The 114840-nt window shown below is 51.1% G+C and carries 106 protein-coding genes, 7 tRNA genes, 1 riboswitch and 1 other annotated feature; of the genes, 77 read left to right on the top strand and 36 right to left on the bottom strand.

Features of this window, described 5'->3' with window-relative positions:
• Positions 1-74 precede the first annotated feature (74 nt).
• From uptA to I8J30_RS06480, 4 genes are all read left to right on the top strand, one after another.
• Positions 75-701, top strand: a complete 627-nt coding sequence (gene uptA, locus I8J30_RS06495; RefSeq protein WP_210656489.1) for an undecaprenyl phosphate transporter UptA — start codon at positions 75-77, stop codon at positions 699-701.
• 79 nt (positions 702-780) lie between these two features.
• Positions 781-1347, top strand: coding sequence for a thioredoxin family protein (locus tag I8J30_RS06490; protein ID WP_210656487.1), 567 nt, complete (start codon positions 781-783; stop codon positions 1345-1347).
• Between the two features lie 5 nt (positions 1348-1352).
• Positions 1353-1988 (top strand): MBL fold metallo-hydrolase, encoded by a 636-nt coding sequence (locus I8J30_RS06485; RefSeq protein WP_210656485.1) that lies wholly within the window; start codon positions 1353-1355, stop codon positions 1986-1988.
• A 109-nt stretch (positions 1989-2097) separates the two neighbouring features.
• Positions 2098-4302, top strand: a complete 2205-nt coding sequence (locus tag I8J30_RS06480; protein WP_338044842.1) for a Tex family protein — start codon at positions 2098-2100, stop codon at positions 4300-4302.
• Positions 4303-4382: 80 nt separating this feature from the next.
• Here I8J30_RS06480 and cmpA read toward each other — a convergent pair whose 3' ends face one another.
• Positions 4383-4517: a cortex morphogenetic protein CmpA gene (gene cmpA, locus I8J30_RS06475; RefSeq protein ID WP_090984639.1), complete on the bottom strand. Its 135-nt coding sequence runs from the start codon at positions 4515-4517 to the stop codon at positions 4383-4385.
• A gap of 123 nt (positions 4518-4640) precedes the next feature.
• Positions 4641-4994 carry a hydrolase/acyltransferase gene (locus I8J30_RS06470; RefSeq protein ID WP_210656480.1) on the bottom strand — a complete coding sequence of 118 codons (354 nt, stop codon included), beginning with the start codon at positions 4992-4994 and terminating at the stop codon, positions 4641-4643.
• 127 nt (positions 4995-5121) lie between these two features.
• Between I8J30_RS06470 and I8J30_RS06465 the strand changes: the two genes are divergently transcribed.
• From I8J30_RS06465 to I8J30_RS06440, 6 genes are all read left to right on the top strand, one after another.
• The gene (locus I8J30_RS06465) at positions 5122-5601 is read left to right on the top strand and encodes a SprT family protein (RefSeq protein ID WP_210656478.1); all 480 of its coding nucleotides are present in this window, start codon (positions 5122-5124) and stop codon (positions 5599-5601) included.
• 28 nt (positions 5602-5629) lie between these two features.
• Positions 5630-5705, top strand: a tRNA-Asn gene (locus I8J30_RS06460).
• An 8-nt stretch (positions 5706-5713) separates the two neighbouring features.
• Positions 5714-5804, top strand: a tRNA-Ser gene (locus tag I8J30_RS06455).
• Positions 5805-5885: 81 nt separating this feature from the next.
• Positions 5886-5960, top strand: a tRNA-Glu gene (locus I8J30_RS06450).
• Positions 5961-5996: 36 nt separating this feature from the next.
• Positions 5997-6078 (top strand) — tRNA-Leu (locus I8J30_RS06445).
• A 77-nt stretch (positions 6079-6155) separates the two neighbouring features.
• Positions 6156-6503 (top strand): DUF952 domain-containing protein, encoded by a 348-nt coding sequence (locus I8J30_RS06440; protein WP_210656475.1) that lies wholly within the window; start codon positions 6156-6158, stop codon positions 6501-6503.
• 53 nt (positions 6504-6556) lie between these two features.
• Here the strand turns inward: I8J30_RS06440 and I8J30_RS06435 are convergent, their stop codons facing one another.
• A complete protein-coding gene (locus I8J30_RS06435) occupies positions 6557-7603 on the bottom strand; it encodes an LLM class flavin-dependent oxidoreductase (protein ID WP_210657533.1) in 1047 nt (348 codons plus the stop codon).
• A 266-nt stretch (positions 7604-7869) separates the two neighbouring features.
• Here I8J30_RS06435 and I8J30_RS06430 point away from each other — a divergent pair.
• The 9 genes from I8J30_RS06430 (at position 7870) to pyrB (ending at position 17616) form a co-directional block, all read left to right on the top strand.
• Positions 7870-7944, top strand: a tRNA-Glu gene (locus I8J30_RS06430).
• Positions 7945-7949: 5 nt separating this feature from the next.
• A tRNA-Lys gene (locus tag I8J30_RS06425) sits at positions 7950-8022 on the top strand.
• A 39-nt stretch (positions 8023-8061) separates the two neighbouring features.
• Positions 8062-8143: transfer RNA gene (locus I8J30_RS06420), tRNA-Leu, on the top strand.
• Positions 8144-8265: 122 nt separating this feature from the next.
• A complete protein-coding gene (locus I8J30_RS06415) occupies positions 8266-8916 on the top strand; it encodes an HAD family hydrolase (protein WP_240547888.1) in 651 nt (216 codons plus the stop codon).
• 223 nt (positions 8917-9139) lie between these two features.
• On the top strand, positions 9140-12439 hold the full coding sequence (locus I8J30_RS06410) for a GH36-type glycosyl hydrolase domain-containing protein (protein WP_240547887.1): 3300 nt from the start codon (positions 9140-9142) through the stop codon (positions 12437-12439).
• Positions 12440-12615: 176 nt separating this feature from the next.
• Positions 12616-12981 carry a hypothetical protein gene (locus I8J30_RS06405; protein WP_210656471.1) on the top strand — a complete coding sequence of 122 codons (366 nt, stop codon included), beginning with the start codon at positions 12616-12618 and terminating at the stop codon, positions 12979-12981.
• Between the two features lie 150 nt (positions 12982-13131).
• Positions 13132-15102 (top strand): glycoside hydrolase family 127 protein, encoded by a 1971-nt coding sequence (locus tag I8J30_RS06400; protein WP_210656470.1) that lies wholly within the window; start codon positions 13132-13134, stop codon positions 15100-15102.
• A 158-nt stretch (positions 15103-15260) separates the two neighbouring features.
• Positions 15261-16613 (top strand): TrkH family potassium uptake protein, encoded by a 1353-nt coding sequence (locus I8J30_RS06395; RefSeq protein ID WP_210656468.1) that lies wholly within the window; start codon positions 15261-15263, stop codon positions 16611-16613.
• An 82-nt stretch (positions 16614-16695) separates the two neighbouring features.
• Positions 16696-17616: an aspartate carbamoyltransferase gene (gene pyrB, locus I8J30_RS06390; protein ID WP_210656465.1), complete on the top strand. Its 921-nt coding sequence runs from the start codon at positions 16696-16698 to the stop codon at positions 17614-17616.
• Positions 17617-17684: 68 nt separating this feature from the next.
• On the opposite strand, the gene map is transcribed toward pyrB, so the two are convergent.
• A complete protein-coding gene (gene map / locus I8J30_RS06385; RefSeq protein WP_210656463.1) occupies positions 17685-18431 on the bottom strand; it encodes a type I methionyl aminopeptidase in 747 nt (248 codons plus the stop codon).
• A 151-nt stretch (positions 18432-18582) separates the two neighbouring features.
• Between map and I8J30_RS33905 the strand changes: the two genes are divergently transcribed.
• The 5 genes from I8J30_RS33905 (at position 18583) to I8J30_RS06360 (ending at position 26904) form a co-directional block, all read left to right on the top strand.
• On the top strand, positions 18583-20964 hold the full coding sequence (locus I8J30_RS33905; protein ID WP_210656461.1) for a helix-turn-helix domain-containing protein: 2382 nt from the start codon (positions 18583-18585) through the stop codon (positions 20962-20964).
• Between the two features lie 198 nt (positions 20965-21162).
• Positions 21163-22110 carry an ABC transporter permease subunit gene (locus I8J30_RS06375; RefSeq protein WP_210656459.1) on the top strand — a complete coding sequence of 316 codons (948 nt, stop codon included), beginning with the start codon at positions 21163-21165 and terminating at the stop codon, positions 22108-22110.
• Positions 22111-22124: 14 nt separating this feature from the next.
• Positions 22125-23015 (top strand): carbohydrate ABC transporter permease, encoded by an 891-nt coding sequence (locus tag I8J30_RS06370; RefSeq protein ID WP_210656457.1) that lies wholly within the window; start codon positions 22125-22127, stop codon positions 23013-23015.
• A gap of 106 nt (positions 23016-23121) precedes the next feature.
• Complete coding sequence (locus I8J30_RS06365) at positions 23122-24702, top strand: ABC transporter substrate-binding protein (RefSeq protein ID WP_240547944.1); 1581 nt, start codon at positions 23122-23124, stop codon at positions 24700-24702.
• Positions 24703-24804: 102 nt separating this feature from the next.
• Positions 24805-26904 carry a right-handed parallel beta-helix repeat-containing protein gene (locus I8J30_RS06360; protein WP_210656453.1) on the top strand — a complete coding sequence of 700 codons (2100 nt, stop codon included), beginning with the start codon at positions 24805-24807 and terminating at the stop codon, positions 26902-26904.
• A 623-nt stretch (positions 26905-27527) separates the two neighbouring features.
• Here I8J30_RS06360 and sdaAA read toward each other — a convergent pair.
• The 3 genes from sdaAA to I8J30_RS06345 form a co-directional block, all read right to left on the bottom strand.
• The gene (gene sdaAA, locus I8J30_RS06355) at positions 27528-28421 is read right to left on the bottom strand and encodes an L-serine ammonia-lyase, iron-sulfur-dependent, subunit alpha (protein ID WP_210656451.1); all 894 of its coding nucleotides are present in this window, start codon (positions 28419-28421) and stop codon (positions 27528-27530) included.
• Positions 28418-29116, bottom strand: coding sequence for an L-serine ammonia-lyase, iron-sulfur-dependent subunit beta (gene sdaAB / locus I8J30_RS06350; protein WP_210656449.1), 699 nt, complete (start codon positions 29114-29116; stop codon positions 28418-28420). Before sdaAB ends, sdaAA begins: the two co-directional genes overlap by 4 nt.
• A 118-nt stretch (positions 29117-29234) precedes the next feature.
• Positions 29235-30035, bottom strand: coding sequence for an AraC family transcriptional regulator (locus tag I8J30_RS06345; protein ID WP_210656447.1), 801 nt, complete (start codon positions 30033-30035; stop codon positions 29235-29237).
• A gap of 140 nt (positions 30036-30175) precedes the next feature.
• Between I8J30_RS06345 and I8J30_RS06340 the strand changes: the two genes are divergently transcribed.
• The 3 genes from I8J30_RS06340 (at position 30176) to I8J30_RS06330 (ending at position 35062) form a co-directional block, all read left to right on the top strand.
• Positions 30176-30961 (top strand): sugar phosphate isomerase/epimerase family protein, encoded by a 786-nt coding sequence (locus tag I8J30_RS06340; protein ID WP_091221217.1) that lies wholly within the window; start codon positions 30176-30178, stop codon positions 30959-30961.
• 28 nt (positions 30962-30989) lie between these two features.
• Positions 30990-32009 carry a Gfo/Idh/MocA family protein gene (locus tag I8J30_RS06335; protein WP_091221214.1) on the top strand — a complete coding sequence of 340 codons (1020 nt, stop codon included), beginning with the start codon at positions 30990-30992 and terminating at the stop codon, positions 32007-32009.
• Between the two features lie 215 nt (positions 32010-32224).
• Positions 32225-35062: an alpha-mannosidase gene (locus I8J30_RS06330; RefSeq protein WP_210656445.1), complete on the top strand. Its 2838-nt coding sequence runs from the start codon at positions 32225-32227 to the stop codon at positions 35060-35062.
• A 63-nt stretch (positions 35063-35125) separates the two neighbouring features.
• On the opposite strand, the gene I8J30_RS06325 is transcribed toward I8J30_RS06330, so the two are convergent.
• The gene (locus I8J30_RS06325) at positions 35126-35968 is read right to left on the bottom strand and encodes a phytanoyl-CoA dioxygenase family protein (RefSeq protein ID WP_210656443.1); all 843 of its coding nucleotides are present in this window, start codon (positions 35966-35968) and stop codon (positions 35126-35128) included.
• 160 nt (positions 35969-36128) lie between these two features.
• Between I8J30_RS06325 and I8J30_RS06320 the strand changes: the two genes are divergently transcribed.
• A complete protein-coding gene (locus I8J30_RS06320; RefSeq protein ID WP_240547886.1) occupies positions 36129-37007 on the top strand; it encodes an AraC family transcriptional regulator in 879 nt (292 codons plus the stop codon).
• 333 nt (positions 37008-37340) lie between these two features.
• On the opposite strand, the gene I8J30_RS06315 is transcribed toward I8J30_RS06320, so the two are convergent.
• Together I8J30_RS06315 and I8J30_RS06310 are read right to left on the bottom strand one after the other, a co-directional pair.
• Complete coding sequence (locus tag I8J30_RS06315) at positions 37341-38177, bottom strand: CAP domain-containing protein (protein ID WP_240547885.1); 837 nt, start codon at positions 38175-38177, stop codon at positions 37341-37343.
• Between the two features lie 78 nt (positions 38178-38255).
• Positions 38256-40286 carry a beta-galactosidase gene (locus I8J30_RS06310; RefSeq protein WP_210656441.1) on the bottom strand — a complete coding sequence of 677 codons (2031 nt, stop codon included), beginning with the start codon at positions 40284-40286 and terminating at the stop codon, positions 38256-38258.
• Between the two features lie 99 nt (positions 40287-40385).
• Between I8J30_RS06310 and I8J30_RS06305 the strand changes: the two genes are divergently transcribed.
• From I8J30_RS06305 to I8J30_RS06280, 6 genes are all read left to right on the top strand, one after another.
• Positions 40386-41267 carry an AraC family transcriptional regulator gene (locus I8J30_RS06305; protein WP_210656439.1) on the top strand — a complete coding sequence of 294 codons (882 nt, stop codon included), beginning with the start codon at positions 40386-40388 and terminating at the stop codon, positions 41265-41267.
• Between the two features lie 27 nt (positions 41268-41294).
• Positions 41295-42263, top strand: a complete 969-nt coding sequence (locus I8J30_RS32860; protein WP_240547884.1) for an HNH endonuclease — start codon at positions 41295-41297, stop codon at positions 42261-42263.
• 116 nt (positions 42264-42379) lie between these two features.
• A complete protein-coding gene (locus I8J30_RS06295; protein WP_210656436.1) occupies positions 42380-43081 on the top strand; it encodes a CAP domain-containing protein in 702 nt (233 codons plus the stop codon).
• Positions 43082-43207: 126 nt separating this feature from the next.
• Positions 43208-43834 carry a TetR/AcrR family transcriptional regulator gene (locus I8J30_RS06290; RefSeq protein WP_210656434.1) on the top strand — a complete coding sequence of 209 codons (627 nt, stop codon included), beginning with the start codon at positions 43208-43210 and terminating at the stop codon, positions 43832-43834.
• A gap of 79 nt (positions 43835-43913) precedes the next feature.
• Positions 43914-45062: an ATP-binding protein gene (locus tag I8J30_RS06285; RefSeq protein WP_210656432.1), complete on the top strand. Its 1149-nt coding sequence runs from the start codon at positions 43914-43916 to the stop codon at positions 45060-45062.
• A gap of 66 nt (positions 45063-45128) precedes the next feature.
• A riboswitch (cyclic di-AMP (ydaO/yuaA leader) is annotated at positions 45129-45333 on the top strand.
• A gap of 108 nt (positions 45334-45441) precedes the next feature.
• Positions 45442-46227: a 3D domain-containing protein gene (locus tag I8J30_RS06280; RefSeq protein ID WP_210656431.1), complete on the top strand. Its 786-nt coding sequence runs from the start codon at positions 45442-45444 to the stop codon at positions 46225-46227.
• Positions 46228-46273: 46 nt separating this feature from the next.
• Here the strand turns inward: I8J30_RS06280 and I8J30_RS06275 are convergent, their stop codons facing one another.
• Positions 46274-47206, bottom strand: a complete 933-nt coding sequence (locus I8J30_RS06275; RefSeq protein ID WP_240547883.1) for a polysaccharide deacetylase family protein — start codon at positions 47204-47206, stop codon at positions 46274-46276.
• Between the two features lie 167 nt (positions 47207-47373).
• Here I8J30_RS06275 and I8J30_RS06270 point away from each other — a divergent pair, with 167 nt between their 5' ends.
• Positions 47374-48333, top strand: coding sequence for an alpha/beta fold hydrolase (locus tag I8J30_RS06270; protein ID WP_210656429.1), 960 nt, complete (start codon positions 47374-47376; stop codon positions 48331-48333).
• A gap of 13 nt (positions 48334-48346) precedes the next feature.
• Entirely contained in the window at positions 48347-49009 is a 663-nt protein-coding gene (locus I8J30_RS06265) for an SGNH/GDSL hydrolase family protein (protein WP_210656427.1), read from the top strand.
• Positions 49010-49096: 87 nt separating this feature from the next.
• Here I8J30_RS06265 and I8J30_RS06260 read toward each other — a convergent pair whose 3' ends face one another.
• Positions 49097-50356, bottom strand: a complete 1260-nt coding sequence (locus tag I8J30_RS06260; RefSeq protein ID WP_091221185.1) for a methyl-accepting chemotaxis protein — start codon at positions 50354-50356, stop codon at positions 49097-49099.
• A gap of 249 nt (positions 50357-50605) precedes the next feature.
• Here I8J30_RS06260 and I8J30_RS06255 point away from each other — a divergent pair, with 249 nt between their 5' ends.
• Entirely contained in the window at positions 50606-51016 is a 411-nt protein-coding gene (locus tag I8J30_RS06255; protein WP_210656425.1) for an O-methyltransferase, read from the top strand.
• Positions 51017-51080: 64 nt separating this feature from the next.
• Here I8J30_RS06255 and I8J30_RS06250 read toward each other — a convergent pair whose 3' ends face one another.
• The 3 genes from I8J30_RS06250 to I8J30_RS06240 all read right to left on the bottom strand — a co-directional run bounded on the left by I8J30_RS06250 (position 51081) and on the right by I8J30_RS06240 (position 52667).
• Positions 51081-51302 carry an alpha/beta-type small acid-soluble spore protein gene (locus I8J30_RS06250; RefSeq protein WP_091221180.1) on the bottom strand — a complete coding sequence of 74 codons (222 nt, stop codon included), beginning with the start codon at positions 51300-51302 and terminating at the stop codon, positions 51081-51083.
• Positions 51303-51404: 102 nt separating this feature from the next.
• The gene (locus I8J30_RS06245) at positions 51405-51731 is read right to left on the bottom strand and encodes a DUF1980 domain-containing protein (RefSeq protein WP_210656423.1); all 327 of its coding nucleotides are present in this window, start codon (positions 51729-51731) and stop codon (positions 51405-51407) included.
• A 12-nt stretch (positions 51732-51743) separates the two neighbouring features.
• A complete protein-coding gene (locus I8J30_RS06240; RefSeq protein WP_210656421.1) occupies positions 51744-52667 on the bottom strand; it encodes a permease in 924 nt (307 codons plus the stop codon).
• 171 nt (positions 52668-52838) lie between these two features.
• Positions 52839-53097: a binding site (T-box leader), on the top strand.
• An 81-nt stretch (positions 53098-53178) separates the two neighbouring features.
• Between I8J30_RS06240 and trpS the strand changes: the two genes are divergently transcribed.
• A complete protein-coding gene (gene trpS, locus I8J30_RS06235; protein WP_210656419.1) occupies positions 53179-54168 on the top strand; it encodes a tryptophan--tRNA ligase in 990 nt (329 codons plus the stop codon).
• A 47-nt stretch (positions 54169-54215) separates the two neighbouring features.
• Here trpS and I8J30_RS06230 read toward each other — a convergent pair whose 3' ends face one another.
• Positions 54216-54392, bottom strand: coding sequence for a DUF5325 family protein (locus tag I8J30_RS06230; RefSeq protein ID WP_143111647.1), 177 nt, complete (start codon positions 54390-54392; stop codon positions 54216-54218).
• A 117-nt stretch (positions 54393-54509) separates the two neighbouring features.
• Between I8J30_RS06230 and I8J30_RS06225 the strand changes: the two genes are divergently transcribed.
• Positions 54510-54740 (top strand): alpha/beta-type small acid-soluble spore protein, encoded by a 231-nt coding sequence (locus I8J30_RS06225; RefSeq protein WP_091221170.1) that lies wholly within the window; start codon positions 54510-54512, stop codon positions 54738-54740.
• 178 nt (positions 54741-54918) lie between these two features.
• Here I8J30_RS06225 and I8J30_RS06220 read toward each other — a convergent pair whose 3' ends face one another.
• Positions 54919-55905 carry a metal-dependent hydrolase gene (locus I8J30_RS06220; protein ID WP_210656417.1) on the bottom strand — a complete coding sequence of 329 codons (987 nt, stop codon included), beginning with the start codon at positions 55903-55905 and terminating at the stop codon, positions 54919-54921.
• A 283-nt stretch (positions 55906-56188) separates the two neighbouring features.
• Between I8J30_RS06220 and I8J30_RS06215 the strand changes: the two genes are divergently transcribed.
• Positions 56189-56488, top strand: coding sequence for a hypothetical protein (locus tag I8J30_RS06215; protein ID WP_210656415.1), 300 nt, complete (start codon positions 56189-56191; stop codon positions 56486-56488).
• On the opposite strand, the gene gerQ is transcribed toward I8J30_RS06215, so the two are convergent.
• Entirely contained in the window at positions 56463-56981 is a 519-nt protein-coding gene (gene gerQ, locus I8J30_RS06210; protein WP_210656413.1) for a spore coat protein GerQ, read from the bottom strand. The two genes, I8J30_RS06215 and gerQ, sit on opposite strands and share 26 nt — an antisense overlap.
• A gap of 45 nt (positions 56982-57026) precedes the next feature.
• Positions 57027-57449 carry a cell wall hydrolase gene (locus I8J30_RS06205; RefSeq protein WP_210656411.1) on the bottom strand — a complete coding sequence of 141 codons (423 nt, stop codon included), beginning with the start codon at positions 57447-57449 and terminating at the stop codon, positions 57027-57029.
• A 218-nt stretch (positions 57450-57667) separates the two neighbouring features.
• Between I8J30_RS06205 and cyoE the strand changes: the two genes are divergently transcribed.
• From cyoE to I8J30_RS06190, 3 genes are read left to right on the top strand one after another with little or no spacing between them, the layout of a single operon-like run.
• On the top strand, positions 57668-58528 hold the full coding sequence (gene cyoE / locus I8J30_RS06200; protein ID WP_210656409.1) for a heme o synthase: 861 nt from the start codon (positions 57668-57670) through the stop codon (positions 58526-58528).
• An 11-nt stretch (positions 58529-58539) separates the two neighbouring features.
• On the top strand, positions 58540-59160 hold the full coding sequence (locus I8J30_RS06195; RefSeq protein WP_210656407.1) for an SCO family protein: 621 nt from the start codon (positions 58540-58542) through the stop codon (positions 59158-59160).
• Between the two features lies 1 nt (position 59161).
• Positions 59162-60088, top strand: a complete 927-nt coding sequence (locus tag I8J30_RS06190; protein ID WP_210656405.1) for an AEC family transporter — start codon at positions 59162-59164, stop codon at positions 60086-60088.
• 26 nt (positions 60089-60114) lie between these two features.
• On the opposite strand, the gene I8J30_RS06185 is transcribed toward I8J30_RS06190, so the two are convergent.
• Both I8J30_RS06185 and I8J30_RS06180 read right to left on the bottom strand, forming a co-directional pair.
• A complete protein-coding gene (locus I8J30_RS06185; protein ID WP_091221147.1) occupies positions 60115-60489 on the bottom strand; it encodes a DNA primase in 375 nt (124 codons plus the stop codon).
• A 372-nt stretch (positions 60490-60861) separates the two neighbouring features.
• Positions 60862-62067 carry an MFS transporter gene (locus I8J30_RS06180; RefSeq protein ID WP_210656403.1) on the bottom strand — a complete coding sequence of 402 codons (1206 nt, stop codon included), beginning with the start codon at positions 62065-62067 and terminating at the stop codon, positions 60862-60864.
• A gap of 185 nt (positions 62068-62252) precedes the next feature.
• Here I8J30_RS06180 and I8J30_RS06175 point away from each other — a divergent pair, with 185 nt between their 5' ends.
• The 12 genes from I8J30_RS06175 to I8J30_RS06120 all read left to right on the top strand — a co-directional run bounded on the left by I8J30_RS06175 (position 62253) and on the right by I8J30_RS06120 (position 74943).
• On the top strand, positions 62253-62708 hold the full coding sequence (locus I8J30_RS06175; protein ID WP_210656401.1) for a hypothetical protein: 456 nt from the start codon (positions 62253-62255) through the stop codon (positions 62706-62708).
• Between the two features lie 57 nt (positions 62709-62765).
• Positions 62766-63947 (top strand): transglutaminase domain-containing protein, encoded by a 1182-nt coding sequence (locus I8J30_RS06170; protein ID WP_210656399.1) that lies wholly within the window; start codon positions 62766-62768, stop codon positions 63945-63947.
• A gap of 22 nt (positions 63948-63969) precedes the next feature.
• Positions 63970-66039, top strand: coding sequence for a peptidoglycan D,D-transpeptidase FtsI family protein (locus I8J30_RS06165; RefSeq protein WP_338044824.1), 2070 nt, complete (start codon positions 63970-63972; stop codon positions 66037-66039).
• Positions 66040-66469: 430 nt separating this feature from the next.
• Positions 66470-67222, top strand: a complete 753-nt coding sequence (locus I8J30_RS06160) for a Cof-type HAD-IIB family hydrolase (RefSeq protein WP_210656397.1) — start codon at positions 66470-66472, stop codon at positions 67220-67222.
• A 7-nt stretch (positions 67223-67229) separates the two neighbouring features.
• The gene (locus tag I8J30_RS06155) at positions 67230-67706 is read left to right on the top strand and encodes a DUF456 domain-containing protein (RefSeq protein WP_210656395.1); all 477 of its coding nucleotides are present in this window, start codon (positions 67230-67232) and stop codon (positions 67704-67706) included.
• Positions 67707-67725: 19 nt separating this feature from the next.
• Positions 67726-68448, top strand: a complete 723-nt coding sequence (locus I8J30_RS06150; RefSeq protein WP_091221128.1) for a ThuA domain-containing protein — start codon at positions 67726-67728, stop codon at positions 68446-68448.
• A 21-nt stretch (positions 68449-68469) separates the two neighbouring features.
• Positions 68470-70113: a putative polysaccharide biosynthesis protein gene (locus tag I8J30_RS06145; RefSeq protein WP_210656393.1), complete on the top strand. Its 1644-nt coding sequence runs from the start codon at positions 68470-68472 to the stop codon at positions 70111-70113.
• 83 nt (positions 70114-70196) lie between these two features.
• Complete coding sequence (locus I8J30_RS06140; RefSeq protein ID WP_210656391.1) at positions 70197-71864, top strand: copper amine oxidase N-terminal domain-containing protein; 1668 nt, start codon at positions 70197-70199, stop codon at positions 71862-71864.
• Positions 71865-71940: 76 nt separating this feature from the next.
• Positions 71941-72291 (top strand): thioredoxin family protein, encoded by a 351-nt coding sequence (locus I8J30_RS06135; protein WP_210656389.1) that lies wholly within the window; start codon positions 71941-71943, stop codon positions 72289-72291.
• 160 nt (positions 72292-72451) lie between these two features.
• The gene (locus I8J30_RS06130; RefSeq protein ID WP_338044823.1) at positions 72452-73378 is read left to right on the top strand and encodes a COX15/CtaA family protein; all 927 of its coding nucleotides are present in this window, start codon (positions 72452-72454) and stop codon (positions 73376-73378) included.
• Between the two features lie 53 nt (positions 73379-73431).
• On the top strand, positions 73432-74127 hold the full coding sequence (locus tag I8J30_RS06125; protein WP_240547940.1) for a Cthe_2314 family HEPN domain-containing protein: 696 nt from the start codon (positions 73432-73434) through the stop codon (positions 74125-74127).
• Between the two features lie 27 nt (positions 74128-74154).
• On the top strand, positions 74155-74943 hold the full coding sequence (locus I8J30_RS06120) for an SDR family oxidoreductase (RefSeq protein ID WP_210657517.1): 789 nt from the start codon (positions 74155-74157) through the stop codon (positions 74941-74943).
• Between the two features lie 85 nt (positions 74944-75028).
• Here the strand turns inward: I8J30_RS06120 and I8J30_RS06115 are convergent, their stop codons facing one another.
• Positions 75029-75274: a NifU family protein gene (locus I8J30_RS06115; RefSeq protein ID WP_090578360.1), complete on the bottom strand. Its 246-nt coding sequence runs from the start codon at positions 75272-75274 to the stop codon at positions 75029-75031.
• Positions 75275-75364: 90 nt separating this feature from the next.
• Here I8J30_RS06115 and I8J30_RS06110 point away from each other — a divergent pair, with 90 nt between their 5' ends.
• The gene (locus I8J30_RS06110) at positions 75365-75637 is read left to right on the top strand and encodes a YuzB family protein (protein WP_210656385.1); all 273 of its coding nucleotides are present in this window, start codon (positions 75365-75367) and stop codon (positions 75635-75637) included.
• 36 nt (positions 75638-75673) lie between these two features.
• Here I8J30_RS06110 and I8J30_RS06105 read toward each other — a convergent pair whose 3' ends face one another.
• Both I8J30_RS06105 and mqnE read right to left on the bottom strand, forming a co-directional pair.
• Positions 75674-76741 (bottom strand): NAD(P)/FAD-dependent oxidoreductase, encoded by a 1068-nt coding sequence (locus I8J30_RS06105; RefSeq protein ID WP_210657515.1) that lies wholly within the window; start codon positions 76739-76741, stop codon positions 75674-75676.
• A gap of 162 nt (positions 76742-76903) precedes the next feature.
• Positions 76904-78007 (bottom strand): aminofutalosine synthase MqnE, encoded by a 1104-nt coding sequence (gene mqnE / locus I8J30_RS06100; protein ID WP_091221114.1) that lies wholly within the window; start codon positions 78005-78007, stop codon positions 76904-76906.
• A 285-nt stretch (positions 78008-78292) separates the two neighbouring features.
• On the opposite strand from mqnE, the gene trhA reads away from it, so the two are divergent.
• Together trhA and erpA are read left to right on the top strand one after the other, a co-directional pair.
• Positions 78293-78937 carry a PAQR family membrane homeostasis protein TrhA gene (trhA, locus tag I8J30_RS06095; protein ID WP_210656383.1) on the top strand — a complete coding sequence of 215 codons (645 nt, stop codon included), beginning with the start codon at positions 78293-78295 and terminating at the stop codon, positions 78935-78937.
• A 136-nt stretch (positions 78938-79073) separates the two neighbouring features.
• Positions 79074-79436 (top strand): iron-sulfur cluster insertion protein ErpA, encoded by a 363-nt coding sequence (gene erpA, locus I8J30_RS06090; RefSeq protein WP_210656381.1) that lies wholly within the window; start codon positions 79074-79076, stop codon positions 79434-79436.
• A gap of 85 nt (positions 79437-79521) precedes the next feature.
• Here erpA and I8J30_RS06085 read toward each other — a convergent pair whose 3' ends face one another.
• Entirely contained in the window at positions 79522-80466 is a 945-nt protein-coding gene (locus tag I8J30_RS06085) for an aldo/keto reductase (protein WP_210656379.1), read from the bottom strand.
• A 193-nt stretch (positions 80467-80659) separates the two neighbouring features.
• Here I8J30_RS06085 and I8J30_RS06080 point away from each other — a divergent pair, with 193 nt between their 5' ends.
• From I8J30_RS06080 to sda, 3 genes are all read left to right on the top strand, one after another.
• Positions 80660-81190, top strand: a complete 531-nt coding sequence (locus I8J30_RS06080; RefSeq protein WP_210656377.1) for an accessory gene regulator B family protein — start codon at positions 80660-80662, stop codon at positions 81188-81190.
• Positions 81191-81436: 246 nt separating this feature from the next.
• Positions 81437-82111 carry a YheC/YheD family protein gene (locus I8J30_RS06075; RefSeq protein ID WP_210656375.1) on the top strand — a complete coding sequence of 225 codons (675 nt, stop codon included), beginning with the start codon at positions 81437-81439 and terminating at the stop codon, positions 82109-82111.
• A gap of 256 nt (positions 82112-82367) precedes the next feature.
• Entirely contained in the window at positions 82368-82511 is a 144-nt protein-coding gene (gene sda, locus I8J30_RS06070) for a sporulation histidine kinase inhibitor Sda (protein ID WP_210656373.1), read from the top strand.
• A gap of 363 nt (positions 82512-82874) precedes the next feature.
• Here the strand turns inward: sda and I8J30_RS06065 are convergent, their stop codons facing one another.
• Positions 82875-83813 carry an NAD(P)/FAD-dependent oxidoreductase gene (locus tag I8J30_RS06065; RefSeq protein WP_240547939.1) on the bottom strand — a complete coding sequence of 313 codons (939 nt, stop codon included), beginning with the start codon at positions 83811-83813 and terminating at the stop codon, positions 82875-82877.
• Between the two features lie 395 nt (positions 83814-84208).
• Here I8J30_RS06065 and I8J30_RS06060 point away from each other — a divergent pair, with 395 nt between their 5' ends.
• Positions 84209-85402, top strand: coding sequence for an NAD(P)/FAD-dependent oxidoreductase (locus I8J30_RS06060; protein ID WP_091221094.1), 1194 nt, complete (start codon positions 84209-84211; stop codon positions 85400-85402).
• Positions 85402-85656, top strand: coding sequence for a hypothetical protein (locus tag I8J30_RS06055; RefSeq protein ID WP_210656369.1), 255 nt, complete (start codon positions 85402-85404; stop codon positions 85654-85656). The genes I8J30_RS06060 and I8J30_RS06055 overlap by 1 nt, the downstream gene beginning before the upstream one ends.
• A gap of 52 nt (positions 85657-85708) precedes the next feature.
• Here the strand turns inward: I8J30_RS06055 and hemQ are convergent, their stop codons facing one another.
• On the bottom strand, positions 85709-86455 hold the full coding sequence (hemQ, locus tag I8J30_RS06050) for a hydrogen peroxide-dependent heme synthase (protein WP_210656366.1): 747 nt from the start codon (positions 86453-86455) through the stop codon (positions 85709-85711).
• 156 nt (positions 86456-86611) lie between these two features.
• On the opposite strand from hemQ, the gene I8J30_RS06045 reads away from it, so the two are divergent.
• The 4 genes from I8J30_RS06045 (at position 86612) to dnaI (ending at position 90492) form a co-directional block, all read left to right on the top strand.
• Positions 86612-86917: a YuiB family protein gene (locus I8J30_RS06045; RefSeq protein ID WP_091221087.1), complete on the top strand. Its 306-nt coding sequence runs from the start codon at positions 86612-86614 to the stop codon at positions 86915-86917.
• 88 nt (positions 86918-87005) lie between these two features.
• Positions 87006-87881 (top strand): alpha/beta fold hydrolase, encoded by an 876-nt coding sequence (locus I8J30_RS06040; RefSeq protein WP_210656364.1) that lies wholly within the window; start codon positions 87006-87008, stop codon positions 87879-87881.
• A gap of 112 nt (positions 87882-87993) precedes the next feature.
• Positions 87994-89514: a replication initiation and membrane attachment family protein gene (locus I8J30_RS06035; RefSeq protein ID WP_210657513.1), complete on the top strand. Its 1521-nt coding sequence runs from the start codon at positions 87994-87996 to the stop codon at positions 89512-89514.
• Between the two features lie 21 nt (positions 89515-89535).
• Positions 89536-90492, top strand: coding sequence for a primosomal protein DnaI (gene dnaI / locus I8J30_RS06030; RefSeq protein ID WP_210657511.1), 957 nt, complete (start codon positions 89536-89538; stop codon positions 90490-90492).
• A 53-nt stretch (positions 90493-90545) separates the two neighbouring features.
• Here the strand turns inward: dnaI and I8J30_RS06025 are convergent, their stop codons facing one another.
• The 3 genes from I8J30_RS06025 to I8J30_RS06015 form a co-directional block, all read right to left on the bottom strand.
• Positions 90546-92090 carry an S-layer homology domain-containing protein gene (locus I8J30_RS06025; protein WP_210656363.1) on the bottom strand — a complete coding sequence of 515 codons (1545 nt, stop codon included), beginning with the start codon at positions 92088-92090 and terminating at the stop codon, positions 90546-90548.
• Positions 92091-92170: 80 nt separating this feature from the next.
• Complete coding sequence (locus I8J30_RS06020; RefSeq protein ID WP_240547882.1) at positions 92171-96067, bottom strand: bifunctional 2',3'-cyclic-nucleotide 2'-phosphodiesterase/3'-nucleotidase; 3897 nt, start codon at positions 96065-96067, stop codon at positions 92171-92173.
• A gap of 152 nt (positions 96068-96219) precedes the next feature.
• Positions 96220-97239 carry a sulfate ABC transporter substrate-binding protein gene (locus tag I8J30_RS06015; RefSeq protein ID WP_210656360.1) on the bottom strand — a complete coding sequence of 340 codons (1020 nt, stop codon included), beginning with the start codon at positions 97237-97239 and terminating at the stop codon, positions 96220-96222.
• A 386-nt stretch (positions 97240-97625) separates the two neighbouring features.
• Here I8J30_RS06015 and I8J30_RS06010 point away from each other — a divergent pair, with 386 nt between their 5' ends.
• Genes I8J30_RS06010 through I8J30_RS05990 form a run of 5 tightly spaced genes read left to right on the top strand, consistent with a single transcriptional unit; the run spans position 97626 to position 101868 of the window.
• Entirely contained in the window at positions 97626-98774 is a 1149-nt protein-coding gene (locus I8J30_RS06010; protein WP_240547881.1) for a sulfate ABC transporter substrate-binding protein, read from the top strand.
• 27 nt (positions 98775-98801) lie between these two features.
• On the top strand, positions 98802-99650 hold the full coding sequence (gene cysT / locus I8J30_RS06005) for a sulfate ABC transporter permease subunit CysT (protein ID WP_091221075.1): 849 nt from the start codon (positions 98802-98804) through the stop codon (positions 99648-99650).
• Positions 99651-99663: 13 nt separating this feature from the next.
• Entirely contained in the window at positions 99664-100545 is an 882-nt protein-coding gene (gene cysW / locus I8J30_RS06000) for a sulfate ABC transporter permease subunit CysW (protein WP_210656359.1), read from the top strand.
• A gap of 3 nt (positions 100546-100548) precedes the next feature.
• Positions 100549-101613 (top strand): ABC transporter ATP-binding protein, encoded by a 1065-nt coding sequence (locus I8J30_RS05995; RefSeq protein ID WP_210656358.1) that lies wholly within the window; start codon positions 100549-100551, stop codon positions 101611-101613.
• Between the two features lie 21 nt (positions 101614-101634).
• Positions 101635-101868, top strand: a complete 234-nt coding sequence (locus I8J30_RS05990) for a YezD family protein (RefSeq protein ID WP_210656356.1) — start codon at positions 101635-101637, stop codon at positions 101866-101868.
• A gap of 69 nt (positions 101869-101937) precedes the next feature.
• On the opposite strand, the gene I8J30_RS05985 is transcribed toward I8J30_RS05990, so the two are convergent.
• From I8J30_RS05985 to I8J30_RS05970, 4 genes are all read right to left on the bottom strand, one after another.
• The gene (locus I8J30_RS05985; RefSeq protein WP_210656354.1) at positions 101938-104187 is read right to left on the bottom strand and encodes an MMPL family transporter; all 2250 of its coding nucleotides are present in this window, start codon (positions 104185-104187) and stop codon (positions 101938-101940) included.
• A 77-nt stretch (positions 104188-104264) separates the two neighbouring features.
• On the bottom strand, positions 104265-104906 hold the full coding sequence (locus I8J30_RS05980) for a TetR/AcrR family transcriptional regulator (protein WP_210656352.1): 642 nt from the start codon (positions 104904-104906) through the stop codon (positions 104265-104267).
• A 90-nt stretch (positions 104907-104996) separates the two neighbouring features.
• Positions 104997-106124, bottom strand: coding sequence for a ribosome small subunit-dependent GTPase A (gene rsgA / locus I8J30_RS05975; RefSeq protein WP_338044841.1), 1128 nt, complete (start codon positions 106122-106124; stop codon positions 104997-104999).
• Positions 106125-106524: 400 nt separating this feature from the next.
• Complete coding sequence (locus I8J30_RS05970) at positions 106525-106671, bottom strand: YqzM family protein (RefSeq protein ID WP_090982007.1); 147 nt, start codon at positions 106669-106671, stop codon at positions 106525-106527.
• A gap of 200 nt (positions 106672-106871) precedes the next feature.
• Here I8J30_RS05970 and uvrC point away from each other — a divergent pair, with 200 nt between their 5' ends.
• The 4 genes from uvrC to I8J30_RS05950 all read left to right on the top strand — a co-directional run bounded on the left by uvrC (position 106872) and on the right by I8J30_RS05950 (position 111634).
• The gene (gene uvrC, locus I8J30_RS05965; RefSeq protein WP_210656350.1) at positions 106872-108827 is read left to right on the top strand and encodes an excinuclease ABC subunit UvrC; all 1956 of its coding nucleotides are present in this window, start codon (positions 106872-106874) and stop codon (positions 108825-108827) included.
• A gap of 83 nt (positions 108828-108910) precedes the next feature.
• Positions 108911-109717, top strand: coding sequence for a GDSL-type esterase/lipase family protein (locus tag I8J30_RS05960; RefSeq protein WP_210656348.1), 807 nt, complete (start codon positions 108911-108913; stop codon positions 109715-109717).
• Positions 109717-110664, top strand: a complete 948-nt coding sequence (locus I8J30_RS05955; RefSeq protein ID WP_240547879.1) for an ABC transporter ATP-binding protein — start codon at positions 109717-109719, stop codon at positions 110662-110664. Before I8J30_RS05960 ends, I8J30_RS05955 begins: the two co-directional genes overlap by 1 nt.
• Positions 110657-111634 carry an ABC transporter permease subunit gene (locus tag I8J30_RS05950; protein WP_210656346.1) on the top strand — a complete coding sequence of 326 codons (978 nt, stop codon included), beginning with the start codon at positions 110657-110659 and terminating at the stop codon, positions 111632-111634. The genes I8J30_RS05955 and I8J30_RS05950 overlap by 8 nt, the downstream gene beginning before the upstream one ends.
• A 40-nt stretch (positions 111635-111674) precedes the next feature.
• On the opposite strand, the gene I8J30_RS05945 is transcribed toward I8J30_RS05950, so the two are convergent.
• Together I8J30_RS05945 and I8J30_RS05940 are read right to left on the bottom strand one after the other, a co-directional pair.
• Positions 111675-111947: a hypothetical protein gene (locus I8J30_RS05945; RefSeq protein WP_210656344.1), complete on the bottom strand. Its 273-nt coding sequence runs from the start codon at positions 111945-111947 to the stop codon at positions 111675-111677.
• A 172-nt stretch (positions 111948-112119) separates the two neighbouring features.
• Positions 112120-113733: a CPBP family intramembrane glutamic endopeptidase gene (locus I8J30_RS05940; RefSeq protein ID WP_210656342.1), complete on the bottom strand. Its 1614-nt coding sequence runs from the start codon at positions 113731-113733 to the stop codon at positions 112120-112122.
• A 267-nt stretch (positions 113734-114000) separates the two neighbouring features.
• Here I8J30_RS05940 and I8J30_RS05935 point away from each other — a divergent pair, with 267 nt between their 5' ends.
• Positions 114001-114663, top strand: a complete 663-nt coding sequence (locus tag I8J30_RS05935; RefSeq protein ID WP_091221046.1) for a potassium channel family protein — start codon at positions 114001-114003, stop codon at positions 114661-114663.
• The last annotated feature ends 177 nt before the right edge of the window (positions 114664-114840 follow it).

Below are 114840 nucleotides of genomic sequence, written 5' to 3'. Positions count from 1 at the left end.
GTAGGGAAGTATGCTAGAATATCGTAAGAGAGGCTTCGTTTCCGGCTGGAAATCGATAAGCTTCAATACAGGAAATGATAGGAGTTGACGGAGTGGCCTGGTTTCATGAAATGGTTGATTCATTGCTGCAATGGATAGAGGGCTTAGGGTATTTTGGAATTGTCATCGGCCTCATGATCGAAGTTATCCCGAGTGAAATTGTTCTGGGCTATGCCGGCTACTTGGTGCATGAAGGCAAGATTTCTTTTCTCGGTGCAGTCATATTCGGTACGATTGGCGCAGTAGCACAGCAATGGATCCTCTATGCAATCGGACGCTATGCAGGCAGACCATTCTTTGAGAAGTACGGCAAATTCATCAAAATCAAACCGAAGCATCTCGACATCGCCGAACGGTGGTTTCTGCGCTACGGGTCAGGGATTGTATTTACCGCAAGGTTTGTTCCGGTCATGCGTCAGGTAATCTCCATTCCTGCCGGGATGGCGCGGATGTCCTTCATGCGATTTACCGTGCTTACTGCGCTGGCCTCCATTCCATGGTCGATTCTGTTCGTTTACTTGGGCCGTTCGCTAGGCGCGAACTGGCATAATATCGACGATAAAGCGGCTCCTTACGTACAGCCGGCTATTCTCATCGCGCTTGCGCTGCTGATCGTGTACGTACTGTTTAAAGTGATGAAACGCAAAGGGAAGTCCATTTAGTACCGGAAGGTTTGTGCGCAGGCAGAAACATTTGATACAATGTAGTTTAGGAATACGATTCCAAAGGAGGCAATTTCTAATGGCCAAGAATGTAGCAAGCAAGCTGAACAAAGGCATTAGTCCTCAGCAATTTCTGGATTCCATGCAAAAAAATAAAGAAGCGTTTCAAGATTGGGGAAACCGCTTTGAATGGGCAAGCGAGGATGATCGCGAGTTCTTCGAATCGATCAACAACCGCGACGATCTGCGCTGTTTGATTCTAATGGCGGAGTGGTGCGGCGATGTCGTTCGCAATGTACCGGTTATTTTCAAAGCGATGGAACTGACAGGCATGCCTATTGACGTCCTTATTATTGAAGAGCATATGGAAACGATGGATGAGTTTCTGACCATGGGCGGACGGGCAATTCCGATCGTGATCATTGCAGATACAGGCGGTCATGTACTTGGCCAATGGGGTCCGCGTTCTGCGTACGTGCAGGAGCCGATGACAGCGTTCAAACTGGCGAATCCGGACCACGAAGCTGCCGATTACCAAGAGAAGATCGCCATCGCGCGTCAAGAAATGGGCCGCCGATACGGTGAAGGTACGGCGTATCAGCAAGACATCATTAAAGAGCTGCGCACGCTGTTGGCATCGGTCTAATCGTTATGTTCAAGATAGAGACATTTACGCTGGGTCCTCTGCAAACGAACTGTTACCTTCTCACCGAGGAAACCGGCAAGCGCGCTTTCGTCATTGATCCCGGCATGGGGCCGAAGCGGCTCATTGAGCGGATCCGCGAGCGCGGACTTATTATTGAAGCAATTGTTTTGACGCATGCGCATTTCGACCATATGGCTGGCGTTGACGAGCTGCGCCGCGTCTTCGGCTGTCCGGTTTATCTGCATGATGCCGAAGCGGACTGGCTGACGGATGCACGCAAGAACGGCTCTGCCCGCTGGGCGGATGTAACGGAGCCGCTGACGACGGAGCCTGCCGAATTCGGGCTGTCCGAAGGGCAGAAGCTGGAGCTGATTGGACATACGTTCAGCATTCTGCACACGCCGGGACATTCGCCTGGCAGCGTCAGTTTGCTGTGCGGCGAGCATCTGATCAGCGGCGATGTTCTCTTCAAGCAATCCGTTGGTCGCAGCGACTTGCCCGGCGGGAAGGAACGCGATTTGTACGATTCCATCCGTTTGAAGCTATACAAGCTGGACCCTGCGGTTCGGGTATATCCCGGACACGGTCCGCAGACGACAATTGGTTATGAAATGGCAAACAACCCTTTTGTGCCGGCTTAACAGCTGGCCTTAAGGGTTCTATTCCGTTAATTGATGGAGGAATTGAAGCGTGGCTGAAACGAAACAGAAGTTGAAGGATGAAGAGCTTGAGGGAAACGGGGCCGGCAAGATCGAGCTGTCGCCTGAAGAGAAAGCAGCGGAACAGGAGCGTATCGTCAAACGGGTGTCCGCGGAGCTGAACCTGCCCCTTGGCAAAGTGAAATCGGCGGTATCACTGCTTGATGAAGGAAATACGATTCCTTTTATCGCGAGGTATCGGAAGGAAATGACCGGTGAACTGGATGAGAATGAGCTTCGGGGCATCGAAGAGAAGCTGCAATACATGCGTAACCTGGAGAGCCGCAAGCGTGAAGTTATTCGACTGATCGAGGAGCAGGGGAAGCTGACGGAAGAGCTGCGCGGCTCCATTATCGCCTCCGTGAAGCTGCAGGAGATCGAAGATCTGTACCGGCCCTACCGCCAGAAGAGAAAAACCCGTGCGAGCGTAGCGAAGGAGCGTGGTTTGGAGCCGCTGGCGCAGTGGCTGCTGTCACAGCCGCGTCAAGCAGATCCGGCACGCGAGGCTGCACGTTACATAGACGAAGCAAAAGGCGTTCCGACAGCCGAAGACGCCCTTCAAGGCGCAATGGACATCATTGCCGAGCAGCTTGCCGATGATGCCAAGATTCGCGCATGGGTGCGCCGCTATACGTTCGATCAAGGCATTATGCGGACCGAAGCGAAGGATGCGAAGCAGGAGACGGTGTACGAGATGTATTATGCATACCAAGAGCCGCTGAAGAAGCTGCCGCCGCATCGTACGCTTGCCATCAACCGCGCGGAGCGTGAAGAAGTGCTTCGGGTCACCTTGGAGCTGCAGGCGGATAAAGTCCATGACTATATAGACCGCCAATTGATCCGCCCGCAGACAGCGCCCGCTATCCGCACCATCTTGCTGCAAACGATTGAGGATGCTTACAAGAGATTAATCGCTCCATCGATCGAGCGCGAAGTGCGCGGCGAATTGACGGACAAAGCGGAAGAGCATGCGATCAGCATCTTCTCGACAAACCTGCGCAATTTGCTGCTTCAACCGCCGGTTCGCGGCAATGTCGTGCTTGGCGTTGACCCGGCCTTCCGGACAGGCTGTAAGCTGGCTGTCATCGATGAAACGGGCAAGCTGCTGGAAGTAGCAGTTTCCTACCCGACGGCGCCGCACAATAAAGTAGCCGAGGCCGAGAAGCTGATCGGCGGCCTGATCGACCAATACAAAGTCGAGCTTATCGTCATCGGGAACGGTACAGCTTCACGCGAAACGGAGCAATTCATCGCGGAGCTAATCGGTAAACGCAAGAAAGCCAAACTCACTGGAGCGGATGCACTCAAATATATAATCGTTAATGAAGCGGGGGCGAGCGTTTACTCGGCGTCCAAGCTTGCTGCGGAGGAATTCCCGAAGCTGGATGTTGCCGAGCGAAGCGCGGTTTCGATTGCGCGTCGTTTGCAGGATCCGCTTGCTGAGCTCGTGAAGATCGAGCCCAAAGCGATCGGCGTTGGCCAGTATCAGCATGATGTCAGCCAGAAACGCTTGGAAGAGACGCTTGGCGGCGTCGTGGAATCTGCGGTTAACCATGTCGGCGTCGATGTGAATACTGCGTCTCCGTCGCTGCTGTCTTACGTTGCCGGGATCAATGCAACAACGGCGAAGAACATCGTGAAGTATCGCGAGGAGAAAGGCAAGTTCAGCGATCGCAAGACTTTGCAGAGCGTGCCAAGACTCGGTGCCAAAACCTACGAGCAGTGCATCGGCTTTATCCGAATCCCGGAGAGCAGCAATCCGCTCGATCGTACGCCGATTCATCCCGAATCTTATGCGGTCGTAGATAAGCTCTGCGGGGCGATTGGCTTGAAGCTGGATCAATTGGGAACAGAAGCGTTCAAAGCGGCCATTTCTGCCATTAATACCGAAGAGGTTGCACGGACACTGGGTGTCGGCGTGCCGACGCTGAGAGATATCGTGGACAGCCTGCTGCGTCCGGGTAGAGATCCGCGTGAAGAGCTGCCGGCTCCGATATTCCACACGGATGTGCTTAGCATCGAGGATCTGGCGCCGGGTATGGAGCTTCACGGCACGGTACGCAACGTAATCGACTTCGGAGCGTTCGTGGATATCGGCATTAAAAATGACGGACTTGTCCATATTTCGCAGCTGAGCAACAAATTCGTGAAACATCCGATGGATGTCGTATCCGTAGGGGATACCGTTACCGTTTGGGTGCTTAGCGTCGATCTTAAGAAAGGCAGAGTCAGTTTGACGATGCGCAAACCGGATTAACGGCAAAAAGGGTGTTATCTTCGAGCAGTCACGACATTAGCGTCACTGCAAAGAGATAGCACCCTTTTTCTACAAATCGCTTACAAGCTTGCGGAATCCTCGTCAGGCCGTTGACTCGTACGGTAGAAATACCAGCAATCGTTCAATAGACGAATTTGCCTATGGTCTTTCTTCAGAAAAGCGCGCATCAGTTGATTGCACAGCCATTGCGGCATAGCTTCGCCCTCCTTCCAGCCATCACTTGTTGTACTAATAAGTGTATGGAAGTGGGCGAATGTCCGTGCAGGTCCAACTGGCGCGAATGTTCAAGTTTTTGCAAAAACCCGCGAAGCGGAAGCTTACATGTCGAGTTCTTCCTCGTACCACTGCTCTAATTGTGCCTGCAAAGCACGAATTTCGGTGAGCAGCGAGATAAGCGGATACGATTTCTCTTGAACGGATGAGAAATCCTTCTCCAATTGATTCATGTAGTCAAGACCGGAGTGGATGACAATGGATTTGTCATGAAGCTCTGCATCCGCACACTCTGCAATCGCGTAGGGCAGTACCGGCACCTCGGAAGCGGTGAGCTTGTCGATTTCTTTATGCAGGCGCAAATTAAGCGCGCTTAATTGGTACGCATGCGAGGCAGGCATTTCCACGAACGAGATGTCTTGTCCGCTTTTCATTATGATATAACGCATTTCTGGCATGATAGCTTCTCCCCCTCAATAAACCAATCATCATCGATGATATTCATCTTTACTACTTGACAGTGTAGCGTATTCGTCCTTTAAAATTCAAGTATTATGAGGTTACAAATTCAAGGGAGTTCATCAGATGCAGGATAATCAGCTACAGGAATGGGTGGAACGGGTTTCCTTGCAATATTTCGGGATTCCGTTTCGGCATCAAGCGACCTTTAACGGAAGATTGAAGTCTACGGGAGGACGCTATTTTACGAAGACGCACAATATCGAGATCAGCCCTCATCAATTAAGCAACTATGGTGAAGAAGAGACCGAGAAAATCATCAAGCACGAGCTATGCCATTATCATTTGCATATATTGAAGCGGGGATACCAGCATCGAGATGCGGATTTCAAGCAGCTGCTCGCGAAAGTAGGCGGGACGCGATTCTGCAAATCTCTGCCCGAAGGGGTAAAACGCAAGCAGGAACCCTATCGATTTAAGCTTGTTTGCCGCAGCTGCGGGACTGAATATTTGCGCAAAAGAAAGACCGATCCGCGCCGCTATGCATGCGGAAAATGCCGTGGAATTTTGTTGCTTTATAGGCTTGACTTCAATTCTAAGACATGATACATTATTTCTTGTCACTCATTACTATTCCCTGATAGCTCAGTTGGTAGAGCACTCGACTGTTAATCGAGTTGTCACAGGTTCGAGTCCTGTTCGGGGAGCCATTACTTTTGGAGAGATACCCAAGTGGCTCAAGGGGACCCTCTGCTAAGGGGTTAGACTGCGTAAGTGGTGCGAGGGTTCGAATCCCTCTCTCTCCGCCATTTCTTTTGAATGGAACGCACTTATTAGTGGACATTCAATTCTCCAATCTCGTTAGCAGCGAGAGGGAGCTTGCAACAAAAGGCCCGTTGGTCAAGTGGTTAAGACACCTCCCTTTCACGGAGGTAACAGGGGTTCGAGTCCCCTACGGGTCACCATTTTCATTCTCGATATGGACAATCACATATCACTTCGCGGTCGTGGTGGAACGGCAGACACACCATCTTGAGGGGGTGGCGCTCACAAGGCGTGAGGGTTCAAATCCCTCCGACCGCATTCCCTAGATTAACCCTTGATGATTCAAGGGTTTTTCTTCTGTTTAGAGGGACAATTGGCAATAAGGAGAGTTCGGGATGATTTATCATTTTATACGTAAGCATGAGTGGATTGCAGCAAGCGAACAACCTAAATATGAACCGCAAAGTATCGCTGCCGATGGTTTCATACACTGCTGCACGCGGGAACAAATTAATCTGCTCGCCAATATGCTGTTTCAAGGTGTTGATGATTTGCTTCTGCTTGAGATTGATGAAACGGCAACCGAAGCCGAGCTTATATATGAAGACTTATATGAAATGAACCAACTGTTCCCGCATCTGTATGGAGCTTTAAATCTAAATGCAGTCACAGAGATCTCCCATGTGCATGCTAGTGCAGATGGTGAGGTTATAGTAAAACCCTATCGCATCATGGAAGAATAAAGAGCGTGCCCATTCTCGCAGAAGTCACTTGCGAGAATAGGCACGCTCTTATTTTATCCTTCCAGTCGAGCAAGCTCCTCGCGCACGATAGGCGCTACTTTCGTGCCAAGCAGCTCTATCGCGCGAAGTGTTTCTTTATGAGGCATTGTGCCGACGTTCACATGAAGGAAGAAACGCGTCACGCCCAGGTTCTTGCGCAGCAGAATGATTTTCTCGGCGACATATTCCGGATCGCCTACGTAGAGAGCGCCGCGCAGGCTGCGCGCTGCATCGAAAGTGGCGCGGCTGTAAGGCTGGGACCAACCGCGCTCACGCCCGATAACGTTCATTTGGGCTTGGGTCGGGAGGAAGAAGGCATCAGCGGCTTGTTCCGTCGTATCGCTGACGAAGCCATGGGAATGTGTCGCGATTTGCAGCTTGGCCGGATCATGGCCGGCGCGAGCTGCCGCTTCCTTGTAGAGATTGACTAGTGGCGCGAAGCTCTCCGGCATGCCGCCGATAATCGCAAACGCAATTGGCAATCCCAGCATGCCGGCTCTGACCGCGGATTCCGGATTGCCGCCGCTGGCGATCCAAACCGGAAGCGGATCCTGAACCGAGCGAGGGTAAACACCGAGGTTTTGGAAGGCCGGGCGATGGCCGCCGCGCCAGCTTACTTTCTCGGAGGCGCGAATCGCGAGCAGCAGCTCCAGCTTCTCTTCAAATAATTCATCATAGTCATGCAGATCATAACCGAAGAGCGGGAACGATTCGATAAACGAACCGCGGCCGGCCATAATCTCAGCGCGCCCGTTCGAAATGCCGTCCAGCGTTGAGAAGGCTTGATAGACGCGGACAGGATCGTCCGAGGATAGCACCGTCACCGCGCTTGTGAGCCGGATGCGTTTCGTCATCGCGGCGGCAGCTGCAAGCACGATAGCCGGCGCGGAGCCGGCGTAATCTGCGCGATGATGCTCCCCAACCCCGTAGACATCCAGTCCGACTTGATCGGCGAGAACGATTTCTTCAACCGCATGCCGCAGTCTTTCCGCATGGTTTACGGCTTTACCGGTTGTTAGATCATTGGTTGCTTCTAAGAACGTGCTTATTCCGATTTCCATATTCGCAGTGGTAGTGGTGGTCAATTTGTTTCTCCTCCTTTATTAGTACTAGTGTACTCAGATGTGCGAAAGAAAAACAAGCTAATATGGAATAGTTAGTAGCATATTAGGGGAACGTATCGGTGCACATAGTATTAGGCGGTTTGGGCATAATTGTAAGATAGAAGAACTGAAATAAAAATAAAAATAATGCTTGCTATTGCTGTATGGTTTAGATATAATAACACTTGTCGTTTGAAAAGCATGTCGAAAAACGACGAAGATTAGGCCCGTTGGTCAAGTGGTTAAGACACCTCCCTTTCACGGAGGTAACAGGGGTTCGAGTCCCCTACGGGTCACCATTTAAGAGCCATTAGCTCAGTTGGTAGAGCACCTGACTTTTAATCAGGGTGTCGTAGGTTCGAGTCCTACATGGCTCACTTTTATCTCATTCGATATGGACAATCACATATCACTTCGCGGTCGTGGTGGAACGGCAGACACACCATCTTGAGGGGGTGGCGCTCACAAGGCGTGAGGGTTCAAATCCCTCCGACCGCATCCTAAGAAAAACCTGAAATCCTTGCATTATAAAGGAATTCAGGTTTTTTGCCGTTTCTGCATCATTGGATTCTGATAGGATGGAGATGATTCCCTTTATTTAACAAGGAGGAGTTCTCGTTATGTCCATTAAAGCGGTCTTATTTGATTTTGACGGTACACTTGCAGACACGTTGCCCTTATCGTTCAGTGCCTTTAAAGCCGTGTTTAAACAGCATGATCATAGAGAGGTTACCAACGATGAGCTGATTTCCATGTTTGGTCCCACGGAAGAAGGCATTATTGAGGAGAACTTTACGGCCCAAGCCTCCGTTCTACAAGCTATTGAGGATTATTACGCGTTGTATGAGAAAGGGCATTATACCAACTTTCCTAATGAGAAGGAGCTGGTGGATTTACTTCGCCACTTGAAGGAGCAAGGCGTGAAGATCGGAGTTATTACCGGAAAAAGCAGACGGGCGTTTGTAATCTCTTCCGAGGCTTTGCAATTGCAACGATTTTTTGACGTTGCGATAACGGGCGATGACGTCGGCAAACCGAAACCGGATCCCGAAGGTATTCATAAAGCGCTGCAGCTATTGGGCATAGATCATTCGAATGCTATTTTTGTCGGGGACAGTAATGCGGACATCCTCGCCGGTAAAGCTGCTGGGCTTCGTACATACGGAGTCCGTTGGTTATCTACTTACCAGAGTTCAGAATATGATCGTATACCGGATGGCGTCTTTAACCGTGTGGCTGAGTTTTATAAGCTTCTTGATGCAAACCGGTAAAATTGGATTTAGGGAGAAGTGACCCGAGTTGAGGCTGCTTCTCCTTTTTTTGTAAATTCCGGCATGCGAGAATGCTGCCGAATATGGTATTATATAGTTGGTGATACGTTTCACCAACCGAATACATGTGAAATGAGAGTGGACAAACGTGAATAACTCAGCCGAAACGAGCAAATCTCTTTCCAAAATCTCATTAAGTGGTGGAGGCCTGCAGTTTACTTTTTTGAACAGCGGTGACCTGTACCAGGCTTCACACGGAGATGTACTTATCAATCAAGTACTTTCGAATGCCATCGATGGATCGTTTAACAATGTGTTTCTGCGATTATTCGCCGAAGACGGAACGATTACGGACGTTGTTCCACTGCTGGGCATTCGATCCCAAAGCCGCTTTGCTTATTCTGAGCATGCTGCCGTCTGGGAGGGCTCCGCGAAAGGCGTTTCCTACAAGGTTGTTTTCCGGTTATCGGATCGCGGCATCTGGTTCTGGGATATTGCTTTAACCGGTGACGGCGTTCAGGCGGATCTCGTGTATGGACAAGATATCGGCATTGCCAATCGCGGCGCTGTTCGTTCCAATGAATCCTATGTGTCGCAATATATCGGTCATTCGGTGTTCGAGGATTCGAGCAAAGGTTATGTCATTTGCTCCAGGCAGAACCAACCGCAGCAAGGGAAATTCCCGTATATACAGCAAGGGGCGCTGACAGGTGCGATTGGTTACGCCACGGATGGATTCCAGCTGTTCGGATTGTCGTACAAAGAAACAAACGAAGCGGCAGGCCTTAAGCAGCCATCATTAGCGAATGAAGTTTACCAATACGAGTTTGCTTATGCAGCGCTGCAAACGGAACGGATCCAATTGAAAGGGTCAGCTCGCGTCGTGTTCTATGGTTTGTATAAGGATAATCATGCTGATGCGGTTGCTGCGCTTGAATATGGGGACGAGATTGCGGAAGCTTGGGCATGGGCGGATTCAAAGTCGCCTATGGAAGCAGTGCATGCGGTGGAGAAGGTTTCGCTTCATTCGACGATTGGACAACCGCTCATGTCGGCATCGCTGACCGAAGCCGAGATTGAGGAGCGTTACCCATCGCGCCAACAGGAAGAATGGGATGGAGAGACATTGCTGTCCTTCTTTACGCCTACGCATGAGCATGTGGTCCTTAAGGAAAAGGAGCTTCGCGTAGAGCGGCCGCATGGACATATTATGATGACCGGCAATAACGATCGGATGAACGAGCAGGTTCTGGCAACAACCTCATTCATGTATGGGATCTTCAATTCGCATATCGTAGTCGGCAATACGTCGTTTAACAAAATGATGTCCAATGCCCGTAACGCGCTTAATATGATGAAGACTTCCGGTCAACGCATCTATGTCGAGATCGGAGGAAGCTATCGCCTGCTGGCATTGCCATCCGTCTTCGAAATCGGCTTCAACTATGCCAAGTGGGTCTATAAATTGCCGGAGGATCAAATCGTTGTGACGAGTTTTACGACGCTCGATACGCCTGAGGTTCAGCTGCAGGTCGTTTCCGAGAACGGCAAGTCGTATCGTTATTTGGTGACGAACCAAGTGACAATGGATAATAATGAATACGAAGTTCCGTTCCGTATGGAGCAAGAAGGCGATGTCCTTACTTTCCGCGCGGATGATCGTTCGTACAGCCGTTCTGTCTATCCCGAGCTATGCTACCGTATGAAACTTGCAGGCGCTTCGATGAGTATTGGCGATGGACGGCTGCTCGCTGACAATGTTCAGACCGGCGATGCATCACTCGTTGTGCTGCAAGTCGATGCTGCGGCGAATTGGAGCTTAACGATTCAAGGGCTTTTGAATGGGGAAGAGCAGCCGTTTGTTGCTCGCAATGCGGAAGAGGAAGCCGCTCGTTACCGTGATTTCTACTATAATGTCATGAATGGCTTCGACCTTTCCTTAACTGATGGAACAGTATCGGACGAGCTGGAGAAGGTGAACACACTCGCTTGGTGGTATACGCACAACATGCTCGTCCATTTCTCAACGCCGCATGGTCTTGAGCAATATGGCGGGGCTGCCTGGGGCTCGCGCGACGTATGTCAGGGGCCGGTCGAATATTTCATGGCCACGCAGAAGTATGACGTCGTTCGGACGGTTCTTCAAACGGTGTTTTCCCATCAATACGAGGATACCGGTAACTGGCCGCAGTGGTTTATGTACGACAAGTACAGCAAAGTGCAATCGGAAGAAAGCCATGGCGACATTATTGTTTGGCCGCTGAAGGTCATCGGCGATTATTTGAATGTAACCAAAGATTACGGCATTCTTGAAGAGCAGCTTCCGTATACGAACCGGCATACATTTGCGTTTACGGAGCAGACGGATTCGCTTCTTGGACATGTGCTCAAAGAAATCGAATATATTAAAGCGCACTTCCTGCATGGCACGAGCTTATCTTCCTATGGCGACGGCGATTGGGATGACACCCTGCAGCCTGCTAATGCGCAGCTGAAGAAGTATCTGGTCAGCAGCTGGACCGTTTCTTTGACTTATCAGGTGATGAAGCAGTTAGCTGCGGCGCTCGCCGATTACAATAAGGAGCTGTCGGAAGAGCTAAGTGTACTCGCTGAGGGTATTCAAGCCGACTTCAACCGTTATATGCTGCCGACCGGCACGATTCCCGGCTTCTTATATATGGAGAATCCGGAACAGGTGAAGCTGATGATTCACCCGGATGAGAACGAGACAGGCATCCAGTACCGGCTGCTGCCGATGACCAGAAGCATGATCGGAGAGCTGCTCACCAAAGAACAAGCCTATGCCCATTACGCTATTATTAAAGAAAAGCTGTATTTCCCGGATGGCGTCCGGCTTATGAACAAACCTGCTGCCTATAACGGCGGCGTAAGTACCCGCTTCAAGCGTGCGGAGCAGGCATCTAACTTCGGACGGGAAATCGGTTTGCAATATGTCCATGCGCATATCCGGTTTGTCGAAGCCATGGCCAAGCTTGGATTCCGGGATGAAGCCTGGAAAGGGCTGCAGATGATTAATCCGGTGGGGCTGCGCGACGTAGTGCCAAATGCGGAAATTCGTCAAAGCAACGCCTACTTCAGCAGCTCCGACGGCAAATTCAACGACCGTTACGAGGCGCAGGAGCGTTTCGAGGCGTTAAGAGAAGGCAAAGTTCAAGTGAAGGGCGGATGGAGAGTGTACTCCAGCGGCCCGGGAATCTACATGAACCAGCTCATCTCGAACTGTCTGGGCATTCGCCAAGAGGGCGGAGACCTCGTCATCGACCCTGTGCTTCCGAACCATCTGAACGGGCTGCAGTTCGAGTTCCGCTTAATGGATACGCCGATCCGATTCGTCTATCACCTGGATGGCGGCGGCGCTGAACGCCGGGTAACCCTTAACGGAGCAGAGGTTACGCTGGAACCGACAGCGAATCGTTACCGTCAGGGCGGCGTCCGGATTAGCCGCGAGACGCTTCAAGCCGGCTTGCGTTCCGAACAGAATGTAATTGAAATTTATATGTAATACACAAAGCGCATCGATAAGCTATCGATGCGCTTTTTTTTATCCCATAGCGGGACATTTTATTATACTAATATAGTAGAATTATCCTAAAAATTGTGATATATATGATAGCGAGGTAGGTCTAATGGAATAGTGTGTAAGACCTACCATAATAGTTGTGATGCGAGGGATCCGTAATGAAGGAGCATTCGCGCAGCGGCAGCAAGATCTTTATTCAGCAGGATGCTGCATCAACAGTCATGAATGAAGCACTTATTGATTTTTATCTGGACACCCGCAATTTTCAAGCGATAGCGAAGCTGCAGGAGCTTCAATCCCAAGCTTGCAGCACCTGCTGGATTAGAGCAAGGGTGTGCGCCGAGGGCTCGTATTATGTCCCTGAGCAGGTGATGGAGCAGATTCAGCGCAAGATCAACGAAACAGCGGCATCCGGCACGGTTTACATGGCAGATCCGATTTATTTCATCGAACAGATGAGGAATCAGCTTGTGGCGGAGTACTTGGATTTTGAAGGAAATCCTTATTATTTTGTCCCCGTTTAACCAGAAGCAGCCTCCGGAGCGATTCGGGGCTGTTTTATTTTGCGTTCAATAAATATGGATTTGGAGAAGGTGTTATTATATTCCATGTCGAAGAAACAGGGGGAGGTTTGACTACAAACGACATAAAGTCAGAGGAGATTAGAATCTACGATGAGCAAGTTAACACAAGTGAATTGGAAAGAAGTATCGCTGGGCGAAGGCTTCTGGGGACAATGGCAGCATACTAACGCTCGCGCTACGGTAAATGCGATTTATGATCGTTTCCATGAAACAGGGCGAATCGATGCCATGCGCCTCTCTTGGCAAGAAGGAATGGACAATAAGCCGCATATTTTCTGGGATTCCGATGTTGCGAAGTGGATGGAAGGCGCAGCTTACATCTTGTATTACCATCCGGATGAAGAGATTAGCAAGAAGCTGGAAACCGTCATTGACTATATCGAGCAGGGACAAGACGAGGATGGTTATTTCAATTCGTATTTTTTGACATGTGAACCGGTGAATCGTTTCAATGACCGCACCGCACATGAACTCTATACTGCAGGCCATATGATGGAAGCGGCTGTTGCTCACTTTTATTCAACGGGCAGTAAGCGCTTTCTGAACATCATGACACGTTTTGCGGATTTTATTGAAAAAGCGTTCAAGCTTGAAGGAACAGCTAACTATTCGGCACCGGGTCACCAAGAGATTGAATTGGCACTTGTTCGGTTGTGGCAGGCTACAGGGGAAGATCGTTACTTGGAGCTCTCGAAGCATTTTATCGATATCCGCGGCACGCAAGCGCATGATCGGATTTTCTCCGTGAGGAACGGAACTTGGCCGGCGAGCCCGCCGCTTAACAGCCAATTATTATACAACGATACGTATGCGCAAGACGATGCGCCGGCGCGTGAGCTGCCTGCAGCTGCAGGCCATGCGGTGAGAGCGATGTATTTCTATTCGTCGATGGCGGATATCTCCCGGGAGTATGGCGATAAGGAGCTATACGAGGCTTGTTTGCGTCTTTGGGATGATGCAACGCTGCGGAAGATGTATGTAACCGGCGGGGTGAGCGCGGAACGATTCGGCGAAGCCATCGGCGCGGCTTATATGCTGCCTAATCAGAGCTCTTATGCGGAGACATGCGCTTCGATCGCCATGGCATTCTTCGCGCAACGGATGTTCTCCATTGAGCCGGACGCGCGGTATGCGGATATCATCGAGCGTCAGATGTATAACGGCGCATTAGCAGGACTGTCGCTCGATGGGACAGGGTTCTTCTACGATAATGCGCTGCAATCCGTGCCTGCACACAATGATTTCTTGAAAGGCGTGCATGATACTCGGAATTTGTTCCCTAACTATCGGCGTGAGCGTGTATTCGAATGCTCCTGCTGCCCGCCGAACATTCTGAGGTTCATTGCTGCAATTGGCGAATACGTCTATGCCACCCAGGAAGATACGTTATATATCAGCCAGTATGTGCAGAGCAAAGCGAATATCAAGCTGGCTTCCGGATCGATGCAAGTTGAACAAACGACGAATTATCCATGGACAGAAACGGTACAGGTACAAGTTGGCGGCGAGTCTGTCGAAGGCGCAGCTCTTGCGTTCCGCATGCCGGGCTGGTGCACGAACCCGACGGTTTCGATCGACGGCACAGTGGTGTACAGCAGCAACGCAATCGCAGACGGTCTCGTATTGAAAAACGGCTATCTGCATATCCCTGTAAGCTTGATGACGGACGGTGCCGTTTCGCTCAGCTTCCCTATGCCGGTCGTTGAAATGGAAGCGAATCCGCTTGTCATGGAGAGCGCAGGTAAAGTCGCGCTTATGCGCGGACCTGTCGTGTACTGCCTGGAAGCCGTGGACAATCCGTTCAATATCTTCGATATGACGATTCTGAGCCAGCCGGAGTACAGCCATTCTACTCATGACATTAACGGCGTGCCGATGGTCATGCTTCATGGAAATGCAGCGGTGCGCATCAGAGACGATTGGAATCAAACGCTGTATCGTCCGAGCGGTTCCAGATATACGCACGTATCGTTTACGGCGGTCCCTTATTTTGCGTGGGCCAATCGCGAACCGGGCGAAATGGCGGTTTGGCTTCAGAAAGAATCTAACTTATCCGGATAATCCATCCATACCTTATGCCTAGGCTGCCCTCGTGGGCGGCCTTTTTTGTCTAGTTTGGAAGCTTGTGTCGATAGGAAGTTGTATCCAAAAACAATGTCGATTACACTAGAAGAGTTCGCATTTCTATCCGGTCTACATAAGGAGTCACGTTCTTACTTATGCTCAGGAGATTAATTCGTAAAATGTCGCCCGCGAGGCTGATCGTATCTGTTTATGTACTGGGTATTCTCTTCATCACGCTGCTGCTCATGCTGCCGGTCAGCTGGAAGCCGGGCGTGCGTTTGTCATTCATTGACGCTTTATTCACGGCCGCCAGCGCCGTGAGTGTTACGGGGCTCACAACGGTGAGCACAGGCGATTCCTTCAGCGTCTTCGGCGCGGCTGTCCTTATCTTTGCCTTCCAATTCGGCGGGATCGGCATCATGACGCTCGGCAGCTTCTACTGGTTCTTGCTTGGGGAGAATATCGGTCTGCTGGAGCGCAAGCTCATTATGATCGATCAGAACCGGAACCAACTGGCCGGACTCGTTCAGCTGATGAGGCTTGTCTTGCTGCTGACGCTTGCGATCGAGCTGCTTGGAACGGTCATATTCGGCATTTATTTCTATTCGACCGGCGAGTCGGATACGATATGGAGTGCTTTCTTCAATGGGGTGTTCCATGCGGTTTCCGCGTTTACGAATGCGGGCTTTGACTTGTTTGGGGACTCGCTTATTCGGTACTCCGACGATTATTTCGTACAGAGCGTAACGATGGCGTTAATTGTGCTTGGTGCCGTTGGATTTCCCGTTCTTGCCGAAGTGACGGAATGGGCGAGGAAGAAGAACAAACGGTTTCGGTTTTCCTTATTCACGAAGGTTACGATGGTTACGCACGCCGTGCTTATCCTGCTGGGCCTCGTAGTCATTTGGCTGACGGAAGCGGGCCATTCGTTCGCGGGTATGCCTCTCCATCAACAGCTGATGAATGCGTTGTTCACTTCCATTACGTCACGCAGCGCCGGCCTTACCATCATCGATATGTCGTCGCTGCATCAGGCGTCGCAGCTGCTCATCTCGGTATTGATGTTTATTGGGGCGAGCCCATCAAGCGTTGGCGGAGGTATCCGAACGACGACGATCGCCGTTATAGTGGTTGTGATGATCAATTTTGCAAAAGGCGAGAAAGAGGTACGGCTGTTTAACCGCTCCATTAGCAAGGATGACGTTTATAAGAGCTTCGTGTTTTTTGCGATGTCCGTGCTGCTCGTTATCGTCGGTATATTCGCCGTACTTATGGCGGAAGCGCATCGATACGATCTCTCGGCCGTACTGTTCGAGGTCACGTCTGCGTTCGGTACATGCGGGCTGTCTACTGGCATTACGGGGCAGCTGCATATTTCAGGCAAAATCACGCTTATTCTTCTGATGTTCATTGGTCGAATCGGGATGTTCTTGTACTTCTCCTTGTTCACTTCCGGCAAGAAGAAGCCGGATATAAAGTATCCCGAAGAGAAGCTGATTATCGGTTAATGCATGGCTTGATACCATTTGAATGTGCTTGCGAGCCTGGCTTATAATCGTATGGACAACGTGCTAAAGGGGATGGCGAAGAATGAGTGGATTGTATCATGTACTTGGAGCGAAGCAATTCGATCGAGCTGAGTTGGATGGGCTGTTCGAATCAGCGAAAGGGATGGAACAGGTAGCGCGAGAAGGCGGCAATCAGCAGTTCCCGAATAAAATAATGAGCACGCTCTTCTTCGAAGCGAGCACGCGTACCCGCTTCTCCTTCGAATCGGCCATGCACCGACTGGGCGGCCGCGTAATCGGTACCGAGAATGCGAGCCAATTCTCGTCCACGATTAAAGGAGAAACGCTGGAGGATACGATCCGCATCATTTCGGGGTACAGCGATCTCATCGTCATGCGCCACACGGATATCGGAGCTGCGAAACGCGCGGCAGCGGTATCGAGCGTTCCGGTCATTAATGCGGGGGACGGCTCCGGCGAGCATCCTACTCAGGCACTCCTTGATTTGTACACGATTCAGAAGGAATTCGGACGCATCGATGGCTTGCATATCGCCATGATCGGAGACCTGACTTATGGTCGAACCGTACATTCCTTGAGCTACCTGCTGGCGAATTACAAGGATGTGCATCTGACGTTTATCTCACCGGATAATGTGCGCATTCCTTCCTATGTGAAGCAGTACTTGGATGAGAAAGGCGTATCCTATGAGGAAACGATCGATCTTGCGGGCATTGCGAAGACGGCTGATGTGTTCTACCAGACTCGGATTCAGAAGGAGCGTTTCCCTTCGCCGGAGGAGTACAGCAAGGCGGAAGGCAAATATATCATCGACCGAAAGCTGCTGGATGAGATGAAGGCGAGTGCGATGATTCTTCATCCGCTGCCGCGTGCCGGCGAGATTCATCCTGAGGTAGACAGCGACCCGCGGGCGGCTTATTTCAGACAAGCGCAGAACGGATTGTATATCCGGATGGCGCTTGTGGAGAAATGTTTTTCTTAGCCATCGAAAAGGCTGTATCCGGCAATGCGCTAACAGAGCGCATTCCGGATACAGCCTTTTTCACGTTGCTATTGTTTGGTAAGAATGATTGGACCTTCATCCGTAATGGCGATGGTATGCTCGTATTGAGCGGAGAGTCCGCCGTCCATCGTGCGTGCCGTCCATCCATCGGAATCGATCTTGCTTTGCCATACGCCGGTGTTCAGCATCGGCTCGATGGTCATGACCATCCCGGCTTTCAGCCTAATTCCGCGTCCGGCTGGGCCATAATGCGGCACTTGCGGTTCTTCATGCATATCCTGCCCGATGCCGTGGCCGATAAATTCACGAACAACGGAGAAGCCTTCCGCTTCGGCATGCTTCTGGATTGCGTTCGATACATCGCCCATGCGGTTGCCCACAACGGCTTGCTCGATCCCTTTGTACATCGCTTCTTCGGTAACCTTGAGCAGCTTCTTCGCTTGCGCGGATACTTTGCCTACCGCATAAGACCAAGCGGAGTCAGCCAGCCAGCCATTCAAGTTGACGACCATGTCGATGGTAACGATATCGCCTTCCTTCAGCGGCGTTGCCGAAGGGAAGCCGTGACAGATGACGTCGTTGACGGAAGCGCAGGTTGCGTATGCGTAGCCCTTATAACCTTTCTGCTCAGGCTTCGCGCCGTGCTGCTCCATAAATTTCTCAGCAAATTGATCAATTTCATTGGTCGTGATGCCGGGTTTAATCATGTTCGCGATTTCGCGGTGGCAGGCAGCGAGAATTTCGCCTGCTTTGCGCATATGCTCGATTTCATCTTTGGTTTTAATTATGATCATGTTACACCTCTTTAATGGCTAATTATAATGAAAAAAACGGCCTTCGTAAAGAAACCGACTTTACGACGCGGCTCTAAATTGATCTAGCAGACTGAATCAACATTTGACATAATAGGAGATATGCGAAGTTCCGTCTAAAGGGGGAGCAACTGTGAAAGGCTTCGGTATCTATAAGTCGAAAAAATACTTGCAGCGTGTTTTAATCTCCATCATGCTTTCCATGGTTGTCGTGCTCATGGCGCTGGCCGTTGCGAATACGTATGTGTTGGAGGACTCCGTAAGACGCAACCAAGAGCAGTCTAACCTCAAGGTATTATCGCAAATTCAATATAACCTCACTTACATGAACGAAATTATCACGCATCTGTCCAACTACGTCAATAAAGACAATCAGCTTGCGACACTCCTGTTCGACATGAAGCTGCCTAAGATGGACTTTATACGCGGCTATCAGCGGATGTCGAGCATTATGGAGAGCGCTTCCTTTCTGCATTCCATTGCAATCTATAATCACACGCAAAATGAAATTTACGGCACGACAAGCGCCTTCCTGCTGGATGGCGGCAAAACAAAATCGAGCATCCGCGACTGGCTCTTTAATCCTTCGAAGCCCCATCCAACGTCAAGACTTATTCCCGTCAGCCTTGAGAAGGCAGACGGAGGCATCGATGCTTTTGCTTTTCTCGTTACGAATTCACTTAAACCGTTCTCCAGGGCGGAATCGGCGATCATTCTGTACATCAAATCCGATTGGGTATTCGAAAGCTTGAAGAGGATGGATGCGGTCAGCAATGACAAAGAGGGCAATGAAATTTACATTGCCGATCAAGACGGCCATCTCTTTTCCTCGGATGATGCCGTAACCGATCAGGACAAGGCCAAGCGAGATCAGATCAAACAGCTGGTCCAGCGAGATAAAGCCATGAACCAGCAGCAATCCGGCTTTGTCGTTGGGAAGATCGATGGCAGCAAGCAGCTTGTATCCTATATGGATGACGGAGTTCGCAACTGGACGATCATCTACGTGCAGTCTTATGATCTGATGATGAAGGATGTTCGTTCAACTCGGACGAAATCATTCGCCATTACGGGTATTTTCCTGGTGCTGTCCATCGGCTTATCGATTTGGCTGTCCTACAAGCTGTATACGCCGATTGAACGAATGCTGCGCCGTATTCGCCTGCAGGCACCGAGAGGGGGATCGAATGCAACGCCATTCGACGGCGATGAGCTGCATTTAATGAGCGACAATTATATGCAGCTCTCGCATAAGCTGCAGGAAATCAGCTCGGAGCAAATCGTGAGCAAATATTATTTGCGCAAGCTGCTGACGGACAGCAGTCTGTTTACGCACCATGATATGCTCGAGGTGATCGAGAAGCATGGGCTTGGCATCTCGGTTAAGGATGAGCTGCTGGTCTGCGTCCTGCGGATCGATGAATTCCAGGCCTTTGATCGCAATACGACAGGAGCTGCGAAGAAGCTCTACAGCTTTGCGATTGTTAACATCGCGCATGAAATCATGGCTAAGCAGCATCTCTGCGAAGTGGTTGAGGTGCGAGGCGACCATGTGGTGCTGATCGTGTCGAATCAGTCTGCGGGCGCCGGAGAAGGCGACCATGCTGATCGTGCTTCGGAGCCGGCAGCAACGCTTGCCGAGCAGGTCGTCCCGATTATCAAAGACATTCAACAAACGATTCTCCATTTCTATGGGATCTCACTCTCATGCGGTGTAAGTGATTCGATTCCACAATTTCCATACATTTCGTCGGCCTATAACCAGGCGCTGCAAGTGTGTAATTACAAGATCATCTATGGCCATATGGCGGTGATAACCCCCGATCAGATCAAGGAGAATTTGTTCAACAAGCAATCCGCTATCCCGGATGTCATTGAACGCAAGCTCTCTGAGGCGCTGAAGAAAGGCCAAATGTCCGAGGCGGGAAGCGAGCTCGAGAAGGCATTTACTATGCTGGCGACGTTCGGATATGACGATATGCTTAGAGCCGTCTCGAACTTAGCCTGGGTGGTGAAGAATACGGCGGCGGAGATCGCGAATAACCGGGTCATCAAATTTGATGTCGATTTGGAATACGCGACTCTAATTACGCAGGAGAAAGAAACGCTGGAGGAAATGTATATCGCGCTGCTGTCGCTTTGCGCGAGAATCTGCGAAGGCCAGCGCCCGGCAACGATGGAACGAAACGATATGATTCTGGAGACGATCAAGGAATTGGTGGAACAGAAGTATGCCGATATCAATTTAAGCCAGCAGTCCATCGCGGCTACCGTGAAGCTGTCTTCGGCATATATCGGCAAAATGTTTAAGGACAGCACCTCGATGTCCATTACGGAATATATGAATGAGGTACGCTTGAAGCATGCACAGCAGCTGCTTGAAACGGATGATTATACCGTCATCGAAATTATGGAGAAATGCGGGTATTCGAATCCGAGCTATTTCTTCCGATTGTTCAAAGGGAAGTTTGGAAGCACACCGAAGGAATATCGGATGAAGAAATCCATCTCATAACGGACTTGTCTATGGACCGCCGTTCCCAATTCGCCTTTCGAGGCGGCGGGAATGGCGGTTTTATTATGTCCGTAGGCCAGTAAAATGCATAAATTCGAACATTTTACACGTGCCGGATACAGCTTTTCGAAAATCGTATTCTATATTTCGTTGCCCTGGCATGGCAACATGAAGGTCAGAAGGAGGAGGTCACAAGTCATGAGGAATTCGGGACAAAGCAGCAAAGGAAACTGGCTAGGTCGAGAATGGCGGCATTTGCGCAAGAACAGAGAGCTGCTGCTGCTCGCCGTGCCGGGCATTCTTTACAAATTAGTAATCAATTATTTCCCGATGGTCGGTTTGATTCTTGCGTTTAAGTTCTTTCGGTATGATCAAGGCATCTTCGGCAGCAGATGGGTAGGCTTGGATAACTTTGAGTTTCTCTTTAAATCGCAGGATGCTCTGCGTATCATTCGAAACACCTTGTTGTATAACTGCGTGTATATCGTGCTTGGCACGGTAACCGCGCTGCTCTTCGCGCTGCTGCTTAATGAAGTATCGGGGCGAATGGTGAAAATTTACCAGACTGCGATGTTTCTGCCTTACTTTATATCGCTCGTCCTTGTCGGCTATATAGCCTACGCCTTTCTGGAGCATAAGAGCGGTTATTTGAACAATATTCTGCAGAACATCGGGATGGAGCCGCATAAATGGTATTTCGAGACAACGCCATGGCTCTTTATCCTGCCGTTGGTATCGGTATGGAAAGGTGTCGGCTTCTCCACGCTCGTCTACTACGCCGGCATTATGGGCATTAACAGCGAATATTACGAAGCGGCCAGACTCGACGGTGCTTCCAGAGTACAAATGATGACGCGAATCACGCTGCCGCTGCTGAAGCCGCTTATTATTATTTTGTTCATTCTCGGTTTGGGCAATATTTTCCGCGGGGATTTCGGTTTGCACTACTTTGTACCTAATAACGTGGGACTTAACTTTGCGACGACAGACATTATCGATACTTACGTTTATCGTGCACTTACGAAGCTGGGTGACATTAATTCAGGCGCGGCTGTCGGATTCCTGCAGTCTGTGGTCGGCTTGGTGACCATTGTATCGGCGAATTATTTGGTGCGTAGAGTCGATAAGGACAGCGCTTTATTCTAGGAGGAATTGTGATTATGTCGAATGCGAAATCCATGCAGCAATCCAATTGGTTCATCAATGCATTTTTCCTTATTGTCAGTGCGCTCATTGTGCTTCCGTTCTTGCTCGTCATCGCCGTATCGATTACCTCCGAGAACAGTCTCGTTCAGAACGGATACCGCTTCATTCCGAGTGAGTTTAGTTTAGAGGCATTTCGGATCGTGCTGAAGCAACCGACCATTATGCTCCGCGGCTATGGCGTCACGATTGCCATTACGGTGATCGGCACGGTGATTGCGCTGCTGCTTACCGCGCTTACCGCGTACCCGATCTCTCGGCGAGATTTTCGATATAACCGCCCGCTCACGTTCTATGTGTTCTTTACCATGTTGTTCAGTGGTGGATTGATTCCGTTCTATATTTTGATGACCCAGTACTTGCATCTGAAGAACACGCTCGGCGCACTCATCATTCCGCTGCTGCTCAGTCCCTACAATATTCTCATTATGAAGGGCTTCTTGGACAAGATCTCGCTAGAAATCATTGAATCCGCAAAAGTAGACGGCTCCAGCGAAACACGGATATTTATCCAAATCATACTGCCCTTATCGACGCCTGCACTTGCAACGCTTGGACTGTTCATTTCTTTCGCCTATTGGAATGATTGGTTCACGTCCTTGCTCTTTATTGATAACGATAAGTTCGTGCCGCTGCAGCTGCTGCTCGTTCGGATTTTGTCGCAGATCGAATTTCTCGCCAACTCACCGCTGGCTGAAGCGGCCAGTAAGCTGCAATTCGCCAATTTCCCTACGCTGTCAGTCCGAATGGCGATGGCGATTCTGGCAGGCGGACCGATGCTCGTGATCTTCCCGTTCTTCCAGAAGTTTTTTGTGAAGGGCATCACAGTAGGATCCTTGAAAGGGTAACGGCATTTCATGAGAGGGGGTGAGCGGGCAAGGGACTGTGAAGTTTGTTATTGCTTAAATACAAGGTATGGGGTTAACTAAAAACGGAGGTGTCTTTCAAGTGAAAATGAAATCATCGTCTACTGTGCTTAAATGGTGTTTACTACTTCTATGCTTCAGCATCATTGCCGCTTGCTCCAGCAATAACAACGGGAATAACAAGAACACGAATGCGGCCGAGAATACGGCTGCAACGGATACAACCAATACAACGACTGAACCGGCTGCGAACAATACGGCAGAAGAGCCGGCCAAAGAAGAGCTGCCGGAAGTGAAATTGACGTTCTACTATCCGAGTAACCCGCCAGGTCCGGATCAACAAGCCGTCAATGATGAAATCAATAAATATTTGAAAGAGAAAATTAACGCAACGGTTGATTTGAAGCCGCTTTCTTTTGACGAATACGATCCGAAGCTGAATACGATCATGGCTGCCGGCGAAGAATTCGACGTCGCATGGGGCTCCAAGTACTGGCTGCTCAGCTATCAAGCGAATATTGATAAAGGCGCACTGCTTGAACTTACCGACGACATGATCAGTAAATATGCACCAGAAGCGCGCGCCAATATTCCGGATAAATTCTGGCCGGATATGAAAGCCAATGACGGTAAAGTGTACGGCTTCCCGGTATACCAGGTTGCAGCTAAAACGAAGAGCTTGGTCATTCAGAAACGTTTTGCCGACAAATACAACCTCGACGTTAGCACCATTCATACGTACAAAGACATTGAACCATTCCTGAAACAGATTAAAGAAGGCGAACCGGATGTTATTCCATTCGGTATGGGCATGAACTCATGGGGCATCTATACTAGCCCTGATTGGGTTGGCACGGATGGATTGGCCGTTTCCTACAAGAAAGACGACGCGAACTATTCCATTTTGACAGGTGAAGAGCAAATCAATACGAAGAAAGAATACTACGAAACGATGCACAGATGGTATAAAGCAGGCTACATCAATGAGGATGCTCCCATTCTCAAAAACTTCGGAGACCTGGAGAAGAAAGGCAATGTCGCGGTCGGTATCGAATTTACAACAAAGCCGGGCGGCGAGATTGATGAAATGAACAATAACGGCGGCAATGAAGTCATCTATGCTCCGATTTCCGACAGCTACTTCACGGGGATTGCCAGCGCGATGCAAGTCATCAGCAAAACAAGCAAAAACCCTGAACGCGCTTTGATGTTCATCAACCTGTTAAACACAGATAAATACCTGTACAACTTGATTTGCTACGGTATTGAAGGCAAACACTACACGAAGAAAGACGGCGACTACATCGAGCCGATCAAAGATTCCGGCTATGCGCCGAATGTAGACTGGGTATTCGGCAACCAGTTCAATGCTTACCTGAAAGCGCCGCAAACGCCTGATGTATGGCAAAAAACGATCGACCTGAACAACAGCGCCATGGTTGCGGCATCGTATGGCTTCTCCGTTAATCAGGATCCGATTAAATCCGAGCTTGCGAATACAAATGCGGTTAACAATGAATTTGCAACGGCACTGGAAACAGGTGCCGTGGATCCTGCCGAAATTATGCCGAAATACATCGAGAAGCTGAAAGCGGCAGGCCAAGAGAAGATCGATCAGGAAATTCAGAAGCAATGGGATGAGTTCCTTGTGAAGCAAGGCTTGAAATAATAAGACGGATGATTAGTTAGTAAGAGGTAAAAAAGCCAAAGAGGCAGAGGGAGCAGTCGTGTACCTTTGCCTCTTTTTACATGGAACGGGAGGGTTATTCAGATGGAGTTGTTTGTTTCGGTTAAGAATGGCGCTGATGCCAACGCGGGAGCGACTGCCGAGGCGGCTGTTCGGACACTTGAACGTGCCAGAGAGCTGGTACGGATGAAGCTGGCTGAAGGCTATAAGCAGGACATTACCGTTTGGATAAGCGGAGGGCGGTACGAATTGACGGAACCGCTGCGTTTTGATGAGGGGGACTCCGCTCCTGAAGGTTATTCGGTGACATATCGCAGCGCTGCACAGGGTGAAGAGGGTGCAACAATTAGCGGCGGAAGCGCGATTACAGGTTGGGAGCCTTACGATGCCAATATCTATCGTGTCCGTCTGAACGAAGGTTGTGCCATTCATACGCTCTATGAGAACGGTGAACGCGCATTGACGGCGAGGAGTCCGAAACAAGGTTACCATGTCGTTGCCGGTAAAGGAGACGGTGATTCGAGAAGCGGTTTTCGATTCCTTAAGGATGATATACCGTTGTTCGAACATCATGCTGGCGGTGCGCAGGTTCATATTTGGCCCGGTGAAGGCGAGTGGAATTGGTTTACGGAAACGAAAACAATCGATCGTATTAACTGGGAAGAAGGGTTTATTTCGTTCAAAGAACCTGCACCGTGGGGGATCGACCAAGGTTCGCGGTACAGAGTGCAAGGCGCGTTGTCAGTCTTGACGGAACCGGGGGAGTTTTACTTCGATGCTTCCGGCGGCGAGCTCTATTATTATCCGAGACAGCTTCCGATTGAGGAGCAGGTCATTGTGGCTCCGGCTATGAACCGTGTGATTGAGCTGGTGGGCGGATCGCATGACAAACCGGTGAAAGGCATTGTGCTGGAAGGCTTGACGGTGGAGTGCTCCGATTATGCTCGGGAGTATCGAATGCCGGACAGCAACTGCGAGCGCGCGGAGAGCAGACATGGACTCGTTTATCTTGAAAATGCTTGCGGAAGTTCAGTGAGGGGCTGCCACCTTCGAAACAGCGGTTTTAGCGGCATCGTACTGAATGGGTATTGTCAGGGCAATGAAATCTCGGGCAATCTGATCGAGCATACCGGCTACAATGGGATTTATGTTATCGGCATCGCCCCGGGAGAAGGCGATTATGCCAGCGCGGAGCAGGCTGATGTGAGCAAAGGGAACCTCATTTCGAATAATTTGATTCGTTTCGGCGGTGAACTGGTGGGCCATAGCTCCGGCATTCAGCTCTATCAAAGCGGAAGCAATGAGGTATCCCACAACGAAATTCACGGCATGCCGAGGTATGGCATTTCGCTGAAAGGCTTAAGGCAAGGGGCGATGGAGTCGTCCTATTACGGGACGGAGGTTACGTGGGAGAATCATTGGGATTTTACCCATACACGGAACAACCTGATTACTCGCAATAACATCTGGGATGTGATGAAGGACAGTCAAGATGGCGGGATGCTAGAATCTTGGGGGGCTGGAACCGGCAACCGGATTATCGCCAATCGGTTCCATCACAGCGGCATCTATTTCTCCTTCGGCTTCTGCATTTACTTGGACGATGCATCGGATTACTATCAGGTCTCGCATAATGTGATCCATGATTTGTACAGCGCCGGCAGCGGAGTATTGTGGTTCGTTATTTTCTCCAAAGGCATCGGCAACCGCATCGAGAATAATCTGCTTGTGCGCAACGATGCGCGGGCTGCCTTCGGCACACAAGAAATGGCCGGCGAGGCGAATCGCGATGTTACGATACTGCGTAACGTTGCCGTGAACTCCGGTGACCAGCTGTATCATTTCGTCAATTGGAAGGATGATCGACTGCAGGAGGCGGACTTCAATCTCTATGCGAACGGAGCGAAGGAGCTGACGGTAAGCGGAATCTACGGAGATGACAAAAGAGGGCTGGTGCCGATCCCGTGGGAAGCTTGGCGCCAAATGATGGATGGCAAATTTGATGCCCACACCTTGAACAGCGATCCGATGCTGATCACGGAAGGGGAGGGTGGCAGCGTGCAATTCTCGCTGGATCCGGGGTCTCCTGCCTATGGACTCGGCTGGGAAGCGATTGACATGAGCGGCATGGGCCTGAAGGAAAGCTTCCCGTTTCCGCGGGAGTGGAGGTTACGGGACTGCTAAGCCATGAGGCGGCGGGATGGGGGATGCGCGGGGTTCGCCGTCCTTCACCACGCTAACGCGAACTCTCGCCCGTGCCACACTGCACTAACTTAACACGAACTCTCGCCTAAGCTTTACAGCACTAACTTAACACGAACTCTCGCCCAAGCCACACCGCACTAAACGCTAACACGAACTCTCGCCTAAGCCACACAACACTAACTTAACACGAACTCTCGCCCTAGCTTCACAGCACTAACTTAATACGAACTCTCGCCCAAGCTTCACAGCACTAACGCTAACCTCACGCCCGACCCCACCACGCTAACGAATCGTGGAGGTCTTATTTTGGAGAAATAGGCACTTCAATTATTCTAACGAATCACAGAGGTCTTATTTGGACCGAAACAGGTAGAAATGCACGAGTTTCGGGCGAATAAGACCTGTAGGATTCGTAAGAATTTCAAATCGTTGTGTTTGGACCAAATAAGGCTTCTACGATTCGTTAGTGCGGAAAAATTTAACTTTGTGCTGCCAAACTGCCATCGACAACCGACTAATTGCCAACTACCAGCACCAGCCGACCGCCACCAGCCGATCACAACCAACCGACCACCAACCGCTAAACATTTGCACCAAGCAAATTACTGCGGCTGCGGTTTCTTCTTATTCTTCAGATCGCTCATAATTTTGCGGCCAGTCGGCGTTTGGGCCAGGCCGCCGCCGGCCGTTTCGCGGTGGATCTCCGGCATGGCTGAGCCAACCTCAAGCATTACCTGAATGACTTCGTCGGAGGGAATTACGCTGCGTACACCGGCGAGCGCCATATCCGCGGCAGCCAGTGCCGTAACGGCGCCGAAGCCGTTGCGCACGATGCACGGAATTTCAACGAGACCGCCGACTGGGTCGCAGATGAGCCCGAGCGTATTCTTCAGCGCGAGGCCGACGGCATGGATCGCTTGCGCGGGTGTGCCGCCTCTTAGCTCCACGAGCGCGCCGGCCGCCATGCCGATGGCCGAGCCTACCTCGGCCTGGCAGCCGCCTTCGGCGCCGGAGACGAAAGAATTGTTGGCGATGACATAGCCAATGGCGCCGGCGGCGAATAAGGCATAGACCAATTCTTCGTCAGCCAAGCCAAAGCGCTCCTGGGTGCTGACGAAGACGCCGGGGATGATGCCGCAGGAGCCCGCCGTTGGCGTTGCGATGATGCGGCCCATGGAGGCGTTCACCTCAGACACCGCGAGCGCATACGCCATCGCATCGCTGGCCGATCCGCCGAGGCTCGGCTCAAGCTCTTGTCTCTTCGCGAGCACACGCTGTGCATCAAGGCCGGTTAGCCCGCTGCGCGAGGTTGTATTCTCGTGCAAGCCGCGGCGGACCGCTTCTTTCATGACGCCGTAATAAGCGGTCATTTTGGCGAACTCGTCCTTAGCCTGCTTGCCTGACTCAGCGCTTTGCTCCTCCAGCATCAGTCTGCCAATGGAAAGTCCGCGCTGCGCGCACAGCTCGCCAAGCTCCGATAACGTCCGAAAATTCATGATGTACCCGTCCCCTCTGTTTGACTAAGATCCACGGTATAAATGGTTTGCACATGGTTGATTTGTTTGATTGTCTCCAGCAGCGGAGCGGGCAGAGCCGCATCCAGCTCAATTACCGTCAGTGCAGCGCCGCTTCGGCCTTTGCGATCAACGGACATATGACCGATGTTGACGCTTTCCGATTTCAACAAGGAAGTCAGATCCGCGATAACCCCAGGGCGGTCCGCATGCCGGATAACGAGCGTCGGATAGTTTCCGGTAAGCTTAACGGCAAACTCATTTAATTCGACGATTTCAATATTGCCGCCTCCAATGGAGGTTCCTATCAACGATAGCTGCTGCGGGACAGGCTGATCGACGGATAAGACGAGTTTGACCGTATTGGGATGGGAGAAGAGTCCTTTTCCCTGTTCGAACGAAATAGCAACGCCTCGATCACTCGCGATATCAAGCGCTTGCGGAATGCGATAATCATCGGTGGCGAATCCAAGCAATCCGCTGACAATCGCTACATCCGTACCGTGCCCTTGATAGGTAGCGGCAAAGGAGCCATAGAAAATAATTTCTGCCTGATCCGGAACGCCGCCCAGAAGCTGACTGGCAACAAGTCCGATTCGGACTGCGCCGGCGGTATGAGAGCTGGAAGGTCCCACCATGGAGGGGCCGATAATGGAGAATACGTCTTTGAATCGCATGCGGGCAGCGACCTCCCGAGTAGTATGAATAAGTGTAAGCAGGCTGTTCGGACATAGGCTTACGCTATTGTTTCCAAGTAGAGCCCAGTGAACTCATTGCCAAGTTAGTAGCGGGCGGCTAGCTCAGCCGATAGGCTGCGGGGGACACGCCGTACTTCTGACGGAACACCCGATAAAAGTAAGAATAACTGCCGAAACCGCAAGTAACCGCGATCTGCTCCAAGGTCATGGTGCTGTATTTGATCCGATCGATGGCCATGGATAATCGAACATTTTGGGTATACTGAATGATGGTCATGCCATAGCATTCCTTGAACAGATGGACGGTGCGCGATACACTGAGGCGTGCGCACTCGGCAACCTCGGCAATCGTAAATGAGCGCGCGGCGTTCTCGTCGATGAAGTTTTTCATGCGCGTGGCGACAAAGGATTTCCCTTGAAACACCGACTGCGTTGTAATCGCGCGGTCAATGCAGAGGCAGAGCGAGCGCAGCAAATAATCGGACAGCTCTTGATCCTCTGCTTCAAAGCGCCGTTTCTCCAAGATAAGGGCCTGCCAAACCGACAGCCACCGCTCATCCGGCACAACCTTTACCCGCTGGGGGCGATCCTTGCGGCTCCACCACTCGTCGAGCCAGCTCCCTCGGCAGATGACGTAGTAATCGCCGCTTGAAATCTCGGTTTGCTGCTCCTCTTCTTCTTGAGAGTGGCTAGGCGCAATGTTCAGCTGGTAGTAGTCACCCGGCTTAAAAAGCAGCAGATCACCGGCTTCAATTCGCTGCATCCGTCCATCGACGAGCGCCTCGCAGCTGCCGTCCATTTGTAATCGAAACACATAGGCTCGCAATCCGTCCCGATTGATGATCTGAAAGGGCTGTGAATGATAGGAGTAATTACAGCTCATTATTTCGGTAATCAAAGGTCTCTCTCCATTTTGCAGCAAAATTGTACATGTCACTGTTATATAATACATCTACGAACGCCTTGATATCCACTATAATGATTGTCAGATTGGTCAACTAACCGGGCTTGACGCCGATCAGGCGTTCATCCGTCATCATGAAAGGAAGATCACTAGTGAAAATCGGATTACAATTGTTTACACTGCGTGACGATACAGCTAAAGATTTCAGAGGCACGCTTCGCCAAGTAGCGGCAATGGGTTATGAAGGCGTTGAATTTGCAGGTTACGGCGATATTCCGGCTGAAGAAATGCGCGACCTACTGCAAGAGCTTGGCCTTGAAGCATTCGGAAGCCATGTTGGCTTGCAGCAGCTTGAAGAGAACATGGAAGAACAAATCCAATATCTCAAAACAGTTGGCGCACGTTATGTGATCTGCCCATGGTTGTCCCCCGAGCAATTGGCTGGCGGAGAAGCATTCTGGCGCGAGCTGATCGCGAAATTCGCAACCTTCGGCGCTCGTTTGCGCGAAGAAGGTTTGCAATTCTGCTACCATAACCACGACTTCGAATTTGCCGCTGAAATCGACGGCGAATACATTTTCGATGCGATGTATACGAAAGTCGATGCTGATCTGCTTAAAGTGGAAATGGATATCGGCTGGGTGCAGTACTCCAATCAAGATCCGCTGGCTTATATCGCAAAATATGCCGGCCGTCTGCCGCTGCTTCACTTGAAAGACTTCCGCAAAGAAACATCCGTCAACCATATCGACACCGTCGAGCTTGGCAAAGGCGATCTTGCGCTGAACGATATTATCGACGCGGCTAACAAAGCAGGCGTTGAATGGTTGGTTGTGGAGCAGGACAGCTGCGCTAACCCGCCGCTTGAGTCCGTACAAACAAGCATGGAATGGCTGAAAGCAAACGGCCATAAAGCATAATTATTGATCAAAGGGAGAGTTACCGAACATGAAGAAAATTAAAGTAGCCGTTGTAGGCTGCGGTGCGATCGCTCAGCGCCGTCATATTCCCGAATATGCAGCTAATCCGAACGTAGAGTTCGTTGCATTCGTAGATCCTGTAATCGAACGCGCAGAAGAATTTGCAGAGAAATACAATGCGAAAGCATTCGCAAGCTATGAAGAAATGCTCAGCGTGATTAAACCGGAAGCCGTCAGCGTTTGCACACCGAACTATCTGCATGCACCGGTAACGATCGCGGCTGCTAATGCAGGCGCTCACGTCCTTGTGGAGAAGCCGATGGCTTCCACGGACGAAGAAGCAGCAGCGATGATCGAAGCTGCAAGCAAGAACGGCGTTTATTTAATGGTTGGCCACAATCAACGCTTGATGCCTCCGCACGTGAAAGCAAAGCAGCTTCTGCAAAGCGGCGCGCTTGGCCGTGTATTGACGTTTCGCACCTCCTTCGGCCATCCCGGTCCTGAAGGCTGGAGCGTAGACGGCAAAGGCAGCTGGTTCTTCCGTAAAGAAGAAGCAATCATGGGCGCTATGGGCGACCTGGGCGTGCACAAATCCGATTTGATCCGTTACCTGCTTGACGATGAAGTTGCGCAAGTTACGGGCTATATCGGTACGCTTGATAAAGAAGGTACGGATGTTGACGATAACGCGACTTGCTTGCTTCGTATGAAAAGCGGCGCAATCGGCACGCTTGTGGCGAGCTGGACGTACTACAAAGGCGAAGACAACTCCACTGTATTCTGGTGCGAGAACGGCGTTATGAAGATCGGCACGGATCCGAAGGATCAAATCATCGTCGAGCTTCGCAACGGCACGGTTGAACGTTACAACGTAGGTGCCATCAGCACAAACGATAAACAAGAAACAAGCGGCGTTGTCGATGCGTTCATCGAATCGCTTCTGACAAACACCAAACCAAGCATCTCCGGCGAAGAAGGTCGCAAATCGCTTGCCGTCATCCTGGCTGCATTCGAATCGCAAGCGACAGGCCGCGTGATTTCCCTCTAATACGTTTCTTACACAACTACGATGACCCGCAGGCAGCACACTTGAACATTCAAAGTGACTGCTTGCGGGTCATTTTTTCGTTCTGACACGCTAAGATTACCTCATCATAATTTAAAAATTCCTTATTGTGGGCATGGACTTGGAACGCTATGCTAAGCTTGTGCCGTTTGTGCTGATTTTCTTCAAATCCGATTCAGAGAGGAAAGGAATTGAATATGAACGAAACGAGAATTAGACGACTTATCGGACCTGAACCGCAATCTTATTGGGATGATCTCGAATTTAGCGGACGCAATGAATGGAATGATCGCATTCTCTCGCAGCTGGTATTCGCTCAGGAGCTGTCGAAGGTGAATGGACAAAAGTATGATGCGGTGATCGCAACTACGCTTGATTACATAGAACAGCGCATCGCGGAGGATGGAGCCATCGTAAAGCAAGCAGCGCTTGAGGCAGAGCGCATGCTGGAAAGCTTGGCTGCGGATGCGAAGAGTTACGACGTTATTGCAGTATCCCATGCGCATATCGATATGAACTGGATGTGGGGTTGGGATGAGACGGTTTCCGTCACGATTGATACGTTCCGTACGATGCTCAATCTGATGGAGGAGTATCCGGAGTTTACGTTTTCCCAATCGCAGGCATCGATTTATCGCATTATTGAGCAGTATGCACCTGCAATGCTGGAGGAGATTAAACAGCGAGTAACCGAAGGGCGCTGGGAAATTACAGCCTCGCACTGGGTGGAAGCGGACAAGAACATGCCAAGCGGCGAGAGCCTGGCAAGGCATATTCTTTACACGAAACGCTATCTTAGCCAATTGTTTGCTATTGAGCCTGACAGCTTAAATTTGGATTTCGAGCCCGATACGTTCGGACATAGCTTGCAGGTGCCGGAAATATTATCGAATGGCGGCGTGAACTATTACTACCATTGCCGGGGCGCTGAAGGAGATCCGCTTACCCGCTGGGAAGGCCCGTCAGGTAAGTCGGTCATCGTCTACCGTGAGCTGACCTGGTACAACGATTTTGTACGTCCTGTTTTCACGTCTTATGTACCGGACATCTGTCGGAAAACCGGCTTGAACTGTTACCTGTATGTATATGGAGTAGGAGATCATGGCGGCGGGCCGACCAGACGTGACTTGAACCGTCTGCGGGCGATGCAGGAATGGCCGATTTGCCCAACGATACGTTTCGGCGGTTATGCGGATTATTTCAAAGAAGCGGAGCGGATCAAGGATCGGCTGCCGGTAGTGAAAGGCGAGCTGAATGTCGTCTTCACAGGTTGTTACACGTCCCAGACGCGCATTAAAAACGCGAATCGAGTCTCGGAAGCAACGCTTAACGAAGCAGAAATGTTCAGTTCGGTAGCCGCAGCAGCACATGGAGCCGTTTACCCGGGAGCATCTTACGAGGAAGCGTGGCGCGGTGTCATGTTTAATCAGTTCCATGATATTCTGCCGGGCTCCGGCGTTATCGAAACACGCGAGCACGCGCTGGGGTTGTTTCAGAATACGATGGCGATTGCCGGAACGAACCGAAAGCTCGCGCTTGAACGCATCGCGTCCGATATCGATACATCGGAGATTGAAATCGGCCATACAGCTGCAAATACGGCGCAAGGTGCGGGTGTCGGCTTTGGGACTCGCGATTTCAAGATTACGCAGGTAGAACGAGGAGCCGGAAGCAATCGGATCGTTCATATCTTTAATTCTTCCCTTCAAACGAGGGAGGAAACGGTCGAGATTCTGCTCTGGGATTGGAAGAGCCCGATGAAGTCGATTGTCGTGAAGACGGCTGCAGGCGAGATCGTGCCAAGCCAGGTGCTGGATAGCGGTCGAAATGCCTATTGGTCGCATGATTACTTGCGATTGCTTGCGCAAGTGAAGGTGCCGGCTTGCGGCTACGGTACCCTGATTGTTTCCGAAGGAGACGGATACTCCTCGCAAATCGTCATTGGTGATCCGCGGGTTGACCGGGATGAGGATTACTCGCTCGAAAATGAATTTGTGCGGGCTGTTTTTGATCCGAGAGATGCGTCTGTCATCTCCTTGACCGACAAGCGAACCGGTGAGGAACTGATTGATCCGGCCAGACCGGCAGGGTTATTCCGACTTATTCAGGAGGATCCGAGCAAAGGGATGGCGGCCTGGTGGGTCGGGCGATTTATGCAAATCGACAGCCTTCATGAGCGGGTTATCTTGAAGAAGACGGTCTCCGGCGATCTGCGGCAAACGATCAGCTATGGGATGAAGTTCAAAACTTCTTCATCGCTTCACGTCACGGTTTCACTGGATGCAGGGAGCAGAAGCCTCGATTACCATGTAGAATGCGACTGGCAGGAAGCGGGCAGCAGAGAGGTTGGTATTCCGCAGCTGCAGTTTTATTTTCCGGTTGGCTATACGAGCGAAACCTATAAATATGATGTTCCGTTCGGGACGATTGTCCGTGAAGACAGGGATATCGAATTACCGGGCAACAGCTTTGTGCAGGCATTGCGCGCTGATCATGACAATAAGCCATCCTTGTTCATCGTGACCGGCAACAAGTACGGTTTCCGTGGAACGGATAATTCGATGTCCGTCTCGCTCATTCGCGGTTCGTATGAACCCGATCCTTATCCGGAGCTTGGCAATCACCATCGGATCAAGCTGTCCGTTTGTTTGGCGGAAGCAACGGCGTCGAGCCGCGACGTCATTGAACAGGCATACCGGCTGAATCACCCGATGAATGTCCTGTCAGGCACGAAGCGGTCAGGGTCAAAGCCTGCTGATGCGGGGTATATCGAGCAATTGGATGATACGGTTGCCGTATCGGCGATTAAGGTCCCGGAAGGAAATAGCGGGGCGAGCTGGATTATTCGGTTGTACGAAGCGGATGGCAAGCGTACGACGGCTTCGTTTAAGCTCTTCCAAGGCGCTGTAAGAGCTTACGCGGTCGACGTGAACGAGAACCTGATTCCGGGCGATCATTCCGTTGCGCTTGCGGGCGATCGGCTGAATGTGGAAGTAGCGCCTTATTCACTTACGGCCGTACGCATCGATTTCTAAACGTACTCATCATAAAAGGCTAGCCCCGGCATCGCAACGATGCATGAGGGCTAGCCTTTTCAATTACTTCTTATACACGAGAGGATTGAGGGGGGAAACTGCAGGCTCGCCTGCTTTAACGCCCGGGAACCACGTCTTCAAATCGGATTCGCGTGCACTGCTGTCCGGATTTGCCATCGTATTAACGCCGTCTGCGACATAGATGATTGTCATGACTTCGCGCATCGTACCTGTTGGATTGCCCGGTGCGGAATGCAGCGTCCAGCCGGCATGGAAGGTCGCATCGCCAGCGGACATCGCGCCGTAGTTTGTTTTCGAAAGGCCTTTGCCTTCAATGTAAGAACCGAGCGTCTTATGCGATTCATCGGAGATGAATTGGCGGCTCATGTAGCCGGATGTATGCGATCCGTCTACGAACGTCATCGAGCCGACTTCTTCGGAAATCGGGACAAGCGGCATCCAGAGCGTAATGGTGTTCGGCGTTTCGAGCGGCCAATAGACTTGGTCTTGATGCCATGGCGTATGACCGCCGCCCGGTTCTTTGAACAACGCTTGATCGTGATAGATCCGAACGCCATCGACGCCCATAAGCTCGGCCGCGATTTTGGCGAAACGGCGTGCCAGGACGAAACGTTCAATGCCTTCATTCATTTGCCATAGGTTGCAAATTTGAATGAATGCTTTGCCGTACGTATCGCGTTCTTCTACCGGTTTCGTATTGTAATTATGCTGACGCACGGTTTGTTCGATAAGCGGCTCGTAGAAGCTCATTTCTTCCGGCGTTACAATGCCCTTCAGAAGGATATGCCCGTTCTTCTGATAGGAAGCGGTTTGTTCTGCTGTCAACGTATAATCGCTGTCAAGCTGAGGAAGCTCAGCGAGGTTGGATGGATTGGTTGCGCTCATATCATCTAATCTCCTTAGTACTGCTAAGATGCTTCTATTATAAAGCAAGGTTCTTGCCTCTGACTTTGTTTCGATCTCTCAATTATTTTGTCAAAAACAACTGCGACTCGTATATAATAAAAGCAAATCATACCCGCTTGCGGCCAAGGAGCTTGTACCCATGTACCTATCTGAAATGATGGAGAAACAGCCGATTGTTCCCTATATCCGAGAGAGCGATTATGCCGTTCGAAAGCCGTGGTTATCCGCGGAACGGAGATTGCTTGATTATTTGCTCGTTTATTTTCAAGAAGGGGAGTGCGTGTTTCAAGTAGACGGAATCCCCTATGAGTTTCGACGAGGCGATTTTTGTCTGATCCAACCGAAGAGCTTGAATGTGCTGGAAGGGAAAACGAATACGATTACGCCTTTTGCCCATATGGACTTCTTCTACGATTCATTTAGGGAAGAGCGATTTCCGACGCGCAGCGGTCAAATCGATTTGGAGCCGTACAGCCATCTCATTCAGCCGAGGCTGAACGACTTTCATGGCGTTACAATCCCGGTTAGACTGCGGCCGAAACATCCGATCGCGCTGCGGGACAAGTTTCTCGCCATGGTGGAATGCTGGCAGCATCGCGATCCGCTGATGCAGCTTCGGGCGCAATCGTTAGGGACGGAAGTGATCCTTACCATTCTGGAGGATCATACGGATCTGAAACAAACGGAGAAAGCAGCGCCGCAGCGGATGAATTGGATAACATCCTTCCTATCCTTGAATTTGGCGGAGCCGCTCACGGTCAGCGAAATGGCGGCGAGAGCGAGCCTGTCGCCATCGCGTTTCAGCGCAAAGTTCAAGGAGCAGCTTGGCGTTTCGCCGCATCGATACTTGCTCCAGCTGCGCATTCACCATGCGCAAGAGCTGTTGACCGGATCGGACAATACAATAGAAGAGATTGCCGCTTACTGCGGTTTTGCCGATGTGCACCATTTTACGAAAGCGTTCAAGAAAGAAGTCGGGGATGCGCCGGGGCATTATCGCAGCAAACGAAACTCCTAGCGAGCCCTCAACTCGCCTTTTCCCGTCCAGATACGCGTCGAGATTTTATTCTAACGAATCGTGAGGTCCTTATTTATAGAAAATGGAGCAGGAAGGAGCGTTCTAGTGCTTAATAAGACCTGTACGATTCGTTAGAATTTCAGCTCATCATAAAACCACCACCACCATCATCATCACCATAACCCACCAACGCCGCAGAGTAACCTCAAACTAACTTCGTTTTTCGTTTTTGAATCGTGAGTTCGTACCAAATTTCATTCTCCTCCAATAAAAGAAAAGCTGTCTCAAAGTGTCGTATGACAGACTTTGGGACAGCTTTCTGTTAACAAGTGATCAAGGTTTGATAAACTGCTGCGTCCAATATGGACTCATGCTGCCGCCGGGAGCATAACCGACGCCCAGTTGGGTGAAGTTAGCACTGAGGATGTTAGCGCGATGACCCGGGCTGTTCATCCAAGCGGTCATTACGGCTTGAACACCTTGCTGACCTGCTGCAATGTTCTCCCCGGCATAGGAGTAGTTGATGCCGAATTGTTTCATCATATCGAACGGACTGCCGTAGGTTGGTGAGTTGTGGTCAAAATACCCTTTGTCGCGCATATCATTGGATTTGGCTTGTGCGACCTTGGACAAGGATGCATTCAGCGACAGCGGCTGCAAGCCGGCCTTCGACCGTTCTGCATTGACCAGCTGCAGGATTTGCTGCGAGATGGATGAACTGTCCGCTGAATTAGAACCGCCGGCATTACCAGTGTTCCCTGCGTTTCCGGTATTACCGGTGTTACCAGTATTTCCGGTGTTGCCTGATCCCTTGTTGCCGCCCGGATAGGTAACGTTCGGATAGCCGGTGCCCGGATTCGCCGCGCCGCCGCCGCCCGGATTCCAAGTACCGCCGTAATACAGCTGATACCACGGAATATTGCCAAACTGCGTGTTCTGGGCTCTCAACGTGCCAGGCTGATTCGCCCGCAGCATTCTATGACCTGTGTTCAGCGGCAGAAGATCATCATTGGATTTGATGCTCAGACGCTGATGATTAAGGTCCGTTCTGCTTGCGGAGTGGTAGGTGTTGTTTGGCGTAACGTTGCGATCCGATACTCCGTTGTAGATAAGAGCGCCAAGACCAAAAGCTAATACAATTCCGAATAATGTACCGAAAAATCTTTTCATTTGAGTAACCAGCTCCTTTCACACCAACTAATATGTTCAGCGGGGAAAGGAGCTATTCGACCCGAGAGCAAGGCAATATCAAGCAATTTGCTCAAGGATGAGGACATCGCGGCCATTAATGACAGCTTGCCCAGCGTATGTGTTCCCGGTAATGAGGTCGGTGCCTGACTCCGTTCCAAGCTCGATTGTGACGGCATCCGCATTATGGTTCAAGACGAATAGATAAGCCCGACTATCGATTACTCTGCGTGTTACTTCAACGCCGGACTGTTTGCCCGGCAATGGAGCAATACCATGCTGCTTACATAATACATCAGCGAAACCTTGCAGGAATGGTTCATCCGGACTGGACGCGACATACCAAGCTTCTCCGCTGCCGAACTTATTCCGGGTAATCACAGGCATCCCGGCATAGAAATCTTCGCCATATTCGGCGATTACATCCGCGCCTTCGCTGTGGATGAGATCGCAAAGCAAATTGCAGCGGTACGTGCCATGCATCGAACCGAGTGTATCTTTCAAGATCATGGAATTGGTGCTGCTCGGAAGCAAAGCATCGATTTCTTCAGCCCAAATGCCTAGAAGCTGGCGTAGTTCTCCCGGATAGCCGCCCAACGTGACAATATCGTTCTCATTGACGATGCCACTGAAGAATGTCGTCACGAACGTCCCGCCGCCGCTGACAAAAGCTTCGATTCGAGCAGCCATGCCCGGCTTGACCATATACATAACCGGAGCGACAACGATGTCATAAGCGGATAGATCGTCCTCGAAGGATACGATGTCCACTTGATACCCGCCTTCATAGAACGCGCGGTAGTATTTATGAATTTCATCCACGTATTTCAAATCAACGGTCGGGCCGCTCGAATATTCAATGGCCCAGCGATTCTCCCAGTCGAACATAATGGCGATGCGGCTCGGCAGCCTGGATCCAAGCAGCTTCGTGCCCATAGCGGACAGCTCAGCTCCGAGCTGCGCGCATTCGCGGAATACACGGGTATGCTCATGTCCGACATGCTCAATCAGTGCACCGTGATACTTCTCGCAAGCACCGACAGAGCGGCGCAGCTGGAAGAACATGACGCTGTCGGATCCGTGCGCAACGGCTTGATAGCTCCAGAGGCGCATAATTCCGGGACGTTTGAGCGTGTTATACGCTTGCCAGTTCTGCTGGCTCGGCGTTTGCTCCATCAGCAGAAACGGTGCTCCGCCTTTCAGCCCGCGCATCAGATCATGCGTCATCGCAACGTAACTGGACGGGGTATTCATGGACGGGTAGTTATCCCAGGCAATGATGTCCATGTGCTTGGCCCATTTGAAATAATCAATTTGTTTATAGGTTCCCATTAAGTTCGTTGTAACGGGAATATGAGGGGTGTATGCCTTAATCGCGTCATATTCCAGCTTGTAGCACTCGAGCATGCTATCCGAATTGAAACGGCTAAAGTCGAGCGAGATGCCTTGGAAACAGGTTTTGTCATACGACCATTGCTCAGAAAGCGCGCTTGGCAGCACGATTTCGTCCCACTCATAGAAAGTATGTCCCCAGAAACGGGTATTCCATTGTTCGTTTAGTTTGTCCAACGTGCCGTATTTCTTCTGCAGCCAGCCGCGGAATGCGATTTCGCATTGATCGCAGTAACATTCGCCGCCATATTCATTGGACACATGCCAGAGCAGCACGGCAGGATGATGCTGATAACGTTCGGCAAGCTTCGCGGCAAGCCGGGTGGAGTAGGTCCGGTAAACCTCACTGTTCGGGCAGGAGTTGTGGCGGCCGCCAAATTTATGTTTCCGTCCTTCGAAATCGGTACGCAGAATTTCGGGATAGCGCTTAGCCATCCAAGCCGGATGTGCGCCGGTGCTCGTTGCCAAGCAAGCATATATGCCGTTCGCTTGGAGCATGTCCATAATACGGTCAAGGGTGTCAAAATCATACGTATCTTCGCTTGGCTGGAGCATCGCCCATGAGAAAACATTTACGGTAGCGATGTTCATGCCGGCAAGCTCCAGCATGCGCATATCCTCCGGCCAGATGCTGGAATCCCACTGTTCGGGATTATAATCGCCGCCATATAACATTTTGGGCAGTTTCGAAGTATCCATATTCGCAAATTCCTCCAGTGAAGTGAATGATAACAGCTTTATTTTATGGTAAGATGCGGATTAGAGATATATAAAAAAGAATAGGCAGGATATGATAATATGGAACAAACCATCGAGCGGAATAAAGGGTTCATTGACGGTCAGCAGCGCAGCCGATACATGTTCACGCTGGGTGAGTACGAGCTGCCGCTTTATGTAGATAGTATTGGAATCAATCCGGACCAAGAAGCCGTGGACCGGACGAAGGGCTATCCGTGCTTCCACTGGCTGCAAACGATAGAGGGCGAAGGCGAGTTCGAGCTGAACGGAATCAAGTATTCGCTTCCGCCCGGCAACGGTTCCCTCTTATTCCCGGACGTTCCTCATTTCTATGCGGCGAAGCAGGGCAAGAAGTGGTCGACCATGTATGTGACGTTCGGCGGTGTGCTGGCGGCATCCATGCTGGCCTCCCTGGGCATCCGCCAAACGGAATGGCTGAATTGGAATGAAGACGCGCCGATCACTTCGCAGCTGGAGAGCATGATCGAACAGGCGCAGCATGATGAGGACAGGACAGGTTTGAATGCGTCTGCGCAGCTGTACCGCTTTCTTACCATGATTAAGATCTATGGGCAGAAAGGCGGACGCTCCTCCGTATTTCAGCATTTGGAGAAGCTGGACCCGCTCCTGCACTGGCTGGATTATCATTACGGGGATCCCGATATTAGCCTTACCGATATGGCGGAGCAGCTCGGAATCAGTTCCCGCTATTTAAATTCACTATTCCGGCAGGCGTTCGGCATTACGGCCTATGCCTATTTAATTCGGCTGCGAATGATTAAGTCCAAGGAAATGATGAGCCTCGGCGACAAGAGGTCGATTAAAGAGATTGCGCAATTATCCGGCTATCGCGATCCCAGCCATTTCATTGCCGCATTCGGAAAAGCGGAAGGGATTACACCGGAGCAGTTTCGTAAGCTGCACGGCTTAACGACGACCTGATAAGGAAACGGAGCGGAAGTGATTGCAATGGATATGAAGCCATGCACGGCATGCAAAATAGAGAAGCCGCTTACAGCGTTCACCAAGCGTGCGGGAAGCAGCGGCAGGCGCGGGATTTGCCGAACTTGTCTGCGCAAGAGGAAGCGGCAGGCTGCACCGGGCGATGCGGCTTTTGAAAACACGGTAGAGATTGTTCATTTTCCGGAATTCGACCATGAGGATGAGCATGTCGATGAGGATGATGAAGCAGATCAATATGTAGCTGCTGAAGAGGATGCTCCTGCCAAGCCGGTACGGAAGCGGAAGCGCCGCCGCAAGAAGCGAAATGCGGTGTCCAAGCAGACTGCCGCAGCCCAAGAGGGACAGGCAGCCTCTGTATCGCCGGCAACTAACGACGCTGACCGTGATCGCGCGCACGATGACTCGACAAGTGTGCAAACGCAAGCGGCCCCTGCCGCTTCGGACGAAGCAGTACCGGCACCTGCAACAAAGCGCAAGCGCAAACGCCGTCACAAACGATCCAAAGCAGCGAAGATCAAAAGCTTAAAAGCGGAAATCAGCGGGGTTGAACAGGTTGCGGTGCGTCCGCCGAATCGGAACATCATGCCGATTAAGGGTGCTTTTACATACAAGACGTCGCTCCTTAATGATCGTGGCCGCGGACATATTCGGCTGCGTGGTCACCGTGAAACCGGGAAGCGTTGGTCAACCGATATTCCGACGGAGATGGCCGTGCGGATGGTGGAGGAAGGCGCCGCCGGCATTATCAATCCGGGCTTGATTCACAAGCTCTATACGAAGACGGATTTCCGGCTGCTGGTGCTGCAGCGCGACGACTATATTTGCAAGTACTGCGGCCGTTACGGCGACACGATTGACCATGTGCTGCCGAAGTCAAAGGGAGGACTTTCTTCTCCTGCAAACTGCGTCTGCGCATGTGCGACCTGCAACCTGAAAAAGGCGGATAAATTGGACTTTGTTTTCGATGATTTTTAGCATCCATACGATCGGTTTCCATATTTTATGAGGTGTATTTTGCTATTTCCCCGTGTTAACATGGGTGGCGTCGAAAGGTCGGCACACACGATAACCATAACAAGGAGGAAATATTCATGAAGATGCAACCATTTCGTATAGGTGTAGCTAGCGTACTCGCAGCCGGTTTGATCGTGGCTGGAGGAGGAGCGGCCCTGCAGAAGGCAGAAGCAGCCACAGTGAACAGTTCCGTCTCGTATAAGGTTACGAACAGCGACACGATGTACAAAATCGCAACGAAATACGGGATTAGCCTGAGCAAGCTGATTGCAGCGAATCCAAACATTGCGAACCCGAATATCATTTGGGCGGGCATGACAATCAAGGTTCCGGTTACGACAGGTTCCTCGAACACTGGATCGTCAAACAGTGGATCGTCGAACACCAATGCAGGGACAAGCACGACAGATAAGAGCACGTTTGCCGCTCAAGTCGTTACACTCGTTAACAAAGAACGTGCCAATGCAGGTCTGGGCACATTGAAATCCGATACGCTCTTGACGAAAGTCGCTTTGGACAAGGCAAAGGATATGTATACGAACAATTACTTTGATCATAATTCGCCAACTTACGGTTCGCCGTTTGATATGATGCGTGCTTATGGCGTTTCTTACTCCTATGCAGGTGAGAACATCGCGAAGGGCCAGCGTACGCCGGCAGAAGTGATGCAGGCATGGATGAACAGCCCGGGTCATAAAGCGAACATCCTCAGCAAAAACTTTAACAAAATCGGCGTTGCTTATTACAACGGCGAGTGGGTACAAGAATTTACGTCCTAATTCAATACGAATAGCTAAGAGCGGCCGATCATCGGCCGCTCTTTTTTCGTTAACGTTGACGTTGCGATAACCATCGGTTATTCTGTGACCAACGGTTATTAAACTAACACATGAGGTGTCCCTCCTATGACCACGAGAAGGCAGCAATTAACGGAAGAGATGAAAGCCGCCATTCGTGCGGCAGCAGCAGCTTTGTTTGCGGAGAAGGGGTATTCTGCAGTAACGATGCGCGAAATTGCCAAAGCAGCAGGCTGCTCGCATACCGCCATTTATTTATATTTCAAAAATAAAGAAGAGCTGCTTCAGCAGATTGCGATTCCGTCGCTGCTCACACTAGAACAGAAACTGCTGGACGAAATTACGAAACCGGACACGGCGGCCTTGGCTAAATTGCTCGCCGTATGCAGCGAATATGTTCTCTTCAGCCTGACGAGCGGCAGCTTGCAAACGGTCTTGTTTATGTCCGCCTCTGTGCGTGTTGATGATCCTCAGCCGGAACTTGAAGTCAACGTCATTCGCAACAGACTGTTTGCCCACATTATGAAGGTGTTACATAGTGCGGTCATTGAAGGGGCAGAGGGACGGACACAAGAGGCAGCATTAAACAACGGCCGAATCTTATTTTACTATCTGCAAGGCTTTATCGGCACCTACAGCAACCATTCAGAACCGACGGATGAACTGCTTAAGCGCACAATGCCGATTTTTAAGCAAGGCATTCAAACGCTGATTCGCGGGATGAAGGAACATTAAAACTTTCTAACTGTGCAGGGTTTGTCAGAATTAGAGGCGAAATCCTTATGAACACTTCATCACCCGGAGGGTATGAGACATGAGGCGGAAAGCCGTATATTATAACAAGTCGCTTGCTTTGAATGTGAAGAGGAAGCTGGGTAAAAGCAATCATGGTGTGGACGGAATGGACGATGTCGATGCCAGGTCTGATATGCACAATTACCAACGATTGATCAAATATTTGCCGGAGCCGATTTTTGTACATGACGGGAACGATATTCTGTTCGCCAATCATGCCGGTCTTAAATTGTTGAATATTTCGGAAAGCGACTTCTCCACGGGTCATATGAGCTTCCGATTCATACACCCCGATTACAGGGAGCGATCCGCCGAACGTGTGAAGGCAATTATGCAGACGGATGAGCCCAATGAGTTTCTGGAATGCAAGCTGATTGCAGAAGGCGGCGAGATCATCGATGTCGAGGTGTCCAGTACACGCATTCGCAATTACTTGGATAAAGGCACGGTCGTGCAAAGTGTATTCCGTGATATGCGTGAGCGGAAGAAGGAAGAGGAAGCGCTCATTCAGTCGGAGAAGCTGTCTGTCGCCGGTCAAATGGCCGCAGGTATCGCACACGAAATCCGCAATCCGCTTACGTCGCTGATCGGCTTCTCGAAATTTCTGAAGACGAAGATCGACCAGTACCATGAATATTTCGATATTATGCTCGTTGAACTGGACCGCATCAATTCGATCGTGCAGGAATTTATGGCGCTTGCCAAGCCGCAGGCCAATCAGTTCCGAAAGCATGATTTGGTCAAAATCATTCAAAGTGTACTGACGCTGCTTGAGACGCAGGCGATTCTGCGCGACGTACAGATCGTCTCGCGTGCGGATGCCACTTCAGCGGAGCTGCTTTGCGACGAGAACCAGCTGAAGCAGGTATTCGTCAATGTGCTTAAGAATGCGATCGAGGCCATGCCGAGCGGGGGTGTAATTACGATTGATATGAAGCTGCATCAGCAGAGCGAGCTGATCGTCGAAATCATCGACCAAGGGATCGGCATCCCGCATGATCAGCTGCCTAAGCTGGGCGGTCCGTTCTTTACTACGAAAGACAGCGGAACGGGGCTTGGACTTATGATTTGCTATCGAATTATCGAAGGTCATCGAGGACGAATGGATATTACGAGCACCCCTCAGAAAGGGACCACGGTCAGCATCTTTCTTCCGCGAAATGTATAAATGATGGTAATTTTGAGCGCTGTTCCTGTATTTACCGGTAGGATTCGCTTTGTCGGATATGGTATTCTATTACGCGAGCCGAAACTTAACGTACGGGGGATCTTTTAGGGAGTGGCATAACTGCCCTCCGGCCTGACATTCCGCTTGACCGGAATGCAGTGCTGAACGCGCAATTGGCGCTGGGGTGAATCGCTTATTTCACGAAGCGTAGGGTTGAACTCCTCAATCCGAATCCGACAACTAACCTCGCAGGCCGCATGCGATAAGGAAGTTTTTGACACGCTGTTAAGCTGTGTGTCCTTCATCGCGATGACGGAATAAATCCACACATGTGCAATGTGGATGACATCCGTAAATCAAAAGGAGGCAATACAACTTGATGAAACAGGTATGGAAGAAAAGCGCGATTATTGCAGCGCTGAGCTTTGCTGTTTTTACACACTCGGCAAGCGCAGCATCGACGTACAGCGCGAAAGACGGCGACACGTTCTGGGAGCTTTCCAAGCAGTTCGGTATTTCCCTTCAGCAAATGCTGAAAGCTAATCCGATGATTGATCCAAACAACATTTATGCAGGGCTGAGCATCGTGATTCCTGCTTCGAAAGTTGTGAAGACGGCGGCAACCGCAAAGGCAGCACCGATCGAGAAGGCCGCGAAAGAGAAGGCAGCACCTAAAGCAGCGCCAAAAGCAAAGGCAGCACCTAAGGCAGCTTCAAAATCGAAAGCGAAAGCCGCACCGAAAGCCGTAAAAGCTGCATCTAAAGCAGCAGTAGGGAAGTCGATGAAAATGACCTCCTTGGACAAAAAAGAAGAAATCATCACAATCGGCAACAGCAATTATAACTATTCGGAAGTTGTTCAAGCTAAAGCAAGTGCTTATACAGCCGCTGCTTCGGAGAACGGCTCGTGGGGCGCAGTGGACTACTTCGGTAACCCGCTTAAGCTGGGGACAATTGCAGTTGACCCGAACGTCATCCCGATGGGCAGCAAGGTCTATGTTACGGGTTATGACCATGGCGGACTTCCGGTTGGCGGCATGATGGCCATTGCAGCAGACATGGGCGGTGCCATAAAAGGCGACCGTATCGATATTTTCGTACCGCAATCGCAAGAGCAAGCCAAGATGTTCGGCTTCCAATACGTGAAAGTATTTGTTCTGGAATAGCATAGTGCGATGCAAACGGCAGCCCGGTGGGGCTGCCGTTTTATTTTTACCTCGTCCGTGCACCGCGAGCCTCTGGTTTATTCAGCAGCTCGGGCAGTGTGACGATCTGATACCCTTTGCTGTGGAGCATCCGGATAAGCCTTGGCAGCGCAGCGACCGTGCCTGATAAATCCTGTCCTTCGCCGCCGCCGGCATGCTGCAAAATGATAGAACCGGGTTGCAGCGTTCGTTTGATATTGATGAGAATGCTGTTGCTGTCGAGACTTTTCCAGTCGACGGAATCCACATCCCAATTGACCACGATGTAACCTCTCCGCCGCAGCCAATCCACTTGCTGAGGGGTAATCTCGCCGTAGGGCGGTCGAATGAATTTGGGACTGTATCCGGCAAGAGGACGCAGTATCCAATCGGTTCGCCAAATTTGCTGCTCGAAAGCATAGCGGGAAATGCGCGAGAACACCGCATGATCATACGAATGATTGCCGATAATATGGCCTTCCTTGCGCATGCGCCGTACAAGAGCGGGGTGCTTGGCTGCGCGGTTGCCGACGACGAAGAAAGTGGCTCTTACTTTATAGCGAGCAAGAATCTCCAGCACCTGAGGCGTATAGCGCGGATCAGGCACATCATCGAAGGTCAGCGCCACTCTGCGTGACCCTCGCGGTCCCCAGACAACGAACGAACCGGGAAACTGCTGCTGCAGCTTTACCCATGACATGGCGCTGCGTTTCTTCTTGCGTTTCTGTTCGCTGTTGAAAGAAGGTTCAGCGCGCTTGGCATCGGCGCCATCGGCACCGCTCCCGATCGCGTTTCCTTCCTGTTCAGCTTTTGGCTGTGGTTCGCTTTCACTGACGCTGCTGACCCGCGGCAAGTCGGCAGGCGAGGAGCCGGCATCGTCAGCATGTGACGAGGAGCTTAATAATGCGGTCCAGGCAAGCAGCAGCACCAACACCCGCTTTGTTACAGGCATCCCGAACATGTTCCCAGTCCCTCCGCTCCGTGCGATAATGTACTTGTGTAGCATGCAGTACTCGGTCGATCTCATTTTGCCCTGCCATCCTTTGATCATGCATGAAAGATCCCTCTTTACACGGTTAGTCTCAAACACGTAACATGTAAGGGAATAAGTTGAAAAGGGGATAGAACATGCCAGCCATTGATATGCCGCTTCATGAATTGAAAACGTATACAGGAATCAATCCGAAACCTGCTGATTTCGATGCATACTGGGATCGCGCAGTAACGGAAATGCGCCAGACAGATGCTGCCGTCGAGCTTATTCCCAGTGCGTTCCAAACGCCGCAGGCGGAATGCTTCGATCTCTACTTCACCGGCGTCAAAGGTGCGCGTGTTCATGCGCAATATGCGCGTCCTCGGAACGCGGCAGCGCCACATCCTGCGGTGGTTCAATTTCACGGTTACACCGGTCATTCCGGCGATTGGACGGAGCGTCTCGCTTATGTATCCCTTGGCTATTCCGTGTTCGCCATGGATTGCCGCGGTCAAGGCGGCAAGTCCGAAGACAGCGGCAGCGTTAAAGGCAATACCCATCACGGTCACATCATCCGTGGTCTTGATGACGAGCCGGATCAGTTGTTGTTTCGCCATATCTTCCTCGACACGGCTCAGCTGGCAGGTATCGCCCTGAATATGCCTGAAGTTGATCCGAGCCGAGTCTACGCAATGGGCGGCTCGCAAGGCGGCGCCTTGACGATTGCCTGTGCGGCGCTCGAGCCGAGAATTGCGAAGCTTGCACCTGTATTCCCGTTCCTCAGCGACTACAGACGCGTATGGGAAATGGACCTGGCCAAGGACGCCTACCATGAGCTGCGTACGTACTTCCGTCATTTCGATCCGCAGCATGAGCGCGAGGATGAGATTTTCACGCAGCTGGGTTACATAGACATTCAGCATTTGGCTGACCGGATTCAAGGCGAAGTGTTGATGGGCGTAGGTTTAATGGATACGATCTGCCCGCCATCCACGCAGTTCGCGGCCTATAATAAGATGACCTCGAAGAAGCGGCTTGAAATTTTTCCGGACTTCGGCCATGAAGGATTGCCGGGCTTGAATGATAAAATTATGCAGTTTTTCTTAGCGGAATAGGGAGGGTACGTCCATGTTGTTAGAGGCGAAGGATAAGCTGGTTATGATTGGGGATTCCATCACAGATTGCGGCCGAGCGCGGCCTGTAGGAGAAGGGCTGTTCGATGCGATAGGCAAAGGGTATGTAGGCCAAGTGGATGCGTTGCTGACTGCAGCCTATCCGGAACGCGGCATTCGCGTTGTCAACGTCGGAACGAGCGGAAATACAGTGCTTGATTTAAAGGCGCGCTGGCAGACGGATGTGCTGGATCAGAAGCCGGATTGGCTGTCGATTATGATCGGTACCAATGACGTGTGGCGTCAATTCGATACACCTCTGATTACAGAGTCGCATGTGTACCCGGAAGAGTACGCGGCAACCTTAGAAGAACTCGTCGTACAAACAAGGCCGAAGCTGAAAGGGCTCGTATTGATGACGCCGTTCTACCTTGAACCGAATCCAAACGATGCCATGAGAGCTCAGATGGATCGTTACGGCGCGATCGTTCGTGAAATAGCAGCTAAGCATGATGCGTTGTTTGTGGATACTCAGGCTGCCTTTAACCGGGTCATGGCGCATATCTACCCGGCAACGATTGCATGGGATCGCGTTCATCCGAGTCAAGCCGGTCATGCGGTGCTCGCAAGAGCTTTCCTGCAAGCGGTCGGATTTGATTACACTCAAGGGCTATCCTAGATTTCCATCCGCTACAACAGAAGACCTCCCGATTCAACCAGAGATGGCTGGAGCGGGAGGTCTTCTTTAGGTTTAATATGTAGTGAACTAGATTTTGAAAATCGACATCGTACGCTGCAGCTGCATAACCGTCTGCTGCATTTTCTCGGTTTCCGTAACCACGGCCTGCACGGAGCCGATTTGATCGTTCATCGAAGCCGATACTTCCTCAGTGCCTGCTGCGGATTGCTGTGTAATGGCAGAGATGCTTTGGATGGCGCTTGAAATTTTACGGGCGCTCTCCATCATTTGATCGCTCTCGCCGGAGAACTGTGCAATCTGCTCGGTAATAAACTCAACGCTTGTAACCAGCTCTGAGAATATTACTTCAGAGTCCTGAAGCATCTTCATTTGGAGCTGCACAACCTCTTCGTTGACTTTAATGTTCTGGATGGCTTGTTTTACGCCGGTGTCGATGCTGCGAACCAGGTTGAATACTTCCTTGGTCGAGGAAGTGGATTCCTCTGCAAGCTTGCGCACTTCCTGCGCAACGACTGCGAATCCGCGGCCATGCTCGCCGGCGCGCGCCGCCTCGATGGAAGCATTCAGCGACAGCAGGTTCGTTTGCTCAGCCAGGTCCGAGATGGTGCGGGTAATCGCGGAGATGCCGGCTGCTTTGCGTGCCAGCTCTTCAATAGCTTCGGATACCTGAGAGGTTGCTTCAACGTTGCGGGACATCCCTGTCGATTGGCTCTCAACCGCTTGCCGTCCGCGCTCAACCAAACTTAGCGTCTGTTCGGAGCGTTCGTTCATCACTTTCGTGGAGTGTGCGTAAGAGGACACTTTGTCCTCGATTTCACGGATGGAGTCCGCCATGTCGCCGACATCCTCGGAAATTTGATTCGCCCCGGTGGCAAGCTCGCCGGCAGATGCGGCTACTTGCTCCATCACTTTCTTTAAATCGATATTTTTATCAAAGATGCTGCGGCTTGTATCATTCACGATTCTTGAAATGGTCGAGGTTTCTTTCAGAATGTCACGAAGCTTGTCTACCATGCTGTTGAAGGAATGGCCAAGCTCGCCGAGCGAAGCGGATGAGGATACATCCACCTTCTGCGTGAAGTCGCCCTTCGCGATACCGAATGCGATGGAGGTCATTTCATCGATCGATGATGTAAGCGCTGTCTCAATAACCCTGACAAGAGGGAACGTGGCAGCTGCGGCAAGTACAATGATGACTAATCCCAGTATGAGACTTCCGCCAGTAAGTGCAAGGCCAAGCAACAGCGCGATGGAAAATGTAGCTACAATCGTGTAGCAGCCGACAAGGAGCTTATTTCGGATAGATAAAGAATGGAACCATTGCATCGTGGAAGCTCTCCTTTATATGGAATAGTTATATTATAGCACCACAGTACTTTTTGTCTATATTCGTCTACAACAGGATGATTGTGTCGAAAGAAGGAGGAACGATTGTAAGGTAGATGTCGAAAGAACTAAAAGTTTGTAATGTTTTTGTATAATTATTATTGTGCGATCGAAAATCTTGTCTTATAATGGGCCTATTGGATGACTTGGAAAATTCATCTAAATACAGGATCTCGGAGGCGGAAACCTATGAATTTGGACGCAATGCCTTTAACTCGACAAGTGGACTTCGTCTTCAAGCAATTGGCTGATGAGCTTCTTAACGCTCAAGCCGGAACTGTAATCATTCAAATTCGAAATAATGCGGTCGGCAAATATGGCATTCGTCATCATCCGATTGAAAGCAGAAACGGTCAGATTGGGCAGTCCGAGCAAGGAATGACGCAAGAACAGATACAAGCCTTCAGACAGATGGCGATCGATTCCATCAAGCTGAAGCGGAATTGGACGCACGGAGAAATCATGTACGATTTCTCGGTTCGCACGGGCACAGGCGCCTGGTCGGCGAGCATACTGTTCGAGAGCAACTACAATATGGCCAGCAGCATGTTCCGTTATACACCTAAATTCGCACAGCATTCTTTCCGGGATGCTCCTTAATAGACACAGCAAAAAGCTGCCTCGGCACTCTGGGGCAGCTTTTTATTTGCCAAAATGCGGCGGATTAACGCGAAGCTCTTCCTGCAAGTTGCGTTTCTGCAATTTCAACTAGTCTGCGAGTAATGTTACCGCCGATATAACCAGCATCACGAGTTAACATGTCGCCATAGTATCCGTCTTGTGCGAAAGAAATGCCAAGACTTCTTGCTACTTCGTATTTCATTTGATCAAGCGCTGCGCTAGCCCCGGGTACGACCAACGAACCACTGCTGCGGTTGGAAGCCATCGTAATCACCTCCTTTGTGTACCCTTAGTATGGATTCGCTGGAAGCTTTTATACGATCCCGCTGGCATAATTTTCAATGTAATTTTTTCCAATTTTCTCCGATTACATCAGGAAGCCAAGTGCGAGCGGAAGCAAGAATAAGCCATAGTAGAATACATTTGCAATCGTGGAGGAGGATGGGTCGTGGTTGCAGTCACATGCGGCTGCATCAACGCCGCGCCAATTGTCCCATGCGGAATGAAGCTGGTAGATGGCCGTTGCGAAGAGACCCATTGCGGAGAGCTTCACATAGAGGCTTAGGGCAGGCTCCACGTATTGAAGCAGGCTTCCTGTCCGGACCAAATAGATAATGAACACACCGAAGCAAGCGAGGATGCAGCTTCTGATCAGATGGTGGACGATGGCTCGGCGCTGGGCGGTAGAGATCATATCCACGCCTCCTTATTGTCTGAATATGAGTTTCTCTGTCACGATGGACAATAGCCATACGGCAGCTGCCAGATACAAGCTGATCGCGATAATAACCTTGCTGCGGAAAGCGGAGAACAGCATCAGCAGGCTCTTCACATCTACCATCGGGCCGAACACCAGAAACCCCAGCAATGCCCCGGGGCCCAAGATTCCATGAAACGACGAGGCGATAAAAGCGTCCGAGGTGGAGCATAGCGATAAGGCGAATGCGGCCCCCATCATAAAGATATTCGCAGCTGCCGGATGCTCGCTGAGTGAGAGGAGTACGGTTGGATCAACTGCGGATTGTACAATAGCCGTCAGGAAGGCGCCGATGATCAAATATTTGCCGATATCAAAAAACTCATCGGAGGCATGGTTGAAGGTGGCGTGAATACGTTCGCGAAAACCGCTGTTTAAGCTGCCATAATTGTAGTTATGGCCGTAAGCCGACTCGCCGGAGCGTCCTCCGCTAAACGAATACATGCCGAGCTTGAGCGGATTGCGTTTCATGAAACGAACCATAAGCAATCCAAGCAGCATGCACACAACAAATGCAAGTCCGATCCGAGAATAAGCCATGGAGGGCTGGGAGCGGAAAGCGCTGAACGTTGAAGCGAACACAATGGGGTTGATAATGGGACCGGCGAATATAAACACCATTCCGATGTAAGGAGGCATTCCTTTGCGAATCAGCCGTCTCACGACCGGAATCATGCCGCATTCGCACAGGGGCAGGAGCAGCCCGAGCAAGCAGCCGAATAAGACGCCGGCAACCGGATGACTTGGCGTTATACGCGCGATCATCGCGTCTGAGACGAATACCTGCAGAAGGGCTGAGAAGAAGACGCCGAGCAGGATAAACGGGAAGGCTTCTATAATAATGCTGATGAATATATGCTGGAAATCATGCATGGCTATTCGAGGTCTCCTTTCGGCGAGGCGAGGGATAGGCCAGGCTATTCCCTACGATACAAGGTATGCTCGAAGTGGGCCAAGCAGGACAGCCGCCCGGAGACAATTTTGACGATCTGAAAATAGGCGCAAAGCGCTCTTGACATTTCATCCGGAGAGAGTATAATTCACGTAAATGCAATGATGGGAATAAGTAAGCGGGGATTTGCTGCTTCAGAGAGCCGGTGGGGGGTGCGAACCGGTGCATGCGTCCGACTGCCGAATGGATCCTTGAGCAGAGATGAGGAAAGCGGTCCGAAGGGACCTGCCGTATGCGTCTTCGTTTCGCTTCTCGTTAGGAAGCTTGAGGTTTACGAAGCAGAGCAGATGCGCGTCAGTCATCCGCTGCTCGTAAACAAATTAGGGTGGCACCACGGTCCTCGTCCCTTGCGGCGGAGGGCTTTTTTTGCGTTCAATTTTGGCTGTTACAACTCCAGCTCACAACCAATCAACCATAAGGGAGGAACCGACTATGCCACGCGTATTATCCGGCATTCAGCCAAGCGGTCAATTGACACTCGGCAACTACATCGGTGCGATTCAAAACTTTGTTAAACTGCAGGAAACCCATGAATGCTACTTCATGGTCGTAGACTTGCATGCGATTACGGTGCCGCAGGAGCCGGCAGCTCTAAGGGAGCAATCGGAATCGGTTGCGGCATTATTCATCGCGGCGGGAATTGATCCTGCTAAAGCGAGCGTATTCGTGCAATCCCATGTATCAGCGCATGCCGAGCTAGGCTGGTTGTTTACAACGCTTGCCTATATGGGCGAGCTTGAGCGGATGACTCAGTTCAAAGACAAATCAACAGGCAAAGACTCTGTAGGTGCCGGACTGTTCGTTTATCCGACGCTGATGGCTGCCGACATTCTCATGTACAATGCAGACCTTGTACCGGTTGGCGACGACCAGAAGCAGCATCTGGAGCTTACGCGCGACCTGGCGCAGCGCTTTAATCAGCGATACGGCGAAATGTTCACCATTCCGGAGCCGTATATCCAGAAAGTCGGCGCGCGCATCATGTCGCTCGATGACGGCACGAAGAAGATGAGCAAGAGCAATCCGAATCCGGGCAGCTACATTGCGCTGCTTGACCCGCCTGATGTGATTCGCAAGAAAATCAGCCGCGCAACGACCGATTCCGGCCGCGAGGTGAAGTTCAATCCAGCCGAGAAGCCGGAAGTCAGCAACCTGATGAGTATCTACTCGCATTGTGCGGGGGTTACGCTTGATGAAATCGAAGCGCGTTATGAAGGGCAAGGTTACGGCGCGTTCAAGAAGGACTTGGCGGAGCATGTTGTTGCAAAGCTGGAGCCGCTCCAGCAGCGTTACGCGGAAATCCGCAGCTCAGGCGAAATTCATGAGATTCTGAAGCAAGGCGCAGAGCGCGTGTCGGTCATTGCGGATAAGACGCTTCGCGATGCGAAAGAGAGAATGGGCTTCCTTCTGCCTCGTTCTTAACGTTTATCAACTTGTAAGAAAGCTTAACGCCGCAAGCAAGGGAGATTTTATCCTTGTTTGCGGCGTTTCATTTTGGCATTCACGACAAACCCTGCCCCGATACTGCAGATGGTTAATATGAACATCAGCACGGCAACCCACCCATTATAGCTAATGGAAATAGCTGTGGCACTCATGAGCAATACCGAAAAAATCGCGAAAAACAAGGCCATTGGCTTAGACATTCAGGCACTCTCCTTAACCTTATAAAATTGTTTTTAAACTTTAGCATATTCTTCTCGCAAACGAATCATAATAAGTTTGCAACACACCATCGTAAGAGATGAAAGGAGAAATTCCACATGGCAGGACAACAATCTCGTAGCAGCAATACGCTGGTCGTACCGCAAGCAACCGCAGCTCTTCAACAAATGAAGTATGAGGCGGCGCAAGAGTTGGGTATTCAAATTCCTTCAGATGGCTACTATGGCAACGTCTCGACTCGAGACGCAGGATCATTGGGCGGATACATCACTCGTAAACTCGTCCAAATCGCCGAACAGCAACTATCGGGATCATCCAACTTCCGTTAAAGCGCTGTTAAAGGAACAATAAATACCGAAGAGTAACAGCAGAAGCTCAAGGGCAGCCTTGAGCTTCTGCTTTGTTATGTTTATAGAATCAAACGTACTTATTGTTTCTTTCGAACCCGTTTCCTAAACGAAACAAGCGAAAAGCCTCTTCTATTGTGCAAGAAGAGGCTTCCTTAAGTCAATACGTATTCATTCTCAGCCGCTTTTGCAGCCGATCCTCGCTTAACCACCCGACGTAAGAGCCTAATGTTTTAAACTCTGTATCCATCAGCAGCACGCCGACAAAGGGATATTGCTTGCGATGACGATAGCGCACATCGGACCAGCGAACTTCATACCCCCAAGGATGCTCCTGCACTTCGGCACAAGCGAAGGAAGTGAAGTAGAGAAAGGCACGAATGGAATGATCGTTCTTGGACTTCTCAACGGCAGGGTGGTCGGAGCATTTGGCCCGGTCCATCCAGCGCAGCTTGCCATGCCGATAGTCACCGATTAGGAAGGAGTCGTCAGCGCGGCGTTTCACGACATTCCAATCATATAGCGATATGGTTGGGATCAGGATATAGCGGTCGCCGGCCTCATGTACGGTATCGATGCGAACGAGCTGCTTCTGGAGGGCGTAATGGGCTGCCGTTCGCCAGCAATAATAAACAATCAAGAAGGCGTAGAGCAGCGGGAATACAATTTGCGGATTCCCGACCTTAAGTCCCCACATGACAATCGCAATGAGATGGGCCAAGAAGATAACCGGGTCGAAGATATGGATTATGTTCCAGGAAATCCATTTCTGATTGAACGGCCGCATCGCCTGCGTGCCGTACGTATTAAACAAATCGACGAATACATGGACAACGACGGCGAGCAGTACCCAGCCCCCAAGATGGAGCCATGGAAGCTGAAAGCGAAATATCGTTTGGAGCAGCAAGGTGATTAGCGCGGTCCAGATGCCAATGGCCGGCAGGGAATGTGATGCGCCTCGATGGTTTCGAATGTAAGCCGCATTGCTCTTGAAGCGCAGCAATCCGTCAAGATCGGGTGCTTGCGATCCAAGCACCGTTCCGATCAGAACGGCGGCATAGAGCGTTTGGTCGGAGGCGACGGCCGGATCGACAGAGGCGAGCCCCGCGAGTCCCAGTCCCATGACCAAATGCGTTCCGCTATCCATACAGGGAACCTCCTCGTGTTAGCATATGCCTTGGTGTGGAAATGCACATTTTGTGTAAATATAAGAAAGAATAAGTGTTACACCTTATACTAACCCTATATTCCACCGGAATGAAACGCGCTGCGCCGACAAGGGGGAAGTCGACAGCCGTTTCACCTCGATACTTCTATTTGTACGCTTAAGTATTTTCCGAATCGTGGGCGATTATAACTAAATATTTGTTAACGCCGGAATAGGCCGCCGCGACGCGAACTAACTTGGTTACCGAAAGGATGTGCCGCACATGTATATTTGTTTTGTGGAGTATCATATTGCACCCGAGAGCGAAGCCTTGTATCGAAGCTGGATTGCGGACAAGCCCGGCAATGGCGAGGCGTTCAAGCTGTATGAGGGCACCGATCAGCCGCTGCTCTTCGTGGAGGTGTGGGAAGCGGCGAGCGAGCAGGAAGCGCTGGACATCAAAAAAGAACGCTGCGGGGAGCGTTCTTCATGGCATGCGATGTCACAGTGGGTGCCGGGCGGCAGCCCAAAAGTCCATGCGTGGACCTTTAAGCCGATCAGCGGCCCGTCGGTACCGGAGTAGATACCGGCGTCGTATTCGTAATCGTTTGGCCGTTAAACGTATATTCGTAGTTAATCGGGCCATCGAATGTAACGTAATCGAGATTTAGCGTAAGCAGTAAGTAACGCATTCCTGTAGACGGATCGCTGATAATGATATGATCGCGTCCTGCGGCTTCGATGATACCGCGGAATACTTTGGCGTTCCATTCCCGGTTGTTCTCGTACGTCATATAAAAGGTAGCCATTTTTCCGCGGTTCATCCGCAGGATATTCTCTACATAAGACTCTTCGGTAGCCGGAATGGTAATGACATTACCGCCGGCAGGTGTAACGAATGAACCGCTTGGTACCATTGGCGGAGCCATGGAAGCACCTGCTACGAAAGGTGTTGGCACCGGACTCGGCATCGGTGTCGCTGTCGGATGCTGATAGTAGCCGTAACCGTATCCTCCGGGAAATCCTCCCGTACTTGCTGGACTAACCGCTGAATTGTACCCATAACCGTTTGACATAAGAATTAATTCCTCACTTTCGCATTATCAACTTTAAAGGGATCATCAATAAACTGCCGGGCACTCGCTTTGCTTCGGAGAATAGAAGCAGTGTGCCTTGAATTTACCGACGAGCCTCTGATCCCACCATGTTGGAGGGCAGCTGCCGGCAGGACGGAAGTACCATAAGGAGTTCGTTGACGGCCATAGGCGTTCACCGTTTATGACGCGTTTGGCCAGCGCGATCTCATTGTCTCTGGCAGCTTGATAGAAATAGCCTTTCTGAGTTGCTTCGAATCCTCCGGGGCTCTGGTATACCATCTGTTGAATGGTGCGAATGTTCTTGAAATCGATGCAGTTTCCCAGCACACGGTTGACACCAACATTGCCTACCATCAACATACCCTGGTTGCCTTCGCCTTCAGCTTCCGCGCGGAGGAGCCTTGCAAGCAGTTTGACTTCTTCGGAGTTGGATTTAATAGCTGCCATTTCGCTTGGGTTCCACTTCCTTTCGATCACATAGGCCATTGACCACATTGACAGTGTATTGAGATATGGGCAAAATGGTTCCATTAGGTGTCAAATTCATGAACAAGAACCGCGAACATTGTCAACAGCTTGTTTTTTCGGTATGATAAAGAACGATTTTAAAACAAAAAAGATGGGTTAATTTTCACTCATAGGCATTGGAAGCGGGGAGACTGGCTGTGTTTAAAGAATATGTGGCCCTGACAAAACCGAACCTGGTACGATTGAATGCTTTCGCGGGGTTTGGCGGGTTTTGGGTCGCTTCCAAATGGGATATTGATTGGTTGCTGCTGCTCTACATGCTGATCGGATCGGTACTTACGATGGCATCGGCATGTGTCATTAATAATTATTGGGACCGCGAGCTGGACAAGAAGATGGAACGCACGAAGAATCGCGCGCTTCCGACCAATCGACTGAGTCCGACCAACGTTTTGGTGTACGGTATCGTACTAGGGATTGCAGGCGTTACCGTGCTGTTCACCTTGGTGAACCCGATTAGCGGCTGGCTTGGATTGCTTGGGTTTTTCGTGTATGTCGTCATTTACACCATGTGGCTGAAGCGCACTTCGACTTGGAGCACGTCCATTGGCGGCGTTTCGGGTGCAATGCCTCCGGTAATCGGCTACTGCGCGGTAACCGGCGTTGTGGATGAAGGCGCATGGCTGTTGTTTGCACTGCTGTTTCTGTGGCAGCCGGCTCATTTCTGGTCGCTCGCAATCAGACGGGTGGAAGAATACCGCGCGGCAGGTTTCCCATTGCTGCCGGTCATCAAAGGCATTCATCGCACGAAGCTGCAAATGAATCCGTACATTCTGCTCTTGATTCCAACCGGCATTCTGTTCTTCACATATGGCTACGTCGGTTATGCGTTTCTCATCATTTCGCTTCTAGGCGGCGTGCTCTGGCTGGTTCATACGTTGATCGGGCTCAAGGCGCAGGATAACAACAAATGGGCGAAAACGAATTTTATTATTTCCATTAACTATTTGATGATTGTATTTCTGGTCATGATCGTCGATACGAACGGCATCGGTTAGGAGGGCGATTCATGCCTATTTTACGCAAATATGGATTTGTAATTGCAGTGCTGGCGTTATGTTTGGTCATGGCGATTTACTTATATCTTTCCTCCTCGAAGGAAGCGAAACCGAACTTGGATCAGAATTTGAAGGCGCCGAGCTTTCAGCTGACGGATTTGGATGGCAAGCAAGTAACGCTTGACGATTCGGAAGGTAAAGTACGCGTGATCTATTTCTTCTATGCCAATTGTCCGGACGTCTGCCCGCCTACGACTTATCTGATGACCCAGGTGCAGGACAAGCTGAAGGCGAACGGAACCTTCGGCAAAGACGTGGAATTCATGTCGATCACCTTCGATCCGAAGCGTGATACGGCAGAGGCGATGCGGAAATTCGCCGGGAAGTTTGACATCGACATGAGCGGCTGGACGTTCCTCCGGGAAGACAGCGAGGAACAGACGAAGCAGCTGATGAAGGACTTTGGGCTGGGACTTATCAAGGATGACGCAACGAACCTGTTCACGCATACGGACACCATTACGTTCGTTGACCGGAAAGGCGTCGTTCGCAAATATTTAACGGGCTCGATCGACGAAACGCAAAGTCCGGAGAAGATCGTTAACGTCATAGACGCATTGGTTGAAGAGTAGCATGGTCATATTCTTATCGATATTATGGAACAACATCATCCCGTTGTCAGTCATGATTGCTATAGGCATCACACTGCATCGGGTTTTTTCTTTGGACATCAAAACCTTATCCAAGCTGAACTTTTACTTGTTTTCGCCGGCTATTATTTTTAAATTATTGTATACGACGGAAGTGACGCTGAAATCGGCGATGACCGTTCTGCTGTTCTTCGTTGTATTCATGGTTCTGATGTACGCTTGTGTGGAAGCGGTCATTCGGCTGCGGGGAATTGCCGGAGGAAGGCGCGGGGCCATGCGCAACAGCGTGCTGTTCTATAACAGTGCGAACTACGGCATTCCGCTCAATGAGCTTGTATTCGCTTCGAATCCATACACGCTGTCGATTCAAGTGCTGATCATGATGCTGCAGGCGCTGCTGCCGAACACCTACGGCATCTACAGCGTCAATGCGCATCGAATCAGCGGTAAGGAGATTATACGGACGATCCTTAAGCAGCCGGTCATCTATGCAATCCCGCTCGGGTTTCTGATGCGAGGTTTTCATATCCCGATCCCGTATGCTTTATCCGTACCGCTTGATTATTCGGCTAATGCTTTTATCGGCACGGCGCTTGTTACGCTTGGCGTACAGCTGGGGAGCATGAAGTTTTCCGTTCACAGCTTCATGGTGAAGGAAGTGCTGATCTCGTGCACGATGCGCCTCTTGCTGGGACCGCTCCTGGCATTTGCCGTCGTGTGGATGCTCGGACTCGAAGGGCTGATGGCGCAGGCGCTCATCGTCTCCTCCAGCGTTCCGACATCACTCTCCAGCGTTCTGCTCGCAGTGGAGTTCGACAACGAGCAGGAGTTTGCTTCACAGGCTGTTCTGGCTTCAACTGTGCTAAGTATTGTAACGGTTACGCTTGTAATTTTCGTACTGAACGTTTAGTTTGCTGCTATTATACGATTGAATCCTTAGAAACCATCTTCTTTACTCCATATGGCGGTGCCTTGAGCAGGATACACGATGTATTCCTCGAGGCCCGCTTTTTCTAACTGCTCGATTAAGTATTCCTCAGGCGTTTTCTCCACACCCGGAAACCCGCGCCGCGTATGGATATGGTCGGCATCCGGGAACGCATCCCGCAGCATGCCCCTGATTCGTCTGCCGGAAGCATCGTTATCGGTGAAGATGTACGCATGACGGTCGCCGACCTGCCGGCGCAGCTTCTCGATTTGATTGACGCCCGGCGTGCCCATCGTGCAGAAAATCGGTGTTTCCTCCGCAAGCACACGGCGCAGCCGGCTTCTGTCGTTCTTGCCTTCTACAATGATCGCGATATCATCCATCGCAGTCCTCACCTCTTTCATTTCCACCATCTTATACTATTCTACGCTAACTTGAAAAACGAAAAACGGCTTGCCGATTGGCAAGCCGTTTATGTCCGTATCTTTGGGGGGATGGATTAGTACCAGCCGCCACAGCCGCAAATTACAATGACCAGGAGGATGAAAAGCACCAGGATGGAACCAGCTGAGGTAAATGCGCCATGATGGCCATGTCCTCCGCGTTCAGCATCTACGAATTGAGACATTGTGAATGTCACCCCTCTTTCGCATGATGTCTAACAGGGCGTTTGGGGCTCTGCTTCACTGAGTAAAGCATTCCAGCCTCTTGCCACACTGTAATGTATGCCCCTGAGTGATAACAGCCCTGTGCAATTACCCAGTTCCTGAAAAATGGGCGCTGGAGCTTGATCCACCTGCTTTTGTAGGCGAAGCATAGAAGGGAAGAACGCAAACGGCGATCATGAGGCTTAAGAAAGCAATATAGTAGGGCGATATGAATTCGCGCAGCTGTCCGGCTAACATCGGACCCATGAATGCGCCGATCGAGAAAGCGATCGATAAGATCGAGAACATCCGGCCGTATCGGGTCCCGCCGCTCCGCTCGATGAGGAGCGAGGAGAGCGCCGGGAAGATGACGCCTTTGGCCATGCCGACGAATAACAGGAGTACCATGAATGGAAGCGGGACACCGGCCGCGATGGCGAAATAGGTGAGTGCCAGCATGAAGGCGCCCCAGAGCGAGCGAAGAAACGGCGAGAGCTTGTTAAGAAACAACATGCTGAGCGTGAACAGCGCGCCGAGGCTGACGATGGAGAACAGCAGTCCGGTCGTCATCATGCCTTCCTTCGTGGTCGATATAAGCGGCAGCTCGAAGGATAAGATGCCCTGCGCGCAGCTCATGGCAATCGGCAGGGCGAAGATCAGCCAGGGTACCGGAGGCTGCGGCCCTTCCGTGCCTCCCCGCATGCCCAGCGCCTCGGCACTCGCTTGCGTTGCCAGCGCTTTGGACTCCGGCGCAGTGGCCTTCTGAGGCACTAATTCGCGGATAAAGAACATTGCGCAGGCAGCGGTGGCGATCAAAATCCAGCCGAGCACGGAGAATGCCGTCGTAAAGCCGATTTGGGCAACGAGATACGCGCCGACTGCAGGCGAGATCACCGATGCGACGGTATGGACAAGGCCATTGCCGGCCATGAGCTTGCGCTGCCGGATTTGGCTTGTAGCAATGCGTGCGAGCAGCGACATACAGGCCGGGGACAGAAAGGCGAGCACGAAGCCGCTGATTGAACGGAGTACAAGCAGCTGCCATGGATTCGTCACCATGGCTTGCAGAAGCAGGATGCCGCCTGCTGCGGCGAGGCTGAACACGATGAATAGCCGGCTGCCATAACGGTCGACCCCATAACCGGCTATGAGATTGCCCGGCAGATGGGTAATGGAGTACAGTCCCATCATCAGTCCGATAAAGGACGGAGCAGCGCCGATTGAGATGGCGAATGGAGTCAAGATGGGATACTGGGCATGTAAATCAAAGAACGCGACAAACAGAAACAAATACAGCCAAATCGCAGTTTTCACGTGAAACCTCCTTCGGATTTGCATAAACGCGCAGCGATATCGGTGTGGACAGTATGTTACTACTTGTACGCTTGGCCGGGCTGTGATATGTCTCTCGCAACTGAGTTGGTTTACGGTGGTAGGGTCATGGGTTATAATGTTTTGTATGTAGACTTTTTGGCGGGTATAATGGAGGAGACCAATCGATGGGCTTGGATTTTAACTATGATTTGGACACGTACGTACAATTCTTCAAGGACAAATGGCTGTTCCTGGTAATAGCCCTTGTAGTGCTGTTCATCGTTGTTCGTATTGTAAAGACGGTCGTGAAATGGCTGATCGTTGTGGCTATTCTTGCAGGCGTCGTATTCTATAGCGGACATTCGCTGGAAGAATTGAAGAATCTCGGATCCGAGCTTGGCACGAAGGTAGCGGACAGCGTGAAGCAAGAGGCAATCTCGGCGATGGCCGGCGAAGCGCAGGAAGCTACATTCACAACGAACAGTGACGGAACCTTCACGGTGAAGACGAAGAACCTCCAGCTTGACGGCACGCCGGGCGAGAAAGAAGTGAAAGTGAACTTCCGCGGTACGCCGCTTGGCACTTGGAAGATCGATGCGGCAATTCAATCCTTAATTGATCAAGCAAAGAAGAACGTCTAGACAAAGGCTGTTTGAAGACAAGCCTAATCCGTTTAGGTGATGGAAGGAGGCTTCATCATGAATGCTTGGGTAGCTCCCTTATTGAAACCGGAACCGGTTGCGCTCATGGTGCTGATTATCCTGCTTGGCTCATTCATTCAAGGCATGAGAAGAGGTGCGTCGGGATCTGCGAAGCACCTTTTCTTTTTTATTTGGCAAGCGGTTTCGGTCGTGATTGCGCTTGTGCTTGCCGGTAGAGGCGCTTCGCGGCTATCGCCGGTAATCCGCGATTGGCTGGAAGCCAGAAACATCATCGTGCCTCAGGAAGAGCTCAGTGCAGCGAAAGAACTATGGTACACGGTTGTGACCAGCCTGCGTGACTTTGAGCTGCTTCGCTTCGGCGCGCTGTTTCTGGTGCTGTACTCGCTCGTCCGATACTTGCTTCGACTGCTTGAGCCGCTATGCTACATGCTCTATGATGCGCTGATGCAGCCGGCGAAGCACGCGGATCAGGTAACGCGCAGGGGCCGGCCTTCCGCATACGGGAGGCTCTCCGGAACGGCGAGCAGGACGACCGGGGCTTTGATCGGCGCGCTGCTGGGCGGCGGACGTGCTTTTCTTGTCATTGCCGTGCTGTTTGTGTATGTCACGCTTGCTCCCCATGCGCTTGGAGCGGACGCCATTAGGTCGTCCGCGATCTATGCGAAGACGGCCGCAGAGCTGCTGGACCCGGTAGCCGGCGATGTGCTGAAGCGCGGTCCGGTCATTACCGATGCGGTTCAGGCGGAGTTTCGCCGTGTGCTGCAGCGCAAATATGAGGTCATCGATGCCGCGGTGCCTGCCAACATCGAGGCTGCAGCGGCTGAAGTAACGAAACAGTCGGATAATGATGAAGCGAAGGCGCGGGCACTCTATGATTGGATTGGCACGCGTATTGCATATGACTGGGATAAAGCCAATAATTATGTAGAGCACGGTGTTTGGAAAGAACAAACGCCAACTGAAACTTTTGATACCCGAAAAGGCGTCTGTATAGATGTGGCCAGATTGTATGCGGTGATGGCGCGTTCCGTCGGGCTTGATGTGCGGGTCGTTACAGGTCTCGGCGCAACAGGCAACGGCAGTTATGGACCCCATGCTTGGAACGAAGTGCGTTTGGCAAGCAGCGGTGCTTGGATTCCGCTTGACGCAACATGGGCCTCCTCAGGCGATTGGTTTAACCCGGCTGGGTTCTCGAGCACGCATATAAGGGAAACTTGACCGTGTAGAAAGGAGATTTACAGTGGTGCAGGATGATCCGCAGAAGCGGGAGATTGTGAACCGGCGAAATTTTTCGTTCCGGTTGAACTTATTCTTTTTTGCTACGTTTTTTGTGTTCAGTGTTCTGATTGTTCGGTTGGCTATTTTGCAGTTCGTTGAAGGGCCCTCTCTGCGTGAGGAAGAAGAGAAGCGGGGCTCGAAGGATGTCCTAATCCCGCCGATTCGCGGCAATATTTATGACTCGGGCGGTTCGCCGATTGCGTATTCGACCTCGACTCAATCACTCCATTACAGCATAGAGCCGGGAACGAAGAAAGCGGATTCTATCGCAATGGCCCAAAAACTGTTTGAAGTATTCCAGAAGTACGGCAACCCGAAGACCGCGGTGACATTAGAACAAATTATCAAAAACATGGATCTGGATTACAAGAAAAATACGGTAACCGTCCCTAGGCGCATCAAAAGCGGGCTGACTCAGGATGAGATCGCCTACTTCATGGAGAACCGCGACTTGTATAAGGGGATCGATATTGTAGAGGAAAGCATTCGTCATTACGATACGAGCAAATTTGCTGTCCAATTGGTCGGCTACTTGAAGAAATTCGGCGGCGGTGCCGAGAACAATTTGTACAAAGACCGCGCCAAAACGGATGATCCGCGTTTGAAGTATTTGCAGCAAGAAGACGTTGGTTACGACGGGCTTGAGTATATGTTCCAGGATGTGCTGAGGGGCAAGAACGGTTTGAAGACGTATCCGGTAAACGCGGCAAGCCGGGTTATCGGTCCGCCGGTCATTACGAAGCCCGAGAAAGGCGACAACATCTATCTCACGATCAACCGCCACGTTCAGGAAGTGACGGAACAAGCGATCATGGATCAGCTTCATTTTCTGCAGACTACGCCGGATCGCGATCGGCATGAGGATAATGCGAAGACCGGTTATGCGGTGGCGATAGAGGTTAAGACCGGCAAGATCATTGCGATGGCCAGTATGCCGGATTATAATCCGAACATCTGGGAAGGCGGAAAGATTAGCACGGAGGATTACGATATGATCAGCAATGTGCTGCAGAACGGCACGATCAGTCCGGTTATCGGTCCTTACAAGGACCCGAAGGAGCAGCGAAAGCATCCATCATCCGTTGTCTTCCTTGGATCCACGCAGAAGCCATTGTCTATCCTGATCGGGTTAAATGAGAAGCTGTTCACGACGAATCAAACGTATACGGACACCGGTTCATTCTATTATGGCCGGGAAGGCTCAACACGCCGCAGAATCGGTAATGCCAAGGGGCATGTGTACGGCGTGCTGGATCCGGCCAAGGCGATTGCGAAATCTTCTAACCCCTTCATGGCTAAGATGGTCGGAGATGCCCTCTACCGGAAAGACTCGGATAAAGGCGTGGCGATCTGGGACAGCTATGTGAAGCAGTTCGGCCTCGGGGCAGATACTGAAAGCGGCTTGCTGAACGAGAGCAAAGGGGTTATCGGCTATTTCCACGAGGAAGAAGCCGCGAGTGCGCAGTCCGCGCTAATTCTGGCTTCCTTCGGCCAGATGGGACGTTACACAACGCTTCAGCTTGCTCAGTATGCCGCAACGCTCGCCAGTCATGGCAAACGGATGAAGCCGCAGTTCGTGAAGGAAATCCGTGATGCGGACGGCAAGGTCGTGCAGAGCTTCCAGCCGGAAGTGCTGAATACGATCAATTTCCCCGAGAAATACTGGGATGAAATCGAGACGGGCATGTTGAATGTTAGCGTAACCGAGTTTAACAACGCGCCTTACAAGGTACTACGGAAAACAGGAACATCCCAGCAGCAAGTAAGCGGAGCGACGGTCGAGAATTCCGTGTTTATCGCGTCTGCCCCTGCGGAAGATCCTGTCATTGCGGTAGCCGTTGTTATTCCGGAAGGCGGCTTCGGTGCTTATGGAGCGGCTCCTGTCGCGCGCAAGATACTCGATGCGTACGATGATGCCATCGGGATGAACGGCGTGCCGAAGAAGCCGAAAGCGCCTGTGAATCCGCCGACGACGGGGACGGGGACGGCAGGCACGACCACGGAGAACGGCAAGACGGATACGACGCAATAAAGAGGAGCCTATCACGGCGATACAAGAGGGTTGTCCCGAAGTCAAATTGGCTGTCGGGGCAGCCTTTTTATATGGGTCGGAAGTTGCACGCGAGAAACATTTTTGCATAAGATAAAACATGAAAGGATGCCATCCAATACCGCAAGGAGGGATCCATATGCGCCGTTCCAAGAAGCACGCCGCCATTCGTCGCCTGCTGTATGCTATTTTATTTCTTACCGGTACCCTTTTGGGGGTATAACAGCAAGATGGAACACAAAAAGCACAAGATTGAATAACGCGTTTCCGTGCAGGACTCACTATAATTAGAAAAGTATCCAAGCGCGATTACCGCTGGCGTTCGGGCAGGTTTGGATTCTGTTCAGAATGTGCTAAAATTGGTACATTGATCGCTTGCAGCAGCTGCAGTTTGCTCTATAGGGAGGGCTCCATGGGAACAATCAAGCTAATCGCACTCGATATGGATGGAACATTGCTGAACGATCGACAAGAGATCAGCAGTGAGAATGCAAAGTGGATTCACCGAGCGTTGGATGCCGGCGTTACCGTTTGTTTTGCGACCGGACGAGGTTTTCCGAGCGCGCTGCCTTATGCGGAGCAGCTAAAGCTGGACACGCCGATGATTACGGTGAACGGTGGAGAAATTTGGAAGCGACCGCACGTGCTTCATAAGCGCACACTGATGTCGGCATCAACATTGAAGCGGCTTCACCAAGAAGCATTGAAGTATCCGGAATGCTGGTACTGGGCCTATTCCACGATGGGCATTTACAACAAGGAACAGTGGATCGAGCCTGCCGGCGATTATGAGCATCATCATTGGCTGAAATTCGGTTATCACACTGAGGACGCGGCAACGCGCGAAGCGATTCTGAGAGAGACCTCAAGCTGGGGCGGGCTGGAGATAACGAATTCCTCACCGTGGAATTTGGAGATGAATCCGGAAGGCGTATCGAAGGCTTCCGCCATACGCGAGCTGTGCTCGCTGCTTGGCATCGACATGTCGCAAGTTGCCGCGATGGGCGACAGCTTAAACGATATCGCGATGATCCGCGAGGTTGGTTTAGGCGTTGCGATGGGCAACGCGCAGGAAGAAGTGAAGGCCGTGGCAGATGTCGTAACGGTGAATCATAATGAGGACGCGGTTGCGCATGTGATCCGGGAGTATGTGCTGAAGGGATGAGTACAGCATGGAGATAGCCGGTTGGATCTTAGTCATTATTTTGTTTGTGATTGGTATGGCCGGAGCCATTTATCCGATTCTGCCGGGGGCGCTTGCGATCTACGCGGCATTCTTCGTGTATGGCTTCTTTATCTCGTTCTCTCCGTTTGGTTTCTGGTTCTGGACGATCCAGTCGTTAATTGTCATTGCGCTGTTCATTGCGGATTATGCCGTCAGCGCTTGGGGCGTTAAGAAGTATGGAGGCTCCAGGGCCTCGGTGATCGGCAGTACGATCGGACTTATCGTAGGTCCATTCGTTATTCCTGCCTTTGGTATCATTCTTGGACCTCTGCTCGGGGCCGTGCTCGGTGAGCTGTTTACCGGCGCGAAAATGGACAAGGCTCTCAAAGCCGGGCTTGGTGCGGTAGTTGGATTGTTTTCCAGCATGGTCGCCAAATTCATGATGCAAGCGGCTATGATTATTATTTTTATCATTTGGATCTAATTTGAGGAGGCAGACAAAGTTGATTAAAGTTACAGTATGGAATGAATTTATGCATGAGAAAACGAATGAGGCCGTTATTAAAGTTTATCCGGATGGGATTCACCAAGCCATTAAAGCAGGCATCGGCACAGATGGTTTCGAAGTAGCGACAGCTACGTTGGAACAGCCGGAGCACGGCTTGACGGAAGAAGTGCTTGCGAATACGGACGTTCTGATCTGGTGGGGCCACATGGCTCACGATAAAGTGGAAGATGAGATCGTGGAGCGTGTACATAAACGCGTTATGAATGGCATGGGTCTGATCGTGCTTCACTCCGGCCACTTCTCCAAAATTTTCAAGAAGCTTATGGGCACGGGCTGCGACCTGAAATGGCGCGAAGCCGATGAGAAAGAGCGGATCTGGACGGTTAACCCGGCTCACCCGATCGCTGCAGGCCTTCCGGAATATTTCGAAATGGAACGCGAAGAAATGTATGGCGAGCACTTCGATATTCCACAGCCGGATGATCTCGTATTCGTCAGTTGGTTCGAAGGCGGCGAAGTATTCCGCAGCGGCTGCACCTGGCACCGCGGCCAAGGTAAAGTGTTCTACTTCCGTCCCGGTCACGAGACGTACCCAACCTACTATAACGAAAATGTACTACAAGTGATCAAGAACGGTATCCGCTGGGCAGCTCCGTCCAATGCGGCAGCGCCTGTTCGCGGTCACCACCAACCGCTTGAGGTCATCAAAGCGAAATAATGAGTGTGGTCAGGAGAGCAAATGGTTAAAAAGGATTCTTTAATCAAAGGAACGATCATTCTCGCAGCGGCAGCGCTGGTAGCCCGGTTTCTCGGGATCTTCCAGCGCATCCCGCTGGATTATATGACAGACAGCAGCGGCGGCGGTTATTTTACCGTCGCTAATAATATTTATTTAATGCTTCTTATTGTAGCAACCGGAGGCATCCCGAGCGCGATCAGCAAAATGGTCTCTGAGCGTTATGCCCAGGGCCGTCCCGATGATGCGAAACGGATTTACAAAGCGGCTCTCTTATTCGGTTCCATCACAGGTGTGGTGATAACGGTGCTGCTGCTTGTATTTGCTCCGTTCTACGCGACGCATATCGCGGAGAACCCCGGTGCTGATTTGGCCGTTCGGGCCATTGCGCCTGCGCTGCTGTTCTTCCCGATCATCGCGATGATGAGAGGATACTTCCAAGGCCGTCAGCTTATGGCAGCCGGAGGCATCTCCCAAATCATCGAGCAAATTCTCCGCGTTATTACAGCGGTAGGGCTTGCGTATATCGTCTTGGCTTGGGGCTGGGGACAGAGCTGGATTGCCGCAGCCGCGACATTCGGCAGTGTGTTCGGCAGTGTGGGCGCTTTCTGCGTGATGTTATTCTACGCAAGGAAGCTGCGGAGACACGATGCGCTTGAGAAAGCCGCTGCTCCTGCGGCCGAGACGAAATCGACAGCTCAGGCGGCGCGTGCACCGTTGTCGTTTAAGACGATTTATAAGGAAATGTTCCGAATATCCGTGCCGATCGTCATTACTTCGATGACCGTTCAATTTATTTATTTCTTTGACACTTCGTTGTTCATGAAGCTGACGCACGGGTATTACAATGCGGTCGATGCACGTCAAACGCTGGACTGGCTGGGGTTGAAGGCGCAGGCGCTGGCGGGAATTCCGCCGATTCTGGCGATCGCGCTCAGTCAATCCATGATTCCGGTCATATCCGCTGCCTATTCCGTACGCAATATGCCGGAGGTAGAGCGTCAAGCATCGCTTGTCATGCGCATTGTGGTCTTTACGGGCGTGCCGGTTGCTCTCATCATGACTATTGCTGCTACGTCGATAAATGGTTTGCTCTTCGCGAATACGGGCGGTAGTTTGGCTATTGCCGCATTGACGGCCGGCACGATTTTCCAAATCACGATGATGACAAGCAATACCGTTCTGACCAGCATGAACAAACCGCATATGCCGATGAGGCATGCACTGATCGGTATAGTCGTGAAGGTTGTGACGAGCCTGGCTCTTGCGCCTTTCATGGGCGTATACGGTTTGATCCTGTCCTCTACGATCTGCTTTATGACGATCGCATCGCTTAACTTCCGAGCGATTCGCAAGGAAATCTCACTTTCCATCCTCGGGCGGCGTTGGGCCGGTTATGCGATTACGATCGTAGCGGCATCCGGTGCAGGCTGGCTCATCGATTATGTATGCAGACACTATATCGGCGGTATCCCGGCTAAGCTGACCTTTCTGATATCCTGCATCGCTGCGGGAGGCATTTCGTTCGGACTCTATGTCGCGCTGTTAGTGCTGCTTCGAGTCGTGAAGGCCGAAGACGTCCGGCAGTTCCCGGGTCCGCTGCGCAAGCTGCTAAACCCGCTGATGCGAGTTGCGTCGCGTTCTTAATTAACTGGATTGTTATTCCCACAACTTCCTCTTCATGGTAAAATGGACCTTAGTCTTTTTACCGTTGGAGAGGAGTTTTTTTGTTGAAAAAGCGGCCTGGGTTGTGGAGAAATTCATGCTTACTGCTATTATCGCTTCTCGTATTCATTGTGGCCGGCTGTCAGGCATTAGGCGGGGTGGATTTCAATGCCATGCTGAAGCAGTCGCTGAAGGTTACCTCGTATGAAGGCAGCCAGTTGGTGGAATTCAAGCTGCTTCTGAAGGACAATGCACTTGCTGATGCGACAGACGAAGAGAAAGCAGTGCTCGATTTGGTATCCTCGGTCAAGCTGCAGCTTGATCATGTGATGGTCGCGCAAGCCGGTGCCATGTCCGTTAAGGGAAAGCTGTCGCTTGGCGAAAAGTCCATTGCGTTTAGCGCTCAGCTGGATGACAAGCTGACCGTGATTGATCTTGAAGGGGCAAAACGCCCGATTGTCATACATATGGCCGGATCGGCCGATCTGCAGGACGATGACGGGCTCGGAATTAATGATGCGACAGAGGCTAAGCTGACGGAAACCGCCAAACAGATGATGGATGTCGCAGGCGACTATGCGATTCATAATTTGCCGAATCCGAAGCACTTGTCCGTCAATGTCGGGCAAGAGCAAGTAGCGGGAGAAACCGTTAGCGGGATGAACATTCATGCGGAGCTGACAGGCATAGAGCTGTGGGATTGGGCGAAATCCTATGTAGAAGCGCTTCTAAGCGATAAGGATGGGCTGAAAGAAATGCTCACCCAATTGCTTGAGCTGGTTCAAAGCCAGAGCGATGCCCTGAAATCCACCGGTGCAGAGAGCATATTCGGTTCGCTGCCCGAAGAAGAAATCGATGGGGAGAGCGTTCAGGAAGCGACCGACAGCGTGGTGGAAATGCTCACGGAGCTGAAGGACGGGATCGCCAAGACGGAGCTGAACGACCAAGAAGAGCTTAACCACATCTTTACCAAAGACACGTATGTAAAAGGCGACCTGTTCATCGACAGCAAGCTTGATATTCGCAAGTCGGTGATCGAGGCTTCGATCAAACCGAATCTGGCAGCGCTGGATGCCCTGGCAGATAAGGAGGCTGCAGCTGCAGCTCAAGAAACTGTGGCAGCTGATGGTGAAGAAATGCTTACCGCGGTTAATATTGGGGAGCTGGAAGAGTCCGCGCCGATCGAAGGCCTATGGCTCAAAGTGACGTCCGATCGGTGGAATGTGAACGGTAATGTAATGCCGGATCAGCCGACTGCACCTCGACTTTCGATCGACGGGGAGCAATTGATGGAGATGGAAGGCTACGAAGTGCTGCGTAACCTCGAGCCGGATTCCGTCCTGTACAGCCTGCTTCGGGAACAAGGGCATATTAGCAAACAAGTGATCACGATGTATGCCGCATACAGTGCTAATCCGCCGATTATTACGCCTGACGGCATAACTTTGATTCCGCTTCGTCGAACGGTTAACGGATTCCATGCAACTATTCGGAAGGAAGCAGGCACACTAGTCGTATACGATGATGCGACAGGTTCAACGCTGGGGATGAGAACAGGCAGCAACCATGTTACACTAAACGGAAAGACCGTGACTTGGAGCTTCCCGCCAACGGTCATTAATGGTGTCACTTATGTACCGGCGCGCGATTTCGTGAAGGCGCTTGGCGGAACGCTGCAATGGAATACCGACGATTATGAGGATGACTATCTGGTCATTTCCCGGGAGCCCTAAACGATTGTTTGCACATCACATCACATCACAGCATTGCCGAAACAGGCTTCCACATTGAAAGGAGTACGACATTGCCATGCAGATCATAACAACGGAACAAGCATTTCGAGACGCGGTTAACCGCGAGGATATCGTCACGGTAGCGGTTTTCAAGACTACCTGGTGCAAGGATTGCCATTATATCGAGCCATTCATGCCGGATATCGAGGGCAGCTACGGGGACCGCATTCAGTTCCTCCAAATTGACCGCGATGATTTGCCGGACCTGTGCAGCGAGCTGAACATCCTTGGCATTCCAAGCTTTATCGCGTTCAAGAAAGGGCAGGAGCTCGTTCGTTTCGTCAGCAAGCTGCGCAAGACACGTGAGGAAATTGAGCAGTTTCTGGATCGGGCCGTCCAAGTGGCGGAAGCACTTCCGAGCTCATAACGAAAACCCGGGTCAGGGAAGCCCGCAATGTGTCCGAAATTGGCGCAGAGCGGGCTTTTCTGTCTCGAGATGAGGGCTGCCTGTGTTCACAGTTTGAACATGGTATTTGCCAACATAGTTCGTTATAATTGAGGTGATTCTTTCCGGAAGTTAGGTGGACATGTTGAATTCTAACCGATATCGTGCGCTTGCTATTGTAACGTGCATAGGGATGTTTTTGGTGTTGATTGCCGGCGCGCTTGTGACGAATACAGACTCCGGCCGCGGCTGTGGAACAGATTGGCCGCTATGTAACGGCAAATTTATACCGGCGTATACGCTGGAATCGTTAATCGAATACTCCCATCGATTGATTAGCGGCGGCATTGGCTTATTGGTGCTTGCGACATTCATCGCAACGCTGAAGTGGTACCGCGATTACAAAGAGCCGATTATTTACGCGTCAGGCTCAGGTTTTTTCACCCTCTTGCAGGCTTTGCTCGGCGCTGCTGCGGTCGTATGGCCGACGACTCCTGCCGTACTGGCTCTGCACTTTGGGTTCTCTATTATGGCTTTCATGTTCACGCTGCTGCTCCTCTTATGGACTGGCAGGATGAAGCGGGGAGAGCTGGCGGACAAGCCTGCCGCTCGCGTACCGCAATCCGTGTTTTACTTGTCGTTAGCCATTCTGATTTACAGCTATTTCGTTATTTACTTAGGTGCCTTTATCCGGCATACCGATTCGGCAGGCGGATGCATCGGCTGGCCGCTATGTAACGGCGACCTCATTCCTGATATGGAAGGCGCTACGCGTTATGTCTTTATTCACCGTGTCGCGGCCGCAGTGCTGTTCATTCTGGTTACCTGGTTAATGATGCATGTGAAGCGGGTCGCAAGCGGCAACCAAGCGCTTCGCAGTACGATTTTTCTCGTGTTCGTGCTGGTCATCAGCCAAGTCCTGAGCGGCGCGCTGCTTACGAAGACGATCGGCAATGAGGATTGGTTTGTTTTCACAAGCATCCTGCACAATATCATCATCTCTATCCTGTTCGGGATTCTGTGCGACTTTATGATTCGGGCATGGAAGTGGCGCGAAGGACGAGGGTAATGCATGTCTAAGAAGACAAGTTGTAACTTCAGGAGGACTGCCTAGTGCTTAGAATGCTGTTTGGTGAACCGCCGCGTGTCTCGGAGGGCAAACTGCTGGAAACCGTGCAAGCGATGGAGCAGTACGCCGATGCGCTTCATAAGCTGATCGAGCAGAGTCATGATGAGAATCACAAGCTTCGCAAATACGAGATTTACACGCTTGGTCTTATTTCCTCACTGGATGAGCTTGAGCAAAGCCAATATGCAGCACGCAAGTTCAGCGCCATGATTACGTCCGCTTCCTATACGGCCATGAAACCTGAGGAGCAGATGAACTATCACCGTTACGTGTACTTTGACAAAAATGCCTTTATTCGGCTGTTCTCGCTGCTTGATAAGCTGGGGACGCTGATGAACGACTATCTCGGCTTACAAACGGAGCGGGTTAAACCGCATTTCTCGTATTTCACCGTGCTGCGCACGATGGTGCAGCGGAATGCATATTCGGAGCTGGCGCTGCCTCTATACGAGCTCAAGGAGCTTATCAAGCCTACGATGAACCGAATCCGCAAACGGCGGAATACGGAGATCCACTTCATGAATTCGGAAATGCAGGATGATCTCAGACAAAGCCATGAATCATATTCAGAGCAGCACCAATTGGAGAATATTACTCAGCAGATGCGCGATCTGGATGAAATGATGGATATGGTGCTGGATACACTTAAGCTGACCTTTCACCATGCTTATCGCCAGATGAGAAAATGATCTGAACTTGGGAGGGTGCCCATGGAGCTGAAAGGACGAACGGCTTTAATAACGGGAAGTGCGAAAGGGTTAGGCAAAATGACGGCGATGTCGCTGGCTCAGATGGGCTGCGACATCGTGCTGAATTATAAATCAAGCGAGCAGGAGGCGCTCTTGCTCGCAGCGGACATTACGCAGCAATGCGGCGTTCGTGCAACCGCAATCGGGGCTGACATCGCCGTTCAAGGCGATGTTGCACGTCTTGCAGCCGAAGCGCAGGCATGGTCGCAAACCGGCAGTATCGATATTCTGATCAATAACGCCGGCCCATTCATTCGAGAGCGACGGCTATTCGCGGATTATTCCGCAGAAGAAGTGATCGGCTTAGTTAACGGCAATTTGCTTGGCGTTATGCTGCTCGATCACCATCTGCTCGCAGGGATGCGTAAGCGGCAGTGGGGACGCATCATCCACTTTGGCTTCGGTCATGCCGGAGAAGGCCGTGCGTGGCCTCACAGAGCCGTTTACGCTTCCGCTAAGACGGGACTTGTATCCTTCACGAAGACGCTTGCCGTCGAAGAGGCAGGCAACGGCATTACGGTTCACATGGTCTGTCCGGGCGATATTCGCGGTGTGAACAAGGAGCGGACGATCGCAGAGGTTTCCGGTGAGCAAGATGAAGAATCGCCGAGAGGACGTCCCGGAAGCGGCGAGGATGTCGCAAGGGTCATTACGTTCTTATGCTTGCCGCAATCGGATTATTTGACAGGAAACATCGTGGATGTAACCGGGGGTTTCGACCCGATCAAGACTTCCATCAAAACATCATCCAACTAAACAAAAGAGTCTTGCCGTATCCGCCTTAGTGGCTGGATAACGGCAAGACTCTTTATTGTAAATAATGGGTGAAGAGGTTAAGAGATTAGAATACTTGCATTACCTCTTGTACGCCTTCGACTTCTTCAAGCAGAGCGCGTTCAATCCCTGCTTTAAGCGTAATTGTCGAGCTTGGGCAGCTGCCGCAAGCACCCACCAAACGAAGTTTCACGATGCCGTCCTCTACGTCGACGAGTTCAACGTCGCCGCCGTCGCGCTGCAAGAACGGGCGCAGCTTGTCAAGAACATCCAAAACTTCATCGTACATCGTGCTTTGTGCATTTTCACTCATTGCAATCCACTCCTTTCTCCCCTATTATAGTACAAAGCAGAGCAATTGAAAATGGATATCAATCACTCAAGGCCAGGTGAACGAATAAAAATGTTAAAAACGATGATAGAATTTTGCGCCAGCAATATGCACCATGGCACCGACCGTCTCATGAAAAAGCTAGAGGAAAATCCGGATTATGATGTAATCGAATACGGCTGCCTGGGAAATTGCGGCGAATGTTATTTGGCTCCGTTCGGTCTCGTCAATGGCGAGATTATCGCCGGCGAAACCATCGAAGAGCTGGAAGAACGAATGATGAAGGCCATTGTGAAGCAACAAGCAGATCGTGAAGCATTAGATCGACTGATCGATGATATGTAACCGTTCCTACCAGGGCAGGTTCCATATCTTACTAGTTTAGCCGAAATGATGCTTCGACATCCATAAGACGCCGCTTTTGAGAACGCGAGGTACGCGGCCCATAAGAGGCGTGCGGCCCATGAGTCCGAAGCCGGCTTTTTTACCAAGCGAGCCGAGAACGCCTTTAAGCTTGATTTTGCCAAGTTTGGGTGTTTTGCCGCTCCAAATTGCTTGCATGACTTCTGCAACTTGCTTGCCTTGTCCTTCCGCAGCCTGCGCGCTTGGCGAGAATGGCAGGGAAGCGCAGTCGCCGACGATGAACACGTCATTATAATCCGGCAGTTGGTGGTTCTCATTAATGATAAGACGGCCTTGGGCGTCCTTAGGCAGGTTCATGCGTTGAACCAGCGCTACGGGTTGAATACCGGCTGTCCATACCGTTACGTCAGACAGGATTGGACTCGGATTGTTCAAATCATACAAGCAGCCTTCTTCCAGCTTATGCAGCGAAACATGTCCCCGCATTTCCACTTCATGCTCGATAAACCACGAAGAAACATATTCCTGCAGCTTGCCCGGGAATGCAGACAGAATGCTCGGTCCGCGATCGATAATCCGGATATTGAGGTCAGGACGGCCTTCGCGCAGCTCGGATGCTACCTCAACACCGCTCAACCCGCCGCCGACGATGGTTACTTGCCCATATGGCTTCACGTCGTTTAGTGCCAAATAGGTTTTACGCGATGCGGAGAACGTCTGGATGCTGTTGGAGTACAACTCCGCACCATCAATGCCATGATATTTGTCCGTACAGCCAAGTGCGACTACGAGCCACTCGTATTCAAGCGGATCTTGGCCGGCAAGCTGGATATGCTTCGCATCCAGGTCGATATCGGTTACTTCGCCGTAGGTGACGATCAGACGCGGATCCGAAGGGAAAGCTACGCGCAGATCAATATCTGCAGCCGTTCCCGCTACCAAAGAATAATACTCCGTTTTTAACCCTTGAAACGGCATACGGTCAATTAGAACGACGATTGTGTCGTCTGGCAGTTCACCCTCCAGCAATGCATGGGCGACTGTAAGACCTCCATAACCGCCGCCAAGAATGACAAAACGCTTCATCAAAATCCCAACTTTCTCTGTGTGCAATAAGAATCTTCTGCATTTTCGTTTAGTGATGCGGCGCCGGAAGCCGGCGTCCGCTGTTTGCTCTTTCCCGTAGTATACGCCTCTGCGACCTTAGCCATCAGTGCTTGTACTACCCAAAACTATGGCAAAACCTGCTTATTCGAAAACCTTCACTTCGTTGTAGAACGTATCGCGTTCAACCGGAATACGGCCGGCACCTTTGATGAGCCAAATCAGATCTTCGCGTGTGATGCCTTCAGGCGTCAGTGCGCCTGCTGCGTGGCTGATGCGTTCTTTCACCATCGTACCGTGTACGTCGGAAGCGCCCATTGTAAGCGCAACTTGCGTGAGCTGAGTACCGATATTAATGAAATACGCTTTAATATGCTGGAAATTATCAAGCAGCAAGCGGCTGATCGCAATAGCCTTCAGATCGTCAAAGGCGGAGTTGCGACGGCGAATGCTTGCTTTCGGGCTGATTGGCTGCATGGAGAGCGGGATGAACACTTGGAAGCCGTTCGTTTCATCTTGCAGCTCGCGAATTTGAAGCATATGGTTAACGCGATCTTCGGTTTTCTCTACAGATCCGTAGAGCATGGTTGTGTGCGTGCGAAGACCAAGATTATGTGCCGTGCGATGGACCTCCAGGTATTGGGAAACATCGGCTTTGTCTACGCGCATCTTTTTGCGGTATTCGTCAGACAGAATCTCGGCGCCGCCGCCGGTTAAGCTTTGCAGGCCGGCTTTCATGAGTTCTTGAATCACTTCTTTGTAGCTCAGGCCGCTAATCCGCGAGAAAAAGTCGATTTCAGCGGCCGTGTACGCTTTGAGCGCAACATTAGGGAAACGATCATGCAACGCTTGAAGCGAATCCACGTAGTATTGGAAAGGCACGTGGGGATTATGGCCGCCGACGATATGGAATTCCCGCACATCAGGATGAATATGCTTCTCCACATATTCGATCATTTGCGCGCCGGTAAGCGTGTAAGCACCTTCCTGACCTTCATCCTTGCGGAAGTTGCAGAACGCACAATGAGCTTCACAAACATTTGTGAAGTATAAGCTCATATTTTCGATAAAATATACTTTCCGTCCGTTCTTCTTGAGGTTGACTTCGTTCGCCATCTGGCCGATGGTGAGCAAATCGTCGGAACGATATAGAAATTCTCCATCTTCCCGAGTGAGACGTTCGCCAGCACGAACTTTCTCGACAATGGCTTGCATTCGTGTAGCATCTGTAGGTATTACGACATTCATAAGAGTATCCTCCCAGTCCGCCGGGCACTCATTTACAGGTCCGGTGTATAATGTATAAATTGAAAAAAAACAACATTGTGAAAAAAATTACTTACCCTCACTCCAAAAACCCACACAAATAACTTCCCTTATTATAAACCTCATCATGAAGAGCGGCAACTATTAAGTCATGCCAGAGGACCTAAACGATGGAAGCAGCAGGAGGCGACTTCCTTTCGATGCCGTGCAATTTGGGTTACAATAAGGAGCAGAGGCGAAACAGTTAATAAGAATGAGGTGGAATTCATGGCGAATACATATACGTATTCTCGAAGGGAAGAAGTAGCCAATGCGATCACGCATGGCTTAGGCGCTGTATTAAGTGTTGCTGCGTTGGTGCTGCTAATCGTGTTTGCCGCAATGAAAGGAAATGCTTCGCATGTGGCAAGCTTTACGATTTATGGCTCCATGATGCTGCTGCTGTATATTTCGTCTACGCTCGTTCACAGCTTTCCGGAAGGAAAAGCGAAGAATGTGTTTGAAATTATGGATCATTCCTGCATTTATTTGTTCATCGCCGGAACATACACCCCGATCGTGCTGCATATTGTGCAAGGCGCGGCAGGATGGACGCTCTTCGGAATCGTATGGGGACTCGCATTGTGCGGCGTCGTGTTCAAGGCCTTCTACGCCTCTAAGTTTCTCTTCACGTCCACGCTGCTCTATATCGGAATGGGTTGGATCATCGTGTTTGCATGGGGACCGCTTAAAGCGCATCTGGTACCGGGCGGTCTGCAGCTCTTGATAATCGGCGGCGTGCTGTATACGGTGGGCACATTGTTCTATGTATGGCGGAGCTTTAAGTATCATCATGCCGTCTGGCATTTATTTGTACTTGGCGGCTCGGTGCTGCATTTCTTCGCGATTCTGCTGTATGTGCTGCCTGCGTAACCGCCACATTAGGGTTGTACGTGTATTGAGTCCTTCTGCGATGTGGAGTATACTATAAAATATATAGTAAGTTATTTGATTAACGAAATCAGCGAGAGTTTGACGCCGTCGAACTCCCTATTACAGGAGGGATACCATGATTAATATAAGCGAGACTGCAAACGAGAAGATCAAGGAAATGCTGGAGGCTGAAGAGTCACCTGAGTTGTTCCTGCGCATTGGCGTAAAGGAAGGCGGCTGCAGCGGATTCTCATACGGCATGGGCTTCGATGATGAGCTTAACGATACGGACAAAACGATGGAGTTCAGCGGATTGAAGGTTGTCGTGGACGCGGACAGCATGAAATACTTGAACGGCCTCGAAATCGATTATAAAGAATCCGCAATGGGCGGCGGCTTTACCATCAACAATCCGAACGCATCCGCAACTTGCGGCTGCGGTTCGTCGTTCCGTACAGCAACGGATGCGGGTAAGCCTGCCGAAGCCGGCGAATGCTAATCGTTTAAGAAATGCAGAAACCTCCCGGAGATGAGATCTCCGGGAGGTTTCTTTGTGCTTTCAGACGGATTGCCTGCAGATACAGCTAGCCAACTGCAATAGCCCGAATTTCCGCCAAGACCGCGTCATCAAGCACGACATCAATCGCCGGAAGGACGCTAAGAATATGGCTCGGTTTGCGTACGCCGACCAGAGCGCTCGTGAGCGCAGGGTGCGCAAGATCATAAGCGACGGCAAGCTGCGGCAGAGTGATATCATAACGTGCCGCGATTACCTTAAGCTTCTCGGCGCGGTCCACATTGCTGCGGAGGCCTTCGCCGGTATGCGCTTTGTTGCGTGAACGCCAATCGTCTTCCCCGAATTTGGTGTCGTACGTATAATTGCCGGACAGCAAACCGGAAGTTAGCGGACTGTATGCCACGACGCCGATGCCGTTGGCTAAGCAGAACGGAAGCAGCTCTTGCTCTGCTGCCGGCCGCAAGATCGAATAGGGAGGCTGCAGCGAATCGACATGTCTGACCGTGAGCGAGCGTTCCAACTGCTCGACATTGTAGTTGCTGACGCCGACGAATCTGACTTTGCCGTCTTGAACAAGCTTGTCCATCGCGCGCATCGTTTCTTCGGCAGATACCTCACTATCCGGCCAATGCATTTGATACAAATCAATATAGTCCGTACCGAGCCGCTTCAGTGAAGCTTCCGCTTCTCGGATAACGGAGTCGTAAGCTCCGCTCTTCGTGATCGATCCGGCCTCATCCCAAACCAAGCCGCATTTTGTCGCGATCACGACCTTATCCCGATCTCCGCGAAGCGCTTCTCCGAGTACCGCCTCCGAGTGTCCAAGCCCATAAACCGCTGCCGTATCATAGAAATTAATGCCTGCGTCAAGCGCTGCGCGGATGCTGTCCACGGATTGAGCATCATCTTGATTGCCCCAAGCACTCGCCCAGCCGGCGCCTCCGATTGCCCATGAGCCAAAGCCGATTACAGAGATCTCAGGACCATTCTTGCCTAACTTACGATACTTCATCGTGGATTCACTCCTTCATTTGGTTTGCATTCCCATTATAATAAACGGGAAAGCAAGAAGAAAGAAATCCGGGCGTGAATACGTATCGGTAGTGATTTTGCGGAACTAATATCTCTGCTATACTAGTAGAAATTAGGATAAGAGACTAACCAGACCTACATCACATGTAAACCTGCCCGAGAGGAACGTGAAGATGCTTCAGAAAACAGCTGCGACGCTGCATGCCAAAATGACCGAGAGCGGGGCGATTGCGCCATCCGTGCCTGTCATCAAGTATGCGCTGGAAATTATGTTGAATACGATCACGATTGCATCATTGGTACTTATTATTGGACTCGTGAGCGGCGAGCCGCTTAAGACTGCCGGGCTGTTAGTTGTTTTTGCGGTGATCCGCTTTATATCCGGCGGCTATCATCTGCCTACGAATGTCAGCTGCATCGCGGCTTCCACGGTTGTATTGTCGGTGCTGCCGCATGTCGTAATTCCGGAGCTTTGGATGTACGGACTTACAGCGGCTTCGCTTGTGATGATGGCCGTTCTCGCCCCTGCAAACTACGACAAATATGCGACAATATCGCCCAAGTATTATCCGCTCATGAAGGTGATCGCTTGTCTGATTGTGGCATCTAATTTCTGGCTCGGCTCAGAGATGCTGGCTCTCGCATTTGCGGTTCAGTCCTGTTTCCTTCCTTTTAAAAGCAAGCAGCTAGAAGAAGAGTCCTAAACCCGTTCAATCCCGATCGTACCCAGCCAAACACCCGGTAAGACGTGCATAATGCGTCCGTACCGGGTGTTTTTCGTGCGGCAAATGTCTCCCCATTCATTGCCCGGGCAATACCGGGCGCGATTTCTGCTCTATCAGCCTATTAAATAAGGCGAGTTGCCCCTAACAATCATCCAAGAGATAGATGTCTGCGAGGCATATGCTGTGAACTATAGAACAGTTATAAAGAAAGGATGGGATTACGGAATGGGAACGGAACAAGGCAGACAGTTGGCGAGCAAATGGGCGAAAACGGAGGCATTATTGTCGCATAGTCGTATTGCGCCGCATATTCCTCCAACACGCATGTTCTCGAAAGTGAATTTAAACAGCATGCTGCAGTCACATGGAATGGTCGTTATTAAGCCGGTCCGCGGAGCCGGCGGCAACGGCGTCATTAAAGTGTCCAAAGATGCCGGAACCTACAAGTATACCTACTATTCCAAAACAAGCAGCTTTAGCACGTTCGACGGCATGTATCAGTCTCTGCTGTCGAAGAAGAGCTCTCGTCGCTATTTGATTCAGAAAGGAATTCGTCTGGCTACCATCAGCGGCAGACCTATCGATTACCGTGTGAAATACGTGAAGCAGGAAACCGGACAATGGGCGATTACGGCGATTGTAGGGCGCTTGGCTAAACCGGGCTTATTCGTTACGAATATTTGCCGAGGCGGTACGTTGCTCAGCGGTTCTGAGGGGATTCGAAGATCGTTCTCCAGCGGTGCGGTCGGTTCCAAGAAGAGTGAAATGCGGCTGCTTACTCAGCTTTCCACTGAAGTGCTTGAAGGGCGGTTTCCGGGGATCGGACAGTTAGGCTTTGATTTCGGCATAGATCGGAACGGGAAAATTTGGATTTTCGAAGTGAATACGAGGCCTCAATAGTAATTAACCGGATTTAATATAATAGATTAATAGGTTGATAGAGCGCCATTAAAGTTTTTTATCAAAAGTGGGTTTTTGTCGGGCTGTGTATAACCGTATCCACAATATCCTCATTGGTATTTCCTCATTATTCGACGATTACCCACATCTTACCAACATGCTGTCCACATGGGTATGTGGATAATCGGAACGCTTGTTCCTTCCTATTTGGACATGCTAAGATGAATTTGGAATAAAGAGGGAAGGAGTGGAGGATATGGATCAGCTGTCAGACGACCTTTTGCTCGATGCCTATGACGCAGCACATAAGTTCGAATTGGATCCGGAATTTATTCTATTGCTTGGCGCGGAGATAAAACGCAGACAACTTAAACCGGAAAATTATCGCAATACTGCCTAGAACTCGTCCCCCGTTTCAGTGCCACTTAGAAACAATTACTTCAAACGTCTTCACACAGTTTGAGCAATATACGATATGTCCACAGCTCTGTTCCGATTGTGACAATGAAGGAATCGTCTCGTTATTTGTATACGTGTCAGGCTGATAAGGTGCATAAGGACCGGCAAAGTCTTCGAGCCGTCCGTAATCATCAGTTTGTAGGGAGCAAACCGGACAGATAGCCGTAAGCTGCTCCAAGCCATTGCAGATGGGACATAACATAGATAAGGGTACCCTCCTTTGCCATTGCGACGCTAATCAGCATGTCAGGCTAAAGATTAGGATACCCTTTTTTGATTTGTAATACGTACTGAAATTCGGTGGCTACAGCTTCATATTGCTGCTATGTCCGGGTGAGAGTTTAGCGGATGGATCTACATAAACCTTGGCATTGTTAATGGCTGTGGGCGCTTCGCCGAAACCTACCGCAATAAGCTTCAGCTTCCCGGGATACGTAGTGACGTCGCCCGCGGCGAATATTCCGGGAATACTCGTTTCCATGCGAGAGTCGACAACGATAGAGCCATTATCGATCTCGAGTCCCCATTCGGCAATCGGACCAAGGGAGGAGACGAAACCGTAATTAACGATGAGGGCATCGACGACCGGAAGCTCAGTGAAATCAGCTGTCTTGCCGTGCTGCAAGGTAATGCGTTCAATATGGCGTGTACCGTGCAGGGAAGTAATTTCATATGGTGTTAGTACGCGGACAGTGGAGTTCAATAAATTCTCAACGCTATGCTCATGAGCTCGGAATTTATCTCTGCGGTGCACAAGCGTCACGCTTGCAGCGATGGGCTCGAGCATCAAAGACCAGTCTACGGCCGAATCGCCGCCGCCGGTGACTACGACATGCTTGCCTTGGAACTGGTTCAAATCGCTAATGAAATAATGCAGATTCTTCTTCTCGTATTTGGCCGCTTGCTCTAACTCCAATCGACGAGGCTCGAAAGCGCCGACCCCGGCCGTTATAATTACAGCTCTGGCAAAATGCGAGGTTTTGTCCGTCACGATCTCGAAAGAGCGCTCATCGTGCTTAATGACGTTGACGACTTTCTCCTCCAGGTGAATGTCCGGTTGGAATAGTTCCATTTGCTTCTTCAATTGCTCGACAAGCTCACCTGCGGTTACTTTCGGAAATCCAGCCACATCATATATATACTTCTCCGGGTATAGCGCGGCTAATTGGCCTCCCAGCTGAGGCATACTTTCAATGATCTTGACTGATGCTTGGCGCATACCGCCATAGAATGAAGCAAACATACCGGCAGGACCGCCGCCGATAATCGCAATATCGACATGCGTGGGATTAGCAGAGTTGGACACAGTTGACACCTCCAAAAAGGTAACAAAATGAACGAGCACATGCTGCCTTACACTTGGATGAATCTTCTTGTACATTATATCTGTTCGACAAGCTATGAGGAAATAAGAAAATTGGATGTTATTCTAAATATTTTCGTATAAATTACCCTTGAACTTTACTGAAAAAGTTTGTAATATGTGAGGTATTAGTATTCGATTTGTCGAAAATAGACATGGACTATTCATAAAAGTAGGCTAAGGGTCACACACTAACATTATTCATTGTCTGTGTTTGTGTAATTTTTCACAAAGTCTGTAAAGAAAAAGAAATTACGAATGGATGGGATTCTGCGATGAGCAACATACCGAAAATTGTTATTCTTGGTGCCGGTTACGGCGGTATCTTGACAGCACTGCGTCTTCAAAAAGAACTGAACTACAATGAAGCTGATGTAACGCTTGTAAACAAGCATGATTACCACTACTTCACGACTCACCTGCATATGCCGGCAGCAGGTACAGACAAAACCGAAAACGCGCGCGTGAGCATCTCCAAGCTGATTGACGAATTCAAAATCGATTTCGTTAAATCGACTGTTGTTCAAATCCGCACCCAAGACAAGAAGGTTATTCTCGAAGACGGAACGCTCTCCTACGATTACCTTGTAATCGGCCTTGGCGGCGAGCCGGAAACTTTCGGAATTCCAGGTATGCTTGAGCATGCAATGAATATTCGCAGCATCAACTCCGTTCGTCTAATCCGCGAACACATTGAGTACCAATTTGCACGTTACAAACGCGAACCACACCGCACGGATTACCTTACTTTCGTTGTCGGCGGCGCCGGCTTCACAGGTATCGAGTTTGTGGGCGAGCTTGCTGACCGTCTTCCTGAGCTTTGCAAGCAAAACGACGTGGATCCTTCGCTTGTTAAACTATATAACATCGAAGCTGCTCCAACTGCGCTTCCAGGTTTCGATCCGGAGCTCGTTGAGTACGCTATGCAAGTATTGACGAAGAAAGGCGTTACATTCCGCATCGGAACAGCGATCAAAGAATGTACTCCTGAGGGCGTAATCGTTGGCGACAACGAAGAAATCAAAGCAGCAACCGTCATTTGGGCAGCCGGCGTGCGCGGTAACCGCTTGATCGAAGAAGCAGGCATCGAAACGATGCGCGGACGCGTTAAAGTGGATGAGTCGCTTCGCGTACCGGGCCACGAGAACATCTACGTAGTTGGTGACAACTCCCTGATGTTCAATCCGGAAGGCCGTCCGTTCCCGCCAACCGCACAAATCGCTATGCAACAAGGCGTAACTTGCGCGCACAACCTGGTGGCTTCGATTCGTAACCAACCGCTTAAGAAATTCGAATTCAAGAACAAAGGTACAGTTGCATCCCTAGGTAAAGGCGAAGCAGTTGGTCTTGCATTCGGCAAGAAATACAAAGGCGGCGTAGCTGCATTGCTTAAGAAAGCAATCGACGTTCGTTACCTGTACATCATCGGTGGTATTCCGCTGGTACTTCGCAAAGGTAAATTCCTGTAATGCGACACTGCAGCGTGCAGGTTCGTGGTTTGCTGACGCGCGATGAACTGGATCGGTATAACGCGCTGATGGAAGTAGGCTCCTTCTTGGAGTCGCAGAACCGTTACGACTTGGCATATACGGTGCAGAAGGAAGTCGATATTCTCATTTTGCCGGGCATTGAACGGCTTAAGGAGAAGGGCAGGGAGCGCGACCGTCAGACGGAAGCGTATCTCGAAGCGAAACGTCTCCTCGAAGAGGACGATGAAGAGTAAACAAATAAAGCGGATGAGGCGTCCTGAGACGTTTCATCCGCTTTTTTTCAATTTAAATGGCGAATAGCTCTTTCAGCTTCTCGTCGGTCATCCGGTTGCCGACATAGAAGTCGCCGAAATCGCCGAAGCGCGCACTGACTTCATCGAAGCGCATTTCATACACGAGTTTCTTGAACTGCAGCGCATCTTCCGCGAACAGTGTAACGCCCCACTCCCAGTTGTCGAACCCGACGGAACCGGTAATGATTTGTTTGACTTTGCCTGCATAGGTACGTCCGATCATCCCGTGGCTTCGCATCATCGTGCGGCGCTCGTCCATGCTGAGCATGTACCAGTTGTCGTTGCCTTCACGGCGTTTGTTCATCGGGTAGAAGCAGATATGGTTCCATTTTGGCAGAATCGGCTTCAGTCGAGCGAGAATTTCCGGATTTTGCATAGGGTCGGTGCCCGGTGCTGCCATATAGTTGCTCAATTCCACAACACTTACATAAGAATGAGCCGGAACTGTGAATTGGGCAAAAGTTGTTTTGTTGAAAGCATTCTCGATGGCATTGAGCTCTTCCAGCGTTTCGCGCAGATGCATCATGACGAAATCCGCTTTCTGGCCAATAATGGAATAGAACGCCGTGCTGCCTTGTTTATTATCTTCAATCGTCTGCCATTCGCTTAGGAAGGATTGAAGCTCGTCCAATGCAATGGCACGTTCGCCTTCATCCGCAAGCTTCCAAGCTGTCCAATCGATCGAGCGAAAATCGTGCAAGGCATACCAGCCTTCGAGCGTTTGTGCTGCTTCACTCATAGTTATCTCTCCCTATCCGTATCTTTGTCGATTACATTGTAACGTAACGCGGCAAAGGAGAGCAAATGACGGACTTGTGACAACACGCCCGAATGAATTGACTTCGGATGTGCCATCTACTACACTATTCGTAGCGAAAGGGGTAGACGACTCGGGATGAACGGTGACGTTAATATTTTACAGCTTGTCATTGCAACAGTTTTGTTTTTTGTCATGATGTTTGGCATCGGATTTATTCTGAATATGCTGCTGAAAACAACATTTTTCCCCATTTACTTATTTATTCTTGTACTCGTTCCACTCTTTATTTGGCAAACATGGGACGATGCGAAGAGCGTATCGGGCAATTTCACATCCTTTACCTTTGTTGATATTTTGCCGGCGATCGGTGCGCTGATCGGCGCTTATGTAAGTGGTGCAACCATTCGGGCACTGCGCAAAGGCGGATACAAAATGTTCTAACATGAAACATCAAACGGCATGGCCATACTAAGGAAAATTCGCAATCAGCATCTATATACGCTGACAACGAAAGCCGAGGTGTTGCGCTATGCCGTTTTTGAATATTGGCGATACCGCACTGCATTATCATCAAGATGGTTCCGGAAAGCCGCCAATCCTATTTGTGCATCCGCCTTGTTTGACCAGCCGTCTGTTTACGACTGTGCAGGAGAAATGGACGGCGAGTTCCGGTTTAATCCGCTTCGATATTCGCGGTCACGGATACAGCGAGGCAGGCGGCGGAAAGCTGTCGCTGGCATTAATTGCAGAAGATATGAGAAGGCTGCTCGATGGACTTGGCGTGAAGCAAGCGTATGTGTGCTCCTATGGGGCAGGCTCGTTTCCGGCTCTGGCGGCCATGCTCGCTTATCCCGAGCGATTCGTCGGCGGCATCATGGTTTCCGGAGCGTCCGCTTATACGGATATTGTTACGCGTTCGAAGCTGCAGGCTGCATTCATCTCGAGCATTCTCAGCCCGAAGGGACCTATTGCCTTCAAGGCGGCTTGGTCTGAGGCAGGCAGCAAGTCATCCTTTGAAGAGCTGCATACGGAAGCGAAGCTTGGCGATTCGAATAAATGGCGGGAGTATACGGCGGCTTGCTTGGATAGCTCCGTACAGAAGCGGCTCCCTCAGCTGAAGCAGCCCGTGCTCATTTTGTACGGAACTGCGGATAAGACGGGGCAGAATTACGCGGCTGAACTGAAACGGCGGCTGCCAAACAGCGAACTGTATGGCATCATTGGAGCGGGGCGGCAGCTTCTCACGAAGGAGCCGGTGACGACAGCTTTCGTCATGACCCAGTGGCTGGCGAAACAGGAGCATCCTGAAATCGCCGATACCTACCAGGAGCAGGAAGCGCTGCTTGATGAGCTGATTAGTAAAGGTATTCAAGAAGGGGCAGGTAATTCGGCCTCACACCATTAGGTATGCGAAAGTTCCCTCCAGCGGGGGAATTTTCTTTTTTCTGTGCCTCAATTGCGGGCCGCTTTTATGGTAAACTAGTAGGAAGAATAAAAGGCGGATGGAGTCAAATGAGATGCGGATCGGCAATTTGCACCACTTTACAGAGCATCATCGATGCTACATCTTTCGCGATTTTTCGCTAAGTGCCGTTGATCGCAAAATGGTCGGATTGATCTATCAATCTATGATTGGAGCGTTCGCGGCAGGTTTCTATCAGTTTCTATATCAGCAGGTGCCGGATGACCGGGTCGGTTATTCGCCGCTTGAAGCGCAGCGTAAACTGCTGCTCGGGCTTGGCTTGGAAATGAACGAGCGCGGCAGGCAGGATCTCATTAATCAAGCGTCTAAGCTGGAAGCGGTAGGTCTACTGCAAGTGTCGAGGCTTGGCGTACCGGACAATGACGATGTTGTTTTTGAATACGAGTTGGTAAAGCCTTTATCGCCGGATGAGTTTTTCGGAAGTCCGCATTTGACATTGCTGCTTCGCGATAAGGTCGGCAAACATGCCGTTATTGCCCTGAGGGAGTCCTTCTATGCCAAGGAATCGGATGAGCTTGCCAGCGTGGATCTGCAGCGAGATAATATAACTGTACCTTTCTATGAGCTGTTCCGATTGAATACGCAAGGCATTGATTTGGAGCTCGAACAGGCGCTGACAGAAGTTGCGCCGGCGAGACAGCCCGCACCGAAGCCGCAGCTGGAAACAGCAGGTATCGGGTACGGCGATATCATCATGCGTTTCCCGCGTAATGCAGCGAACAGGCATCATGTGGAACGGCTTCGCGGCGATCATGAGGCTGTTGCCCAGTTGAATTATGTAGCTTATAAATACAATTTAACCGTTGTTGATCTGGTCCGGCTTCTCGATGAAGACAATGTATTCTCAAGCAAAGGCGAATTGCTCATTGATGAGCTTCAGCTGCGGGCGAATCAGATGTACCGTCAGGATCGGAAGCGCACCGACGAGCGGCAGCGTTTGTATGGACGAGTTGCCGCAGCTAAAGGGGATAGCGGAACCGAAGACGGCGAAGAGCCGCCGGATGAAGTGGCCGTACAGGCGGAGCATTACATGGAGGTTCCGACTCAGCTGGCCGGACGCTGCGATATTCATCAGTACAACATGCTGATGCGGAATGAGCCGCACACGCGCTTTATTTCACGATTCTTCCCGGGAGCTGTCCCGGATTGGATGATTCGGGTATTTGAGAAGATTGATCTTAATTATCGCATTCAAGGTTCTGTTATTAACGTACTCATTCACTATATACTTGGTTTAAATGATTCTCAGCGCGTTACTGAAGCCTATATCGACCGTGTAGCATCCAATATGCTTGTCAAAGGAATCGACTCGTTCGAGAAAGCGGTCGGCTACGTGCGCGAACAGGTGAAGCACGAGAACGAGAAGGACCGCCGCCGCGACAGCGTGCAGCAGGCTCCGAGAGGGAATACGGGAGGCGGTTCAGGTGCGCCGCGCGGACGCCGAAAACCGGCGATTCCGATCATGCCCGAAGCGCCAAGCGGAGCGCCGCTCTCGGCAGAGGAGATGGAGGAAATCCGGCGAATGGCTCGCAAGCTGGATGGGAAAACGACGTAATTGAGGTGAGGGTTTATGGCGATGGAATCGCTGGGCGATTTGCTGAAGCAAATGCCGGGAGGCGGAAGCGCATTAAGGCAAGCGGATAAATTAATGGAAGAGCTGCTTGCCGATCCACTCGTCGGCAAACTTCGTTCCAAATATCCGGAGCTGGATAATGAGACGATCCGGCTGAATTTAAATAAAATTTATCAATGCACCAAAGAATTCCGGATCTGCAGCAACTGCCCGGGACTCGATCAATGTCCGAATGATTTCGAGGGCCACTATACGGAGCTTAGCTGCGAAACGGTTGGCGGCCGCGTTCAATTGAACGACCGCAAAGTGACCTGTAAGAAGCTGATCGCCAGACAAAGCGAGAACAAGATCCGCAGCCGCATTCGCAGCTTTTACGTGGATGACCGGGCTTTATTGGAAGGTTACTCCGCGGATGAGATCGTATCGAAAGATCTCGAACGAATGAAAGCGGTCGGTCAGATTATCAAGTACATTAACGTAACCAAAGAAAACGGACTCCAGAAGGAAGGGCTTTATTTAACCGGGTCGTTCGGTACCGGGAAAACGTTCCTCATGTGCTATATGCTCCATGAGCTGGCCAAGGCTGGTTTCACAGGCGCAATCGTGTACATGCCGGAGTTTGTGGAAGACTTGAAGTCACTGATGCTGGAGCAGGGGAAGCTCAAGGAAACGGTCGACCTCATGAAGGAGACGGATCTTCTGATCTTCGATGATATCGGGGCGGAGAACTTGAATCCATGGGTGCGGGATCATGTCCTTGGCGCCATTCTGAATTACCGGATGAACCGTAAGCCGACGTTCTACACGTCCAATTATGGGCTTGATGCGATCGAACAGCATTTCAGCTTTACGAACAAAGACGGTGATGAGCTGCACAAAGGGCAGCGGCTGATGGATCGGATTCGTCCGTACGTCCAGCCTGTTCATGTGACAGGCCACAATAAACGCGGTCTTCGTTGATTGCCATCTGTATATAGAAAGAGCCTGCCGTAACAGACGGCAGGCTCTTTGTTTTACGCGCGGAACAGTAAGTTGTAGAGCGCTTGTGCGGCTTCTGCGCGTGTTGTATTGCTGCGTGGGGAGAAGAGGTGATCGCTGCCAACCAATAGCCCGGCATGAACGGCGGCTTCAACCGCTTCTTTCGCCCAGCTGCTGATGGCATTCTTGTCTTGGAATGCATCGATGTCAGCGGCACTCCCGCTGGTGGCTTGACCGTGCTGTTTCTCATAGACGCGAGTAATCATGAGCGCCATTTCTTCGCGTGTAATCGGCTTGTTCGGTTCGAATTTCCCGGCGCTCGTGCCGGATGTGATGTCGTTCTCGTAGGCTGCGGCAGTGGCATCGGCATACCAGCTGTCCGCATTGACATCGGTGAAAGGTGCGGTACTTGTCGCTTTCAGACCAAGAGCACGAACGAGCATCGTTACAAACTCGGCACGTGTCACTTTGGCTTTCGGACCGAAGCTGTCTGTGGAGATGCCTTGGACGACATGCTTCGCAGTCAGTTCCTCGATCACATCAGCTGCCCAATGTGTCGTTGGCACGTCGGCAAACTTCTTCGTATACGAGAACACGCCGTATTGAGAGAAATGGCCAATTTCGGCGGTCAGCGTGTTTCCTTTGAGCGTGCCGCCGATATACTCGACTCCGCCGAGATCAGAGAGATAATAAATGCCGGTGAGACGGGCATCCGCGCTAGCAGCGAGCTGAAGCTGGAGCGTGACCGGCTTTGTGAAGCTGCTCAGCTTCTTCACGGAGCCGTCCTTGAATGCGATGCCAAGGGTCAGTTCAATGACTTGCCCTTGCGGTGTAAGGCCAGCACCGGCATCTCCGAGCTTGACAACGGCAGAAGCGGCTTCGCTGCTCGTCAGACTGCTGAATTGAAGCGAGAGACTCGCCTCCTTATCGGAACCGGCCAGCACGGAGAGCGCATTCAGCACTTCCTTCGGCAGCGTGACGGTTCCATTCGGCAGCAGTATGCGGAAGCTGTTATCTTCAATGGTTTGCATGACGGATGCGGGAATCCGGATGTCCGATTTGGCGGAAGCGACCTCGCTGGCATCCAATGTGGCAACACCGTTAGCGGCAGCGGCGACATCGGACAGCTCGAAATGAACGGTCGTCACACCATCCGGAGTCGGCGGCTCATCGGTATTAGCGGGAGGCGCAGCAGGAATTCCGTTTCCGTTCGAAGCTACGGTAAATGTCTTGGTCGAGACGTCAGTGCCTTGTCCGGCAATGATTTGATAGCTGCTGCCGGCTGCCGCATTGCCGGACAGCTGAAAGGAAGCGGAATATCGGCCATCGGCCGCTTTCACGATATCAAAGAATAGGATGGTGCTGTCCGGACTGATGACTTTAATAATGACCTCTGCCGCATTGGTCGTGCCGCTGATCGGTACGGAACCACCGGCAAAGACAGTGGTTACTGCGTCAATTGTTGTGCCGGCAGCTTGTGGAATGGAACTTTCCGCATAAGCAGCCAACGGTGCTGCTGCAGGCACAGCTAACCCCAAGGACAAGGATAGTGCCGTTAAGAGGATTGCATTTCTCTTCAACTTGATGCTCCTTTCTAAAGGTGACCCGGACGGGGCAGTTGATTCGACTGAGTCCGGGTTCACCGCCGTGTAACCTGATTTTATGGAGTCGTATTGATATTCGTGATGCGTCCTTTCACAGCCGCCGTAATCGTACCGTGATTGAACGTGTTCAGAACATAGTAGTAGAAGGCATCGATATCGGTGGGACCGGCTGTCGGATTTTTACCTTGTGTCAGGACTGTATAGTTGTCGCCGCCGGCTGCCATGAAATTATTTACTACAGCTGTGTATTCTGCCGAGTCGGTAATTTCGGTACCGTCTTCTTTCGTTAAGGTGACGACACGCTCAGCAATGGGCTTGCTGAAATCAGCCGTATAACGAAGTCCGGAGATTTGCAGCGTTTTCGTACTGGCTGCTGTTTCTCCCCATTGTTGTTGAAGCAGCGTCTTAATTTGAGCGCCGGTCAGCGTCATCTTAACCAGCTGGTTGCCGAACGGCTGTATGCGGAACAAATCGGAATAGAGAACATTGCCGAGCGGCAAATCAGCACGGATGCCGCCCGGGTTCATGAATGCAAAGTCGGATTGCATGGCATCCTTCATGGCATCGGCGATCAAGCTGCCAAGCGCGATTTCCTGGGTATAGGCATTCTCTTTCTTATAAGCCGTCTCTGTGGAGCCGACCGGTAAAGCAAGCTCAGGATGTCTCGCAAGGGCAGCCTGTACCAGTGCAGTCACTTCAGCATCCGGTGTAATACCGGCTTGATTGACGTCAACGATGTTGGCTTCCTTCTTCACGATATCATGCGTTAATGGATCGATCTCAAGATCCACGTCGGCAAATGCCGTACCGTAGGAGTAGGCTTGGAAAATGAGCTTGTTGTCCACCATTCCGTTTACTTTCGCATGGTTGTCGCCGGCGAAAATAACGTCAACCTCATCGCTAACGGCGTTTGCGAGATCAGCTGCCTCGCCAGTAATTGTTGCGCCGCTCTGTGACGCAGGATCATGAGCAAGTACCACGATGGCTTTGACGCCTTGTGCGGTCAAGGCATCGACTGCCGCATTGACAACCGGGGCTTGATCCACGATATTTACCGGTGCCAAGGCGGCGGGAGAAACTTTGCTTGGCGTCAGCATGGTAACGACACCGATGAAGCCGATTTTTTCACCGCCGACTTCTTCAATGACATACGGTGCAATGATAGGCTCACCTGTCACTTTGCTGAGCACATTGGCGTTTACATAATCGATTTTGGTCTTTGAATGCGTGATGCTCGTATTAATCGGATCCTGGCCGCCGTTTAACTGAGCCATGAGTGCAGGTACACCTTGATCAAACTCGTGATTACCAAGCGTACCGACTTTGAATCCGAGCAGCTCCATGAAATCGAGAGTAGGCTTATCGCGCTCAAGCGATGAAACCGGCGAGCTTGCGCCTACTGCATCGCCATTATGGACAAGCAAGGTGTTTGCTGCATTGGTTGATTTGTATTGCTTCAGGTAAGTTGCCAGGTAGGCAGCCCCGCCCAGAACATTGCCGCCGACAGTGGTGGAGTAGTCGAGCTGACCGTGGAAGTCATTGATACCAAGCAGTTGAACCTTCACATTCTCGCTTGGCTCTGTCGCATCTCCGTGAAGATCAAGCTTGTAGATGCCGAATCCTTTCTCGTCGGTACGGTCAAGTGAAGCGATCTTTGGATTAGCGCTCAAGTATGTTTTCGCAACCGGTGAAGTTGTAAAGGTAACGTTAACATCAGCATCAACAGGTGCAATCGACCAGTTGTTGTCGGCGGCCGGATCAATCGTACCCTGCTCCGTGATGTAATCCATAAGCACTTGACGATTCTCGCTGGCAGAATCCAAGACGAGCGGAGAACCCTTCACGCCCGGGAAGTTGCCTCCGCCGTTAACGCGGTAGTTATTGCTGATTACAATGAAGTCCTGATCAGGATCAACCGGTTGACCGTTATAGGCAAGGTTAACAATCCGGCTGGATGCAGCGTCGTTAATTGTACCGTCTTTGGTGTACTTAGCCGGTTTCGTGACATCTACCTGATAAGTGACGCCATCGATGACATCGAAGTTGAATACCGGGAAGGACGGGTTGAGCAGCGACTGCTCGTCTGTCTTGTTTGGATCAATTTGATTGAACATACCGGCAGACATTTCGAGCCATTCCTTCACGACGGAGCCTTTCACTTTAATGGCCTTCAGCGTATTGTCGTAGAGATACAAATCGCTGGCGCTCTTAATGGCAAGATCGCCTGCCTTAATATCCGTATATTCACCCGGTCCATTGCGGCCGGCTTTGAACGGGGCGCCTACGGATAGAATCGGGAGATCCTTATCCGGCGAGTTCTTCGTATTCAATTCTTGCTGTACGAACCACTTCTGCGCTTGCGTAACGATTTGCACGGAAGGGTCGTCCTGCACGAGTGCAAAGTAGCTGTAAATCGGAGCTGAAGTTTGACCGATCGCTTGGTTTGCATAGGCGATTGTCGCTGCATGTTCGGTTTTAATTGCATCGACGACCGCAGAATCCGCTTCAACAAGCGGAAGTTTCTTCACGCTGTCATAGATATACTTGTTGGAGGACTGCGAAGCAGTAACCTTCCATTTGCCATTGGTTTTGTTCAGCGTTAGGTCGATGATTCCCAGATTGCCGCCGCCGAAGCCGGCTTGTACGGCAGCAACGCCATTGATTGTGCCTTTCGCATTATCGACGCCAGGAAGCGGGTTGCCGCTCGCGTCCTTAAAGAGGGGATCAAGTGCGCTGATGCTGGCTGCCGGGAAAACCTTATGGGTGTGCGAGAACGTAATGGCATCGATGCCCGCAACTTTACTCAGCGGGTATACCGCATCCTCCGCACCTGCGCCTGCCTCTGCATTTCCATTAAAGCCCGAGTGTGTAAGGGCAACGATGACTTCTGCGCCTTCCGCGCGCATTTGAGGAACGAATGTCTCTGCCGTCTCTACAATATCCTTGGTAACGACTTTACCGTCGAGATTTCCTTTATCCCAATCCATAATTTGCGGCGTCACGAATCCGATGAAGCCTACTTTGACCGTCTGAGTTTGACCGTTCTCATCTTTGAAGGTTTTGTCCATAATGACATACGGCGTGTACTTATTAACGTCGTTGCTTGGGTCGGCGTCGTGATCGTCCACATAGACGTTCGCATTGACATAAGGGAAAGCAGCGTCATCGGTAGCTTCGTTCAAATAATCAAGACCGTAATTGAACTCATGATTTCCGAATGTTGCAATATCGTAGCCCATCAGGTTCATCGCTTTATAGGCCGGATGTACTTCGCCCTCCTTAAGCGGCGCTACTTTAGCCATATAGGTGCCAAGAGGCGTGCCTTGAAGCAAATCGCCATTATCGACAAGCAGCGTATTCTTCACTTCTGAGCGTGCTTGCTTCACTAAAGTGGCTGTTTTAACAAGCCCGACGTTCTCTGCCGGAGCATCCTTGTAATAATCGTAGTTCATGAAATTGGTGTGGACATCCGTCGTTTCCATGATGCGCAGCTTCAAGGTCGAACCAATCGTAACCGGATCGGCGAGGCCATTGCCCACCTCCGTGAGCGAGCCGCTATAGGAGTCAACGACAAATACTTTGACGGACAGGCTGCTTCCCGTCTTATTGAAATGCGCCGTCATTTTCTCGCTGCCTACGATATCCTTCGTCAAAGCTGCTATTCCGATCGGCACGGCGCCATCGAACAGTTCAAAAATAACGGTTTCTTCGCCGGCATGTCCTCCAGCTGACGGCGTTACCACCGCACTGGCCAGAACACCGCCGGCTGTATCCATGGCTGCGTTTGTAATTGTAAAAGGCCGATCATCGGCAACGACGATCTTCTCATTCACTGAGGCTTCAATGACGGCTTGCGCATGTGCAGGGGTCGGGAGATAAGATGATGTCAGAAAGCCTGCGAGAAGGGAGGCGGCAATCGCAGCCCGCGACATTCTCTTGCGAATATGAACCATTTTCTAGTAACTCCACCTTTCAATTGGTATAAGAAAAGTGTAACAACTAAGGTATTAAATTGGGCTAAAGATATTATTCGATTCTTGTAAATCAAGGTATGTATAGAAAAAACCGTACATCCATTAGGATGTACGGTTTTTGATGAGCCATGTTACGGTTTGTAAATATCGTCGAACACGCCGCCGTCGTTAAAGAATTTCGTTTGCGCTTTGTTCCAGCCGCCGAAGTCGCGGATGTTCGAAAGCTCGACGTTTTTGAACTTCTTCGTGAATTCTGCAGCGATTTTCGTATTTGTCGGACGGTAGAAGTTTTGAGCCACGATACGTTGACCGGCATTCGTGTAGAGGTAGTCGAGATAAGCTTTAGCTACTTCACGAGTACCGTGTTTCTCTGCGTTCTTCGTAACGACAGCTACAGGAGGCTCGGCAAGAATGCTATAGGAAGGCGTTACGATTTCGAAATCCTTGCCATGCTCTTTAAGCGCAAGGTACGCTTCGTTCTCCCAAGCAAGCAGCACGTCGCCGATTCCGCGTTCAACGAAGGTCGTTGTCGAGCCGCGAGCACCGGAATCCAGTACAGGCACGTTCTTGAAGAGCTTCGTTACGAATTCCTTTGCTTTCGCTTCACTGTTGTTGTTGTGTTTCAACGCATAACCCCATGCAGCAAGGAAGTTCCAGCGTGCGCCGCCGCTTGTTTTCGGATTCGGCGTAATGACGGACACTTTATCTTTAACTAGATCGCTCCAATCCTTAATCTTCTTCGGATTCCCTTTGCGTACGAGGAAGACGATTGTGGATGTGTATGGCGAACTGTTCTTAGCAAAACGTGATTCCCAGCCGTCATTAATCAGTCCGGCTTTTTGGATCGCGTCAATATCATAAGCAAGCGCAAGTGTAACGACATCGGCTTGCAGTCCGTCGATAACAGAGCGAGCTTGGGCGCCGGAGCCGCCATGAGATTGCTTAATCGTAACCTTCTGTCCGGTCTTAGCCTTCCAATAAGAAGCGAAGGCTTTATTGTACTGCACGTAGAGCTCACGGGTCGGATCGTACGAGACGTTCAGCAGCTCGATATCCGGTTTCGCCGGTTTGGTTACGGCTGCAAAGCTGGTGGAGGATAAGGATAGGATTAATGCCAGTACGGTGATCGTGAGTAGCAGTTTTTTCTTCATTTTTCAACTCTCCCTTTATTATAGTGCTCCATCCCGATCTGACTGATTGGACAAAAAAAGGAGGCCCAGGCAGAATGCATCCATGAAGAGAAACTTCAGGCTGCTGTTACGTTGCCGGGGCCTCCGGTGGACCGGTGGGCTCGATGGATTTATCATAAGCTGACAATTCCTACCTGTCAACTATGAATTCAACAAAACTTTAAATAAGAAAAACTGATCCATTTCATAAATATGTTAAAAAAAAGGATTGACATGACAGCTTATCCATTGCTATCATCATCCCATAACCAACTAAACAGGTAGGATTAATTCTATTTCAACTACCGGTCAACGCGGAGTGGGAAAGCGTTAGTTATCTGAAATAAGATGATGAGAGGTGCTTTTACATGACAAACATGAAAAAGAAGAATTCCAAGTTAACGCTCCACACGCTGTTGATCTTTATTGTATTCGCCCTTGCGCTGACAGGCTGCGGATGGGATTCCAATTCCCCTGCGAATACGAACCAATCCAACACCAATACAGGCGCTGCCAATAATACCAATGCAGACGGCACGGAGCCGGCGGCCGATAATGCGGCAAACACGGAATCTACCGAACCGATTGAGCTGTTGAATGTTTCTTACGACCCGACGCGTGAATTATATGAATCTTACAATAAACTGTTTGCAGATTATTGGGAGAAAGAGCATGGACAGAAAGTAACGATCAAACAATCCCATGCCGGCTCCGGCGCTCAATCGCGGGCGGTCATTGATGGACTCAAAGCCGATGTTGTCACACTTGCTCTCGGCTATGATATCGATGCAATCGCTGAGAAAGGGCTGATCGATCCGGATTGGCAGCAGCAGTTTGAGAACAACAGCGCGCCTTATACATCCACGATCGTGTTCCTGGTCCGCAAAGGTAACCCGAAACAGATCAAGGATTGGAACGACTTGGTGAAACCGGGCGTGGAAGTCATCACGCCAAACCCGAAAACAAGCGGCGGCGCACGTTGGAACTACCTCGCAGCTTGGGGCTATGCGCTTAAACAGAACAATGACGACGAAGAGAAGGCGCAAGAATTCGTTTCCGCATTGTTCAAGAACGTACCTGTACTCGATTCCGGGGCACGCGGCTCCACGACAACCTTCGTAGAGAAGGGCATCGGCGATGTGCTGCTCGCTTGGGAGAATGAAGCGCTTCTTTCCGTGAAAGAGCTTGGCCCGGATAAATTCGATATTGTCTATCCTTCGATCAGTATTCTTGCAGAACCGCCGGTAGCCGTTGTCGATAAGAACGTCGATAAGAAAGGCTCGCGCACCGTTGCGGAAGCTTACCTGGATTACCTGTACACCGAAGAAGCGCAGAAGCTTGTCGCGGAGAATTTCTACCGCCCGCAGCTGGCATCGGTAGCGGAGCAGTACGCGGACCAATTCCCGGAAATGACCTTGCTGACGATCAACGATGATTTCGGCGGCTGGGCCGTTGCACAGAAGAAGCATTTTGCAGACGGCGGCGTATTTGATCAAATCTACGCACCCGGCTCATAAGCGAATCGACAGGAGCTGACTCTTCTTATGAAAAGTTCCACTTCAAGCAAAGCGAAGCCGCGCAGCATATTGCCCGGTTTCGGACTTTCCCTTGGATTCACCATTTTCTACTTAAGCGTACTGGTCATCATCCCGTTAGCCGGTATCTTCGTGAAAACATCCGGTTTAACGCCGGCTCAGTTCTGGCACACGGTGGCTAATGCACGGGTGCTCGCATCCTACAAAATCAGTTTCTTTACATCCTTCTATGCTGCACTAATCAATCTAGTATTCGGACTCATTGTCGCCTGGGTGCTGGTACGCTACAAATTTCCGGGGAAAAAGCTGGTCGACAGCCTGATCGATTTGCCCTTTGCACTGCCAACCGCGGTTGCCGGCATTGCATTGACCGCAATCTACGCACCAAACGGCTGGATTGGTTCTTTGCTTGAACCGCTCGGTATCAAAGTGGCTTTCACGCCGCTTGGCATTACGTTAGCGCTGATCTTTATCGGTTTGCCCTTCGTGGTACGGACGGTGCAGCCCGTTCTGCAGGAGCTGGATAAAGAAGTCGAAGAAGCGGCCGTCATGCTCGGCGCATTCCGTTGGCGGACGTTCCGACGGGTCATTCTGCCGGAGCTGATCCCGCCGCTGCTTACGGGATTTGCGCTTGCTTTTGCCAGAGGGATTGGAGAGTACGGTTCGGTCGTCTTCATCTCCGGCAATATGCCGATGAAGACGGAAATCGCGCCGCTGCTCATTATGACAAAGCTTGAGCAGTACGATTACAAGGGAGCAACGGCCATTGCGCTTGTCATGCTTGTCGCATCCTTCCTGCTTCTTCTGTTAATCAACTACTTGCAGTGGCGGAGCAATCGCCGCGTTATTGCGGAATAGGAGCGTGTAAACTATGGCTGGTGCAGTTACGGTTCATCTAACCGAGAAGTCCGCGCAGCGTCCGAAACATATTAACGAGTCTGCCGGCATTCGAATCATACTCATCTCTATCGCGCTGCTGTTCCTGGTACTTGTGGTGCTGCTGCCGCTGATGTCGGTTTTTATTGAAGCTTTCAAACGGGGAACAGAGGTATATGTAGCCGCGCTGAGGGATCCCGATGCTTGGTCGGCACTGCGGCTAACCTTGCTGACAGCTGTCATTGCAGTTCCGCTTAATACGGTTTTTGGCATTGCCGCCGCTTGGGCGATCAGTAAGTTCCGGTTTCGGGGCAAAAACGTACTTATTACGCTGATTGATTTACCTTTTGCCGTATCGCCGGTTATCTCGGGTTTGGTCTTCGTGTTATTGTTCGGCGCGCAAGGCTTCCTCGGACCGTGGTTGTCGGATCATAATATCCAAATTATCTTCGCATTGCCTGGTATCGTGCTTGCGACAACGTTCGTTACATTTCCGTTCGTTGCTCGCGAACTGATCCCGCTGATGCAGGCGCAAGGCGTACAAGAAGAGGAAGCCGCCGCAAGCCTCGGTGCTAAGGGCTGGCAAATCTTCTGGCGCGTCACACTGCCTAACATCAAATGGGGATTGCTCTACGGCATCATTCTTTGTAATGCGAGGGCGATGGGGGAGTTTGGCGCTGTATCGGTCGTATCCGGCCACATTCGCGGAGAGACGAATACGCTGCCGCTGCACATCGAAATCCTGTATAACGAATATCAATTCTCTGCATCGTTTGCAGTGGCTTCCTTGCTGGTCATGCTGGCATTGGTGACGCTGGTCGTAAAGAGCTTCATCGAATGGAAAACCGCTCAGAAAACCCCGAAAGAGGAGGGCTAAAGGATGCATATCGAGGTTCGCAACATCAATAAATCCTTTCAAGGCCACCAAGCCGTAGACGACGTCAGCTTCTCGATTGAACGCGGCAAGCTGATCGGCCTGCTCGGACCGAGCGGCGGCGGCAAATCGACGCTGCTTCGTATATTAGCGGGACTCGAGACTCCGGATTCCGGCGATATCTTCATTAACGGGAAGCGGGTCAACGATGTTCAGCCGCAGCTCAGAGGAATCGGATTTGTATTTCAGAACTACGCGTTGTTTAAACATATGACCGTATTCGATAATATCGCTTTCGGACTGACGATTCGCAAGAACAGTAAAGCTGAGATCAAGGAGCGCGTCGGGGAATTGCTCGACTTGACGGGGCTGCGAGGCTTCGAGCATCGCTATCCGCACCAGCTCTCCGGCGGTCAGCGGCAGAGGGTGGCATTCGCCAGAGCGCTTGCGCCTAAGCCGGATCTGCTGCTGCTCGATGAGCCCTTCGCCGCCATTGATGCGAAGGTGCGCAAGGAGCTTCGCACCTGGTTGAAGCAGCTGATCGGCACACTGGGCATCACCTCCATCTTCGTCACGCACGACCAAGACGAGGCAGTCGAGGTAGCGGACGAAATGCTGATCGTCCAGCAAGGGAAGCTGGAGCAGCAGGGATCGCCGGTTCATATTTACACGGATCCGCAAACCGCATTCGTGGCTGGATTCATCGGTCATTCCAGCGTTGTGGAGCAGCCTAGGGACCTTCGCGGCTTCAGCGGCTCTTCACTGGCAGAAGGCGCTAAAGCGCTGATTCGCCCGGAGTTTGTGGAGGTAGGGCGCGAGCGGGAAATTCCGTTCCCATCCGCTGCGGAGAAAGGCAAGGTTCGGCATATTTTCTTCCGAGGCGCTCATTTGGAGCTTGATGTGGAAGTAGGCAACAACAGGCTGTCGGCACACCGTTCACTGGATCAAGAGCCGCTTCAGCCGGGTGATGAAGTATCTGTCCTTATTCACCGCTTATACGTGATTACCGACAAGTCGGCGACGATCGTGGAGAATCCACTTAAGGTCGATCCGCTGCCGGTTCACATTTAATTCGTCCGGGAGGGATTTATTATGGCAAAGCCAATCGTGCTGGATCAAGAATGGTTAGAGCGCATAGCAACTCAGGTAAATGGGCTTGAATATGGTTCGGTTCTCATTACGGTTCATGACGGCAGAGTAGTCCAAATCGACCGTACAGAGCGCAAGAGGTTCGATGCGGCGACTGCCAAAACCGGGCAAAATGGGCAACAACGACAAGAACCAACAAACAGCAGCACGGATAAATTGAAGGCTGTTAACGGATAGAAGAGGGAAGGAAAAGAGAAGCGCCGGACTGCTCGTTGATAACGAGTGACCCGGCGCTTTTTTTGCTGATTAGTTGCCTGTATGCGTTGATCGTTCCGATTTCGATGCTGCGGAAGCGGGCCAGAAAGCAAAGCGACCGCAAAGTACCGTTATCGCGGGAACCAGGAACGGCCTCACGATAAACGTATCCAGCAGCACGCCGATTGCCGTTATTGTACCGAATTGCACAAGCACTTGAATCGGCAAGGTTGCCAGCACGGCGAAGGTGCCAGCGAGAATCAGACCTGCCGAGGTGATGACGGAACCGGTCTGGGAGACGCCTTCTTTCACCGCTTGGCGCAGCGGCATGTGACGCGCTTTCTTCCAAATGCTCGAAATCATGAAGATGTTGTAATCCTCGCCGAGCGCAACGATAAAGACAAAGGAATAGAGCGGAATGAGTCCTTGAATCGCGTCTGTGCCGAACAAATAATGAAGCACGACCCAGCCGAGGCCGAGAGCGCTGTAGTAGGATAACAAGACAGTTGCAATCAAATAAAGCATCGCGACGAAGGAGCGCAGGTAGGCAAGCAATAGAATCGCGATAAGAATTAGAATGACCGGAATGATAAGCTTCGCGTCATCGCCGGTGGTTTGCTTGGTGTCGTATTGCTCCGCGGTTTGGCCGCCAATCCATATGCCGTCGGCGGCGTCGGCGCCGGATGCAGAGAGTGCTTCTTGCGCCGCCTGCCGTAGCTCTGGGATGTGAGCGATCGCTTCGATCGAATATGGATTTACGGCAAGCTCGACTTCAAAGCGCAGCAGATCTGGATTCGCAGCGCCTGGAACCGGATCCGTTACTTTCTTCACGAAGGGAAGAGCAGCTAATGCGGCTTTGACTGCTTCGCCTTGCTCGGCGGATTGGGTCTCCGCGATCACTTGCACAGGTGCTAGCTCGCCGGCATTGAAATGATCCGCGATAAGAGTGAAGCCCTCTCGTGAAGGAGAATCTGCCGGGAATGAAGAGAGCGTGTCGAATGTGTATTTGATTTGGGTGGCGAAAATCACGCAAATGACCAGGAGGATCGTCGTAATAACCGCGATTCGTTTCGGTTTACGGACAACGGCTTCTCCAAGCCGGTCGCCAAGGGTCGGGCGTGTTTGCGGGGACGGCGCGGGTTTCCCTTTCTTCTTCGCCCGTGCGGCAGCCATTTCTTGCGTTCGTGGAATGAACGGGTAGAAGGATGCTCGGCCCAATAGACCGAGGAACGCCGGTACAAGTGTCAAGCTGGCGATCATCATGATCAGAATGGCTAAGCTGAACGGAATCGCGAAGCGCTGAACGCTGCCGAATTCAGCCAGCAGGAGCACAAGCAGGGAGAGCACAACGGTGAGTCCGCTCATGGCAATTGCTCCCGAAGAGCCGCTGAAAGCACGCTTTAATGCGGTGAATGTATGGCCTTCTTCCTTCAATTCGCTGCGGAATCTGGCAATCAGGAATAGGCAGTAGTCGGTTCCGGCACCGAACAGCAGCACGGTCATGATCGATAAGCTCTGGGAATCGTAAGCAATCCAGCCCTGATCCGCCATCCAGCCTAACAGCGGCGTAATAGCCCCGTATGCGAATCCGACCGCAATGAGCGGAATGAGTGCGAGTACCGGTGAACGGTAGATGAGAAGCAGGAAGAGCAGGACCAGAAAAACGGTTGCCAGCAGCAGGGAAACGTCAGCGCTCTTGAACAAGCCTGTCGCGTCAACTGCGATACCGACAGGTCCGGATGCTCGAACGGCAAGGCCGCTGCCGGACGCATCGTTAAGTTTGGTTTGGAACGGATTTTCTGCATCCTTGAAGATCAGGGCTGTTGCTTTCTCGATCTGAGTCAGACCTTCTTTAAGTCCGTCGCTGCCCGCCGACTTATCGAACAGGACAGGCTGAACCAACGTTGTGCCGTCCTGCGAAACTTGCTGCTTTAATGCGGGAAGCGGCAGCTTATCAAGCGGAACGACACTTTCTTGATAAGGAACAGGGCTTGCTTGGAGCTGCTTGGCTAACTGCTGAATGCCTGCCAAATCCTCATCCGTGAGTCCGGCTGCGCGATACCAGGTCAAGAGTGCAGGGATACCGGTTTCAGACGGAAACTGCTCTGCGATGAGCTTCTCGGCTTGAACGGACGGTTTGCTTGCATCGAAGTTGGCCAGCGTATCGTCCTTCAGCTCTGAGGAACTCGGGAGTGTCATGTTGAGCAAAGCGACAATCATAATCCAGGCGGCAAGTGTTATCCATCTGCCGCGTTTACCTCCGACTGCTTGTGTGAATGAATCGAGCCATTTAACTCCCATTTTAAGTCTTCATCTCCTTTGATTTTACTTATCAAGTGATAAGTGATGATTGAAAAAAAAGGTCTATTCAGGCCGCCTTACACCGTAGGTGGTGGGGTGGCCGATAGTCCGAATAACAATACGTTGACGAGCGTTTGGGCTTGTTCATCCCAATTTTTCTTCTTGTCTGCTGCGCCTGGGGCAGAGAATGTGGAGGCAGAGGCCAGTGTCTGGTTTATAAGCCCCATCAACAGCCGGGCTGATTTCTCGGCATCCATTCCGAACTGCGCTGAACTTCGCAGCTGACCATCTCGCTGGCCTGCTTCGAATATGGTGAGCAGCGGTGTGAGATAGGCGCTTCGCCATAGCTCATAGATGATTCGCTGAGACTCCGGGGCAAGCTCATGCCGGATATCGTGAAACATCCGGCTGAGATCCTCGGGGTGATTCGCAAGCATATAGGCAGTGACCTGGCAGAGGCGATGCCTGACATCTGTTTCTCTTTGCATGATACGATCGAGCGCGCTTCGGGTGCCTTCGCACACCGAACGCATCACATCTACGTAAAGCGCCTGCTTATCCTTGAAGTGGTGATATAGCGCAGGCTGCGTTAGCCCGCAGGCATCGGCGATTTGTCTGGTGGATACGGCGCGGTAACCGAGCTCCATGAACAGCTCCTTCGCCGTTCTGATAATCATGGCGCGTGTCTCTTGCAATTGATTCGATTTGTTGGCTGCCATTGCGGAGAAGATTCCTTTCCTGCTAAATCAGCTAATCCCTTCTGCTTATCACTTGATAAGATCATACCTCTTCGGGAACCCGCCAGTCAATTAGTCGATGTCGAGCTTGTGCTTGGAGTAGCTCGTGCGTGCTTCGATCCGTTTATCCGCGCTTTTCTTCTGCCGCTTGCTGACGGATTGCTCTTTGCGCGCTTGATGCGCCAGCTCGCGACCGGTTTTCTTATAGCTCTCGTAGCGGCGCTCATCAAGCGCGCCGCTGCGCAGTGCTTCCTTCACGGCGCAGCCCTGTTCTGCCTGATGGCGGCAATCGCGGAACCGGCAGGTCTCGGCGATCGCTTCGATATCGGAGAACGCTTCCTGCCAGCCGTCATCGGCTTCCCAGAGCTGCAGCTCGCGCATTCCCGGCGTATCCATCATGATGACGCCGCCCGGAAGCGGGAACAGCTCGCGGTGTGTAGTGGTATGGCGGCCGCGCGCGTCGTCCTCGCGGATGCCCTGCACGCGCTGAAGGTCGCCGCCGGCCAGCCAGTTCAGCAGTGTTGATTTGCCGACGCCGGAGGAGCCGGTTACGGCAATGGTGCGGCCTTGGAGCATATAAGGCGAGAGCGAATCGCGGCCTTCGTTCTCCAGAGCGCTGACCGCATGGACCGGAACACCCGGCGCTGCCGCCTCAACTTCGGCGACTCTGCGTTCCGTATCGGTGCAGAGATCGGCTTTCGTCAGCAAGACGACAGGCGTGGCGCCGCTTTCCCAGGCTGCGATGAGGTAACGTTCGATTTTGCGGACATTGTAGTCGCCATTGAGGGCATTAACGATAAAGAGCGTGTCGATGTTCGTGCCAATGACCTGTTCTTCCGGCACGCTGCCGGCCGCTCTGCGGATCATCGCCGAGCGGCGAGGCAGGATGCCGTGAATGATGGCGCGCTGCTCGCCCGGCAGGGATTGTACCGCGACCCAGTCGCCGACGGCAGGGAACTCGCTGCGCGATGCAGCCTGGAACTGGAATTTGCCGCTAACCTCGGCGGCGCATTCGCCGGCGGAGGTCATGATGCGGTAACGATTTGTAAATTGGGCAATGACGCGTGCCGGCTCAAGGCTTACGTTTGCGCCGGCGCTGCTGTTGCCGGACACACTGGCAAACGTATGCTCCCAGTGTTCATTCCAGCCATAGTCTTGCAGGTGGTTCGTGGTCTTGCTTACTTGCATGGGATGGTTCATGTTCAAAATTGGTGTACCCCTTTATTCGTTAGTTTGGTGGATGGATAACAAAAAAGACCGCAGGAAATAAACTCCTGCGGTCTTCGCTTTTGGTACGTTGTACGTACCGAAACGGACACAAAAAAACCGCAAGAAACCGGATTACGGTCTCTTGCGGCGGCTTGGGCGATTACAAATAAGCTAGGGCGTATCCTTAGCTTACGAAGTAACTCCCGTACTTGATCCGTCTGAGACCGATGCAACTGCAACTACTGCTTCTTGAACGTTCATGACATTAGCTACCATTTGACATCAGCCTCCTTAGTTATCGTTAGTTGTCATTCTATGCGCTTCGAAGCGACTTGTCAACTCATTCCATTAAAATGGCCTTGCTCCCGGATTCCGAGGCAAGGCCACATTATTACGAAATGATGAATTTGATAATCACCGCAGCGGCGAAAATAACGAACAGCAGTCCAAAGAATCCGCCAAAGCCAAGTGCAACGTCGAATAGATCGTCGCGCGGTTCCTCGTTCAAATGCTCACGTGGGTCTCTTACATTTTCCATCGTTTCAACTTCCTCCTTAGACAACAACGATTGCTCCCCCTAGTATACCCAACTTCCAGAATAATTGTAAAGTCGCAGGTCGTGACAATTGTGAGGCAAATTTGTGCCGAAAGCGGCTTCCGAGCAAGCCGAGTTCTGCCGCAAAATAAGGCTCATTGTGGTACAATAAACGGTAGCCATGTGCCGGGAGGAGGACGACAATGGAGGATCAACCGAGAACGGAATCGGCCGCTGACAAGCGCCTTGCCGAGGAGCGAATCCGCAGTAAGCTGGCTTTGCTGCCGGATCAGTCAGGCTGTTATTTGATGAAAGACGCCGAAGGCACCATCATTTATGTCGGCAAAGCAAAGGTGCTGAAGAACCGGGTACGATCGTATTTTAACGGCAGCCATAACGGAAAGACATTGCGGCTTGTTTCCTTGATCCGCGATTTCGAATACATTGTAACTTCGAGCAATATGGAAGCGTTGATATTGGAATGCAACCTGATTAAGCAGTATCATCCCCGTTATAACGTCCTTTTAAAGGATGACAAGACCTTCCCGTATATCAAAATCACGAATGAAGCGCATCCGAAGCTTGAGGTTACGCGCCGGATCGTCAAAGATAAAGGCAAATATTTCGGACCGTATCCGAATGCATTCGCGGCAACGCAGACGAAGAAGCTGCTGGATCGGTTATATCCCCTGCGCAAATGCGGCACGCTGCCGGACAAGGTATGTTTGTATTACCATATCGGACAATGTGTAGCGCCTTGCGAGTTCGATATTGCGCCGGGGACGTACGAGAACATGGTGCAGGAGATCACCCGTTTCTTAAATGGCGGTCATGATGAAGTGAAGAAGACGCTGCAGGCTAAGATGGAATCAGCTGCGGAGCTGATGGAGTTCGAGCGAGCGAAGGAATACCGCGATCAGCTCATCGCCATCGATGCAGTCATGGAGAAGCAGAAAATTACGCTCAACGATGCGATGGACCGAGATGTCTTCGGTTATGCGATCGAGAAAGGCTGGATGTGCGTCCAAATTATGTACATGCGGCAAGGGAAGCTGATTGAGCGAAGAGCGACGACGTTCCCTTATTACGGAGCGGCCTATGATGATTTCATGACGTTCGTAACCCAGTATTATTCGGAAAATCCGGCGCTGCCTAAGGAAATTTTCTTGCCTTCACCGCCGCAGGAAGCGGAGCTGGAAACGGCTGCGGGCGTGCAGGAGGCAGGCGTAGCGTACAAAGCGGAGGCCGTGCCGGCAGAGCAGCATGCTGAAGGCGATGAGCAAGGTGAGCCGGAAGCAGGTACAGTGGAAGCCGAGCTGCGAAATTCGTTGCAAAAATGGCTGAAGGTGAAAGTGTTCATGCCGCTGCGCGGACGCAAACGCGATGTGGTTACGATGGCAGTTAACAATGCGAAGGTTACGCTGGATGAGAAATTCAAGCTGATCGAGCGGGATGAGGAACGCACCTTCCGGGCATCGGAAGGGCTGGCGGAAGCGCTGGGTCTGCCGCAGGTTCGCCGTATCGAAGCATTCGATAACTCGAACATTCAAGGGACGGATCCCGTCTCGGCGATGGTGGTCTTCATGGACGGCAAGCCGGATAAGAAGGAATACCGCAAGTACAAGGTGAAGACGGTCGTAGGACCGGATGATTATGGAACGATGCGAGAAGTTATCCGCCGCCGCTATGAGCGCGTGCTGAAGGAAGAGCTTCCGCTGCCGGACCTGATTATAGTCGATGGCGGCCGAGGTCAAATTTCCGCGGCGCTCGATATCCTTGAAAATGAGCTTGGCTTGATGATACCGGTGTGCGGCCTGGTGAAGGACGCCAAACATAAAACAGCTCAGCTCATGACAGGCGATCCCCCTGAAGTAGTGCCGCTGCCGCGGGACAGCCAAGAATTCTACTTGCTCCAGCGGATTCAAGACGAGGTTCACCGTTTTGCGATTACGTTCCACCGCGAGCAGCGGGGCAAATCGATGGTGGCTTCCAAGCTGGATTCGATCCCGGGCATCGGGGAGAAGCGCCGGAAGGCGCTGCTGAAGCATTTTGGCTCCATCAAGAAGATTAAAGAAGCCAGCATCGAAGATTTCCGGCCTCTGTCGATCGGCGAGAAGCTCGCCAATCAGATTATTGAAGCGCTGCAGGAAGAACAGTAGGAACAACACCTTCGGGAAGGGGACGCCAGCTCTATGATGAGCTGGCGTTTTTTAAAACAGGGGAATGGGAGGAGGAATACAGGATGAAAGGGAAATGGATTCAAGGTCTCATGGTCGTTTCCGCGATATCCGGATTTATCTGGTTGGGCGGACTGGCATGGACATTGCAGGATTATTTTACCGGAGGCTCCGGCAAGCAAGCTGAACCGGTTTCGACTGTAGAAGAACGGCCGACTCCGATTGCGGAAGACGGGAAGTTCCGCGTCGTGGCACTCGGCGACTCCCTTACTCGCGGAGCCGGCGATCCGTATGGCAAAGGGTACGTAGGATATATGGTGGACGTGTTGAAGTCGAAAGCGGCGGGACAAGAAATTCTCGTCAAGAACTACGGCGTTAATGGGATGCGTACTCCCGAATTGACCGCATCGCTGGACAAGCCTGACGTACGCAGCGAGCTTAAGGCAGCGGATGTCATCGTAGTCAGTACCGGAGGCAACGATCTGTTCCAAGGCGGCGAGACGCTTGGCAATTTGGATCCGTCCAACATTGCCTCGATTCAAGAAACTTATGCGGAGCAATTGAATCATGTGCTGAAGGACATACGAGCTGTCAATCCTGCCTCGAAGCTGTTCCTGATCGGGTTATACAATCCGTTCATCGCATTAAAGGAAACGCAGACAACGACCAAGATTGTACGGGACTGGAATTACCAAACGGCAGAAACTGCCGCAGCGTATCCGGACACGGTGCTCGTACCGACCTTGGACCTGTTTCAATTGAACGTACAGCATTATTTGGCTCGGGATCAGTTTCATCCGAATGCGGAGGGCTACAAGCTCATCGGTGAGCGGGTTGCGTCACTCATTACATGGGAGGGGGAACGCAATTGATGGGCAACGCGACGGGGATGACCGCTGCAAGCGATAATGAAGAGATTACTTTAGCTGTCCGGGGACTCCGAAAGGTAATCGGCAAGCGGGAAATTATACACGGGCTCGACTTCGAGCTGAAGCGAGGCGAAGTATTCGGTTTTCTGGGGCCTAACGGAGCGGGCAAGACGACGACAATCCGGATGCTCGTCGGTCTGATCAAGCCGACAGCCGGAACGATTCGGATTTGCGGTTACGATCTGCATCGACAGTTTCCGGAGGCGACCGGGAACATGGGTTGTATCGTGGAGAATCCTGAGCTATACAGTTTCTTGAGCGGCTGGGGGAATTTACAATACTTCGCCCGCATGATGCCCGGCATCGACGAGGCAAGGATCAGCGAGGTTGTACAGCTTGTCGGGCTGACAGCACGGATTCACGATAAAGTGAAAACCTATTCGCTGGGCATGCGGCAGCGGCTTGGAATTGCGCAGGCGCTGCTCGGGAAGCCGAAGCTGCTCATCCTCGATGAGCCGACTAACGGGCTGGATCCGTCGGGGATTCGGGAGATGAGGGAGTTTATCCGCTATTTGGCTGAACATGAAGGACTCTCCGTGCTCGTATCGAGCCATTTGCTAAGTGAAATTCAATTGATGTGCGATCGTGTTGCCATCATATCGAAGGGCCGCGTCATCCGAGTCGATACGGTGGTCAACTTGCTGGCCCAGCAAGAAAGGATCAGCTGGCGGCTTAAGCCGATGGGCAAGGGAGAGGCGCTGCTTCGGGAGCTGGCCGGCTCAGCTGAGGTACAGGGAGAGTCGGTGCTGACGCCATACAACGAGGAAGAGATCGGACGGTGGAACAGCGTGCTGGTCGAGTCCGGCGTGACCGTAACCGAGATGAGCCGCAAGCTTCCTTCGCTTGAGGATCTGTTCCTTGAGCTGACGGGAGGGGAAAGCATTGGTTAACCTCGTCTATAACGAAATGATCAAGATCACCGGCAAACGAAGGTTGTTCGTTGTCGCGCTCATCATCGCGATTCTGATATCATTGTTTACTTATGCCCAGTATCAGCAGGCGGCAGAGAACCTGAAGCGCTTCGGCGATGTCGATTGGCGCACCGCGCTTGAGCAGCGCATCGCCGGCTGGGAAGCCCGGCTTGCCAATGGCGGCGGACGCGGCGATGAGGGAGAGCTGGCCCTGCGCATTGCCCAGCAGCAGTACTACCTGGATCAGGACGTCAACCCTTCGGAGCCGGGGGCGCCAACTTTCGTACGCGGCTTCGTCGAGAATGGCATTTCGCTTCTGCTGCCGCTGATGATGATGATTGTCGCTGCTGACCTGGTATCCTCCGAGCACAGCTCAGGTACGATCAAAGTGCTGCTGACCCGCTCGGTGAAACGTTGGCGGATATTGCTCAGCAAGTATTTAGCACTCCTGTTATCGGTCTCGATTATCATTACGTTGTTTGGCCTGCTCTCAGCTATTATTTCGGGCCTCGTGTTTGGCTTTCAAGGCTGGAATGCGCCGGTTCTGACCGGCTTTACGGTAAAAGGCGGAGAACTGGATACATCCGCTGTGCGAATCATACCTCAGTGGCAGTTCATTCTGATGGAGATGGGACTCGCCTGGTATGTTTCTGTTGTAGTGGCGACCATCACCTTCATGTTATCCGTTCTGGTTCGCACAACCGCAGCGGTCATGGGTATTATGCTGGCTTGTCTCATTGCGGGAACGATCTTGCGGTCGATGGTCGGTTCCTGGGAAACGGCGAAGTACTTGTTCATGGTCAATCTGGAGCTGATCGATTACTTGCAGGATGCCGAACCGCCGATTGCGGGCATGTCGCTTGGCTTCTCGCTGCTGGTGCTGTTCTTCTGGGGCATCGGTGCTTTAATCGTATCGTTCGTCTCTTTCACGCGGAGGGATGTCTATTAACCATTAGAAAAGGCTCTCCCGTGCCGGGAGAGCCTTTTATTTACCGATTGTAATTTGGTGCCATATTCTGATTGCCTCTTGGCATTCCTCGAGGCGTGAGTCTGATGTCCTCATCATCAATAAAACGGTCATCGCGGTCAGAATCAAACACACGATTGTCGCGATCATCGTATTCGGGATCGTTCCTTAAAGGAATATCTTCTTTATATTTCATCTTCATTTCAGGTCTTCCGTCATTGTCGTTATTCCCGCAAGCAGCGAGCAAAGAAATAGACAAGCACAAGCTGAACAGCAGCATTACAATCCTTCTCACGTCATTTGCTCCTTTGTGTGTAATCTACATGCAAGTTCATGCCTTATAAAATTTGCACTTTTGTACATGCCAATATGCAAGGTGAATAGTTGGACAAGCCATTGGTGACGTTTGAAAGCATACAAAAAAGGCCAACCAGATTACGCTGGCTGACCTGATATCGCGGAGGGAACTAAGCGGTATATGTTTTCGGGCTCCTCTTGGCATCCACAAATCGCATGAGCCATGCAATCGGAATGGGGAGGATAATATAGACGATGCCGACCAGGATATTACTGGCAGAGCCCATAAACATCAAGGAGATGGCCATCATTACACTGTCGAAGATCGCATGAGCGAACAATACCGTAATAAAGCCGTATCGCAGAAACAAGAAGCTGAAGATTAGTCCGATGATCGTGAGCTCCAGAAGACGCGTTGTAGACGGGAAGATCGGATAAGTAACATGACCAAGCGCCCAAATGACAGTCGGAATGAGCGAAGCGACGAATGAATTTTTGAACCAACGTTTCATCAGGCCGATACCAAAGAGCCGGAACACGGCTTCCTCCGAGATCGCCGCGCACCAAGCAAGTACCGGGAAGATCAGAGGTGCCGCCAGGTTATATGGAGATTGGGTGACGTCGGTCGTGGACCACGAACCGTTCACTTGCATCAGGACGATAAAAATAATCGTTTGTAAACCAAGCAGCATAAACGCGCACAAATAACCTAGCCACATGCTCCGCCATACATGTTCCCCATACCCGGGTTGGCCGAATCGAGGCCATAAATTCCGGCCCATTCCCTTCCATAGACCGTCCCCGCCTACTAGGGAGAAGTAGACGGCAAGCGCCATAATAACGGTGATCAAGCAAGTTACGATAACTGCAACATAGGCGATGGTATCCGCATTCAGGACTTCGCCGTAGCCGGCCACAATGCCGTCTGTCATGTTGAAATCATTTGCCAAATACATAGCCAGGAAAAGAACGGTTAGCACGATTCCGCGCAAGAACGACGTGTGTTTCCGATATAGAGACGCATAAATGATGGCGAGAATAAACAAGACAAAAGACAAGAACAAGCTTCCGATCGACGATAAGTAATTCGCGATGCGCTTCTGTTCGTTCACATAGCTCGTGTAGTCAGAAGGGACTTGGAATTGCGGCTTGTAGGAGGCAATCAGAAAGCTGCCATTTGCCAGCTTCTCTCCTCGAATGCTAAGAAGGAGCGGTGCTCCGCCAATAGAAGTGTCAGCTGCTTTATACCAAATTTGACCTTTGGCTTCATCCGTCTTATGAAGGGAAAGCGATGATTTGGCAAAACCTTTGGAGGCCGCAAAAGCAAGCGCAGCATCAGTCAGCTCTTTGCCTTCCGCAGGCGTGGTGTCCGATTCGTTCAATCGATTCCAAGCGACTACCGTACCTTTTTGCATATGCACATAGACGAAAATCTCGCTATTATCCGGCATTTCCGCCGTTACTTGAAACGTGTCCGTGGGGTAATCCGTATCATATTTCTTATTAAAGGTTTTCGTCAGCTTATTCTTCTCCAAGTAACCGTAGAAGAGGCTGTCAGATTGATGTACGGCATGCACACTCCCGGGGTGAGCGTGGAACTGCTTCTGTATAAAGGATGAGGCAGCGGCTTCCGCTTTGCCCTTCGTAATGACTGACTCGGTGCCCGAATCGAAGAAAGTCTCAGCCGTGGAAGGAACGATTTGAATGAGTAAATAAATGAGGATACCTATGCCGGCTAGCCACGAAAATAATTTCCAGTGGGGCCGGAGCTGCGTTGGATTCATTTGAACACCTCTGTCTCGGAGTATAGAACGACGACTGGTTTGCCATAATCATTACCTTAACATAAATGAAACAATATTATCCATGGAACGGAGGCCGTCCTACTTGGAAACGAGGGCAGGTACGGTTTATAATGTGAAACATTGACAGGCACGGCTCTTTATATGATGTCTTGTCCTGACGGTTATGTACTTTATTTATATGAAATTTGTTTTCTATATAGTCGAAAGCAGAAGAAATCATGATTTGGATAGGGGATTATTATAACCATGAAGATCAATCAATTTGTTATTATCGGACTTGGCCGGTTCGGCTCGAGCTTGGCTCGTGAGCTGATTGAACTTGGCTATGACGTTCTGGGGATCGATAAAGATGAAGAAGTCGTACAGGATTTGAGCCAGGTGCTCACGCACGCGGTCACGGCGGAATCGACCGACGAGGAAGTGCTTCGTTCATTAGGCGTGCGTAACTTTGACTGTGGTGTCGTGGCCATCGGAGATGACATTCAAGCGAGCATTCTTACGGCTATTCTGTTGAAGGATCTGGGCGTGAAGAAAGTAGTTGCAAAAGCGATGACCGAGCTTCATGGGCGCGTGCTCGAGAAAATCGGGGTTGACCGCGTCGTCTATCCGGAGCGGGATATGGGCATCCGGGTGGCGCATCAGCTGGTTTCGCCGAATTTGCTCGACTACATCGAGCTGTCGAAGGATTACACGATTGCCGAGCTGGCAGTGCCGAAGTGCTTGAGCGGCGTTTCGCTGCAGGATCTAAACGCTCGCGCACGGTTTGGCTGCAGCATCGTAGCGATTAATAAGCCGAAAGGCATCATCATCGCGCCAACCGGAAACGATGTGCTCACGGAAAAGGATGTCATGGTGATCATCGGTACGAATCAGCAGATAGAGGAATTCGAAGATTCGGTCATTCATTAGCAAGAAAGCATGCGGCATGGTATTGGATACGGAAAATGGCAAACAATAAAGGACAGGGCCGGATTCGGCTTCTGTCCTTTGTTGTTTGCTGCGCCGCTTCCGCGGGGGAAGAGGAGGGCTCCTTACGCTGAGCTGTAACAGCCTTCCGCCTGCTGTTAAATCCGTGATCATTTATGA

The sequence above is a fragment of the Paenibacillus lignilyticus genome, assembly GCF_017942085.1.
GTDB lineage: Bacteria > Bacillota > Bacilli > Paenibacillales > Paenibacillaceae > Paenibacillus_Z > Paenibacillus_Z lignilyticus.
The sequence above is the reverse complement of the archived record's forward strand: the minus strand, read 5'-3'. Positions and strand labels throughout refer to the sequence as shown.

What these genes read in the sequence shown, in the direction of transcription:
- pyrB (WP_210656465.1), top strand. Translation starts at nt 16,696, where the DNA reads ATGAGTGGATTGTATCATGTACTTGGAGCGAAGCAATTCGATCGAGCT.
- I8J30_RS06155 (WP_210656395.1), top strand. Translation starts at nt 67,230, where the DNA reads ATGGAGATAGCCGGTTGGATCTTAGTCATTATTTTGTTTGTGATTGGT.
- I8J30_RS06320 (WP_240547886.1), top strand. Translation starts at nt 36,129, where the DNA reads ATGTACCTATCTGAAATGATGGAGAAACAGCCGATTGTTCCCTATATC.
- I8J30_RS06435 (WP_210657533.1), bottom strand. Translation starts at nt 7,603, where the DNA reads ATGGAAATCGGAATAAGCACGTTCTTAGAAGCAACCAATGATCTAACA.
- I8J30_RS06245 (WP_210656423.1), bottom strand. Translation starts at nt 51,731, where the DNA reads ATGATCTCTACCGCCCAGCGCCGAGCCATCGTCCACCATCTGATCAGA.
- I8J30_RS06160 (WP_210656397.1), top strand. Translation starts at nt 66,470, where the DNA reads ATGGGAACAATCAAGCTAATCGCACTCGATATGGATGGAACATTGCTG.
- I8J30_RS06465 (WP_210656478.1), top strand. Translation starts at nt 5,122, where the DNA reads ATGCAGGATAATCAGCTACAGGAATGGGTGGAACGGGTTTCCTTGCAA.
- I8J30_RS06295 (WP_210656436.1), top strand. Translation starts at nt 42,380, where the DNA reads ATGAAGATGCAACCATTTCGTATAGGTGTAGCTAGCGTACTCGCAGCC.
- I8J30_RS06335 (WP_091221214.1), top strand. Translation starts at nt 30,990, where the DNA reads ATGAAGAAAATTAAAGTAGCCGTTGTAGGCTGCGGTGCGATCGCTCAG.
- trpS (WP_210656419.1), top strand. Translation starts at nt 53,179, where the DNA reads ATGCCACGCGTATTATCCGGCATTCAGCCAAGCGGTCAATTGACACTC.
- I8J30_RS06395 (WP_210656468.1), top strand. Translation starts at nt 15,261, where the DNA reads ATGCTCAGGAGATTAATTCGTAAAATGTCGCCCGCGAGGCTGATCGTA.
- gerQ (WP_210656413.1), bottom strand. Translation starts at nt 56,981, where the DNA reads ATGTCAAACGGTTATGGGTACAATTCAGCGGTTAGTCCAGCAAGTACG.
- I8J30_RS06085 (WP_210656379.1), bottom strand. Translation starts at nt 80,466, where the DNA reads ATGAAGTATCGTAAGTTAGGCAAGAATGGTCCTGAGATCTCTGTAATC.
- I8J30_RS05940 (WP_210656342.1), bottom strand. Translation starts at nt 113,733, where the DNA reads ATGAATCCAACGCAGCTCCGGCCCCACTGGAAATTATTTTCGTGGCTA.
- I8J30_RS06375 (WP_210656459.1), top strand. Translation starts at nt 21,163, where the DNA reads ATGAGGAATTCGGGACAAAGCAGCAAAGGAAACTGGCTAGGTCGAGAA.
- I8J30_RS06015 (WP_210656360.1), bottom strand. Translation starts at nt 97,239, where the DNA reads ATGAAGAAAAAACTGCTACTCACGATCACCGTACTGGCATTAATCCTA.
- I8J30_RS06110 (WP_210656385.1), top strand. Translation starts at nt 75,365, where the DNA reads ATGTTAAAAACGATGATAGAATTTTGCGCCAGCAATATGCACCATGGC.
- trhA (WP_210656383.1), top strand. Translation starts at nt 78,293, where the DNA reads ATGGCGAATACATATACGTATTCTCGAAGGGAAGAAGTAGCCAATGCG.
- I8J30_RS06315 (WP_240547885.1), bottom strand. Translation starts at nt 38,177, where the DNA reads ATGAAAAGATTTTTCGGTACATTATTCGGAATTGTATTAGCTTTTGGT.
- sdaAB (WP_210656449.1), bottom strand. Translation starts at nt 29,116, where the DNA reads ATGCGATTCAAAGACGTATTCTCCATTATCGGCCCCTCCATGGTGGGA.
- uptA (WP_210656489.1), top strand. Translation starts at nt 75, where the DNA reads ATGATAGGAGTTGACGGAGTGGCCTGGTTTCATGAAATGGTTGATTCA.
- I8J30_RS06105 (WP_210657515.1), bottom strand. Translation starts at nt 76,741, where the DNA reads ATGAAGCGTTTTGTCATTCTTGGCGGCGGTTATGGAGGTCTTACAGTC.
- I8J30_RS06170 (WP_210656399.1), top strand. Translation starts at nt 62,766, where the DNA reads ATGAATGCTTGGGTAGCTCCCTTATTGAAACCGGAACCGGTTGCGCTC.
- I8J30_RS05935 (WP_091221046.1), top strand. Translation starts at nt 114,001, where the DNA reads ATGAAGATCAATCAATTTGTTATTATCGGACTTGGCCGGTTCGGCTCG.
- I8J30_RS06045 (WP_091221087.1), top strand. Translation starts at nt 86,612, where the DNA reads ATGAACGGTGACGTTAATATTTTACAGCTTGTCATTGCAACAGTTTTG.
- I8J30_RS05990 (WP_210656356.1), top strand. Translation starts at nt 101,635, where the DNA reads ATGGCAAAGCCAATCGTGCTGGATCAAGAATGGTTAGAGCGCATAGCA.
- I8J30_RS06220 (WP_210656417.1), bottom strand. Translation starts at nt 55,905, where the DNA reads ATGGATAGCGGAACGCATTTGGTCATGGGACTGGGACTCGCGGGGCTC.
- I8J30_RS06305 (WP_210656439.1), top strand. Translation starts at nt 40,386, where the DNA reads ATGGAACAAACCATCGAGCGGAATAAAGGGTTCATTGACGGTCAGCAG.
- I8J30_RS06340 (WP_091221217.1), top strand. Translation starts at nt 30,176, where the DNA reads ATGAAAGGAAGATCACTAGTGAAAATCGGATTACAATTGTTTACACTG.
- I8J30_RS06125 (WP_240547940.1), top strand. Translation starts at nt 73,432, where the DNA reads ATGCTGTTTGGTGAACCGCCGCGTGTCTCGGAGGGCAAACTGCTGGAA.
- I8J30_RS06275 (WP_240547883.1), bottom strand. Translation starts at nt 47,206, where the DNA reads ATGTTCGGGATGCCTGTAACAAAGCGGGTGTTGGTGCTGCTGCTTGCC.
- I8J30_RS06240 (WP_210656421.1), bottom strand. Translation starts at nt 52,667, where the DNA reads ATGCATGATTTCCAGCATATATTCATCAGCATTATTATAGAAGCCTTC.
- I8J30_RS06485 (WP_210656485.1), top strand. Translation starts at nt 1,353, where the DNA reads ATGTTCAAGATAGAGACATTTACGCTGGGTCCTCTGCAAACGAACTGT.
- cmpA (WP_090984639.1), bottom strand. Translation starts at nt 4,517, where the DNA reads ATGCCGCAATGGCTGTGCAATCAACTGATGCGCGCTTTTCTGAAGAAA.
- I8J30_RS06325 (WP_210656443.1), bottom strand. Translation starts at nt 35,968, where the DNA reads ATGAGCGCAACCAATCCATCCAACCTCGCTGAGCTTCCTCAGCTTGAC.
- I8J30_RS06440 (WP_210656475.1), top strand. Translation starts at nt 6,156, where the DNA reads ATGATTTATCATTTTATACGTAAGCATGAGTGGATTGCAGCAAGCGAA.
- I8J30_RS06010 (WP_240547881.1), top strand. Translation starts at nt 97,626, where the DNA reads ATGACAAACATGAAAAAGAAGAATTCCAAGTTAACGCTCCACACGCTG.
- I8J30_RS06360 (WP_210656453.1), top strand. Translation starts at nt 24,805, where the DNA reads ATGGAGTTGTTTGTTTCGGTTAAGAATGGCGCTGATGCCAACGCGGGA.
- I8J30_RS06400 (WP_210656470.1), top strand. Translation starts at nt 13,132, where the DNA reads ATGAGCAAGTTAACACAAGTGAATTGGAAAGAAGTATCGCTGGGCGAA.
- I8J30_RS05985 (WP_210656354.1), bottom strand. Translation starts at nt 104,187, where the DNA reads ATGGGAGTTAAATGGCTCGATTCATTCACACAAGCAGTCGGAGGTAAA.
- I8J30_RS06370 (WP_210656457.1), top strand. Translation starts at nt 22,125, where the DNA reads ATGTCGAATGCGAAATCCATGCAGCAATCCAATTGGTTCATCAATGCA.
- sda (WP_210656373.1), top strand. Translation starts at nt 82,368, where the DNA reads ATGGATCAGCTGTCAGACGACCTTTTGCTCGATGCCTATGACGCAGCA.
- I8J30_RS06215 (WP_210656415.1), top strand. Translation starts at nt 56,189, where the DNA reads ATGTATATTTGTTTTGTGGAGTATCATATTGCACCCGAGAGCGAAGCC.
- I8J30_RS06250 (WP_091221180.1), bottom strand. Translation starts at nt 51,302, where the DNA reads ATGGCTTCCAACCGCAGCAGTGGTTCGTTGGTCGTACCCGGGGCTAGC.
- I8J30_RS06135 (WP_210656389.1), top strand. Translation starts at nt 71,941, where the DNA reads ATGCAGATCATAACAACGGAACAAGCATTTCGAGACGCGGTTAACCGC.
- I8J30_RS06265 (WP_210656427.1), top strand. Translation starts at nt 48,347, where the DNA reads ATGTTGTTAGAGGCGAAGGATAAGCTGGTTATGATTGGGGATTCCATC.
- I8J30_RS06285 (WP_210656432.1), top strand. Translation starts at nt 43,914, where the DNA reads ATGAGGCGGAAAGCCGTATATTATAACAAGTCGCTTGCTTTGAATGTG.
- hemQ (WP_210656366.1), bottom strand. Translation starts at nt 86,455, where the DNA reads ATGAGTGAAGCAGCACAAACGCTCGAAGGCTGGTATGCCTTGCACGAT.
- I8J30_RS06490 (WP_210656487.1), top strand. Translation starts at nt 781, where the DNA reads ATGGCCAAGAATGTAGCAAGCAAGCTGAACAAAGGCATTAGTCCTCAG.
- I8J30_RS06065 (WP_240547939.1), bottom strand. Translation starts at nt 83,813, where the DNA reads ATGTTTGCTTCATTCTATGGCGGTATGCGCCAAGCATCAGTCAAGATC.
- cysT (WP_091221075.1), top strand. Translation starts at nt 98,802, where the DNA reads ATGAAAAGTTCCACTTCAAGCAAAGCGAAGCCGCGCAGCATATTGCCC.
- I8J30_RS06190 (WP_210656405.1), top strand. Translation starts at nt 59,162, where the DNA reads ATGGTCATATTCTTATCGATATTATGGAACAACATCATCCCGTTGTCA.
- I8J30_RS06310 (WP_210656441.1), bottom strand. Translation starts at nt 40,286, where the DNA reads ATGGATACTTCGAAACTGCCCAAAATGTTATATGGCGGCGATTATAAT.
- I8J30_RS06185 (WP_091221147.1), bottom strand. Translation starts at nt 60,489, where the DNA reads ATGGATGATATCGCGATCATTGTAGAAGGCAAGAACGACAGAAGCCGG.
- mqnE (WP_091221114.1), bottom strand. Translation starts at nt 78,007, where the DNA reads ATGAATGTCGTAATACCTACAGATGCTACACGAATGCAAGCCATTGTC.
- I8J30_RS06055 (WP_210656369.1), top strand. Translation starts at nt 85,402, where the DNA reads ATGCGACACTGCAGCGTGCAGGTTCGTGGTTTGCTGACGCGCGATGAA.
- I8J30_RS06230 (WP_143111647.1), bottom strand. Translation starts at nt 54,392, where the DNA reads ATGTCTAAGCCAATGGCCTTGTTTTTCGCGATTTTTTCGGTATTGCTC.
- I8J30_RS05960 (WP_210656348.1), top strand. Translation starts at nt 108,911, where the DNA reads ATGAAAGGGAAATGGATTCAAGGTCTCATGGTCGTTTCCGCGATATCC.
- sdaAA (WP_210656451.1), bottom strand. Translation starts at nt 28,421, where the DNA reads ATGAATTTTCGGACGTTATCGGAGCTTGGCGAGCTGTGCGCGCAGCGC.
- I8J30_RS06175 (WP_210656401.1), top strand. Translation starts at nt 62,253, where the DNA reads ATGGGCTTGGATTTTAACTATGATTTGGACACGTACGTACAATTCTTC.
- dnaI (WP_210657511.1), top strand. Translation starts at nt 89,536, where the DNA reads ATGGAATCGCTGGGCGATTTGCTGAAGCAAATGCCGGGAGGCGGAAGC.
- I8J30_RS06415 (WP_240547888.1), top strand. Translation starts at nt 8,266, where the DNA reads ATGTCCATTAAAGCGGTCTTATTTGATTTTGACGGTACACTTGCAGAC.
- I8J30_RS06075 (WP_210656375.1), top strand. Translation starts at nt 81,437, where the DNA reads ATGGGAACGGAACAAGGCAGACAGTTGGCGAGCAAATGGGCGAAAACG.
- I8J30_RS06080 (WP_210656377.1), top strand. Translation starts at nt 80,660, where the DNA reads ATGCTTCAGAAAACAGCTGCGACGCTGCATGCCAAAATGACCGAGAGC.
- rsgA (WP_338044841.1), bottom strand. Translation starts at nt 106,124, where the DNA reads ATGAACCATCCCATGCAAGTAAGCAAGACCACGAACCACCTGCAAGAC.
- I8J30_RS05970 (WP_090982007.1), bottom strand. Translation starts at nt 106,671, where the DNA reads ATGGAAAATGTAAGAGACCCACGTGAGCATTTGAACGAGGAACCGCGC.
- I8J30_RS06130 (WP_338044823.1), top strand. Translation starts at nt 72,452, where the DNA reads ATGTTGAATTCTAACCGATATCGTGCGCTTGCTATTGTAACGTGCATA.
- I8J30_RS06060 (WP_091221094.1), top strand. Translation starts at nt 84,209, where the DNA reads ATGAGCAACATACCGAAAATTGTTATTCTTGGTGCCGGTTACGGCGGT.
- erpA (WP_210656381.1), top strand. Translation starts at nt 79,074, where the DNA reads ATGATTAATATAAGCGAGACTGCAAACGAGAAGATCAAGGAAATGCTG.
- I8J30_RS06290 (WP_210656434.1), top strand. Translation starts at nt 43,208, where the DNA reads ATGACCACGAGAAGGCAGCAATTAACGGAAGAGATGAAAGCCGCCATT.
- I8J30_RS05995 (WP_210656358.1), top strand. Translation starts at nt 100,549, where the DNA reads ATGCATATCGAGGTTCGCAACATCAATAAATCCTTTCAAGGCCACCAA.
- I8J30_RS06195 (WP_210656407.1), top strand. Translation starts at nt 58,540, where the DNA reads ATGCCTATTTTACGCAAATATGGATTTGTAATTGCAGTGCTGGCGTTA.
- I8J30_RS06115 (WP_090578360.1), bottom strand. Translation starts at nt 75,274, where the DNA reads ATGAGTGAAAATGCACAAAGCACGATGTACGATGAAGTTTTGGATGTT.
- I8J30_RS06225 (WP_091221170.1), top strand. Translation starts at nt 54,510, where the DNA reads ATGGCAGGACAACAATCTCGTAGCAGCAATACGCTGGTCGTACCGCAA.
- uvrC (WP_210656350.1), top strand. Translation starts at nt 106,872, where the DNA reads ATGGAGGATCAACCGAGAACGGAATCGGCCGCTGACAAGCGCCTTGCC.
- map (WP_210656463.1), bottom strand. Translation starts at nt 18,431, where the DNA reads ATGATCATAATTAAAACCAAAGATGAAATCGAGCATATGCGCAAAGCA.
- I8J30_RS06145 (WP_210656393.1), top strand. Translation starts at nt 68,470, where the DNA reads ATGGTTAAAAAGGATTCTTTAATCAAAGGAACGATCATTCTCGCAGCG.
- I8J30_RS06470 (WP_210656480.1), bottom strand. Translation starts at nt 4,994, where the DNA reads ATGCCAGAAATGCGTTATATCATAATGAAAAGCGGACAAGACATCTCG.
- I8J30_RS05955 (WP_240547879.1), top strand. Translation starts at nt 109,717, where the DNA reads ATGGGCAACGCGACGGGGATGACCGCTGCAAGCGATAATGAAGAGATT.
- I8J30_RS32860 (WP_240547884.1), top strand. Translation starts at nt 41,295, where the DNA reads ATGGATATGAAGCCATGCACGGCATGCAAAATAGAGAAGCCGCTTACA.
- I8J30_RS06035 (WP_210657513.1), top strand. Translation starts at nt 87,994, where the DNA reads ATGCGGATCGGCAATTTGCACCACTTTACAGAGCATCATCGATGCTAC.
- I8J30_RS06330 (WP_210656445.1), top strand. Translation starts at nt 32,225, where the DNA reads ATGAACGAAACGAGAATTAGACGACTTATCGGACCTGAACCGCAATCT.
- I8J30_RS06040 (WP_210656364.1), top strand. Translation starts at nt 87,006, where the DNA reads ATGCCGTTTTTGAATATTGGCGATACCGCACTGCATTATCATCAAGAT.
- I8J30_RS06020 (WP_240547882.1), bottom strand. Translation starts at nt 96,067, where the DNA reads ATGGTTCATATTCGCAAGAGAATGTCGCGGGCTGCGATTGCCGCCTCC.
- cysW (WP_210656359.1), top strand. Translation starts at nt 99,664, where the DNA reads ATGGCTGGTGCAGTTACGGTTCATCTAACCGAGAAGTCCGCGCAGCGT.
- I8J30_RS06365 (WP_240547944.1), top strand. Translation starts at nt 23,122, where the DNA reads ATGAAATCATCGTCTACTGTGCTTAAATGGTGTTTACTACTTCTATGC.
- I8J30_RS06260 (WP_091221185.1), bottom strand. Translation starts at nt 50,356, where the DNA reads ATGCAATGGTTCCATTCTTTATCTATCCGAAATAAGCTCCTTGTCGGC.
- I8J30_RS06280 (WP_210656431.1), top strand. Translation starts at nt 45,442, where the DNA reads ATGAAACAGGTATGGAAGAAAAGCGCGATTATTGCAGCGCTGAGCTTT.
- I8J30_RS06255 (WP_210656425.1), top strand. Translation starts at nt 50,606, where the DNA reads ATGAATTTGGACGCAATGCCTTTAACTCGACAAGTGGACTTCGTCTTC.
- I8J30_RS05980 (WP_210656352.1), bottom strand. Translation starts at nt 104,906, where the DNA reads ATGGCAGCCAACAAATCGAATCAATTGCAAGAGACACGCGCCATGATT.
- I8J30_RS06405 (WP_210656471.1), top strand. Translation starts at nt 12,616, where the DNA reads ATGAAGGAGCATTCGCGCAGCGGCAGCAAGATCTTTATTCAGCAGGAT.
- I8J30_RS06205 (WP_210656411.1), bottom strand. Translation starts at nt 57,449, where the DNA reads ATGGCAGCTATTAAATCCAACTCCGAAGAAGTCAAACTGCTTGCAAGG.
- I8J30_RS06270 (WP_210656429.1), top strand. Translation starts at nt 47,374, where the DNA reads ATGCCAGCCATTGATATGCCGCTTCATGAATTGAAAACGTATACAGGA.